The organism is Micromonospora sp. NPDC047793 (assembly GCF_040642635.1).
GTDB lineage: Bacteria > Actinomycetota > Actinomycetes > Mycobacteriales > Micromonosporaceae > Micromonospora.
In genome coordinates this window covers 1-113,714 of record NZ_JBEYSG010000010.1, presented here as the reverse complement: position 1 = coordinate 113,714, position 113,714 = coordinate 1, and the positions used below count along the sequence as shown (strand labels likewise).

The following is a 113,714-nucleotide window of genomic DNA, read 5'->3' as shown; positions in this document are numbered from 1 at the left end:
GCTCGGCGGCGATCGCGGCGAGGAGGTCCTCGGGCACCTCGGCCTCCGAGGACGGGGCGTACGCGGCGGCCCACCGCCCGTCCGCCTTCGCGGCCTCCACGGCGGCGCGCCCGGCGGGCAACATCCGACCCTGCTCCTCCAGCCGCGCCACGTGCGACACGTTGCGCTGCGACCAGATGCTGCGCGGTCGGCGGGGAGTGAACCGGATGCAGGACGTCTCCTCGTCCCGCTTCTTGGCCTGCCCGTCGATCCACCCGACGCACAGCGCCTCGTCGACCGCCTGCTGCCAGGTCAGCGTGGTGACCGTGCCGCCCTTCTTGGTCAGGGCGAGCCAGACACCGGGCGACGTCGCATGGTTGGCGGACAACCACGCGCGCAGCTCCTCGGCGTCCGCCACGATCAACTCATCCAGCTCGGCGCTCGCCATGTCCGTAGGCTAGCCCCTTCGCCGGAGCGGCACCGTCACCTGCCGCGCGTCGGCCGACCGCGACCACCATCGCCGTTCACGGCGCCGCTCACCGCTCGTCGGTCAGCGTCTTGCGCATCTGCTGCGTGACCACCCGGTAGCCGGAACTCTGGTAGAGCCGCCGAGCACGGTCGTTGTCACCGAACACATTGAGTTCGAGGGCCGAGACGCCGTGCCGGCGGACGACGTCCTCGCCGGCGGCCAGCAGCTTGCGTCCGTATCCCGCACCCCGGTGCGCCGACTCGACCTCGATGTCGTAGAGGAACGCACAGTCAGCGATGCCCCGAGGATGGGTGAGCCCGATCCACAGCACCCCGATGGCGGTCCCGTCGTCGAGTTCGCCCTTGAGGAACACCATGCCGGCGGTGGTGAAGCCGTCCGGCAGCAGAGTCTCGTTGCTGTGGCGGGCCATCTGCAGGGCATTCTCGGCGGACCAGTTCCCGGCCGCCACCTGCTCGTCGGCGTAGACGCGGACGAGGCTGGAGTGCCACTGACCGAACTCGATCTCGGTCATGCTCCGGACGGTCAGCTCAGACATGGACGTGATGCTGACACATGGCCGCCGGAGACGAAGACCCTGGATCCCGGGTCAGTCGGTGCGGCGGGAACGAACCATTGCGAGCCCGCCGAGGACCGTGGCGGTCAGGCCGAGCACCACGGCGGCGTACCCGCCGACCATGCCGTTTCCGGTGCCGGGCCCCCCGTCGGCGGTGGCGACGACCAGCGCGCCGACGACGAGGGCCGGCGCACCTGCCGCCAGAGCAAGGATCGGCCGCCACCGTCCGCCGCGCCGGGGCGTCGCCAGGACGCCGGTGATCGCGCCGCCGAGCGCGAGGAGTGCGGCGAGGGTGGCCACGACGCGGCCCCCGGTCGGGGTGTACGCATCCACGGCGGACGTGGCGAGCAGGTCGGTGACGATCACGAGGTCCTCCTTCGGGCCCGGTGTGGGGGTGTCCTGATCCTGTCCGTTCGGTCACCACCTGGCGTCGTGCCGGCGTGGGCCTTCTGCGCTGCCGTGCGGACGGCAGGCCGGGTGCGCCCGGGGCGGCAGGGCGGCGGGGAGGTACCGCGTTCGTGGTAGTCCCGGCTCGTCCGCGTGGACGAGTCGCCCGGCCGTGGGCCCGACTAGATTGCGGCTATGAGCAGCGCCCGGATCGGTGTGCGGGACTGGCTGACCGGAGTCGCCGTGGCAGCGATCCTGCTGATCACGGGACTGTCCGCCGAGCGTGCCGCGACCGGAGTCGACCCGGTCGGCGTCGTGCTGCTGGTCGCCGGTGGCCTGGCGCTGGCCGCGCGACGACGCGCTCCGGTCGTCGTACTTGTCGTCACCGGCGCGTGCGCGATCGGCTACCAGGCCGCAGGCTTCCCGGTCTTCGCCGTCGCGTACCTGGTCGCGGTGTACGCGGCCGTCCGCGCGGGGCACCGCAGAGCCACCGTGCTGATGAGCGTGGTCATGCTGGTGGTGCTGCCCGGTGCGGCGATGATCGCCGGCCCACTCGACATCAGGCAGGCGTTCGACAGCTCCAGGGGCGTTCTCGAACTGGCCTGGCTGATCGCTGCCGGTGCGGCGGGCGAAGCACTTCGCCAAGCGGAGCGTCGGGCCGACGAGGCCGAGCGTACCCGGGAGGAGACGGCGCTGCGCCGTGCCGACGAGGAGCGGCTGCACATCGCACGGGAGCTGCACGACTGCCTCACACACCAGATCTCGGTGATCAAGGTGCAGGCCGAAGCAGCCGTACACCTGGCTCAGAAGCAGGGCGAGCAGGTGCCGGAGTCGTTGCTGGTGATTCGCGACGCCGGGCGTGCGGCATCCCGCGAGTTGCGCGCGACGCTGGAGGCGTTGCGCGACGAGGGCACCACCGCCGGGTACGGGCTCGACCAGGTGGCGGAGTTGGTGCTTCAGGCGCGGACGACCACTCTCGACACCAGCCTGACCATCGAGGGTGCCCGGACGGTCCTACCGGAGGCGGTGGACAGGACCGCGTACCGGATCGTGCAGGAGGCGCTGACCAACATCGGTCGGCACGCCGCGGCGGCCACCGCCTGCGTGCGGGTCGAGTACCGCACCGACGTGGTGGTCGTGCGGGTCGACGACGACGGTTCTGCGGTGCCGCAGTTCGCGTCCGGGACCGGTGTGGGGCTGGTCGGGATGCGGGAACGGGTGGCGGCGCTGGGCGGCCGGCTTCACGCCGGGGCGCGCAGCGAGGGCGGCTTCACCGTGTACGCCGAGCTTCCCGTTCCCGGAGCGTCGTGATCCGGGTCCTGCTCGTCGACGACCAGCCGCTCATCCGCAGCGGATTCCGGGCGTTGCTCGATGCCGAGGACGACATCACGGTGGTGGCGGAGGCCGCCGACGGTCGTGACGGGGTGGCGCTGGCCCGGCAACACCTGCCGGACGTGGCGCTGGTCGACGTACAGATGCCCGTGGTCGACGGGATCGAGACGACCCGGCGGATCGCCACGGATCCGGACCTGGCCGGAGTGCACGTCGTCATCCTGACCAACTACGGCCTCGACGAGTACGTCTTCCATGCGTTGCGGGCCGGCGCGGCCGGTTTCCTGGTCAAGGACATCCTTCCCGAGGACTTCCTGTCCGCCGTCCGCGTCGCCGCGCGCGGTGACGCGCTGCTCGCTCCGTCGATCACCCGCAGACTGATCGATCGGTACGTCACTCAACCGCCGCCCATGGACCGCGCCGCGGTGACGCGGTTGACCGTTCGCGAGCGGGAGGCGGTCGTCCTGGTCGCCGGGGGCCTGTCCAACGACGAGATCGCCGCGCGGATGATGATCAGCCCGGTGACCGCCAAGACCCACATCAACCGCGCCATGGTGAAACTGCACGCCCGGGACCGCGCGCAGCTCGTGGTGTTCGCCTACGAGTGCGGGCTGGTGGTCCCACGCCGGCACTGACGGGCGTCCGGCCTGCCGGTCGTCGGGCATCCCGACCGTCACGTCCGGCTGCCCAGGACCTCCCGCAGGTCGTCGGGCAGACCGTCGATCGCCAGCAGCGTGGGCACGAGTTCCGGTGCGGTCATGTAGGCGCGGAAGGCGTCCGCGATCGTCACGCCGTGGGCCGGCCGGTCCGTCACGGTGACCGCATCTCCGGCACGGATCTCGCCGGGCGCCAGGACGCGCAGGTAGGCGCCGGGGCGGTTCTCACGGGTGAACGTCTTGAGCCAGTGGGGCTCGGCCATCTTGGCCTGGAACGTGACGCACGGGATGCGACCGAAGGTCGGTTGCAGCACGAGGTCGTCGCCGATGGTCCATCTCTCGCCGATCACCGCGCCGTTCACGTCGACGTCGACCGTCGTGAGGTTCTCGCCGAAGACTCCGCCGGGCAGCTCCCGGCCGAGTCGGCCTTCCCACCAGTCGTAGTCCTCGCGGGCGTACGCGTACACCGCCTGGTCGTCACCGCCGTGGTGCTCGATGTCGAAGATCTGGTCACCGACCAGTCCACTGTGCAGCCCGGTGGTCTTCGGGCCGGGTGCGCGGACCGCCACGGGGCCGTCGAACGGCTGTTTGTTGATGCCCGTGATGCCGACCCGTTTGGCGGTGCTTCGCTCCGGCACGGCCAGGTTGACAGAGAGGATTCTGCCCATGGGCGGCAACCTATCGGTTGTCCGGTCTGAGCGCGCCGGATTTTTCTCGCGTACGCGCCGAGGTCGTCCCGCCGCCCACGTCGGGCCGTCACCGGTGGCGCGGGCCGGTCGTCAGGGCGGACCCGGGTGTGGGTCGAGCAGCGCGGTCGACGGGCGGCAGACGGCGGCGGCGACGGCGCTGAGCCCCGCCGGTGTCACGGAGTGACCGAACATCACCGTCGGCCGCCCGGTCGAGTGGCAAGCTGGCATCCGTGGACAGGAAACAGGTGACCGGCTGGCTCGCGGCCTACGAACAGGCGTGGCGGACGCCGGGGACGGACGTACTCGCGACGATCTTCACGCCGCAGGCGAGCTACCAGCAGGGACCGTACCGGACACCGGTCATCGGCCTGGAGGCCATCGCGGCGATGTGGGAGGACGAGCGGACCGGCTCCGACGAGGTGTTCCACATGACCAGTGAGATCGTCGCCGTGGAGGGCGACACCGCGGTGGCGCGGCTGGAGGTCCGCTACGGCGACCGGGTCCCCCAGGAGTACCGCGATCTGTGGATCATGCGTTTCGCCGAGGACGGTCGCTGCGTCGCGTTCGAGGAGTGGCCCTTCTGGCCGGCGCAGTCGACCGCCGACCCGGCCGCCGAGAGCTGACCAGGGGGCTGCTCAGCGTCCGGTGACGCCGTCGACGAGCTCCCGCAGGATGTCGGCGTGCCCGGCGTGTCGGACGGTCTCGCTCGTCATGTGGGCGAGCACCCAGCGCAGGGTGCGCGGCCCGTCGTCCACCGGCTGGGCGGTGCGGCTGTCGATGCCGTCCGCCGCGTGGATGTGCGCGTCGCTCTCGGCGATCGCGCGACGGTAGTCGTCGACGATCTGCGCCCCGGTGAGGTCCGGAGCGACCGCCATGGCGAAGTCGACGTCGGCGTGACGGGCGTCGCCGGCCAGGGTGTACCCGAACCAGTAGCGTTCGGCGTCGGTCAGGTGCCGGACCAGTCCCAGCAGCGTGGTGTCCGAGACGACCAGACGGCGTCGTAGCTGTTCGTCGTCCAGACCGTCGACCTTCTTGAGGACGCAGGACCGGGCGAAGGCGAGGAACGCCAGCGCCGTGTCCAGTTCGCCGCCGTCGTTGAGAGGGACGCGTTCGCGTTGGGACTCCAGCATGGATCCGACCCTACGTCGCGGCGGCGGCCGGAGGGAGTCGGCGCAGCGCCCGTCGGGCCAGCACGGCGAGTGGTACGCCCACCGCCAGGACGGCGACGACCTCCACCGACGCGATCGTGGTGAGTGCGGTGCGCTGGATCTGGTGGTGGTAGTCGGTCAGGGTCACGGCCCGCAGGGCGACGGTGGCCACGGCGAGCAGGGTGAGCGCCAGCGACCACGGCAGCGCACGGGCGGGGCGACGCGGTCCGCGTACCGTCAGGTGGACCACGATGGCGACGGTGACCGCCGCGCAGGACAGGCCCGGCCAGTCCAGCAGCCGGAGCGCCGGTGCGACCGCCTGGAGGGTGAACAGCGGTACGGGAACCAGGATGATGCCGATCGGCAGGGCGAGCAGCCAGGGTCGACGGGGCACCGGTGGGGCACCCTGGTGGAAGGCCGTCATTCCCAGGAGCAGCAGGACGTCGACGAGCCGCATCGCCCAGGGGGAGACGGTCAGTGGGGTGTCTCCGGCGGCCTGGGTCACGACGGTGGTGATCGCGGGGGGCACCACGGCGATCAGGGCGACGGCCTGGGCCACCCGCGGCTGTCCGAGGACCAGCGCCAGGTACGCGGGCAGCCAGGCGTAGCCGGCGAGATTCCAGGTGGTGAGCCAGACGCTCGACGAGGTGGTGGGTGCCCAGTCCGATGCCGGTGCCGGCAACCAGGTGATCTTCCCGGCGAGCCAGAGCGTGACGCCGATGCCGGCGGTGACCATGACGGCGTGGGTCAGCATCGTCATCAGGGTCGCCAGGCGCACGGCCTGGCCCCAGGCGTACGAGCGGGGTGACGCGTCTGCGCCGCCGAGGCGCAGCCGGACGGCCAGGGAGGCGATGCTGGCGACCTCCGACAGGCTGGGTCGTCCGTAGTCGGCCAGGTATTCGGCGGTCTCGGGGTCGCCGGTGTCCATGCTGTCCAGGAAGGCGGCGACCATGTCGTCCTCCCACTCCTGCCGGTAGGCGGTGGGCAGCAGTCGTAGGACGCGTCGGTAGCGTTCCTCCAGCCGGTTCACGAGGACGTCCCGGTGATCGGGTCGCGTCGGTCGCGCAGCCGGGTCGAGGCGAGGCGTGCGTTGGCGGCCAGCCGCTGGGCCTCGGCGTCGAGGGCGTCGCGGCCGGGTTCGGTGAGTCGGTAGTAGCGGCGCAGCCGTCCCTGCCAGGCCTCCTCGCGGTCCAGTTCGACCAGGCCGTCTCCGACGAGCCGGTCCAGTGCCCCGTACAGCGAGCCGATCTTCAGTTGCACCCGTCCCTGGGACAGGTCGGCGACCTCGGCGACGATCCCGTAGCCGTGACGGGGGGCGTCCAGCAGTGCGGTGAGGATGAAGAAGGCCGGTTCGGTCATCGCCCGAGAACTCATCCACCTAATATAGTGGCAGGCAAGATATGCTGGAAGCAGGAATCGACGACGTGCGGGAGTGGTCATGGGCGACGGTGACGCGGCAGACCCCGGCGACCTCGGCGGACCGGACTTCGCTCCGGTGGTGCCCGTGGTGCAGAGCAGTGCCTTCGGCGCCCCACCGGAGCATCGGGCGACCATCGTCCTCGGCCCCGGATATCACGGGTACGCCGTCCTGACCCGGACCCCACCGCAGCCCGATCCCGATCCGCCTGCCTGACACCTACCGGGTGCTGCCCCTCGATCCGTCAGGTGACCGTGTCCAGCAGCCCCGACCCGGCGGACCGCGATCGGCGACGACGGCTACTACGTGACCGTGTCGATCACCGCGAGCTGACCGGCCGGCGGTGACGCGTCGACAGCCGTCGGCACCTGACCGGCCGGTGCCTGGCCGCACGCCGTCACGAGTGGGGTTGGTCCGGCCGACTGCTGGTGTTGTACGCGTCCTTGGCGGCGATCACGGCTGCCTGAAGGTGCTCCGGGTCGACGCCGTGGACGTTGAGCGGCGGGTGCAGACGCCGCACGAGTTCGGCCTCGATGATCGTGGGCTCCGGGTCCTCGGCCCACGTCAACCGCAGGTGCGCGGACATCCACGCGGTCAGCCGCGCCTCGTCCTCCGGAACCAGGACGACCCGATCGGTCCACGTGGTCCGGTAGCCCTCCGCCAGCAGAAGCCCGGCCAGCGTACGGCGCAGCGTCGAGCTGCCCGACCGCCGCAGATGGTTGCGCAGGATCCGACCCCGCAGACTGGTCGCCCGCCCGAGATACAGCATCCGCAGCGACGGGACGTGCTCGTTCGGCGGCCCTGGAAGATCGGGCAGGACCAGCGGGTCGGCCCACCAGGCGTACACGCCGCTGCCACGGCTGAGCCGCTTGGTGGCGACATCGAGCTCGACCGGTACGCCGGAGAGCAGCCGCAGGGCCTCGTCGATCCGGTCGTCGTCGGAGGGAAGGTCGTCGGGTCGTACCTGGTGAACGGTCATCGAGACCATCCTAGGTCCCGGGCCGATCGTGGCCGGGGCCGCCGGACCTGCGCGGACGTGGGGTCCTGAGCCGGAGGGGTTTCGCCGGACGTCGGCAACGGGTAGCGGGTTGTCCATGGATCGCAATCTCGCCAGGGCCCTCCGGGTCGCGTGGGAGCTGCCGGAGTTCCGCGACGGGCTGCGTCACCTCGTCGATCTCGACGAGGTGGCACACCTGCTGGCGAGGTTGTCCGTGGCGGACCGGGACCACGAGGTGGAACGCAGCCTGTTGACGCTGCTGCGTACCGGCCTGGACACGCCCGAGATCCGGGAGGCGGTGTTGCTGCTGCTGGAGAACGACGACGTGCGTCGCCCTCTGGTCGCCGCGGTGCAACCGCTGGTCAAGCAGCCGGGCCAGGCGGCGGCCATCGCGTCGGCAGCCGAGGACCCGACGGTACGCCGTGAGGTGCGGGCGGCTCTGGACAGTGCCCGGGTGCGTGAGCTGATCTGGCAGGCGATCGACGACCAGCAGAGCAACAAGCGGTTCGGTCTGATCCGTCGGGCGGCGGTGCTGTTCGTCCGGCACGCCAGCGTCCGGCGTCTCACCTGGGCCCTGCGCCGGCACGGTGTACTCCGGGAACTACGTCGCGACTCGTGAGTCTCGTGGCCGTCCGCTGAGGTGCCCGCGCCACCGCGCCGTGGTCAGGTGGCCGGTAGGCGTACCTCGAATCGGCAGCCACGGTCGGTGTTGCGGACGTCGACCCGGCCGCCGTGTGCCTCCACGAGGCCCCGCACGATGGCCAGGCCGAGCCCTCCGCCACCGCCCGATCCGGCGGCCCCGGGTGTGCGGGCCCGTTCGCCTCGGAATGCGACGTCGAAGACCCGGTCCAGGTCCTCGCCGGGGATGCCGCCGCAGGTGTCGGAGACGGCCAGCCACACGTTGTCGGGATCGTGGCCGGCGGCGATGTGCACGCTGCCGTCCTCCGGTGTGTACCGCACGGAATTGATCAGCAGATTGCTGACGATCCGGGCGAGTTCGCGTTCGCCGGCACGGACGTAGGGCCAGCCGCTGTCCGCGGCGATCAGGTGGATGCGGCGGCGGGCGGCGAGCGGCGCGACTCCGGCGATCGCGTCGGACACCACGTCGCGGAGCGGCACGGTGGTGGGCACGAGTCGCAGCGCGCCGGCGTTGATCCGGGACAGCTCGAACAGGTCGTCGACGAGTTGGGCCATCCGGTCGGTCTCCACCCGGATGCGTCGGTGGTATTCGTCGACGACGGCCGGGTCGTGGATGATGCCGTCCTCAAGGGCCTCGGCCATGGCCCGCAGCCCGGCCAGGGGAGTACGCAGGTCGTGGGAGACCCAGGCGACGAGTTCCCGACGACCGGCCTCCAACCGCCGTTCGCGGTCCCGGGCCGTCTGCGCCCAGACGGCCGAGGCGGCCAGCCGACTGCCGAAGACGGTGCCGACGGCGAGGCTGATCACGGCGGCGGCGCTGACCGTGACCAGGACGACCCACAGGTCGTGCGGGGAGAGGAACATGGCCTGTGCCACCGTGACGATTCCGGCGACCACGGCGAGCACGGTGACGGTGAGCAGCACCAGGATGTGCACGAGGATCGACCGGCCCCGCAGCAGCCGCAGCGCTGCGGCGCCGGCCAGGCCGACGGCGCCGCCGGCAGCGAGGGCATAGAGCCCGATGAGCAGCGTGTCGGTCACGCGCCGGTGTCCTCGTCGAGCGGGTCGTAGCGGTAGCCGACGCCCCAGACGGTGCGGATGCGCTGTGGCTCGGCCGGGTCGTTCTCGATCTTCTCGCGCAGGCGGCGGACGTGAACGGTGACCGTGGACTGGTCGCCGAACTGCCAGCCCCAGACCTTGTCCAGCAGGTCGCTGCGGGACCAGGCGCGCCCGGGATGACGCATGAGGAACATCAGCAGATCGAACTCCCGGGAGGTCAGCGCCAGCGGTGCACCGTCCAGCCTGGCGGTGCGTCGGGCGGTGTCCACGGTCAGCGCCGCATCGACGAGCTTGGCCGAGGCGGTGGGCGGTGCGGCGGGTGCGGCGGTGCGGCGGAGCACGGAGCGGATGCGCAGCACGAGTTCGCGGGGGGAGAAGGGCTTGGTGACGTAGTCGTCGGCGCCGACTTCGAGACCGAGGACCCGGTCGGCCTCCTCGCCGAGGGCGGTGAGCATGACCACCGGCAGGTCCGGCAGTTGTCGCCGGATCCGGCGGCACACCTCCAGACCGTCGATGCCGGGCATCATGAGGTCCAGGACCACGAGGTCGGGGCGCGCGGCGGCGATCGCGGCGAGACCGTCGGCGCCGTCGGCGGCCAGTTGAACCTCGCAGCCGGCCTGTTCCAGGTAACGCCGGACGACGTCACTGACCGTCGGGTCGTCGTCGACCACCAGCACGCGATGTCCCATCCTGAGCACGCTATCCACCGGAGGTCGCGGACCGCCCCTCGCCCGGCCTTTCGGATTCCTTACGATCCGCCGCCATGCGCCGCCGCCCGCGAGACAGGCACACCAGCAGCGTCGTGCCGGCGATGACCAGCAGGACGGCGAGGAGATTGCGGCCGTACGGCAGGGGCAGCACCGAGGCGTTGTCGGCCACGCGCCCGTACCCCAGAACCAGGGGGAGCGCCACCACGGTGATCGCGGCGGCGCTCACGGCGGCCATCCGCAACGTCATCCGGTGCCGCAGTGGGACCCGGGTCGACGCGGCACCGACGGCCAGGACGGCCGCCATCCACACGACGTCGTGGCCCGCCAGGACGGCGGCCAGGAAGAACAGCACGCCGCCCAGTGCCAGGTCGGGATCGGTGACGGCACCGACGACGGCGTACGCCATGAGCAGGCACCCGCCGACGACCAGGACGGTCCGGGTCCTCATCGGTGCTCCTCGACGGTGATCCGGCTGACCCATTTGGTCTGGAGCACACCGGGCCGGTTGGGCGCGATCAGCCGGGCCGGGTAGCCGTGGTCGAGGTGCAGCGGTGCGTCGCCGAGCCGCAACGCGATCAGGGTCAGCGGGTCACCGACGTGTTCCGGCGGCACGGTGCAGGCCCGGTAGGCGCCGCTCACCTGCAACGACTCGACCAGTGCCGTGGTGTGCCGGGGATCGGCGTCCACCAGCGCGACCAGGTCACGCAGCCGTACTCCGGTCCACGTCGCGGTGGCACTCCAGCCTTCCACGCAGGCGATCGGCAGGCGCGCGGTGTACTGCGGCAGTGCGTGGAGAGCGGCGAGGTCCAGGCTGACGCGGCGACCCGGTGCGGTGATCTGGAGGCGGTACGCCGGGTCGAGGGCGGTGGTGCGTACTCCGGCGCCGTCAGCGGTCCGGTTCACCGGTAGGCCCTGTGGTCCCGTGCCGGGGTGGCGGGGGGCGAGTACCGCGATGCCGGCCAACGGGCGGATCGTCTGCCCGACCGTGGTCAGGGTGATCAGCCCGCTCGCGGTGGCGACGCCGCCGAGCAGTGCGCGTCGGCTCAGGCCGTCCTGCCGTGGTTCGTCGCGGGGGCGGGCGAGGGCGGCGCGGACGGCGGGCAGGTGGACACCGACGTGCACCAGGAGTGCGCCGAGCGCCAGCCAGGCCATCCGGTAGTGCCCGGCGGTGAAGAAGAACGGCATCGGCGCGTACCAGCGGGAGATGTTGAGGACGCCGCTGACCAGCAGGAACAGGGCGGAGGCGACGAGTACGGCGAGGCTGGTGCGTTCGGCCGCGTGGGCGAGTGAGCGGGCCGGCGGCCAGCCGAACAGGCGGGGGTAGACCGACCAGAGTTTGACGCCGAGCAGCGGTATCGAGGCGAGACCGGTCGCCACGTGCAGGCCCTGGGTGAAGCGGTAGAGCCCGATCGGGCGCGACGGCCACCCGAACCAGTCCGGTGGGTGTTGGATCAGGTGGCTGAGCAGGCCGGTGGCGAAGCAGATGCCGAAGGCCAGTCCGAGGGCGGCGCCGAGTTGGCCGGTGAGCCGGGTGGACCGTAACCGGGACGGAAACGCCCCGGGGCGTGCCGGTCCCCGCCGCAGGGCGGCAGGTGGTGGCGGCAGCGGAGCCAGGCACCACTGGGCGATCCGTCGGGGGACGCTCGCGGGGCCGGTCACCGGGGGGTCAGGGTGGCGAACCACCGGCCCGCCTCCGTCCAGGTGTGCAGGACGCGCATCGCCGTGGCGTCGGCCAGTCCGGGCAGGTCGTCGAGGGGTACGCAGGCCCAGCGCAGTGCGCGGCCGTCGCTGTGTGGGCTCTGGACCTGCGCGGTGCCGGCCCAGGCGGGCGTACCGGCGGGTGCCAGTTCCACGTGCAGGCGTCCGTCGGCGGCCAGCAGGTGACGGCACCGGTGCAGCAGCCGGGGTGGGTCACCGCCGATACCGATGTTGCCGTCGGCCAGCAGCAGGTGACGCCAGCGGCCGGTGCCGGGCACCGGGCCGAAGACGTCGCGGCGCAGGGCGGGTGCACCGCGTCGGCGGGCCAGGCGGACGGCGGTGGCGCTGAGGTCGATGCCGAGGGCCGTGCGGCCGGCGTCGACGAGTGCGCTGGTGAGTCGGCCGGGGCCGCAGCCGACGTCGAGGGTGTGGCTGGTGCAGGCGGCGATCAACGTGTCGTCTCCGGCGATGACGTCACGGCACCAGGCGGCCGGGTCGAAGCGGTACACGGCGCCACTGGCGTGCCGGGCGGTGAATCCGGCCGGGATGCCGGCGGCGGCCCGGTCGATCGCGGTGTCGAAGACCGCGACGGCGTTCACCGGGTCACCGCTGCGGGACGTGGCATCTCAGTGGCGACGGTCCGGGCGAACCGGCTGCCCGGTAGACACAGGGCCGCCACGGTGTGGGCGTCGGCGGCGGTGTCCACGTCGGTCAGTTCCGGCATCAGGTGCACCCGCAGGCCGCGACGGCGTAGCGCGTCCAGGGTGTGCCGGCCGGTGGTCGTCGTGGAGGTCGCGATGGTGCGCAGCACGGTGGCGTGGTGGGGGTCGCGCAGGCCCAACGTCCACCAGCCGCCGTCGGTGGCCGGGCCGAGGACCGCGTCCGGACCGCCGGTCGCGCCGAGTAGTTCTCGGGCCGCGTCGAGGTGCTCGGTGCGGAGCTGAGGGGTGTCCATGCCGACCAGGAGGGTGGGTGTGCCGGGTCTGCGGGTGCTCGTGAAGGCGTGGGCGAGGCGGTCGCCGAGGAGAGCGCCGCGCTGGGGGTGCGTCACCCATCCGGCGGGGGTGGGGTGGGTGCCGTCGAGGACGAGGGTCCGGGTGCCGGCTGCGGTGGCGGAGACGGTGTCGAGGGTGTCGGCCAGGGCGGCGGCGGCGATCCGGGCGGCCTGCGCGGGCGTGCAGGGTGGGCAGAGCCGCGTCTTGACCCGTCCGGGCGTGGGTGCCTTGGCCAGCACCAGGATCTGGAGGTCGTTCACCGGGCCAGCACCGCACTCATGTCGCGGATGGCACGGGCGGTGCCGAGCAGGGTGCCGGTCACCTTCGAGCGGGTGCCGGCGGCTCTGGGGTGGTAGGCGACGTCGATCTCGACGACCCGCCAGCCGGCCCGGTCCGCCGCGATCAGCAGCTCCAGCGGGTACCCGAACCGGCGGTCGCGCAGCCCGAGGGCGAGCAGGTCGTCGCGGCGCACGGCCCGCATCGGGCCGATGTCGTGCACGTGCAGGCCGGTGGTGCGGCGCAGCCGGTGCGTGAGGACGGCGTTGGCCGCCCGCGCGTGCAGCGGCCACACCCCGCGCGCGGCAGGGCGGCGTCGGCCGGTCGCCAGTTCCGCCTGCCCGTTGCGTACGGAGGAGGCCAGCCAGGGCAGTTGCGCCGGGTCGAAGGAACCGTCGGCGTCCATCACGCACACCACCCCGTCGACGGGGTCCGCGGCCAGGACACCGGCGTGCACGGCGGCACCGTAGCCGGGTTCGGCCACGCTGATCACCTGCGCGCCGTGGGCGCGTGCCACGTCGGCCGAGCCGTCGGTCGAGCCGTTGTCGACCACGATCGGTCGGTAGCCGGCCGGTATCCGGGCCAGCAGGGCGGGCAGCGCCGGGGCCTCGTTCCGGCAGGGAAGCACCACATCGGTCATGTCGCGGACGCTAGTGAGGACCTCGCGGGCCAGGTATTACCAGCCGATGATGAAGTCTTACGGAGCGCTGACGGCTCGTCCGCGCGGCTCCCTGCGGGGCCCGGCTGGCTCTAGCGTCGGCGCGTGCCTCACGTACTCGTCACCGGCGGAGCCGGTTTCATCGGGACCCATGTCGTCGCCGCGCTGCACCGCGCCGGTCATCAGGTGTCCGTGGTGGACGCCGGCCACCCGGGCGCGCACCGCACGCCGCTGCCGGACACCGTGGACGGTGCCCCGCTGCGCCGGGTCGACCTGCGCGACCGGGCCTCCGTCGCCGACGCTCTGACCGGCGTCGACGTGGTGGTGCACCAGGCTGCCATGGTCGGGCTCGGCGTCAACCTCGACGACCTGCCCGAGTACGTCGGGTGCAACGACCTCGGGACCGCCGTCCTGCTCGCCGAGATGGCCCGCGCGGACATCCACCGGCTCGTGCTGGCCAGTTCGATGGTCGTCTACGGCGAGGGCGCCTACCGCTGCGCCCGGCACGGTGCGGTGCGCCCCGCTCCCCGTGCGGCCGCCGACCTGGCCGACGCGCGGTTCGAACCGCCCTGCCCCGACTGCGGCATCGCGCTGGATCCGGGGCTGGTCGACGAGGAGGCGCCGCTGGACCCGCGCAGTGTCTACGCCGCCACCAAGGTGGCCCAGGAGCACCTGACGTCGGCCTGGTGCCGGCAGACCGGTGGCACGGTGGTGGCACTGCGCTACCACAACGTGTATGGCCCCGGCATGCCGCAGGACACCCCGTACAGCGGAGTCGCGGCGATCTTCCGCTCGGCGCTGGCCGCCGGTCGGGCCCCGCGCGTGTTCGAGGACGGCTGTCAGCGGCGGGACTTCGTGCACGTCGACGACGTGGCGGCGGCCAACCTGGCGGCGGTGGCCGCGACCGGATGCCGGGTCGGGTGGCGCGCCTACAACATCGCCTCCGGGCATCCGGCCACCATCGGGCAGATGGCCACCGAACTCGCCCGGGCCGCCGGGGGACCCGCGCCGGTGGTCACCGGCGACTTCCGGCTCGGCGACGTCCGCCACGTGGTGGCCTCACCGGCCCGTGCCCGAGCCGAACTCGGCTTCCGCGCGGCGGTCCGTCTCACCGACGGCGTCGCGCAGTTCGCCCACGCGCCGCTGCGCGGATGAGCACGGCGCTGCGGCGCGACACGGCACGGGCCGACGTGATCGCCGTGCTGGTCGCCGTCGGGCTGTTCGCCGTGGCCGCCGTGGTCGGCGGTGTGCTCTACCTGCTGGGACGTCCGGTGTACGCCAGCGCGGCACCCCTGTACGCGCACTGGCGGCCGCACATCGGCCCCGGCACTCCGCTGGCGGTGGCGGTGGCCGTCCTGGTCTGCTGGCGGGGACCCGCGCTGGCCGCCCGCCTGCCCTGGCGGCGGCTGCTCGTGTCGTCCTATGCCGCCGCAGTGGCCTGGACGCTGTCCCTGGCGCTGATCGACGGCTGGCAGCGCGGCGTCGCCGGCCGGTTGGCCACCCGCCACGAGTACCTGCACGAGGTGCCCGGCGTCACCGACATCCCCGCCATGCTGAGTACGTTCACCACCCGGATCCTGGACTTCCAGCCGGACTCGTGGACCACCCACGTCTCCGGCCATCCACCCGGCGCGCTGCTGGTGTTCGTCTGGCTCGACCGGATCGGGTTGAGTGGCGGCGGCTGGGCCGGGGCGCTGTGCATCCTGACCGCCGCGCTCACCGCCGTGGCCGTACCGCACACCGTGCGACTGCTCGGCGGCGACGACGCGGCGCGCGTCGTCCTGCCGTTCGCGGTGGTGTTCCCCGGGGCGGTGTGGGCCGGGGTGTCCGCCGACGGCCTCTTCGCCGGTGTGACCGCCACCGGCGTCGCGTTGCTGGCCCACGGCGTGACCCGGGGCAGCGCGGTCGGCGCGTTCGTCGGCGGTGCGCTGCTGGGTTTCGGCTGCTACCTCTCCTATGGCCTGGTGTTGATGGTGCCGATCGCGGTGGCCGTGGTGATCCTGGGGCGCCGGCACCGGTCCGCCGCGTGGTGGGCGCTGGGGGGCGCGGCTCTGGTCGTCGGGGCGTTCACGGCGGCCGGCTTCGACTGGCTGGCCGGCTATCACCTGGTGATCGAGCGCTACTACCAGGGCCTGGCCAGTCGGCGCGCCTACGGCTACTGGGTGTGGGCGAACCTGGCGCTCCTGCTCGTCGCCGCCGGTCCGGCCGCCGTGGTCGTCCTCCGCCGCGCCACCGTCGCCGGGTGGCAGGCGGTCGCGTCGCTGCGGTCGAGGGCCGACGTCATCGGGCTGCTCGACGGCAGACCCGGGTACGCCGCCTGGCTGCTGCCCCTTGCCGCGGCGGCGGCGATCGTGGCCGCGGACCTGTCCGGCTACAGCAAGGCCGAGGTCGAACGCATCTGGCTGCCCTTCACCGGGTGGCTGATGGCCGGTGCCGCCCTGATTCCCGGCCCCGGCCGGCGCACGTGGCTCATCGCGCAGGCAGTGGTGGCGCTCGCGGTCAATCACCTGCTGTTGACGGCGTGGTAGGGCCCCGCTCCGAGCGCATTCCCGCATCAACACGAACTGCTCGCGAGTCCCGGACCGGGACCGATCCCGGACCTGCCGGGATGTCGACTATGGAAGGTGAACTCGTGTCCCCATCTGCTGACCTCGCCGTCATCGGCGGCTCAGGTCTCTACGCGCTGCTCGACGGCGCCACGGAACACACCGTCCAGACCCCGTACGGCCCGCCCTCCGACGCGGTGACGATCGCCGACGTGGGTGGACGTTCGGTGGCGTTCCTGCCACGACATGGCCGGGACCACCGGCACCCGCCGGGCCGGATCCCGTACCGGGCCAACCTGTGGGCGTTGCGGTCTCTCGGCGTACGGCAGGTGCTCGCACCCTGTGCCGTGGGCGGCCTGCGGCCGGACCTCGGCCCCGGCACCTTCGTGGTACCCGATCAGCTCGTCGACCGGACCAGCGGCCGGATCCAGACGTACTACGAGCAGGGCGCCGCCCACGTCTCCTTCGCCGACCCGTACTGCCCGGCCGGACGGCGGGCCCTGCTGTCCGCCGCCGCCGGCCGGGGCGTCGACGCTCACGACGGCGGCACCATGGTCGTGGTGGAAGGACCGCGCTTCTCCACCCGTGCCGAGTCCCGGTGGTACACCCAGATCGGCGGTGCGGTCATCAACATGACCGGTCACCCGGAGGCGGTCCTCGCCCGCGAGTTGGCCCTCTGCTACAGCGCGATCGCCCTGGTCACCGACCTGGACGCCGGAGTGCGAAGCGGCCAGGGCGTGACCCAGGAGGAGGTGTTCCGGGTCTTCGGCGAGAACACCGAACGGCTGCGGGGGCTCCTGCTTGACGCGATCGCCACGCTCCCGGCCGCGCGGGACTGCCCCTGCCCGCACAGTCTGGACGGCATCGCCCTGCCGATCGCGCTGCCCTGAGTTCGGGTGGCGGTGAGGTGTCCCGGCGCGGGACCGGTCCGAGGACCGGTGGCCGCGCCGGGAACGCCGCGCGCCGCGTACCGCATGGTTCAGGTACGCGCGCTGCTCACCTGCTCGAAGCGGAACTCGCGGATGAAACAGTCTCGCGGTTGTGCCACCGCGAAGAGGACGCAGTCGACGACCGACTGGGCGGTGAGGTCGCTGTCCGCCTGCCGAGGTCCGTTCTGGACGAAGTCCGGCGGGAACAGGGAGATCACTCGGATCCCCTCCGGGCGAAGCCGGTGCGACAGGATCTCGGCGAGTCCGGCGTGGGCGTGCTTGGCCGCGTAGAACGCGGGATGCGCGCCCGACCGGTGGTGGCCCACCTCGCCACAGGCGGAGATCATGTTGACGATGTCCGGCCGTGCCGACGCGCGCAGCAGCGGCAGCAGGTGCTTGGTCAACAGGAGGGTGCCGGTCCCGCCGGCAGCCATCACGCTCTCGATCGTGTCGTCCGCGACGTCTGCCAGGTCGTCACCGTGGATGTAGGCGGCACCGTTGTTGACCAGCACGTCGAGGTGGCTCGTGCGGTCGGCCAGGGCCGCCGCGAATTCCCGCACCGAGTCCGGCGCGGCGAGGTCACAGGAGAATGCCTCGGCGCGGCCCGCTCCGCGCCGGTTGATCTCATCCGCGACGTGCCGCGCCGCCACCACGTCGCGGGCCGAGAGGAAGACCTGCGCACCGCGTGCGGCGAACGCCTCGGTGAGCAGTCGACCCGTGTCACGTGCTGCGCCGGTGATGGCGACGCGCACACCGTCAAGATCCATGGCCGCCAGTGAAGCACCTCAACCCCGGTTCAGGTCAACGAGACGGTGTCGTCCGCCTACGGCGCAGGTTCCAGGACGACGACCGGGATCTGGCGGGTGGTCTTGCGCTCGTAGTCGGCGAAGCCCGGGTAGGCGGCCTTCTGCGCGCTCCAGATCCGCTCCCGTTCGTCACCCTCGGCGACCCGGGCGACCAGCTCGACCGTGTCCGTGCCGATCTCCGCCCGGATCTGCGGATGCGCGACGAGATTGTGGTACCAGTCGGGGTTGGTGGGTGCCCCGGCCTTGGACGCGAACACGGCGTAGCCGCCGTCCAGCTGCTGGTACATCATCGGGCTCACGCGCGTCTGGCCGCTCCTGGCGCCGACGGTGTGCAACAGCAGCAGCGGTGCGCCCTCGAACTGGCCACCCACCTGCCCTCCGTTGGCGCGAAACTCGGCGATGACCTTTTCGTTCCAGTCGCTCATGGATTCCCCTCGCCCGTGCATCGGCTCCGTGACCACGATTCTGTCAGTCCCGGCGATCGATGACACGGCGACGCGGGTGAGTGGCGGCGGCTCGTCGTCAACAGGCTGCTTGTCTCACTCCGACGGACGAGCGCGCGGGCAGGTGAGTCCTGGGATGATCGGCTGGGAACACAGGGTGCACCACAGTGCCGGTACGGTCTCCTGGGCGGTGGCCCGGAAGACGGTGGGACTGGCGTCGGCGGTCTGTGCCGGCGTCCGGGTGAAGTACCGCAGGGTCCACTCGTCCCGCTCAGGCGGCCATCCGGCCAGCGTGGCCTGGACGGCCACGCCCGCATCGTCGTCCAGCCACCAGCACTCGGCCGGGCCGGACGCCTCCGGTACGGGTGGGGGTAGGTGCCGCTCGTCGGTCCCCGGGACGACGTCACGGGGCGTGTAGCAGGTGAAGGTCCGGTGACACCAGCCGCGCACCGACAGAAGCAGCGCGTGGCTCTCCAGACGTTGGTCGACGGACCTGTCGATGACCCGGTACGACCACTGCCCGGGACCCATGGCGGTCCGGCCGTCGACGAGGACATCGACGGGCCAGGTCCAGTCGCCGTCCACGATGCCCTCGAAGGCCAGACCGAGCGGGCCGCGATGGGCCAACGGCACACCGCCCAGGCCGTGCTCCATACCGTTGGACCCGAGGAGCGGATACCAGAGGCCGCCGTAGCGCTCCTCGAACCAGACCATCGCCTCGACGATCTCGGGTGGCGCCGCCTCGATCCGGTCGTCCACGCGGAGACCAGCGGTCGACCGGATGTCGGCGACATGCATGCGGGTCGTTCGCCGAGACCGCCGCGCGAGAACGTCCCTGACGCGTACGGACAGGCGTGGATCATCGAGTACGTATATACGCAACCTATCAGCGGTGCCTCGCGCGACGCTGCCCCGAACTCGTCGGTCCAGCCCGCAGAGTGAGTACCTCGCGCGGACCGGCACGGGCACCGCGATGGTGCCGATGGCCCTGTCGTCCCTGCTGGTTCTCACGCCCAGGCAGCGTCGAACTGCGGTGCTGTCACAGGCGATACCTAGGGGTGGTGTCGTGAGCATGAACGGCAACTGGTTGCGGGTTTCTCCGGACGACCTGGAGCGGGCCCGGGCCGACCTTCCCTGGGCCCACGAGGTCGCGATGGCGGCGCGGGACGACGACTCGGACCGCTGGACCACCACCGACAATGCCTGGCACGGCCTCGACTTCCTCCTCGACCGGCTGGGCTTCGAGATTCCGCTGGTGCTGGGAGCAGAGGAGTTCGTGGAGTCGCCGGACGTCGAACCCGACAGCGAGGAGATGTTCGACTTCCTGGACAACCTCGACGACGACTGGGGCTACGGGCCACCCTCGTATCTGACCCCGGACCAGGTCGCGGCTGCGGCATCGGCCCTGGCCACGCTTACCGAGGACGACCTCGTTCGCGGCGTTGACCCGCAGGAGCTGACCCGGGCGGAGGTCTACCCCAGTATCTGGGAGCGTCCCGGCACGCTGGAGTGGGCGGCCCACTTCCTGCCGGACGCCCGCAGTTTCTTCGCCGCAGCAGCCAAGGACGGCGATGCGGTGATTTGCTGGCTCGACTGAGCCACAGCGCAGACGGGCAACTCGTCGAGACGGAGCGGACGGATCTCCCCACGGGATGATCCGCGTGTTCGTGCCGGGCCCGACCTCGCCGTGCCGGAATGCCGGCTGCACCCCGGGGGACACCGCCGACGTTCCTGCACACCGCATTAGCCTGACGGTGTGGATATCGAGATGCGTCTACGGCGGGTCCGTGGCTGGCTGTGGGTCGTGGTGGTGGGACTGTTCCTCAGCGGGGTGACCGCGTTTCCGCTCGAAATCGAGGTGCGGTGGCTGCTACGGGCGGCCGACCCCGTTGCCGACCAGCTACCGGCGCTGGTCGGCTGGATCGAGCGGGTCCACGTGGGGCTAGTCGAGACTGGCGAGCGCTATCCGTTCATGCGGTACGGGACCGACTGGCTCGCGTTCGCCCACCTGGTGCTCGCGGTGGCGTTCTGGGGGCCGTTGCGCGATCCAGTGCGAAACGTCTGGGTGGTGCAACTCGGCATGATCGCCTGTGTCGGGATCGTGCCGCTGGCGTTGATCTGTGGGCCGTTGCGGGAGATCCCGTGGTTCTGGACCGTGGTGGACCTGTCCTTCGCGGTCGGGGCGTTCCCGCCGCTGTGGATCGCGTACCGGCACATCCGGGCGATCGAGGCGCAGCAGGATGGCCCGCCCGCCACGGCCCGCTGGTGGGCGCCCGACGCTTCGGAGACGGCCCGGAACTGAGACCACCAGAGCTGCGGCGTCGGTCCGCCGGCCTGACGAAGACGGCCCGCTTCTCCCGCTCGCCCGTCTCCGGCTTCGTCAGGTCATGACCAGCGTGACGCAGGTTCGCGACATGTTGTCGCAATCTTGACGACAGGTTGTCGTATAAGGCAGAGTGCGGACATGCAGAAGCTGATCGTGGTCACCGGTGCTTCCACCGGCATGGGTGCCGCAACCACCCGCGAACTGGCCCGCCAGGGATTTCACGTGCTGGCCGGTGTGCGACGCGACCGCGACGCCGACGCCGTCCGTGCGACCGGCATCGAACCGGTCATTCTCGACATCACCAGAGCCGAGCAGGTGGCGGCACTCGCCGCACGGGTCGACCACGATCCGCGTGCGCTGCACGCTCTCGTCAACAACGCAGGAATCCAGGTGAACGCGCCGGTCGAGGCACTGCCGATGGCGCAGTGGCGGTGGGTGTTCGAGGTCAACCTGTTCGGCCATGTCGCTGTCACCCAGGCGCTCCTGCCCGCGCTGTTGCGCGGCAAGGGCCGCGTGGTCAATATCAGCTCGATCGGCGGTAAGGCCGCCATGCCGACGTACGGGGCGTACGCCGGGGCGAAGTTCGCCTTGGAAGCGGTGAGCGACTCGCTGCGGCGGGAAGTCGCGCCGCTGGGCGTGCCGGTGGTCGTGGTCGAGCCCGGCGGAGTCCGCACGAAGATGGCCGCCCGTGGGGTCGCCACGGCGAACGAATTGGCTGCCGAGATGACGCCGGAGCAGGACGCCCGGTACGGCAGCCTGATCCAGGCGATCAACACGTTGATGGAGACGGGTACGGCGTCAGGCGTGACGGCCGACGCCGCCGCCCAGGTCATCGCGAAGGCCGTGACGGCCCGCAGGCCGCGTACCCGCTACACGATCGGCCGTGATGCCGCCCTGGTCATCAGCCTGACCCGGCTGCTCTCCGATCGGATGCTCGACCACGTCATCGCCGCCAACCTGCGCCGCCACTACCCGAAGGCAGCCACCGGATGACCCACTGCCGTAGGGAAGGATGACCGGATGCCGCGGATTCGTGGAGCCAGCATCGAGGAACACCACGCGATGGTCTGGGTCGATCTCGCCGAGGCGATGCGGCAGCTCCTGCTCGAACGCGACTACGACTCGATCAACATGGGCCACATCGCGACCCGTGCCGGGCTCGCACGCAACACGCTGTACAACTACGCCCGGGACCAGGCGGCGCTGGTCCTGGCATTGACTCAGCGGGTGGGTCAGCCCACGGTCGATCGGGTGGCCACGATCGCCGCACGCTCCACAGACCCGGCTGCGGAGCGGATGCGGGAGATCATCGAGACGGTCCTGGTCGCGTTCCAGGACCCGGTTCTCCAGCTCATGTTCCGGCCCGGTTTCGGTCTGCCGTTCGTTGACGTGCCGAAGGGGCCGGACAGCCCGTTCCACGCGATAGTCGTCGAGGTCGAGAACGTCGTCCGGGACGGCGTCGAACGCGGCGAGTTCCGCGATGTCGGCGATGTGCACCTCGCGGTGGAATTGCTCTCCGGCGTCATGCGCGCGGGCGCGGAACGCATCGGCCGGGACCCGGCCACCTGCTCATCCACGGTCCACGCCACACGGGAACTCATCCTCGCCTCTCTCGACGACCGCTCGGACTAGTGACTCCGAGCACGCGCAGAACACCGGCCATAACCATGATCAATTTATGTGGCGCGGCACACCGTTCGGCGTGGCGGGGCTACGACGCGGAGCCGATGTCGGTGCGCCACCGCGCTTCGTCGTCGCCGATCACGCATGATGCCTCGACGGTCTGCGGCATGGGCTTGGTAGGTCCCGTGTGCCAGCGCGCCGGGAGGATCAGGGGTATCGCGGGGCGTCCCGTTGGCGCTCATAATCGGCGACCGTCGGGACGACGGGGAGCACGAGCATCAGGATCAGGTACGCCACGGCGAGTAGCCCGCCGGTGAACAGGGTCAGCAGCAGCACGACGGTGCGTACCCAGTCGACGCGGAACTCGCCGTACGTCGCGACGCCGAGACAGATGCCGCCGAACCACTTGCCTTCGTTGATCCTGGAACGGGCCGCGTTCGAGAAGCGCCCCCTCGACATCGGCGTGGTCTATGTGCACTCCGCCAACCCGGCGGGCGTCGCGAAGATGGCGCAGGTCCTCCGGCGCTGGGGCTACCGCGTCCAGATCGCGTCAGGCGCCACGGACGTCGGCTATCTCGGCGGCGCGGCGGCGAGCTGATCGGGACGAGTGCCCCGCCCAGCGGTCAGACGTCGGCTTCGAGGGCGAAGGTGTTGCCGTCGGGGTCCTGGAACCATGCGATACGTCCACCGCCGGCCCGAGCGGTGATGCCCTTGGCGTCATGTTCGAGCCCGTCATAGCGGATGAGATCGACGCCGGACGAGGCGAGCTCGTCGACGATCCGGTCGATGTCGTCGACGTACCATGTCGCCAGGGTCGCCGTGCTCGTGCCGGCCGTGACCGACTGGTACATGTTCAGGGCCGCCACGCCGCCGGCACCATAGACGCGGCTGCCGTCGGTGATGGTGGCGCTCGGTCCCGACTGCAACGCCGGTAGGCCCAGTGTGCCTTCGTAGAACGCGACCGCCCGGTGGATGTCGGACACGGCGATCGACGCCCTGAGGTGATGCTCGCTCAACGGCATGAATCACTGTCGCACACGCAGGCGGGTCAGCGAGGCTGATTGATCTCGTGCCGGGAACCACTCAGGCGTCCCGCCGGGTCGACGCGCTGTTCTGCCGCGAGCGAAGCCGCTTGTCCTGTTGCGCTGCGCTGCGGAGGATCGGTGGATGGATCTCCTCACCGCGGAACGACACCTGCACGCCGCCCAGCGCGCCGCCGACGTCGAGTCCCTCGATGCGCTACTGCACCCGCAGGTCGTGGCCGCCGGACCGGACGGCACGGTCTTCACGAAGGACGACGACCTGGAGAGCTACCGCTCCGGTGCGCTGCGGATCACGAGCCTGGTGGAGGAGTCGCTCGACGTCCAGGAAGACGGTCGGACCGGGGTGACTCGCTTGGTCGCTGCGGTGGATGCCGTTCAGGGCGGTGCCGTGATGTCCGCGCGGCTGCGCTACACCCGACTGTGGGTGCGGGAGGGCGGCGACTGGCGGGTGTTGGCCGCCACCTTCGTCCCGGTCTAGTCAGACTTCTCCGCAGCCGCGTACCGGCTTCTGGGATCAGGGTGCCGCACTGCCGGATCTTCGGTGCTGCTGAGCGCGGCCAGCAGCCGCAGGCCGTCCTCGCTGGCGCTGCCCGCCTCGGCCGACAGCACGAGCAACTCCATCCCCGAGTCGTCCGGCAGGACGAAGTTCTCCTGGTGCAGCTCCAGGAGCCCGACCAGCGGGTGCCGGTACGCCTTGCGGCCGTGGCGGCGGGCCCGCACGTCGGCGCGGGCCCAGAGACGGCGGAAGCGCTCGCTGCCCATCGCCAGTTCGCCGATGAGTGGGGCCAGGCGAGGATCCTCCGGGTACTTGCCGACGGCCAGACGCAGGTGCCCCACCACGTCGAGGGTGCACGTCTCCCAGTCCGCGTACAGCCCGCGTTCGGCTTCGTCGAGGAAGATGTGGCGTGCCGTGTTCAGGCCCGGCAGCTGCCGGCCGTACAGGAGTCGGGCCAGGCGGTTGCCGGCCGACACGTCCAGGCGGTGATCGATGATCATCGCGGGTGCGTCCACGATCAGGTCGAGCACGCGCAGGACCTCGTCGCGTGGCCGTCCGCTGGGCGACGGGGCGCGGCGGCGGCGCTGCCGGGCGAGTCGGTACAGGTGCCCGCGTTCGGTGTCGTCGAGATCGAGGACGCGGGCCAGCGCGTCCAGGACCTGCTCCGAGGGTTGGGTGGCGCGACCCTGTTCCAGGCGTACGTAGTAGTCGACGCTGACCCCGGCCAGGTGCGCGACCTCCTCGCGGCGCAGGCCCTCGACGCGACGCCGGGTGTCGGTGGGAATGCCGAGAACCGACGGGTCGATCCGGGAGCGCCGGGTGCGCAGGAAACCTGCGAGGTCGTCCATGGTGCCAGTATCGCCGTGACCGTCCGCCTGACGGTGGCCCTGGTAGTACCAGGAAGTCCGGTCCGACGGAACACGCGGCCCTGAACGGCGCGGTGCCGGCAGCCGAGTATCGGTGGCGGCAGGTACGCCCCGTCGAAGGGAATGACCATGAAGACGCTCGTCGTCTACGCCCACCCCGAACCGCGTTCGCTCAACGGCGCGCTGAAAGACCTGGCGGTGTCGACGCTGGAAGCCGCCGGGCATGAGGTGCGGGTCAGCGACCTGTACGCGATGAACTGGAAGGCGGTGGTCGACGCGGCCGACTTCGGCGGGTACGCCACCGAGCCGCTGCGGGTGATTCCCAGCTCAGGTGGGGCGTACGACGCGGACGCGCTCACTGCCGACGTGCGGGCCGAACAGGAGAAGCTGCTGTGGGCCGACACCGTGATCCTCCAGTTCCCGTTGTGGTGGTACACGATGCCGGCCATTCTCAAAGGCTGGGTGGACCGCGTCTTCTCGTTCCACTTCGCCTACGGCGTCGGAGTGCACGACGACACCCGTTACGGCGAGCGGTTCGGTGAGGGGACACTGCTGGGTCGACGGGCGATGCTGTCGGTGACCGTCGGGGGCCCGCAGTCGCACTACAGCGACCGTGGGATCAACGGCCCGATCGAGGATCTGTTGTTCCCGATCCACCACGGGATCCTGTACTACCCGGGCCTCCAGGTGCTGCCGCCGTTCGTGGTGCACGGCGCCGACCGGATGATCGGCGGCGACTTCGAGATCGTGGCGAAGGCGTGGACGGATCGGTTGCTGACGCTGGAGTCGACCGAGCCGATCGCGTTCCGTCGCCAGAATCACGGCGACTACGAGATCCCGTCACTGCGCCTGAAAGCGGGTCTGGAGGTGCCGGGCAGTCAGGGGTTCCACCTGCACGTAAGAGGCTGACCGCCCGCACGGGTCAGAGTCGCGTGCTCGTCGGCCACGTCCGTACGCCAGAACCGATCGCCGACGCACGATGTGCCGGTGCCTTGAAGCTAGGAACCCGTGCCAGAACCCTTCGGATCCACCGATGGGGGATGCGGGACAGGGCTGATCGGGACGGGACTGGAATCCACCGGCGGTGGGGAGGGGACAGGGCTGATCGGGACGGGACTGGGGTCCACCGACGGCGGTATAGGGACAGGGCTGATACGGACGTGGCGGGGGTCCACCGGCGGCGGAGAGGGGACGGAGCTGATCGGGACGGGACTGGGGTCCACCGACGGCCGGTCGGCGGGGGCGGACGGCGGCGGGGAATCCCGGTTCACCGCCGCCATCGCCAGCGGCGTGCCGACCATGAGGGCGGCGGCGACGCCCGCCACCCCGACCGAGACGGTGAGGGTACGACGCCTGCGCGCCCGAGCGACGGCGGAATCTGCCAGATCCATGGGGACTGCCTCCTTGGCGATGTCGGTGAGGGTGGATCGGATGAGGTCGTCGATCGGGGTGTTCATCGCTTCAGCTCCAGCACGAGTTCGGCACCGGGGAGTACCTCACGCAGTCGGCTGACCGCCCGGTGGGTCCGGCTGCGGACGGTCCCGACCGAGCAGCCGAGCACCTCGGCTACCTGTTGTTCGGGCAGGTCCTCGTAGTACCGCAGGACCAGCACCGCGCGCTGTGCCACGGGAAGGCGCAGCAGGGCTGCCCGCATGGCCAGCCGCAGGTCGGCGTGGCCGCTGTCGTCCGGGTGTTCCCGTTCGACCGGCGAGCCGACCAGCGTCTCCCGTAATCGTCCCCGGCGTCGCCACCAACTGACCCGCTCGCGGTACATCACCGCGCGCACGTACCCCTCGGGGTCCTCGTGCCGGATCGTCGGCCATTTGACGTACGCCTTGGTCAACGCCGACTGCACCAGGTCCTCGGCGGCATGCTGGTCGCCGGTGAGCAGGTAGGCCGTCCTGATCAGGGCGGCGGTCCGGCTCTGCGCGAACTCGCCGAACTTGGCTCTCGCCTTGTCGTCCAACCGTTCAGCTCCGTTCGGTACGCCTCATTCACCACCACAGACGCACGGGACCGCGCCCACTATCCATCAGATGTCCTTCATCCTGGGTGGCGATCGCGTGCTCGCCGAGGATGCGGATCGTCGTTCGAGCGCGATTCGCGGCATGCGCCCGGCGTGGCAGCGTGGACCGGGAAGCGACGCCGCTCATGCGGCGTACTCTTCGTCACCAGCATCAGGCCCTGGGCGAGGGTCAGCGACGCACTGTCGCCACGCCTCCAGGGGCCGTGGTGCTCTCGTCGCAGGGCGGCGGACGCCGACGAATGACAGTGCCCCCTACAATCGCCTCCGCTGAGGCTGATAGACGGGGGTCATTGATGCGGACAGCGAAGATCAGTTGGTTGGCGGCTGCTACCTCGCTCGCCCTGCTCCCGCTCGGCTGCGCGGCCCCGGGCACCCGAGCCGGCGACGTGCAGGCGACACCCCCGAGTGCGACGGCGTCGGCTGCTGTGGTGCCGGAGCCGACCGGTCCACGGGCAGACGCACCTCCTCGCCACGGCGACAACAACCGCTGGAAGCGCCGGCACGAACTCTCCGAGGCGGACCAGCGCGCGGGGGAGAAACTCGCCGCGCGGATCCGGCCTAAGCTTGAGGCACTACGCGCGGCGGGGGACTACGCGCCGGCGTCCACCCAGCGGGCGCTGCTCGACCTGGGAATCAAGGCAGAGGCCATCGAGGTCACCGGCATGCGAGCGCCGATCGGGCAGGACGCACCCCCGCCGGGCGCGGTGTACGCGGCTCGCTTCGCGGAGGCGGGCTGTGTGATCGGGGACGTACGGGCCGAGCGGGTCATGGTCGAGGTCACCGGCGCGGCTGCCGAGTTCGGGTGCCTGGAGCCGTTCTCGCACTGACACCGGTCATCGTGTCGGGGCCGGACGGTGCCGTCGAGTACGAGGACGCCGTGCCGCGTACACGTGGAGTCCGGTGGCCGTGTTCCTCGCCCAGCGCTGAGCCGCAGCCTTCGGCAGGATGCCTGCTCTGGCTTATATAAGCGAAGGCCGGTACGGTCTGTGGTCGTGCACGCCTTCGACATCCTCGGCGACCCGGTACGCCGGCGCATTCTGGAGCTGCTCGCCGACGGCGAGCAGACCTCCGGCGCGGTCACGGACGTGATCCGGGCCGAGTTCGGGCTCTCCCAGCCGGGTGTCTCACAGCATCTGCGCGTGTTGCGGGAGAGCGGGTTCGCGTCGGTGCGAGCTGTGGGCGCTCGCCGGTTCTACGCCGTCGAGCCGGCGCCGTTGAGCGAAGTCGACGCGTGGTTGGGCCGGTTTCGCCGGTTGTGGGAGCAGCGGCTCGACGCGCTGGAAACCGAGCTGGCCCGGGGCCGGCGGGCAGCTCGGACCTCGGCTGGCGGGCAGACCTCCCGGCGGGCCGAGTCCGACGTCGGTGCGGACGAGGCAGACTCAGCAGCGAGAGGAACGGAACATGAAAGACGTACTGGATGAACTGGCCGCCGCGCGGCGGACCATGGGCAAGGGCAGCCTGCCCGCAGGTGAGGCGTACACCATCGAGCTCCGACGGCGATACGCGGCGCAGGTCGACGACGTCTGGGACGCCATCACCAGCCCCGAGCGGCTGCACCGTTGGTTGAAGCCGGTCACCGGGGATCTGCGGCTCGGCGGGAAATACGAGTTCGACGGGGGTGAGCACGGCGAGATCCTGCGGTGCGAGCCGCCGCGTCTGCTCAGGGTGTCCTGGCTCTACGGGCCGGACGCGGACGCCTGGCCCGGCACGAGTGAGGTGGAGGTACGCCTGGCCCCGGGCCCGTCCGGCGACACCGAATTCGTGCTGGTCCACGCAGCGGTCGTCGCGGAACCCCTCTTCCCGACCTACGGCCCCGGTGCCGGTGGCGTGGGGTGGGACCTGGCTCTCCTCGCCCTTGCCCAGATGTTGACCGGTGGCGGGAGCGTCGACTATGCGGAGGTTCACACGTCACCCGAAGGGCGCGAGTTCATCCGGCGCAGCGCCGCGGCCTGGGGCGAGGCTCACCTGGCCGCCGGTGGCGACCCGGAGCACGTCGCCGCCGCGGTGCAGGCCACCACGACGTTCTACGCACCCGACCCGAGCTGACCGACCATGTCAGGATGGTGGGCGTGGCGCATGAGGCTGTCGACATCGCTGACAGGTTGTCCCGCTTCTCTGAGCACTGGTCACCGAAGGTGGTGGCCCGGCTCAACGACTACGAGGTCAAGGTCGTCAAGGTGCGCGGGGAGTTCGTCTGGCACACCCACGAGGACACCGACGAGCTGTTTCTCGTGGTGAGCGGGGAGCTGACCATCCAGCTGCGCGACGGTGACGTGCTCCTGCGTCCGGGGCAGCTGTTCGTCGTGCCTCGTGGCGTCGAGCACTGCCCGGTCGCCGACGGGGAGGTGCACGCGATCCTGATAGAGCCGGCCGGTGTGGTGAACACCGGCGATGCCGGTGGTGCGCTGACTGCCGCCTACGACGACTCGTTGCTCTGACCGTCGAGTCCTTGGCGTGGTGTGGCTAGCATCCCGAAGGTGACTCAGGACAAGGGTGCCGACGGGCGCAGCAGGCTCGCCGGTTTCGACGGCGTGATGCTCCTCGCGACGATGCTCATCCTCTTCGGGTATCTGCTCCCGTGGTTCCGGCAGTCGCCACGGCATCTGTGGTGGTACTCCGGTTGGGAGTACGCCAGCCTCAGCAGCGGTGGAGGGTGGACGCTCTGGACGTTCGCCTTCCTGCTGGTGGCGGTCGTGACCAGTCTCTGGGCCCGGACCGTCGTCGAGGCGGCGATGGCCGCGTTGGCTGCCGGGATCGGCACCCTGGTGATGGTCTTGGCGGTGGTGGCGGCCAGCTTCGGGAACATCGGGCGAGGCGGCAACCTGAACTCCGTCTCGGAACTGCCCTTCGGGTTGGGGTTGCCGCTGATGGCCGTCGGCCTGGGCCTGCTGATCGCCACCGCCTGCCGAGACATCGCCCGCGCCTGAGGGCTGTTTCCTCACCGCCGCCGGTCGGAGAGGGCCGGGTCACCTTCGCGCCACGTTCGGTGTCGCCGCCGGGCGGCGTCAGGTCCGGAACGTGCGGCGGTAGGTGTCCGGTGGTACGCCGACAGCGCGGTGGAAGTGGCGGCGCAGCGTCGTCGCGGTGCCCATGCCTGCGGCGGCGGCGATGGTGTCGATGCTGTCGTCGGTGGCTTCCAACAGCTCCTGTGCGCTGCGTCAGCAGCCACTGCAGCGGGGTGGTGCCGGTCGCCGCGCGGAAGTGACGAGCCAGGTGGCGGGAACTCAGGTGGGCCTGGCGGGCCAGGTCCTCCACGGTGAGGGGTCGGTCGAGTCGCTGCATCACCCACGGGAGCAGGTCGGCCAGAGGATGGTCGTCCTGTGCGGGGACCGGGGTGGTGACGAACTGGGCCTGGCCCCGGCCCGGTGCGGGTGGGACGACGAGGCGGCGGGGAAGGCTAGTCGGGCCAGGTGACGCGGGGTGGGAGGGCGAGGAAGTCGGCGTAGCGGTGCAGGGCCTGCTCGACCTGTGTGCGCTGTGCCGGGTCGAGCGGGACCAGGGGTTTCACGGCCAGCGTGACCCGGGTCTTGGCCAGGGTGCGTTTCCAGGTGCCGACGACCCGGCCACCGATGACGACGGTGGCCTGGAAGACGCCGTTGCCGCCGGGGATGATGGCCTGCTTGTGGGCGGGGTCGAGCATCAGCGTGCGGTCCTTGAAGCCGAGCAGGTATTCGTCGAAGCCGGGCAGGGTCAGCACGTCGGGTGTGGGTGTGCGGGGTGCGTCGAGCAGGGCGGGCGGCAGGATCGCTTCGGTGCCGTCGACCTGGACGGTGGTCAGGGCGTCGCCGGCAGCGGCGATGGCGCGTTTCGCGTCGGTGGCGGTCAGGCCGGTCCAGCCGGCGAAGTCCTGTCGGGTGGTGGGGCCGTGGCTGCGGAAGTAGCGCAGCGCCAGGGCGGCCAGCGCCTCGTCCCGGTCGGGTCGGTGTTGGCCGGGCGCCCACTCGTCGAGCAGTGCGAAGGTCTGCTCGGTGCCGAGATTGGGGGCGATGCAGGTGACGCCGCGCTGGCTGGCGTACCAGAGGAGGTGGTATCCGCGCTGGCCGGCGCCGTCGATGCCGGCGGCGACCAGCGCGGCCACGCAGTCGGTGCGGGTCAGTCGGCCGCCGCCGGCCAGGGCGGTGCCGAGCACGTCGGCGGCGCGGTCCGCCTCTGCTTCGGTCAGGCCGAGGAACTCGCGGCGCGCTGCCGCGCCGGCCAGGGCGCGTACGCCGGTCAGCTCCAGCATCCAGCGGGCGTCGCGGGCGGGGACGAGGTGGATGGTGCCGCGCATCGGCCAGGTCCGCAGGGCCTCCCGGCGTTCCAGCGCGGCGTGCACGTCGGTCTGGGTGGCGCCGGGTAACCGTACGCCCAGTGACCACAGGCCGCTGTTGATCTCCTGGGCCTGCATGGCACCGAACCACTCGACGACCTCGGCCACGGTCTGCCCGGTGGTGGCGGGGGTGGGGCTCAGCAGGAGGCTGGTCATCCGTAGGGCGAGCGCGTCGGTGCCGGTCAGCGTCGTGCCGCGAGGTGCCACTTGCGCCGCCTTCCGTCGTCGGTCGAGGGCAGCTTAGGCCCGGGCACCGACAGTCGGGTGCTTTCCGGCGGGTCAGCTGCCCTGGCGGGGCTGGGGCACGCGGACCGCTGCCATGCCGGCGGCGACGGCGGCCTCGATGCCCAGGTCGGCGTCCTCGAAGACCAGGCAGGCGTGCGGCGGTACGCCGAGCAGCTCGGCGGCGCGCAGGAACGGCTCCGGGTCGGGTTTGGGGCGGGTGTAGTCGCCGGCGCAGACCAGCACGTCGAACCGGTCGAGGATGCCGAGGGCGTCGAGGGAGGCGGTGACGGCTTCGCGGGTGCTGCCGGAGACCACGGCGAAGGGGATGCGTCCGTGCGCGTCCTGGATGTGGTGCAGCACCCCGGGGATGCCGGCGGCGGTGGGCAGCAGCCGCTGGTAGTGCTCCTCGCGGCGGGCGACCACGGTCTCCACCGGCATGTTCAGGCGTTGCTGCTCATTGAGGGCGTCGACGATGTCGAGCGTCGGTCGGCCGGCCCAGGCATAGAAGAGGTCCTCGGGGAAGGTGCACTCCCACTCGTCGAGGGCCTGCCGCCAGGCGGTGTAGTGCAGCGGCATCGAGTCGACGATGGTGCCGTCGCAGTCGAACAGGTACGCCTGGAAGTCGCCGGTGGGCAGGGGCAGCATCACCGGCCCAGGTTATCCGGCGTGGCCGGGGACGCGCCGGGCGGCTCAGAGGCGCTGGTACATGACGAGCAGGTCGACGGGGCCCTGGGTGGGGTGACGGAAGCCGTCGGGGATGCGGCCGACCACGTCGAAGCCGAGTGAGCGCCACAGCGCCACCGCGCGGGTGTTGGTGGCGACCACGGCGTTGAACTGCATCGCCCGGTAGCCGTCGGTGCGGGCCAGGTCCAGCACGTACGTGCCGAGGGCCCGGCCGATTCCGCGTCCGGCGGCGGCCGGGGCGACCATGAAGCTGGCGTTGGCCACGTGGTCGCCGGGGCCGAGCTGGTTGGGGGTCAGTTTCGCCGAGGCGAGCACGGTGTCGTCGTCGTCGACGGCGACGACGGTGCGTCCGGGTGGGGGGACCAGCCACATGTCGCGGGCGCGGGTCTCGTCGACGTCGCGGGGCCAGGTGTAGGTGTCCCCGGCGGAGACGATCTCGCGCAGGAAGGGCCAGATGCCGGGCCAGTCCCCGGCGGTCGCGGTCCTGATCTGCATGCTCGCGAGCATGCCAGCCGGATTGTCGGGCCGGTCGTCGGGGGCGGTGTCAGAGCAGGCCGGTGGCCATGGCGGTGGTGACGGCGGCGGTGCGGTCGGAGACGTCGAGTTTGTTGAAGGTCCGCAGCAGGTGGGTCTTCACGGTCGCCTCGCCGATGTGCAGTTCCCGGCCGATCTCGGCGTTGGACAGCCCTCGGGCGACCAGCCGCAGCACCTGCACCTCGCGGGGTGACAGGGTGTCGCGGGCGGTGGGTCGGCGTACCTGGTGCAGCAGTCGGGTCGCCACCGAGGGGGCGAGGACGGTGCCGCCGCGTGCGGCGGTGCGGATCGCGGTGATCAGGTCGGCGCGGGAGGTGTCCTTGAGCAGGTAGCCGGCGGCGCCGGCCTCGACGGCCCGCAGGATGTCGGTGTCGGTCTCGTAGGTGGTCAGCACCACCACCCGGGTCTGTGGTCGAGCGGTGAGGATGCGGCCGGTGGCGGTGGCGCCGTCGTCGCCGGGCATCCGCAGGTCCATCAGGACCACGTCGGGGTGGTGGGCGTGGACGGCCGTGAGTGCCTCGGCGGCATCGGCGGCCTCGCCGACGACGGTGATGTCGTCGGTGCCGGCGAGCATGCCGGCGACTCCGGCGCGGACCACCGGGTGGTCGTCCACCAGCAGCACGGTGATCATTGGTACGGCACCTCCACCCGGATCGTGGTCCCCTCGCCGGGGGCCGAGCGTACGAGGACGCTGCCGTTGACCTGTTCGACGCGGGTGCGCAGCCCGGCCAGCCCGTAGCCGCCGTCGCCGTCCGGGTACGCCCCGGCGGGGTCGAATCCGGCGCCGTCGTCGCCGATCTCCAGCGTGACCCGGTCGTCGTCGCCGTGCAGCAGGACGGCCACGGCGGTGGCGTCGGCGTGCCGCCGGACGTTGGTCAGCGCCTCCTGTGCCGCGCGTAGCAGCACCACCTCCACGGCGGTGCCCGGTGCCGGGCCGGCGGTCAGGTCGGCGGTGCAGGTGACCGGCACCCCGGTCTCCCGGGTGAAGCGGTCGGCCAGCCGGTCCAGTGCCTGTTCCAGCGGGGAGCCGTCGATCTGCGTCGGGGTGAGTGCGGCGACCAGGGTGCGTACGTCGAGCAGGTTCTCCCGGGCGGTCTGCCGGGCCAGGTCCAGGTGGCGGCGGGCCTGGTCCGGGTCGCGGTCCAGGTCGGCCTCGGCGGCCTGGACCAGCATCACCACGCTGGACAGGCCCTGGGCCACGGTGTCGTGGATGTCGGCGGCGAGTCGTTGCCGTTCGGCGGCCACCCCGGCGCGGTGGGAGACCTCGGCCAGCTCGGCCCGGGTCTGTTCCAGTTGGGCGATCAGCTCGGCGCGTCGGCCGCTCTCGGCGACGGTGTGTTGGGCCCAGACGCCCAGCACGCTGACCACGAGGACGGTCATCAGGGCGATCAGCAGGGGCGCGACCACCTCGCCCAGGTCGGGCAGCCGGACGGCCAGGACGATCACGTGCACGGAGTTGAGCAGCAGCACCGCGCCGACCGCTGGTATGGCGGGCAGCACCATGAACATCTGCGGGTTGAGCACGAACAGTAGGAACGAGGCGGTGCCGCTGAGCAGGACCGCCGGCACGTAGAGCAGGATCACCCCGGTGAGGTAGAGGTAGCCGTGCCAGTCCTCGACGGAGTCGCGCATCAGTCGGCGGCCGACGCCGAGGTACCAGCCGGTCAGGGCGAGGAACAGCGCGAGGCAGCCGAGGCGGGCGGCGGGCGTACGGCTGCCGTCGGCGGCCACGGCCACGGCGACGCCGACGGCGGCCAGGGCGAAGTAGCCGTCCCAGAGCCGGAAGCGTGCGCTCCACGTGTCGGTCGGTGGAGTCATCGGGTGCGTCGACCTCGCCAGCGGAAGGTGGTCAGGCACAGCACCATTCCTCCGATGCACCACGCGGCGAGCACGAGCGCGATCCGACCGTGCTCCCAGGAGGGTACGACCTCCTGCGGGAGGATGGTGTCGGGCAGGAACACCGAGCGGAAGCCCTGGGCCATCCATTTGAGCGGGAACAGCGAGCCGATCGTGACCAGCGGTTCGGGTAGGTGCCCGACGGGGGTGTAGAAGACGCCGGAGATGAAGGCCAGCACCAGGTAGGGCAGGTTCATCACGGCCCCGGCGCTGCGGGCCGAGCGGGCCAGGCTGCTGGCGGCGATGCCGACCAGGGCGCAGGCGGTGGCGCCGAGCAGGAACACCCAGCCGAAGGTGAGCCAGCGGGCGGGGTCGGTGGGCAGCCGCAGGTCGAAGGCGAGTACCGCGATGCCCAGCAGCAGGATCGTCTCGCCGATGCTGACCACCAGGGCCATCAGGGTCTTGCCGACGATGTACGCCGAGGGGGGCATCGGGACGCCGCGCAGTCGGCGCAGGGTGCCGTCGTCGCGGTCGGCGGCGATGCCGGTGCCCAGGTTGACGAAGGTGGTGGAGGCGATGCCGGCGGCGATCATGCTGGGGGCGAGGTACTGGGCCGAGGTCACGTCGCTGCCCTCGTAGACGCCGTCGAAGATCGCGCCGAGCAGGGCGAGGATGACCGCGGGCATGGCGAAGGTGAACACCACGGCGTCGCGTTCCCGGAAGAAGCACCGCAGTTCGATGCCGGCGCGGTGCAGCCCGAGCCGTAGGGCACCGGGGCGGCGGGTGGCGGCGCGGTGGGCGGTGGCGGTCACGGGGTCGCTCCGATCAGGTCCAGGTAGACGTCTTCGAGGCTGGGGCGGCTGACGGTCAGGCCGGGCACGGTGCCGCCGTGGCGGCGGGTCAGCTCGGCGACGAGGGCGGCCGGGTCGTCGGTCTCCTGCCGGCCGTGGGCCCACCGGACCACGGTGCGGGCGGTGGCGCGTCCGCCGAGGGTGGCCGGGGCACCGTCGGCGACGATCCGGCCGCCGACGATGACCGCGACGCGGTCGGCCAGTGCCTCGGCCTCGTCGAGGTAGTGGGTGCTGAACAGGATGGTGGTCTCCTCGCCGGCGAGTCGGCGGATCGGCGTCCAGAACTGGCGGCGCGCCTGCGGGTCGAAGCCGGTGGTCGGTTCGTCGAGGAAGAGCAGCCGGGGGCGGCCGACCACGCCGAGTGCGACGTCCAGGCGGCGGCGTTGGCCGCCGGAGAGGGTACGGACCCGGGCGCCGGCCTTGTCGGTGAGACCGACCAGGGTGAGGACGTCGGCGGGGTCGCGGGGTGCGGGGTAGTAGCGGGCGAAGTGGCGTACCGCCTCGGCGACGGTCAGTTCGGTCAGGTCGTCGCTGTGCTGGGCGACGACGCCGATGCCGGCGCGCCAGTCGAGGTCGACGTGGGCCGGGTCGCGGCCGAGCACCTGCACGTCACCGGCGTCGCGGTCGCGGTGGCCCTGAAGGATGTCGATGGTGCTGGTCTTGCCGGCGCCGTTGGGTCCGAGCAGGGCCACCACCTCGCCGGTGGCGACGTCCAGGTCGACGCCGGCCACGGCGGTGGTGTCGCCGTAGGTCTTACGTAGTCCGCGGACGCAGATGACGGGGGAGTCGGTCATGTCCTGATCGTCGGTCGACGTGGGGGTGTCGCGGGACGACCGGTGGACGGAACCGTGGTGTCCGTCGACCGGTGGACAGGGCGTCGACCGGGGGGTCGGTCGAATCCGACGAATGTTTGTTGCCGCAAGCATCGGGTAGTCGCGGAAGCTTACCGACGATCACGGCAGGAAGGACGCAGGCGATGGCGGCACAGGTCAAGGTGGCGGTGATCTACTACAGCGCGACCGGCATCACGTACCAGATGGCGCAGTCGGCCCGGGAGGCCGCCGAGCAGGCCGGTGCGGAAGTCCGGTTGCGCAAGGTGCGCGAGTTGGCCCCGGACGAGGCGATCCGGTCGAACTCGGGCTGGGAGGCGCACCGGCTGGAGACCCAGGACGTCGAGGAGGCGCAGCCGGACGACCTGAGCTGGGCCGATGTGGTGATCTTCGGTTCGCCGACCCGGTACGGTCTGGTCGCCGCGCAGCTCAAGCAGTTCATCGACACCACCGGACCGCTGTGGGCGCAGGGCGCACTGGCCGACAAGGTGTACTCGGCGTTCACCTCGACAGCCACACATCACGGTGGGCAGGAGTCGACGCTGCTGTCGCTGTTCCACGTCTTCTACCACTGGGGTGGGATCGTGGTCGCGCCCGGCTACACCGAGCCGAGCCAGTTCGTCTCCGGCAACCCGTACGGCGCGTCGCACACCAGCAACAACGGTGAGACCGCGCCGGATCATGTGGCGTTGGAGGCGACGGCGTTGACGGCCAAGCGGGCGGTGCGCATCGGTGCGGCGCTGAAGCAGGGCCTGGCCGGCTGAGTCAGGGACCGGCGGTCCGGGCAGGGGCTCTCATACCCGCCCGGACCGTCGGCCGTGAACAGCGCTACCCCGGATCGGGCCGGCTATGCCTGCCCGGTGGTGGACAACTCGCCGGCCGGTGCCGGCAGTAGCTGCGCCAGCAGCTCGGCCAGCACCGCGACCCCGTCCGGGCTGAGCACCGATTCGGGATGGAACTGCACCCCGGCGAAGCCCCGGCCGCGCAGCGCGTGCACGGCGCCGTCGACCTCGTCGCGGGTCACCTCGACCGGGCCGTGGCGGCTGTCGAGGCGGTCGGTGTCGGCGTGGGCGGTGAAGGTGGCGTAGAAGCCGACCCGGCGGGGCGTGCCGGAGAGCACGACGGTGCGTTGCAGGCCCTGGTAGGGCGCGTCGCGGCGGCTCACCGGCAGTCCGAGCAGGCCGGCGAGCAGTTGGTGGCCGAGGCAGACCGCGAGGGTGGGGTGTCCGGCGTCGAGTAATTCGGTGAGCAGGTCACGTAGCCGGTGCATCTTCGCGGTGTCGCCGGTGGGGTCGCCGGGGCCGGGGCCGACGACGACCAGGTCGTCGGCGCGGACCGGCCCGGTGGCGTGCCACGGTCGGACGGTCACCGTCAGGCCGAGGGCGCCGAGCTGGTGGGCGAGCATGCCGGTGAAGGTGTCCTCGCCGTCGACGACGAGGGCGCGGCGTCCGGCCAGGGCGGGTAGGGCCAGTGCGCCGGTCGGGCGCTGGTCGAGCCAGAAGCGGGCCAGCGGGGCGTTGCGGGCGGCCAGCGCGGCGCGTACCTCGGGATCGTCGGCCAGGCGGCGGGGTGGCTGCGGTCCGGCCTGCGGTGCCTGCGGTCCCAGGCCGAGGGCGGCGAGCACCCCGGCGGCCTTGGCGTGGGTCTCGGCGACCTCGGCGGCGGGCGTGGAGTGCCGGACCAGGGTCGCCCCGACCGGGACCCGCAGCTCACCGGTGGGGGAGAGTTCGGCGGTGCGGATCAGGATCGGGGCGTCGAGGGTCTGCCGGCCGTTGTCGTCGTGACCGAGCAGCGCCAGGACTCCGGCGTAGTAGCGGCGGCCGGTGCGTTCGTGGCGGGCGATCACCCGGCAGGCGTTCTCCATCGGGCTGCCGGTCACCGTGGGGGCGAACATCGTCTCCCGCAGCACCTCGCGGACGTCCCGGCTGCCGTGTCCGGCCAGCAGGTACTCGGTGTGTGCCAGGTGCGACATCTCCTTGAGGTACGGCCCGACCACCTGACCGCCGTGTTCGGCCACCGTGGCCATCATCTTCAGTTCCTCGTCGAGGACCATGTACAGCTCCTCGGTCTCCTTGGTGTCGGCGAGGAAGCGCAGCAGGGCGGCCCGGTCGGCGGTGGCTCCGGTGTGTCGGAAGGTGCCGCTGATCGGGTTCATCATGACCAGGCCGTCGTCGACGCTGACGTGTCGTTCCGGGCTGGCGCCGACCAGCGTGCGGGTGCCGGTGTGCACCACGAACGTCCAGTACGCGCCGCGTTCGCGGTGCAGCAGCGACCGGAGGGCGGCCAGCGCGGCGGTCACCGGCGCGCCCTGCACCTGGGCGTGCAGCGTGCGGTGGATGACGAAGTTGGCGCCCTCGCCGCGTCCGATCTCCTCGGCCAGCACCCGGGCGACGACGGCGGCGTAGGCGTCGTCGGGGACGTCGAAGGCGGCGCCGGTGGTGCGGACCGGGCCCTCGGGTAACGCGTCGAGGGCGTCGGCCAGCGGTACCCGTACGTGCTGCCCGATCCGCAGGAACTCCAGCGGCACGCCGTCGTCCACGCAGGCAAAACCACGCTCGGTGATCTGTCGGAACGGCACCAGCGCCAGCGTGGCCGGGCCGGGCACGTCGGTGGGCAGCGGCAGGTCGGCCAGTCGCGCGGCGGTGTCCACCGTGCCGGTGAACAGGTCGAGGTGGGGGGCGTCGGCGCGGCGTACCAGGGCGAACGGGCCCGGGTCGGTGCCGTCGGCGAGCGCGGCGAGCAGGTCGGTCAGTGGGTTCATCGGTCTCTCCTGGGTCCGGGAGCCGCCGTTGCGGCGGCCCACGGGCCGGAAACCATGACCGGCGGCCGCCTCGTCGGGCGGCCGCGTGGGTGACTACGCGTGCAGGGAGGCCGCCGGGTCGGCGGGCCACCAGCAGGACAGGCGCGTAGGCATGGGCACACCCTACGCGGGGCGTGGATCGGGGGGAAGCCGTTCGGCGGACTGGCGTGGGCGGTGACGCGCGGCGCCGACGGCAACGGGTACGTTGACCGCGATGAACATTCTCGCGCTGGACCTGGGAACCTCCTCGGTGCGGGGGCTCGTGATGGACGCCGACATCCGTCCCCTGCCGGGGGCGTTGGCGCGGCGTAAGACCGTGCTCACCGTCGACGGTGACGGCGCCGGCACCCTGGACCCTCGGCAGTACCTGGCCTGCCTCATCGAGTGCCTCGACGAGCTGCACCAGCACGGTCACCTGCGCGAGGTGGACCTGATCGCGGTCAGCGCCCAGTGGCACTCGGTGCTGCCGCTGGGCGTCGACGACGAACCACTCGGCCCGGTGCTCACCTGGCTCGACACCCGCCCCGAGCCGTCGCCGGCGCTGCACGGGCCGGTCGACGCGGTCGACTACCACCAGCGCACCGGCACCTGGTGGCACCGCTGCTACTGGTCGGTGCGGCTGCCGTGGCTGCGCGAGCAGACCGGCACCCGGGTGGGGCGTTTCACCGGACTGGTGGAGTACGCGCTGGGACGGCTGCTCACCGACGCGCCGATGTCGATGTCGCAGGCCTCCGGCACCGGGTTGCTGGACCTGGGCACGCTGGACTGGGATCCCGAGGCGTGCACGTTGGCCGGCATCCGCGGTGCGGACCTGCCCGAGCTGGCCGGCCGGGACTGGCGGGGGCGGCTGCGCGGCGAGTACGCCCGCCGCTGGCCGGACCTGGCGCAGGCGTCCTGGACGGCCCCGGTCGGCGACGGCGCCGCCTCCAACGTCGGCTCCGGCTGCATCGACGACAGCCGGGCGGCGGTGACCGTCGGCACCTCCTCGGCGGTCCGGCTGCTGCAGCGGATGCCGGCGCACGCTGCGCAGTCGCCGCTGCCGCATCGGCTGTGGCGCTACCGCGTCGACCACGACCACGTCGTCACCGGGGCGGCGTACTCCTCGGGTGGGAATCTGTTCGCCTGGGCGGACCGGGTGCTGCGGCTGCCCACCGGCCCGGCGCTGGAGCAGGCCCTGGCGGTGCTGCCGCCCGGCGCGGGCGTACCGGTCAACGTCGGTTTCGGTGGCGACCGTCCCCCCGGCGACCGGAGCGCCGGCTCCGGTGAGCTGCGCGGACTCGATTTCGGCACCACCTCCGTGCAGATCCTGGCCGGGCTGATGCACGGGGTGTGCGAGCAGGTCGTGGACGACCTGGTGCGGCTGGAGTCGATGGTCGGACGGCCCACCGACGTGGTCCTCGGTGGCGGCGCGATGGCCGCCTCGCCCTGGTGGCGCCGCACCTTCGCGCAGGTGCTCACTCCCCGTCGGGTCGACTTCGGACGTCACCCGGAGATCGGGGCCACCGGCGCGGCGCTCGTGGCGACCGGCCGGATCACCGATGCCGTGGTGGTGGCCGACATCAGCCGGACGGATGATCAAGCTCCGGCGACCCCGGCATAGGGTGGCGACCGGCGGTCTCGTCCTGAACCCTTCGTAAGGGCAGGACGTTGACACTGCTCGGGGGCCTGGTTGGATGGACCGCGCTCCCCGAGGTCACGGCGGGCGCGTGGGGAGGAGGACCCTGTGGGTGCAGCACATCAGACGCCCGAGGTGTCAGCGCATCGCCGACGGCGGTTCGACGTTCGGGTGGTGCCCCACCGGCGGCGTTCCGCGTTCCGGTTGCGGGACTGGCGGATGCGGACCAAACTCGCCGCCGTGCTGGTCATTCCGTCGGTGGCGTTCCTGGTCATGGCCGGGGTGCAGGCCCAGAGCCTGGTCGGACGGGCGAGCACGCTCGGTGACTTCGCCGCGCAGGTCACCGTCGGTGAGGAGATCACCTACCTGGTGCACATGCTGCAGCAGGAACGCGACCGTACCGCCGGTGAGCTGCCCGTGCTGCGCGCCAGCGCCGACGAGGCCGGCCGCGCCGCGATGCTGGGCTCGTTGCAGCAGTACCGGGATGCCACCGACGACGCGATGCGGGCGCTGCGGGAGGTGGCCGAGCCGGTGGCCGAGGCCGACCCGGCCTGGCGCGACACCTACTCGGTGGCGTCGCAGGCGGTGCAGCAGGTCGAGTACATCCGCGGGGTGATGGCGACCGTGGTGCTCAGCGACGACACCATCCTGGGTAACTACCACCGGGCCATCGAGGGGCTGCTGACCCTGCTCGCCCAGCCAACGCCGGGTAACGACCGCCCGGAGCTGGCCGACGCGGTGCTGCGGTACGTGCAGTTCGCCCGGGCCAAGGACTCGTCCGCGCGGGTCCGGGCGGAGGTTTACGCCGCCGCGCGGGACAGCGGCTACAGCGCCGACGGCGGGGCGCGGCTGGCCGAACTGCGGGCCCGTCAGCTGACCGCGCTGGGCGTGTTCCGGATCGCCGCGACCAACGGGCAGGTGGCCCGCTACGACGAGATGACCGTGAACCCGGTCTTCGCCGCCACCGCTGAGCTGGAGGATCGGGCGATCGCCCAGATCGCGGCCGGTCGGTTGGTGCTGACCGGCGGGCAGTGGTGGGAGGCCAGCGACAACCGCCACGAGCTGCTGCGCCAGTACGAGGCCGAGGTACTGGCCGAGGCGGTGCAGCAGGCGCAGGCGGCCAGCACCACCCAGCTGCGTCAGACCCTGCTGCTGATCGGTGCGATCATCACGGTGTTGCTGGTGGCGGTGCTGATCTCGGTGCTGGTCGGCCGGTCGCTGGCCCGGTCGATCCGGCTGCTGCGCTCGCAGGCGCTACGGATCGCCCAGGTCGAGCTGCCCGAGGCGCTGGCCCGGCTGCGGTCGGTCTCTGGTGGCGTACCGCCCATCGAGGTGTCCCCGGCGGTGGTCCGCTCGCTCGACGAGATCGGTGAGCTGGCCGAGGCGTTCGTCGCCGTGCACCGCAGCGCCGTCGGCGTGGCGGTCGAGCAGGCGAACATGCGGCGCAACGTCAACGCGATGTTCGTCAACCTGGCCCGACGCAGCCAGGTGCTGGTCGAGCGGCAGTTGGAGCTGCTCGACGACCTGGAGCGGGAGGAAGGCGACCCGGACCAGCTGGAGAACCTGTTCAAGCTGGACCACCTGGCCGCCCGTATGCGCCGTAACGACGAGAGTCTGCTGGTGCTGGCCGGCACCGAGTCGACCCGGCGGTGGAACCGGCCGATCGGGCTGGGCGCGGTGCTGCTGGCGGCCAGCGCGGAGATCGAGCAGTACCAGCGGGTGCGGCACGAGGCCGTGGCCGACCTGCACGTGGTCGGACACGCCGTCGGTGAACTGGTCCACCTGCTGGCCGAGCTGCTGGAGAACGCCACCGCCTTCTCCCGCCCCGACACGGTGGTGCAAGTCATGGCCCGGTTCGAGGGCCACGGCGCGGTGATCGAGATCGCCGACCAGGGCATCGGCATGACCGAGACGGCGTTGGCCGAGGCCAACGCCGTCCTGGCGTCTCCGCCGGCCGCCGACGTGGCGGCGGTGGAGCGGATGGGTCTGTTCGTGGTCAGCCACCTGGCGGCCCGGCACGGCATCGAGGTGCGGCTGCACGGCGGTGTCGGCGGGCTGGTGGCGCGGATCCGGCTGCCCGGTGCGCTGCTGGCGGCGGCTCCGGCACCGAGCGTCGACCCGGTGTCGGCGCCGCGGATCCCCGGCGGCATGACCGCCCACCAGGGCGGACGGCCCGGTCCGGTGGAGCTGCCGGTCGCCGGCCGTCGACCGACCACCGTGCCCCGCCAGACCCATCCGGTACGCGCCGAGACCGTGCTCGCCCCGGCGGCGGCCGTCCCGGCCGGTGGCGGCGGTGGCTGGTGGTCCCGGGAGGGACCGTCGGGGGCGGTGCCGACGACGGGGGTCGGTCAACCGGCGCCGCCGACGGTGCCGGTGACCGCCGGCACCAATGCCCGGGGCCTGCCAATGCGGGTACCGATGGCGCAACTGAGTTCGGTGAGCCAGCCGGCCCGCCCGGAGCAGCAGCGGCCGGTCCGGCACGACCCCGACCCGGATGCGGTCGGCGGCATGTTGTCGAAGTTGTACAGCGGTGTGCGGCGGGCCGAGGCCGAGGAGACCATGCAGATTCCCGTGCAACCGTCCGGCGTATGGAACGAAGGGGGACCAAGGTGACCACCTTGTCGCAGCAGGCTCGGGATCTGAGCTGGCTGGTCAGCGCATTCGCGGATCGGGTGCCGGGAGTGGCACACGCGATCGTGGTGTCCTCCGACGGGCTGCTGGTGGCGATATCGGACAATCTGCCTCGGGATCACGCCGACAAGCTTTCCGCCGTCACCTCGGGTCTGATGAGCATCACCGCTGGTGCCGCGCAGATGTTCGACGGTGACGTGGTCAAGCAGACCGTCGTCGAGATGGGTCGGGGCTACTTCCTGGTGATGCAGGTCCGCGACGGGTCGATCCTGGCCACCCTCGCTGCGGCGGACGCCGACATCGGTGTGGTGGGCTACGAGATGGCGCGGCTGGCCAAGCAGGCCGGGGACATGCTGACCCCGGCGTTGCGCGCCGAGTTGCAGCAGGCCCTGCCGCGCTGACCTGCCGGCGTCGCTCGCGGGCCAGCCGGCCGGGCGTGGTCCTGAGCGGTCCGAGGCCGACGGGCTGCGTACCGGCAGGCGGGCGGCGACGGTTCGTCACGAGGTGCGGCCGCGTCGCGTGTGCAGCTGCCGTAGCCGGGCGGCGAGGACGAGCAGACCGGCAGCGGCGGTGACGGCGAGCAGCGCGACGAGAGTCGGGTACAGGTACGTGGTCTGCCACCACGAGATGTCTCGTCCCCGGTAGAGGAAACCGGCGATCCGGTGCAGCGTGACCAGCAGCGCGATCGGCGCGGCCAGCGTCAGCAGCCGCAGCGTGGTGCCCAGACGGTGTCGTGGCCGGTCGGCCCAGCGGCGGGCCCGCCGCACGCCACGTGCCGCGAGCAGGACGACCGCCGGTACGCCGGCCAGCAGCAGCACGTCGATCCACGCCGGTGACGGGCCGGGCCGCCCGACCGGCCGACCCTCGACGAGATCGACGAGCAGTTCGCCGAGTTCGGGGGCCGGGGAGTCCCGCCGGGCAAAGCGGCGGCGCGCCGTGACGGAGGGAACGGGGTGTTTGCGGACCGCAGAATAGCCTGATCGCCCGGCCGGAGGCGGCCTATGGATGGTGTCTGTGCCCTTTCGAGCTGAACCGCTTATGCCATCAGCGATGGGCGGCACGGGGGTCGACCCCGGACGGTGACCCGTCTGCGCTATCAGCTCGACAGCCCTCGCTCCACGCATCCGAAGGTACGACGGCAGCGTAGGAGAACGTCCACGCTGGTGTATCACTGCGCAGACCGTGGGCGGTGGATGCGCGGACGGCCTGGTCCCGGGCGGTCCCAGCGCCAGGCGGGCCGCGTGTGAGGAGGGGTCCCCTGCTATGCAAGAGGCGTTAGCAGGGGACCCCTGCTTACACCTCAGAGGGCGTTGTCGGCGATGACCTGGCGGTACCAGTGGGCGCTGCGCTTGAGCACGCGGCGTTGGGTGGCGTAGTCGACGTAGATCAGGCCCCAGCGCTGGTCGTAGCCCTCGGCCCACTCGAAGTTGTCGAGCAGCGACCAGACGTGGAAGCTCTCCAGCGGCACGCCGTCGGTGACGGCGCGGTGGGCGGCGGCGAGGTGGTCGCGCAGGAAGGTGACCCGGCCGGTGTCCTCGACGGTGCCGTCGGCGGCGAGTACGTCGGGGGTGGGTAGGCCGTTCTCGGTCACGGTGAGCGGGATGGGGCCGTAGTCGCGAGTGACCCGGGTCAGGATGTCGTACATGCCGTCGGGGTAGATCTGCTGCCACTCCGCCTCGGAGGTGGGCCAGCGGCTGACGGTGCCGCCGTTGGCGGTGACGTAGATCGGGGTGTAGTACTGCACGGCGAGCAGGTCGATGGGGGAGGAGATGATCTCCAGGTCGCCGTCGCGGATGCCGCGCACCATGCGGCTGTCCGGTCCGAGGTCGGCCAGGACGTCCTCGGGGTAGCTGCCCTTGAGGGCGGAGTCGAGGTAGAGGCGGTTCTCGTAGCCGTCGTAGAGGCGGGCGGCCTCGGCGGCGGCGGGGGAGTCGTCGGCGGGGTAGCAGGGGTGCAGGTTGAAGGCCGGGCCGATGCGGCCGGCGCCGCTGGTGTCGCGCAGTGCGCGGACGGCGAGGCCGTGGGCCAGCTGCAGGTGGTGGGCGACCAGGTAGGCGGCGTCGGGGTCGCGCAGGCCGGGGGCGTGGTGGCCGGAGAGGTAGCCGTTCTGCACCACGGTCTTGGGTTCGTTGATGGTCAGCCAGACCGGGACGCGGTCGCCGAGGGCGTCGAAGAGGATGGCGGCGTAGTCGGCGAAGCGCTGGGCGACGTCGCGGGACTCCCATCCGCCGGTGTTCTGCAGGGCCTGGGGCAGGTCCCAGTGGAACAGGGTGGCCATCGGGGAGATGCCCCGCTCGTGCAGGCCGTCGACGAGGCGGCGGTAGAAGTCGAGGCCGCGTTGGTTGGCGGGGCCGGTGCCGTCGGGCTGGATGCGCGGCCAGGAGATGGAGAACCGGTAGCTGCGCAGCCCCAGGTCGCGCATCAGATCGAGGTCGTCGGCGTAGCGGTGGTAGTGGTCGGCGGCGACGTCTCCGGTGTCGCCGTTGCGGATGCGTCCGGGTGCGTGGCTGAAGGTGTCCCAGACCGATTCGCCGCGGCCGTCTTCCTTGACGGCGCCTTCGATCTGGTACGCGGAGGTGGCCGCGCCCCAGCCGAAGTTCTGGGGGAAGGGCAGCCGGCCGGCGGGGCTGGTCTCCGGCGCGGTGCGGTCGGTGTCGCCGGGCTGGCAGCCGGCGAGGGTCGCGGCGGCGCCGGCTGCCGTGGCGGTGCCGATGGCGGCGCCGGCGGGGGTGACGGCGGTGGCCGAGAGCGCCGCGTGGCGCAGCAGGTGGCGCCGGGTGAGTATCGACATGGAGTTCTCCTCGTGATGGTTGACCGCCTGAGCCCTCGGGAGCGCTCCCAATACAGGGTAAAGGGTGGCGGTGCCCGCCAAGAGCCGGATCGTCGCAGGTCGGGGGTGCCTTGGCGGCGGGGACGGCTGGGGGTGGGAAAGATGGCGCTGGCCGGTCGGGCGTCGGGTCGGCGGGACCGGGGTGCGCTCAGTGCCGCGGGGCGGACCGGGATGGCGCGCGCCCGGGGCGGTCGGCGGGCGTCGCACGGTCGGCGGGCGGGTCGACTGCCGTTGCGGGGCGCGCGTGTGACGCGCGTCTGACCCGTCGGCCTCTTTTCCCATCGTGAACGGGGGTTTAGTGTGGGGACGGGGGAGGGCAACCCCCGTCCCCACTGTGTTGCGGTACACGCACGGGCGGATTTGGCGTCCCAGTCGTGCGTGTCGCGCGGGAGCCGGGCCACGCGAGTGGCTTGAGGTCCACCTCCCTCCACTATGGTGGGGCGGCGGCTGACGGCGGTGTCCGGGCTGGCCCGCCGTCGGCCTCTGGTCTAGTCCCCGGCGCTGTGGGCACAGCCCCGGGTGATCTTCTTTTTGGAACCTTGTCGATGGAAGCGCTCCCATCGACGTTGCTGCGACTGTAACGCCCGTCACGGCTTTGTGAAAGCCCCAAAACGAGATCGAAACAAGCCGGTGTTTCCGGAAGTTCCTGTGCTGGATCTGGGAGCGCTTCCATGGCAGACTGTCGATCGACCGCGTGGAGCCAGATACGCGTGAGTGCAGGTTGCCGAGGGCAGCCCGGCTTGTCCGGTAACGGCGTCCTGATCGCAGCGGGGAGCAGCAGTCGTGCGACGGCGCCCCCGCCGCCCCCGGCCTTCGGGCCGACAGAGAGACCACCATCCACTTGGCGCCTCGCGGACACCCTGTCGGCGTGGCGTCGCGCCGGGGGGCACCGTCCCCGGCCTGGTCCGAGGAGACACCGCGCAGATGAAGAATCTGGCAAGACGTCGGCGCATGGCGTGGCTCGCCGCCGCGGCGCTGGCGATCGGCGGGGTGACCGTACCCGCCGCCGCCGCACAGGCCGCACCGGCCTGCGACGTGGTCTACGCGACGAACGACTGGAGCAACGGCTTCACCGCCAACGTCACCGTCAAGAATCTCGGTGACCCCATCACTGGCTGGACGCTGAAGTTCGCCTTCCCCGGCAACCAGCGTGTGACCCAGGGCTGGTCGGCCCGCTGGACCCAGAGCGGCAACGAGGTCACCGCCGTCAACGAGTCGTACAACGGCAACCTGGCCACCGGCGCCAGCACCACCATCGGCTTCAACGGCTCCTACAGCGGCAGCAACCCCAAGCCGACGTCCTTCTCGGTCAACGGGGTCACCTGCGGCGGGGTGCCGCAGCAGCCGCCGACGGTGAGCCTGTCGGTGCCCGCCGGGCCGTTCGTGGCCCCGGCCGACGTGCCGCTGACCGCCACGGCCAGCGACGCCGACGGCACCATCACCAAGGTGGAGTTCTACCGCAACGGGTTGCTGGTCTACACCGACACCACCGCCCCGTACGCGTACACGCTGGAGGACCTGCCGGCGGGCTCGTACACGGTGCAGGCGCGGGCGTACGACAACGCCAACCTCTCGGCGGTGGCCGAGCGGTCCTTCACCGTCACCGCGGCCACCGGGCCGGCGCTGGTCGCCACCCCGTCCTCGGTGAGCGTGCCGGAGGGCGGCACCTCGACGTTCAACCTCAAGTTGGACCGGGCGCCCACCTCGAACGTCGCGGTGAGCCTGGTGCGCACCGGTGACTCGGACATCAGCGTGACCCCGTCCACGGTCACGCTGACCCCGAGCAACTGGAGCACCGGCGTCACCGTGACCGTCGCGGCGGCGGAGGATGCCGACACCGTCGGCGGCACGGCCACCATCACCGCCTCGGCCACCGGCTACGCGCCGCTGGCGATCACCGTCACCGAGATCGACAACGACGTACCCGGCGGCGGCGACGGCGAGTACGTGGAGCGGTTCCTCGCCCAGTACGGCAAGATCAAGAACTCGGGCTACTTCAGCCCCGAGGGCGTGCCCTACCACTCGATCGAGACGCTGATCGTCGAGGCGCCCGACCACGGCCACCAGACCACCTCCGAGGCGTTCAGCTTCTGGCTGTGGCTGGAGGCGTACTACGGGCGGGTGACCCAGAACTGGGCGCCGTTCAACAACGCCTGGACCGTGATGGAGAAGTACATCATTCCGTCCTCGGCCGACCAGCCGACCGCCGGTTCCGCCGGTGACGCCAGCTACGCCGCCGAGCACGACCTGCCCAACCAGTACCCGTCGCAGTTGGAGTCCTCGGTCCCGGTGGGTCGCGACCCGCTGCGCTCGGAGCTGCAGCAGTCCTACGGCACCGGCGACATCTACGGCATGCACTGGCTGCTCGACGTCGACAACACCTACGGCTTCGGGCGCTGCGGCGACGGCACCACCCGGCCGGCGTACATCAACACCTTCCAGCGGGGCACCCAGGAGTCGGTCTGGGAGACCGTGCCGCAGCCGTCCTGCGACACGTTCCGCCACGGTGGTCAGTACGGCTACCTCGACCTGTTCGTCAAGGAGTCCAACGCCCCGGCGCGGCAGTGGAAGTACACCAACGCCCCGGACGCCGACGCCCGTGCCGTGCAGGCCGCCTACTGGGCGCTGACCTGGGCCAAGGAGCAGAACAAGCAGGCCGACGTGGCGGCCACCGTGACCAAGGCCGCCAAGATGGGCGACTACCTGCGGTACGCCATGTTCGACAAGTACTTCAAGCGGATCGGCAACTGCGTCGGGGCCAGCCAGTGCCCCGCCGGTAGCGGCCGCGACTCCGCGCACTACCTGCTGTCCTGGTACTACGCCTGGGGCGGCGCGTACGAGACCAGCCAGAACTGGTCGTGGCGCATCGGTTCCAGCCACAGCCACTTCGGCTACCAGAACCCGTTCGCGGCGTGGGCGCTGACCAACGTCAACGAACTCAAGCCGCGCTCGTCCACGGCGGCGGCGGACTGGACCAACAGCCTCAACCGGCAGCTGGAGTTCTACACCTGGCTCCAGTCGGCCGAGGGCGGCATCGCCGGTGGCGCGACCAACAGCTGGGGCGGGCACTACGGCACGCCGCCGGCCGGTACGTCCACCTTCTACGGCATGTTCTACGACGTCGACCCGGTCTACAACGACCCGCCGTCGAACCAGTGGTTCGGCATGCAGGCCTGGTCGATGCAGCGCATCGCCGAGCTGTACCTGGTCAGCGGCAACGCCAAGGCCAAGGCACTGCTCGACAAGTGGGTGCCGTGGGCGATCGCCAACACCACGCTGGGCGCCAACTGGTCCATCCCGTCGGACATGGCCTGGAGCGGACAGCCGACCACCTGGAACCCGACCAACCCGCAGCCCAACACCAACCTGCACGTCGAGGTGACGGTCAAGGGCCAGGACGTCGGCGTCGCCGCCGCCTACGCCCGCACGCTGATCGCGTACGCGGCGAAGTCGGGCAACGCGGCGGCGAAGACCACCGCCAAGGGTCTGCTGGACGCCCTGCACGCCAACAGCGACGCGCAGGGTGTCTCGACGGTGGAGAAGCGGGGCGACTACCGCCGCTTCGACGACGTCTACGATGCCTCCACCGGGCAGGGCCTCTACATCCCGCAGGGATGGACCGGCCGCATGCCCAACGGTGACGCCATCGCCCCGGGCAAGAGCTTCCTGGACATCCGGTCGTTCTACAAGAACGACCCGGCATGGCCCAAGGTCCAGGCATACCTCGACGGTGGGCCGGAGCCGGAGTTCCGCTACCACCGGTTCTGGGCCCAGGCGGACATCGCCATGGCGTACGCCGACTACGGGAAGCTGTTCCCCAACGGCTGACCGAAACTCCTCCGGGTGGGCGGTGACCCACCCGGAGGCTTCGGCCGGGCCTCGGGGGTAGAGGCAGGTACCGGCCGAACGACGGCCTGACACCCACGGTCAGGCCGGGGTGGGTCGGCCCCTCTGGCCGACGCAGCGGAGCGGTCGACCCACCCCACCGCCCCGATTGCGGGGGCGGGTCCGCAGATCGCGGAAAAATGTGACCGACCCGGGATCACACACCGGCCCGGGACGGAGTAACGTACATCACCGGAGAGGCCGCTCCCCCCGTGGCGGCCTCTCCCTTATTGTGCGGGCTCTTTACCGTCCGCCCCGGCGCCCGACGCCGCTTCCACGCCCGCCTCCGGCACCACCGGGTGACGCACCCCCGGATGACCCGCCGGCAGCGACCGGCGGATCACCGCCCAGCTCACCGCCAACGCAGCGGCCACCAACGGCCACGTCATCCCCACCCGGGCCGCCGCCAGCCCCAACACCTGCCCGCTCAGATACAGCGGCACGAACACCGCCAGCCGCACCACATAGGTCGCGGTCCAGACCCAGCTGGCCCGCCCGTACGCCCGCAGCAACGCCGGATCACGGCGCCACCGCCCCCGCTGACCCAACGCCGTACCCACCACCACACCCAGCAGCGGCCACCGCAGCACGATGCTGGCCGCCCACGCCAGGGCACTGGCGGCGTTGGCCAGCAACTGCACGAGGAAGAAGTCCTCGGCCCGCCCGGTACGCACCACCACCAGCGCGGCCACACAGACGGCCAGCAACCCGATCATCACCGACCGGGGCCGGTCACCGCGCCGCAGCCGCCACCCGGCCACCACCGCCCCGGCCACCAGCGCCGCCACGACACCCACCCGCACCGACTGACCGGCCACCAACCATCCCAGCGTGAAGGCCAGCGGAGGCACCGTGGCGTCGACCGCCCCCTGCCGTCCACCGAGCAGGTCGGCCAACGACTCCGGCCGCTGCGCCGCCGCCGGGTCGCGTTCCGCCGTACCGGTCACCATCTCCTCCTTCACCTGCGCCCCAACCTATCCCCGCGACATCGGCGGGCCACCGGCCATCCGGCCCCACCGTGCCGCTAAGTTGTCCGGGTGCGTGTGACGCCCCGGGGTGGGACTGCGGTCTGGCTCGTCGTCCTGGCCCTCATCCAGGTGGCGGCCTTCATTGCCATCTGGCGCCTGGCCCTCTATACCGGCCTCGGCCAGTGGATCGACACCGTCGCCCTGACCGGCAACCGGATCGGCCGCGACCACATCCAGGAACCCGTCGACCGCATCCTCAACGCCATGTCCGTGGTGTCACTACTCGCGGTCACCATCACCATCGGGTTCATCGCCCTCATCCGAGGCCGGATCGCCCTCGCCGTCGCCGCCACCGCACTGATCGCCGGCGCCAACGTCACCACCCAACTACTCAAGTACGGCCTGGCCCGCCCCGACTACGGCATCGACCCCGAACGCGCGTTCGTCGGCAACAGCCTGCCCAGCGGACACACCACCGTCGCCGCTTCCGTCGCCGTCGCCCTGGTGCTGGTGCTGCCACCCCGCGTCCGTGCCCTCGGCGCAGTGCTCGGCGCCACCTACGCCGCCGCCGCCGGAGTCGCCACCCTGTCGGCCGGCTGGCACCGCCCCAGCGACGCCGTCGCCGCGTACCTCGTCGTCGGCGTCTGGGCAGCCCTGGCCGGACTCCTGCTGCTGGTCACCCAACGCGAACAGGCCGAGGTGGAACCGGGCGACGCGCACCGGCTCACCGCCACCCTGCTCGGCGTCGGCGGCCTCCTGGTGATTGCCGGCTGCGCCCTGGCCCTCTGGTGGCTCATCGGCGTGCGCGGCACACCCCCGCAGGCACTCGGCCGCCGCCCCCTGTTCCTCGGGTACGCCGGCAGCGCCGCCGGCATCGTCGGCACCATGGGAGTCGTGATGGCCCTCGTGCTGGCCTCCGTGCACCGCATCGTCCCCCGCCACCAGGGCTGACCTGTGCCCGGACCGGACCCCCACCGCTCGGTCCGCGACGCCTTCGCCGCCGAGTGCACCCGGCTGAGCGAGGTGCTCGCCACCCTCGACGACACGGACCTGACCCGCCCCACCGACTGCCCGCCCTGGAACCTGGCGCAGCTGCTGGCCCACGTCCACACCGGCGTCGGCCGCCTGACCGACATGCTCGCCGACCCGGCACCCGCCCAGGCGCACGTCGACGCCGCCGAGTACTTCGGCACGGCCAAGTTCACCCCACCAGTCGACGCCGACCGCATCGCCTCCGCACAGGCGTCAGCAGACGTCGACAGCGCGTCCCGGCTGGCCGCCGAGTTCGACCGCGCCTGGCGGACCACGGTGGCGGCCGTCGACGCGTACCCGCCGGACCGGGTGGTGCGCACCCGGCACGGTGACGCGATGACGGTCACCGAGTTCCTGCGTACCCGGGTGCTGGAAGTCGGGGTGCACGGCCTGGACCTGGCCGCCGCCCTGGACCGACCGGCCTGGCTGACCCCGGCCGCCGCACAGGTGATCGCCGACCTGCTCACCGGCGGGCGGGACGTCCCGGCGGAACTGGGCTGGGACCGGCTGACCCTGATCGCCAAGGCCACCGGCCGCAGCCCGCGCAGCGCCGCCGAACAGGCCCTGCTCGACAGCGCGGGGCTACGGCTGCTCTCCTTCGGCCGGAGTTAGGTAGATTCAATCTACGTAGATTGAATCTACCTAGATTCCGTCTACATGGATGGAGTGTGGTCGTCTCCCGTTCGGACCAAGGCGCGAGGTGCTGAGTCAGCCGGCGGTAGCCGTCGCTGCTGCGGGGGCCCAGCGGGTCAACCACTGCACGAAGGCCGTCGGGTCTCGCAGCTCAAGGTCACCGTCGGATTTCCACCTCAGCCAGTCGGGGCGGAGATATCCGATCACCGCCAACCGCCCATCGTCGGGTCCGAGCAGTTCGAGCCAGAGATCGGGCCACTGCATCCAGTCCATGACCTCGGTGTCGGGCCGTAGCGCCAGTGCCGTCCGCAGGTGAGTCAGCGCCTCTGCGTCACGCTGGTCGGCGAGGACGGAACGACGACCACGCCGTTTGCGATGGGGTTCACCCGGCCCGGCCGAGTCGAAGATGCGGACCCGACTGGTCCTCTCGAACGTCTCGGCCACGTCAGCAAGGAGATCGGTGGTCACGCTCGTCATTCTTGACGCGCAGTGGCGCGAGAGCCAGCAGGAATAGACGTACCGCCGAATCGTCAGTACGGCCTTCCGCACCTTTCAAGATCACGCTCGATCCTGGATCGAGTGGTTGCCGTCGCGCCAGGAGACCACTCGATCCAGGATCGAGCGTGATCTTCTGCATGGACACCTTTTGAAAAAGGGTGTCAGGCGCGGTCAGGCGGGTGAGCGCGGTGCCGGGACGTGCGGGACGGCGGTCCGCAGGTGGGCCAGGACGACCGGGTCGATGCGGCCGGGTACCAGTCGTTCCTCCAGGTTCTCCATTCCGGCCCAGGCGACCAGGGCGTCCTCCGGCTCGGTCGGGTCGGCGGGGTGCCCGAGCGCGGTGAGGAGTCCGGCCACCTCGACGGCGAGGGCGCCGGCCAGGGTGAGCAGGGTGGCCGGGTCGGGGCGGCTGAACATGCGGGTGTGCAGCGCGAGCAGGCGTTCCAGTTCGGTGATCGGGTCGGGGTGGTCGTCGACGCGCAGGTCGATGGCGATGTCGCCGGTGCCGGCGTACCCGCTGCCTGCTCGGACGACGAGCAGGGCGGCGCTCTGCTGGCCGCGTCGGTCGCCGCCGGCGCTCTGGCCGGCGCGCAGCGCGGCGACCAGGCGTTGCGCGAAGGGCATGTCGGTGCCGGTGAGCCAGGTGTCGCGCAGGGCGTCGATGACCTCGGGGCCGGTGAGGATGTTGCCCTGGGCGGCCCAGCCGTCGCCGGTCTGACCGCCGGCCCAGTCGCGGCAGTGCGGGCCGGTCCAGGTGGCGCCGGGGCCGGTGGCGGCGACCACACCGAGTTGCCGGTGGTCGCGTTCCGGGTCGGCGGCGACGAGGCCGGCGACGACGTGGGCGGCGGGTACGCCGGTGCGGAGCAGGGCCAGTCCCTGCGGGCGGTAGGCGAGGTTCACGTGGGCCTGGGTGGCGATCGCGCCGAGGTCGGCCTCGGCGGCCGGGACGAGGGCGCCGGCGGCCAGGAAGCGGCTGGCCACGACGATGCCGTGGGTGCGGCCGTCGGTGGAGCGGGCGACGAGCGAGAAGGTCACGATAGCCAGGTTAGCGCTGGTCAGGGTCGTGTTGCCGGTGCCGGGCGGCGGGGTGTCAGAAGGGTGGGGCGGCCGGTTCGGGGGCCTTGTTGCGGGCGCGCAGGGAGTCGGTGAGGGCGACCACGCCGAGCACCACGAGGACCAGCATCTGCGAGTAGACCGGCGGGAGGTGGACGGCCAGCGGTACGGCGGCGGTCAGCAGCAGTGCGGAGATCCAGCGGGGTGCGGAGATGCGGTGGAACACCTCGTACTCGAAGCGGGCCCGGCCGAGCAGGAACACCACCGGGCCGCCGAGGATCATGACGATCCAGGCGGGTTCGGGGCGGTAGAGCGGGTGTTGGATGGCCAGTTCGTAGCCGACGGCGGTGGCGGTGAGCCCGACCACCATGACCAGGTGGGTGTCGGCGGCGGAACGGCCGATGCCGGCCGGTTGCCGGGCGCGGGCGACGGCTTCGCCGAGGATCTGACCGGCGCGCTGGACGTAGATGCGCCACAGCAGGATGGAGGTGGCCAGTGCGAGCGCGAACGCCACGGTCTGTGACGGGGGATAGGTGCCGCCGCTGTAGGAGAAGCCGGCGACCAGCACGGTCTCGCCGAGGGCGATGAGGAAGAACTGCTGGTAGCGCTCGGCCAGGTGTTCGCTGGAGATGTCCCAGCGGGAGACCGTGGAGCGGCCCAGCCCGGGCACGGGGTAGCCGTACCTGCCGGAGACGTATTCCAGGCCCAGCGCGCTGGTCCAGAGGATCACCCGTGGGTTGACCGGGAGCAGTGCCCCGATGATCCACAGCACGCCGGAGGCGGTGAAGGTGATCGCGGTGCGGGCCTTCAGGGCCCGTTCGGGGGTGTCGTAGGCGAGCAGGATCAGCGGGCGGGCGACCTGCGCCACCACGTACGCGACCGCGAAGGCCAGCCCGGAGGCGGTGATCGCCTGGGGGATGGCCACGCCCATCACCATGCTGCAGACCAGGGCGATCATGACGATGAGCTGCACTCCGCCGTGGTAGGGGTCGTAGCGGCTGGTCGCCCAGGCGGTGTTCTGCCACAGCGCCCAGAGCGCCAGCAGCAACAGCAGTGTCTTCAGGCCACCGGTCACCGGCGTCCAGCCGGAGGCGCCGCCGGGTTCCAGTGCCAGGTCCTCGAACGAGCGGGCGGAGATGCGGGTGAGCGCGAACACGAAGACGAGGTCGAAGAAGAGTTCCAGGAACGTGGCCCGGCCCGGTTGGGAGACCGGCGTCAGCCGACCGGCGAAACGCGTCACGGTCGGCTGCCCCGTGCGCCGGTCCAGCTCATCCTGCTGTCGTAGCACCGTGCGGGGCAGCTCAGCGGGGTATTCCGGGAAGCCGACCAGATCTTGCTCGGTGGGTGCGGCACCGGGCACCATCGACCGATGACGACGCGATGGGCAATGACGGTGCCGTTGGGCGCGATCCCGCTCGCCGACCACGCCGCGATGTACGCGGCCCTGGCCGACGCCGGTTTCACCGACGTGTGGTCCGCCGAGGTCAACGGCGCCGACGCGTTCACCCCGTTGGCGCTCGCCGCGGCGTGGCAGCCCCGCCTGCGGCTGGGCACCGCGATCGCGCCGGTGTTCACCCGGGGGCCGGGCCTGCTGGCGATGAGCGCCGCCGCGCTCGCCGACGTCGCTCCCGGCCGGTTCGCCCTCGGCATCGGCGCGTCGTCGTCGGTGGTGGTCACTGACTGGAACGCGGTGGAGTTCACCGAGCCGCTGCGGCGGACCCGGGACGTGCTGGCGTTCCTGCGGGCCGCGTTGCGCGGGGAGACGGTCGACGGGGACTTCGACACCTTCGCGGTCCGTCGCTTCACGCTGGAACGGCCGCCGCTGGTGCCGCCGCCGCTGCTGCTGGCCGCGCTGCGGCCGGGCATGTTGCGGTTGGCCGCCGCCGAGGCCGACGGGGTGATTCTGAACTGGCTGGCCGCCACCGACGTGCCCCGGGCGGTGGCCGAGCTGGGTGAGCGGCGCCCACAGTTCGACGTGGTCGCGCGGATCTTCGTCTGCCCGACCGAGGACGTCGACTACGCCCGTGCCCTGGGCCGGCGGATGATCACCAGCTATCTGACGGTGCCCGCGTACGCGGCGTTTCACCGCTGGCTCGGCCGCGAGGAGGCGCTGGAGGGCATGTGGCGGGCCTGGGCGGCCGGGGACCGGCGTGGCGCGTTGGCGGCGGTGCCGGACGAGGTGGTCGACGCGTTGATCGTGCACGGCTCACCCGAGCGGTGCCGCGCCGAGGTGCGCCGCTACACCGAGGCCGGGGTGCAGGTGCCGGTGCTGGCGCTGCTGCCCACGCCGGAGGTGCCCGCCGGGGACCCGGCGGCGCTGGCCACGCTGGTGGCCCGGCTCGGCCCCGACGCGGGGGCGGAGGCGGCGTGAACCTCACCGGTCGGGTCGCGGTGATCACCGGGGCGGCCGGGGGCATCGGGGCGGCGTTGGCCCGCCGCTTCGCCGCCGAGGGCGCCGCCGCGCTGGTGCTGGCCGACGTCGACGGGGCCGCCGCCGACACCGTCGCGGCGTCGGTCGGTCCGCAGGCGTACGCGGTGACCGTCGACGTCACCGACGAGGAACAGGTGCGGGCCCTGGTCGCCGACGTGCAGCGCCGCCACGGCCGCATCGACGTGTTCTGCGCCAACGCCGGGGTGACCACCGGCGGGGGAGTGGAGGTCGACACCGCCGGGTGGGAACAGGCGTGGCAGGTCAACGTGCTCGCGCACGTGTACGCGGCCCGGGCGGTGCTGCCGGAGATGGTGGCCCGGGGCAGCGGCTACCTGCTGCACACCTGCTCGGCGGCGGGGCTGCTGACGGCGGTCGGCGACGCCCCGTACTCGGTGACCAAGCACGCCGCCGTCGGGTTCGCCGAGTGGCTCTCGGTGACCTACCGGGACCAGGGCATCCGGGTCAGTGCCCTGTGTCCGCAGGGTGTGGACACGCCGATGCTGGCCGACGGGCTGGCCGCCGGGCACCTGGGCGCGCGGGTGACGGCGGCTTCCGGTGTGGTGCTCAGCCCGGACGACGTGGCTGCGGCGGCGGTGGCCGGGATGGCGGAGGAGCGGTTCCTGATCCTGCCGCATCCCGAGGTGGCCGACTACGCCCGCCGTCGTGCCGAGGATCCCGACGGCTGGCAGTCCGGGCTGCGCAAACTGGTCCGTCGGCTGCGGGCCGCCGATCAGTCGCCGCCCCCGCCTCCACCTCCGCCGCTGTCGCCTCCGCCGCCGTAGGCGCCGCCTCCGCTGTCGGCGTAGCCCGTGTCCCGGCCTCCGCTGCTGTCGTCGAACCCGGCCGCGTCGCCGTAGGTGGCGTTCTCGGCGACGGCCGCCGAGTGGCGGTCCGGGACCCGGGTGCCTCCGCCGACGCGCCGTGGCGGCGCGGTGCGGCGCAACTGCCGGGTGGCCACCGCAGCGGCGGCCAACCGCTGGTCGCGCGTCGTCGGCCGCGCGGCCTGCCGACGACGCCTCAACTGCCATGCCACGGCGACCCCGGTCACCGCGACGACTGCGCCGATCACCACCAGCCACATCTCCATGGCTCGATGCTAGGAGGTGGGGTCGAGGGTCACCGGTGCCAGCGCAACGGCCCCGGATGCACCGACCAGAGCAGCCGACGCCACCAGGACCTCCCGCCCCGCAACCGGCTCGTGTAGGTCCCGGCCGCCCCGGCGGCGGCTGCGGCCTGTTCCTCGGTGACCGCACCGGGAGCGAACCCGACCTGGTTGACCAGTCGCGCCAGGTCGTCGACGGCGACGTACGCCCGATCCGTCAGCATGCCCTCGACGTTCCCGGCCACACCGGTGGCCCCGGCTGTCCCGGTGCCGTCGTCGGCCCCGCGGGTGATGTCGGCGCCGAGTCCGGTGTCGGGTCCGCGCGCAGTGTCGGCCCTGAGCTCGGTGCCGGGTGCGGTGTCGGTCAGGGCCTGTCGGGCCCGTGCGGCGACCTCGCTGGCGGACAGGTCGGCGGGCACCGGCTGCCCCGCCAGCCGCAACGCGTCGGTCAGCTCCCGCCAGGCGCCGACGATCCGGTCACCGGGGTCACCCCGCGACAACCGGTCCCGGGTCTGCGCCCGCCGCAACACCGCCAGCGTGGCCAGTACCCCCACCACCACGAGCAGCAGCCCACCGGTAGTGCCGGCGGCCAGCACCGACCTCGGCACCCCACCCGAGCCCTCGGGGCCGCCCGGGGCCGCCTGCGCCGGGGGCGAGGCGGTCGGTTCCAGCGTCGGCTCCGGCTGCTCCGACGGCGGCGGATCCTCCGGCTTGGGCCGGAAGTCCTCCTCCACCGGGCGGGGCTCCTCGTCGGGGCGGGGCAGCGGATCGAACGACACCCACCCCAACCCCTCGAACAACACCTCCGGCCACGCGTACGCGTCAGCGGCCCGCACCGGCCCGGCACCCGGCGCGGCGAACCCGACCACCACCCGCGTCGGCAACCCCGCCAACCGGCCCAGCACCGCGAAGGAGGCAGCGAACTGCTCCGAGGTGCCCCGCTGCCCACCGGCGTTACGCGGCCCGAAGAGGAAGAACCCCAGATTCGGGTACGCGTGCCCACTCGGGGCGTCGGCGACCAGCCGGTAGTGCTCGGCGAGCCACTGCTCGATCGCCGCCGCCCGCGCGTACGGGGCGCCGTTCTCCTCCACCAACTGGGCGGCCAACCGCCGCAGCTGCTCCGGCACCCCGTCGGCGACGTGCAGCACTCGCGCCACCTCGTCACCGGCCGGTGTGTTCGCGGTGGCCAGCAGGTTCACATCCGGGCGCTCCCGCGCCGAGGTCACCGTGTACCGCAGTCCGGGGGAGAGCCCGTCGGGACGGATCAGGGTGCCGGTGGCCGGGTCGTACGCCACCCGCGCCCCGGACACCTCCACCGGGGTGGGGACGGCAGGCAGGAGCCGTCCACTGAGTTCACCGACGGTGATGTCCTGCCGGAGAGTGTCCACGGTGGTGTCCGGGGACGGGTCGGGAGCCGGCAGGATCCGTCCGGCGTTGCGGTAGGTGGCCCCGACGCGCCAGGTGACCCCGTCGTAGTCGCTGAGCACCGCCAACCGGATCCGCACCCCATCCGGCGGCGCGCTGGCGTCGGGCCGCTCAGTGGACACCTGGAACAACTGCTGCTCCGGGTTCAGTGCCCAGCCGGAGATCCGGATCAGCGGGTTCTCGTCCAACGTCTGCACCTGCGGCGGCTCCACGTACCGTCGCGGGTCCACCGGGTGGGTGTCCACCAGTGCCGCCACCGCCGGGCCCAGCACCGCGGCCATCGCCACCACCACGGCGGTGCCGGCCGCCGAGGCGGCGGCCAACCGGAGCCGCACCCGGGCGCGTACCTCCGGGGCCAGTGCCGCCACCGGATCGGGGCCGGCGGGCCGGGCGGAGACGGCCAGCCCGAGCGCGGCGACCGCCACCAGCGCCACCGTCGCGCCGATCGCCGGTGCGGCGTTGGGCCCCACCACGTAGACGGCACCGGCGTAGAGCAGCACCGGCGGCAGGTAGCCCAGCAGCACCCGCCCGGCCCGCACCCCCACCTCCGCCCCGGCCAGCCCGGTCAGCCACGCGGCCACCACCGGCAGCAGCACCGTGTCCGGGGTCGGCTCCACCGGGATCATCGCGGTCAACAACCGGGGGATCGCGTTGCGGGCGGCGTCGCCGACGATCTCCGCGAAAGCGCCCGGAAGCTGCGCCCGGCCTGCCGACAGGTACAGGCACCACGCGGTGTACCCGGCCATCGCCAGCACCGACACCGGCGCCACCAGCCACGACGGCAACCGCCGCGCCACCACGCTGACCAGCACCGACCCGAGGGCCGCACCGGCCACCAGCAGGGTCAGCAGCGTGTCGGCGTACACCCGGCCGAGCACCACCCCGGCCAGCGTGACCATGGTGACCAGGGCCAGCGGCACCGGCACCGCCCGCAGCGCCCTCACCACCGCCGTACCCCGTCCCACTCGGCGGCGAACGCGGCACCGTCGGCCGCGTCGACGACCACCAGCCCGGCCGCGCCCGGCGGCGTCGCCTCCGCCGCGCCGAAGACCCCGACCACCACCGACGGGTACGCCCCCCGCAGCGCGCCGACGTGCCCCAGGTCCTCGCGGCCACCGGGGCCGGTCAGGACGACCAGGGTGTCGCCGAGGCGGTCGCGGCGCAGCCGAGCCGACGCCTGCTGCACCGTGCCCTCGGTGTGCAGCGACACCGCCGCCAACCGGTCCAGCGGCCCCACCGCACCCTCGTCCTCGACGCTGTCCGCGGGTGGTGCGGCGACGAAGAGCAGCACCACCGGCAGGTCCTCCCGGACGGCGGCGGCCACCACCGACGCCGCCGCCTCACACACCGACTCGAACGACTCGGCGACCCCGTCCACCCGGTCCGGATGGGCGGCGAGACGGTTGTCCACCAGCACCACGATTCGCGGCAGGCTGGTGTCCACGTTCTCCCGCACCATCAGCTCACCCACCCGGGCGCTGGTGCGCCAGTGCACCCGCCGCAACTCATCGCCCACCACGTACTCCCGCAACGAGTCGAAGGTGATCGAGCCGTGCGGGACGGCGTCGACGCGTCCGTCCAGGCTGCGCCCGGCACCGGTGGGCACCGCCGACAGCGGGTGGATCCGTGGGTGCACCCACACCGGCACACTGTCGCCGTAGGAGCGGGCCAGCACCACCAGACCCAGCGGGTCACGGCGGGTGACGCGCAGCGGCCCGACCGGCACCACCCCCCGCCGCACCGTCGGCACGTCGTAGCGGACCACGGTGTCCGTGCCAGGGCGCAGCCGCAGCACCGGCACCGGCACCACCTGGTCACCGCAGCGGTCGGTGGCCAGCAGGTTCGCCGCACCCCACCTTCCCGCGTTGCGGACCGTCACGGTCATCGCCGCCGGGTCACCCCGACCCACCCGGTCCGGGTTCGCCTCCCGCCGCACCTGCAGGCGCGGCCGGCGGGCGGCGGTCACCGTCGCGACCGCGACCGCGCCGCCCGCCGCCACGCCGAGCAGCGTCAACTCCGGGTACGCGAACCGGAAACCGGCACCGGCCAGCACGACCGCAGCCACGAGCAGCCCGATTCCCCGGGCGGTGATCCGCACGACAGACGCCCCGGCGGTCAGGGGTGCGCCGGGGCAGGCTGCCCCGACGGCAGCGGCACCGGCACCGAGGCGACGGACTGACGCAACACGTCGGCGGCGGTCACCCCCCGCACCTGGGCGTCCGGGGTGAGCAGCAGCCGGTGCGCGAACACCGGCTCGGTCAACGTCTTGAGGTCCTCCGGCATGATCCAGCCCCGACCGTCGATCAACGCGTACGCGCACGCCGCCCGCGTCAACGCGATCACCCCCCGCGGGCTCACCCCCACCCGCACCTGCGGATGCGTACGCGTGGCCGCCGCCAACCGCACCGCGTACGCGTAGAGCGGCTCGGCGATGTGCACCCGCAGGGCCATCCGCACCATTTCACCCAGGGTGGCGGTGTCGGTGACCGCCGCGAGGGCCTCGGGGGACCGCACCGTCGCCCCGCGCAGCACCTCCACCTCCACCGACTCGTCCGGATACCCCACCGACAGCTTCACCAGGAACCGGTCCAACTGCGCCTCCGGCAACCGGTACGTGCCGTCCATCTCCACCGGATTCTGCGTGGCCACCACCAGGAACGGCTGCGGCACCGGATGCCGTACCCCGTCGACGGTGACCGTGCGTTCCTCCATCACCTCCAGCAACGCCGACTGCGTCTTCGGCGACGCCCGGTTGATCTCGTCAGCGATCACGATGTTGGCGAACACCGGCCCCGGATGGAACTCGAACCCCCGGGTCGCCTGATTGAAGATCGTCACCCCGGACACGTCCGACGGCAACAGGTCCGGCGTGAACTGGATCCGCCGCCACTGCCCCTTCACCGTCGCCGCGATCGCCCGCGCCAACGTCGTCTTACCCACCCCCGGCACGTCCTCCAACAGCACATGCCCCTGCGCGAACAGAGCGGTCAGCGCCAGCCGCACCACCTGCGGCTTACCCAGCACCACCGAGTTGACGTTCTCGGCCAGCCGCGCGGCGAGGGCGGCGAAACCCTGCACCTCCTGCTGGGTGAGCGGTTCGTGGCTGTTCACGGTGGTGCTCCTCGGACGAATTGGATCAGCAGGTGGGCAGGACGGCGATGTCGTCCCCACCCTCCAGGTTGAGCCAGGCCCAGGGGATGTAGTTACGTCCGCTGTACTCGACCTGCACCCACCAGGTGCTGCGCTTGTCGTTGTTGTAGATGTAGGCGTACACCTCTTCGCCCCGCACCCGGCAGTACGCCTTCAACCGGTTACCCGGCCGCGCCCACCCGACCTGCCGGTCGTTGTCCTGCCGCGGCACCGAGAAGATCTCATTGCCGTTGCGGCCATCCCGGTCCCGATCGCAATAGGTCGCCTCCGCACCGGAACTCCCGTTGTTGCAGGTGGCTATCCCGAACAACGCATCGGTCTCCTGCGCCCGGCGGGCCGTACCCTCACCGGCCGCGTTCGACGCCGTCACCGTGAACGTGTAGTCCGTCCCCGGCGACAGGCCGTTCATCGTGATGCGGGAACAGGGACCACTACGCGCCGTCTGACCCGACCGGGCCAGGGTGCACGTCGCCTGCCCACCACCGGCGTCCACGGTGAACGTCACCGTCGCCGACGTCGCGGTCGCCGACGACCCCGTCACCGTCACCCGGGGCGGCGCCACCGTCCGCGCCGTCGTCGTGGCCTGCGGACCCTCACCCGCCTCGTTGACCGCCCGCACCCGCACCGTCACGTTCTGCCCGTCACCCAGGTCACTGACCGTGGTCTGCGTGTCGGTCACCTCGGTACGCCGCTCACCCACCTCCACCACGTACCCGCTTACCGGCCGACCGTTGGCCGCCGCCGGCGCCCACTGCACCGACACCGTCCCCGACCGGTCCCCGACCGTGCCGGCCCGCAACTCCAGCGGCTCACCCGGCACCGTGAACGGCACCACCGTGTCGCTGACCGGCGACGACTCCGACGCCGCACCCTTGTCGTTGACCGCCACCACCGTGAACGCGTACTGCGTGCCGTACTCCAACTCACCGGCCTTGACCACCAGCTCCTCACCGGTCGCCTCACCGACCGGAGCGTTGGTCCCCGCCGACATCGCCGTCACCGCGTACCGGGCGATCCGGTTGCCCTGCCCGTTCGCCGCCGGCCAACGCACCACCACCGTGCCGTCCGCGCGGGCCTGCGCCGACACACTCGCCGGCGCGTCCGGCACCGCCGCCGTCGGCGTCACCGGATTACTGGTCCGCGTCGGACCCGCACCCTCGGCGTTGACCGCGTGCACCGCGAACCGGTACGTCTCCCCGTTGGTCAACTCCTTGATCTGCACCGACCGCTGGTTCGCGCCCACCTCGCGACGCTGCCCGGCACCCTCCACCACATACCGGATGATCTCCGCGCCGTTGGCCGGCGCCGGCCGCCAACTCACCCGCGCCTGCGCGTTCCCGGCCGCCGCGCTCACGTTGCGCGGCGCACCCGGCTTACCCACCTGCGGCTTCTTCGGCGGCGGAGGCGGCGGCGGAGGCTCCGCCGGCGGATCACCACCGAGCACGTCATTGGCGTACTTGTCGACCTCCCGCACCAGGTGCGAATCGTCCACGACCCGGGCCGTCGCCGCCTCCGGCGCGTTGATGAACAGATGGTTCTCCCGCACCTCCAGGTCCAGCGGCCCCCGCCACCGACCCCGGATCGTGTCCACCAACGTGCCGGCCGCGTCGAACGCGTACACCGTGCCCGACGCCTCGTCCGCACAGTAGAACCGGCCCGCCCAGGCCACCGCCGGACTCAACCGGTCACCCTCACCCGGCACCGTGAACGAGCGCACCTCACCGGCATCGGTGATCGCGTGCACCTGCCGCTGCCCGGCCACCGTCACCGGCACCACCGGCCCACTCGTACGCACCGGCATCGTGCCCGGCCCCGTCAACGTCTCCGCGAGCGCGGTCCGCCGCGTCTCACCCCGCACCACCGTCACCAACGCCCCGGCCGTCCGGTCCAGCACCGCCACACCGTCATCAAGCGTGGAGACCACCAACTCGTGACTGGCCCCCGCCACGTCGTACGTCTCCACCCGCTGCGGCCCCACCTGCGCGCCCCCGGCCGCCTTCGACGGCAGCACCGCCGGGGTGATCGCCGACACGGTCCCCTCCGCCGGCACCGCGATCCACAACCGACCCTTACCGTCGAACGCACCACCGGTGATCCCCGGCGGATACCGCACCGGCTCACCCACCGGCGCCAACGACCGAGGATCCAACTGGCGCACCACACCCTGCACCGCGTCCACCACGAACGCCGCATCCTCGTGCAACGCCACACTCACACCCAGCCCCGGCGCCGTCGGCGTGGTCGCCGTGATCTGCAACGTCGCCAAGTCCAACGCACTGATCTGACCGGTGTGCAGATCCCGCAGCACCAACACCCGATCCGTCTGCGTCACCTGCATCGGATGCCGCCGACCCGCCGGCACCTCCACCCGCGTGTCCACCCGCGCGGTCACCCCGTTGACCCGCGCCAACTCACTACGCGCCGAACTCCACAACCACGAACTCGCGTCGAAACTGGCCACCGCGTTGTCCGCCGACCCCAGACCCAGCACGGTCAGACCCATCGCCGCCAGCAACGCCAGCACCGTCCCCACAGTGACCAGACCACCGCGCACCCGCGACCGGGATCGGGCGGTACGGGTCGGAACGGCCTCGTCGGTGCTCGCCACAACCGGCTGCCTCTCGTATCGTCCTGGCCGGTGGCGCCCCCAGACGGCGACCCCTCCCCTGAACCGGGAGCCATCATATGGTCACGCCACGCACCCCGGGAACCCATGGTGTCCGCCGATGAACACCCAGCGTGGCGTGTCGTCGGCGTGTCCCGCCCCGACTGTCCCACCAGGACCCGCCGGACCCGCCGACCGTGAGCGACGCTCAGTTCTGGCCCGCGCCCGACTCCCGCGTCGTACACACCTGACTGGACGTCGCGAACTCGTTCGTCCCGTACACCGCCAACACCGTAAAGCAGTAGTCCACTCGCGAATTCAACCCGTTCACCGTGTAACTGGTCTGCCCCTGACCCACCGTGGCCAGCACCCCCAACGCCTGCCCGGCCCGCCCACCAGCCACCATGAACGGCACCAACCCGTCCGACGGATCCGTCCACGTCAACCTGATCGTGGCCGCATCATCGCGCAACTCCAACCCCGTCGGCGGCGGACCCGCATCCGCCGCCGCCGACTCGACCGGCGCCGTCGGCGACGCCGCCCGCCGATCGCTCACGATCAACACCCCGAGCCCGATCACCGCGACCAGCGCCACCACCACGGCCACGATCGCCACCACGATCGCCGCCCGATTCCGCCCCGACCCCGACCCCGACTGCGCCACCGGGAACGCCATACCCCCCGCCGACGTGGACTGTGCAGCACCTGGCTGCCCCCAGGCCTGCGGCGGGTACGCAGCGCTCTGCCCTGCTGGGTACGTCGCCTGCCCGGCCGGGTCGTACTGCTGCTGCCCGGCGGCTGCCTGCGGATGCTGCTGGTGCGGGTACTGGTAGGGCTGATGCTGGGTGGGTTCGCCTCCGGAACCGTAACCGGGCGCGCCCGCCGTTGGCGTGGTGCTGGTACCCGGGTAGCCGGGCGGCCCGTAGCCCGCCGGGGTCCCGGCCGGAGGGCCGCTTGCCGGGGCGTATCCGGGCCCACTCGTCGGCGGGCTGCTGGTCGGGGCGTAAACCGGCGGGCCGCTGGCGGGGATGTGACCGGGCGGGCTGCTGACAGGCTCCGGTGCGGTCGGTCCGCCGGTCGCCGGGTAGCCGGTCGCCGGGTAGCCGGTCTGCGGGTAGCCCGACTGCTCGACAGCGGGGGTGTGGCTGAAGGGTCCGCCAGGCGGCGGGTAGGTCGGTACTCCGCTGGCCGGGGGGTACCCAGGTGAGCCACCGGTCGCCGGATAGTCGGCCGGTGAATGGCCGACTGGGCTGTGGGCCGTCGCGTCGCCGGACGTCCCACTGACGCTCGGATAGCCGAGCGGTCCGCTGGCGGGCGGATGACCGGGTGGCGCGGAGCTGAGCGACGGGTAGCCGGTCGGCCCGCTGGTCGGACCCGGCTGAGGCAGCGGCGCGGTCAGATCCTGCGGTCCGGATGTCGAGCTCGTGGCGGGCATGCCGGGGAATCCCGGTGCCGGCGGCTGATGCGTCGAACCGGGGTACGGGGGAGGAGGCGGCGGCCCGCTCGCAGGCACCCAACCGGTCGGCGCACCGCTGGTGGGCGGCGCGCTGACCGGGAGTGCACCAGCCGGTGGCGCACTCGTCGGCGGTGTACTGTTCGAAGGGCCGCTGACCGGCGGCGCGATGACCGGTAGCACGCTGGTCGGTAGCGCGCTCGTCGGTGATCCGCTGACCGGTAGCGCGCTCGTCGGCGGACTGGTGCGTGGCGGTCCGCTGATCGGCGGGCTACTCGTCGGAGCCCCACTGGTCGGTGGTGCGGTGGGCCCGCTTGCCGGCGGAGCGCTGACGGGAACTGGGTCGATCGAAGGTGCGCCCGAGGCAGGCTCGGCGGCCTGTGGACCGCTGACCTGGGCTGCGGCGGAGGGCGGCCCGCTGGCCGGTGCACCGCTCACCGATTCGTCGCCCGGCGGGACCGCGTCCGAGGCCGGTGACGCGCCCTCAGGTAAACGGCGAGCCCGGGCGGCCTCCTCGGCCAACAGCGGGTCGATCTGCTGCACCCGAACGGTTGGACGCGCCCACTGCGGGCCGCCAGGTGACCCAGGCCCTACCGATGCTCCCTGTTCGTTCGACGACTCCGGCTCAGTCGAGGCTCCTGGCTGAGTAGAGGCCACCGCGCCAGTCGCATCGCTGGCCTCAGCGCCTCGCACCGCCGATGTCGCCGGGTCGGATGACGCTGATCCCGCCTCGACTCGTACCCCCGGCCCGTCCGGCGAAGCCGGCCCGGCCTCGACCGACGTCGAGGCGTCAGGTTCCGGCAGGATCCGGAGCACGCTCGTATCCTCGTCCGCCTCGACGGGCACAAGGCGCGCCGTGGGTGCGGCGGGCGGTGCCGGGTCGGGAACGGTGCGCGGTACCGGCGGCGGTGGGACCTCGCTCTCGCGGACCGGCAGCCTCAGCGCGATGGTCGGCTCGGCTGCCTCAGGTGACGCGACCGGGGGAGCAGCCTGGTCGTGAAGGGCCGTCCGGGCCAGCGGCACCGTCGGAGGCTCCGGCACGACCGGAGGCGGCGGAATGCGCGGCGGTGGAGGCACGACCGGCGGTGCCGGCGGCACGCCAGGGGCATGCGAGCCCGGTACGGCGCGCGGATGCGGCACGGCCGACGCTGGCGGTGCCGAGGCCGGGGCGGACGACGCAGCGGCACCCTCGCCGAACGGGGACGCCGGCTGGCGGAAGGACCCGGCGGCGGTCGAGGCGTCGTGTGGCTTCCATGCGGTCGACAGCACCGCGAGCGAGATCGTCGGCTCGTTCAGGACCCCGTGCGCCGGCATGGGCGCCGGTTCCGGTTGGTGAGGAGCGGGCACCGCCGGCTGCGGAGCCGGAGCGGCGTCGCCGAGATACTCGCGTGCCGTACGTACCGCCGGGTGGTCGGCACCGAGCACCGCGGGGCCGGCAGCGGCCACGCGGGTGTAATTGCGGCGCGCCTCGTGGCGGTTGCCCAGCTCGTCCGCAACGGAGCCCAGCTCGAAGGCCAACGCCAGCATCAACGGGTCAGCGTGCGGCCACCGCCGCTCCCCGGCCGCGAACGCCTCCTCCAACACCCGCCGCGCCGCGCTCGGATCATCGGCCTCCCGGTGCAACCTGGCCAACAGGTGCGCGGTGCTCAGCGCGTCCGGATGATCCTTGCCGAGCGACGGCGGCACGGACTCGACGACGTCGGTCAGCAGCTCACGGGCGGCGGCAAGGTTGCCCGCGCCACGCAGCGCCAGAGCCCGCTGCTGAGCGACGGCCAAGGGAGAGGCATGGGACACACCGCCATGCTGCCGGGTACGGGCACCGCGACGCCAGCCGGACCCGTACCGACGGCCCCGCCAGGGCTGGTCAGATCGGCCGGAATCGGCCTCGGGATGCTGATGTGCATGATCCACCGGCGGCGTGTACAGTAACTCCCCGTGCGGCCTGCTGGGCGGCCTCCTGGTGATGGATCACTGAGGTCGACACGGTAGGCTGGACAGAGCAAGTCCGGGTGGCGGAATGGCAGACGCGCTAGCTTGAGGTGCTAGTGCCCGTATAGGGCGTGGGGGTTCAAGTCCCCCCTCGGACACGTACAGTTACCCCACAGTAATCAGCGTCAGGCATAGCCTCGACGCTGATTTTGTTTTGGCCGGGGTTGTAGGTGAGGGCGAGTCGCAGCGCGCGGTAGACGTTGCTCTTGTCCTGGTGGCGGGCGTTCCGCAGGGTGTTGCGGATGTCGTCGAGGCCGCCGACGAGGTGGTGGATGTCGTCCTCGGTGAGGCGTCGGGGTGCTTGTGCTGCAGCTGCTGCTTGGTTGCGTTGATTGACGGCGGTCGCGCGTTGGGCGTTGACCTCGGCCATCCAAGCGGCGACGGTGGCGGGGTCGCCTCCGGCGTCTGCGATGGCGCGGTACTGGAGGAGTTTGGCGTCGCATGCCGCGATGATCCTGTTGGCGGCGGTGATTCCCGGGGCGACGACGTCGGGTCCGGTGTCGGGCTGGGCGGCGTGGAGTCGGCGGATCGTGTCGGTCAGTCGGTGTGGGGCGAACGCGGTGAGGAGCCAGTTGTCGAGGGCGGGGATGATGTCTCGTTCCGCGACGTAGACGTTGCGGGGGTGCTGGACGTGGTTGGCGAGGGCGTATTCGTTGGGGTATCGGCACCGGTAGTAGGCCGTCTCATGCGCCTGATGACTTTGCATCTTGCGTCCACACAGCCCGCACAGCATGAGTCCGCGAAGGAGGTAGTGGCGGCGTACCCTCCGCTGTCGGTTGCCGGTGCGGCCCCGCCCGCTGGCCGCCATGATCGTCTGAACCAGTTCGAAGTCGTTGATGGTGACGAGCGGCGGGTGGGCGATCGTGTCGGACCACACCCACGAGTTCTTGTCGTTCCAGCGCATGCGGGTTTCGTAGCCGAGGGCGACGTCGTTGACGTCGAGGAGTACCTCGTCCTTGCGCTGTTTGTTCCAGACCTGCCGGCCGGTGTAGCGGGGGTTGGACAGGATGTTCTTGACGGCGCTCTTGGCCCAGCCCTCGCCGGTGCGATGCGGGTTGCGGCCGGGGTCGGCGGCTGATGGTGACGGGATGCCGTCGCGGGTGAGCGCCTCGGCGATGACGAAGTAGCCGTTGTTGGCGAGGTACATGGCGAAGATCCGCCGTACGACGGGCGCGGTGGTCGGTTCGGGTTCCAGCTTGTGCAGGCGGCGGCCATCGGCGGCCTTGCCCGGGTTCGGGTGTGGTCCGGCGTCGGCGAGGCGGTATCCGAAGGGTGGGCGCCCGCCGAGGAACCGTCCTTCGATCTTCGCCTGCGAGGTCATCGCTGTGCGGACGCGGACCTTCACCCGGGTGCGCTCGCCTTTGGACATGCCGCCGAACACACTCATGATTAGGTCGTGGGCTTCGGATTCGGGGTCGATCGCGCCGCCGACCTCCGGCACCCACAGGTCGACACCGTAGTGCGAGAAGACGGGCATGGTCAGGCTGTACTGGTTGCCGTAGAACGCGCGTTGGGGCTCACCGATCACGACGGCGTCGAAACCACGGTTCGGGTCGGCGAGAGCGTCGAGAAGCTTGGCGGCCTGCGGCCGGCGCTTCCACGGCAGGGAGCGGGAGAGGCCGATGTCGAAGAACTCGGTGACGATGATGCCGCCGACCGGTTCGATGAGGCCAGTTGCGCGGCTGAGCTGCCAGTTCCTCGACGCCACTGGGTCTTGCTGGTCCTCGGTGGAGACCCGGCCGTAGAACGCGAATCGTCGTTGTTCGCGGTCGGCGAGTAGTGCGGCGGCAGTGTCTTCAATACGAGGCATGTCGATGGTCACCGAAAGCGCCTTCCCGGAGTGTTGAGGGGGTGCGCGTCCGCCGGTCAGCCGGGGATCGGATGGCCGGCGGACGCGCTGTTGCACGGATCTACGCATACCGGCATGAAGTGATCAAGCTTTGGTGGACTCGTCTGGCCCCTGAGCTTGGATGGCTGACGAGCGTTGCAGCAGGGCCAGTAGCGTGCGAGCTACGGCTTCAATCAGCTCCGGTTCGGCATCGAACTCGACCGTCGGCGTTGGTCTCGTCGCGAAGGGCCGGGGTGATTCGCCTGGCGGACGGTCGCCCATCAGAGCGCCCTCAGGATGACCACGTCTTCGTGCTGGACGAGCCATTGCGGGTCGCCGGTGGCGATGGCGTCGCGGATGTTCTTCTGCTGAAAGAACGAGGCCCGGGGGATGATCACACCGTCGCGGACGCCGCAGATGAGGGCGATACACTCCTCGACCAGCTCCAAGCCGGCGTTGATACCAGCGGCGACGACCATGCCAGGGATGTCGACGAGTTCGCCGTGGCGACGGTAGGGCCGTGCGGTGACGACGGTGTGCCCACCGGGCCGCAGCACCGCCCGGCAGCCGGCGAGGATTTCGGTGAACCCGTCCGCCAGCTCACCGTGGCTGCGGTAAGCGAGGTTGTTGACACCGCCGTACTTGTGATTGATCTTGCGGACCTTGCCGCGTCGCGGGCCGGGGGTGCGGACGTGGCCATGGGTGGACGATCCATAAGGCGGTGAGGTGATTACCAGAGAGACCTGCCCGTGCAGGCTTGCCGGCAGTAGCGACGGCAGCGCGATGGAGTCGCCGTGGTAGATCTCGCCCCGGCCCGTTGCACCGGCTTGGAGGGTGTGGCGGATGTTGTCCGCTGCCTTGGCGACCCATTCGGCTTCGTACTCGACTCCAATGCCGTGGCGGCCGAGGTGCATGGCTTCGATGATGGTGGTGCCGATGCCGGCCATGGGGTCGAGGACCACGTCGCCGGGGTTGGTGTAGGTGCGGATCGCGTACCGGGGGATGGTCGGCAGCATCTTGCCGGGATGGGTCAACGACTGCGGGGTGTATCGGCCGCGCCGCAGGTCACGCGACGGAGCCTGGCCCGTGAGCCAAACCGCACCGAGGTGGCCCTCGGAGAGCCGGGCCGCCAGGTCCGACGCGCTGGGCTGCGGCGGTTCGGAGATGTTGGGGCTGACGTTGTGGAACGGCGGACGGGACTCAGGCACGGGCGTTCTCCTCACCGGTAGCGGCGGTGCCAAACACGAGCAGGTCCCGGAAAGTCGGCAGGTGCCGACCAGCGAGTAGCCGTCGGCCGTCGTCGGCTTCGCCGGGGTGTTCCGGGGCGGTGCGCGGCTCGTGCTCGGGCAGCGGGACGAGGACGGCGGGGATGTGCTGGTGGTAGAAGAAGCCGGCGCTGCGGGCGGCGGCGATGACCGTGGCGCGGTGGCTGACCTCGCCCGGCTGAGGCTGCGAGGCGGTGAGTCCGACCAGCAGGAAGCCGCCGGGGCGGAGCAGAGGCCGCCAGGTGCTCATTGCTGTGGCGATGCCGTCTCGGGGAAGGCCCTGCGGCAGGGTCGCCAAGATCAGGTCGACATGTGGGCCGGGGCGTCGCATGGTGTGGGGCGTCCGGCGTTCGGGGGTCGACGTGAGGAGCCGCACGTGCAGGCCGTGGCGGCCGGTGAACAGCCGGGCCGGTACGCGGTCCAGGTAGGCGGTCGCCGCGATGGCGGCGGGGTGCGCGTCGAGGTCGAGCACCGCGCCACCGACGTGGGTGTAGCGGCGGATGAGGTAGGCGAGGTGGCTCGGGGATAGACCGTGCCAGTCCGGCACCCCCGCACGGGACGTGCGCGGGACGCGGAAGCGGGGAAGGAGCAGCCCGACCGGTGCCGGCTGAGACCGGTCACCGGGGGCGGTGGAGCTGGGCTTCGGCATGGGCGTGTGGGCCACGTCCGCCGACAAGCGCTGACACTAGGGGATTACACATCCGGGCCTCGGATTGGAAACCGCGCCCGCCGTTGAGCCGGGCACCTCGTGCGACGCTGCCCGGTTGAGCAAGATCCTCAACGGGTTGAACACGCAGGTCAAAGCCGTTGATACACCGGCTGTCGAGATTGGGCGAGCCTCGCGGAGTGCTGACGCGATCGGTGACTGCTTGAATAAGATCGTCATCTGCTTGAACACGAGGCGGCTACCCGCCTTGGGCCTCGAACACGATCGCGATTGCACGTAAGCGCGCCCGGCGAGTGCCGCCCGTGGCCGTCCCGGTTTGCCTCGTGGGCGTCGCGTGTTCAAGAGTGCCGTTGCGACGCGGCTGCGGCCGTCGCGCAGGGCGTTGAACAGCCTGATTACGGGTTGCACACCTGGCTTTGGGTGCCCGCCGACTGGCATCGAGACGCATTGACGAGGACCGGCGACGGCCGGGTTGAACACCTGTCGAGACACCTTGAACAAGATCAGCAGTGTTCATGATCTGTTCAAAGTCCCTGGTGGCGTGGTGGCACAGCGCCGACCGGCACTCCCGCCGGACGGCAACGGTCATCACGAGGGAGCACCACCATGGACCGTCGTATCCCCGTTACCGAGCCAGCCGTCTCCCGGCGCGGCGAGACGCTGCTCAACGACATCGAGTACCGATTCCGGCTGATGGGGCAGGGGCCGAGCCCGCTCTCGGTGGACGGTCGCAGCCTCGGTCACGGCTTGCCCCGCCGGGCCATCGCTCTGCCCGAGCTGTCGGCGATCCTGATGCACCCGTCCTGCGGCTACGCCGCCCGGGACACCGTGTGGCGGCTGCTCGTGCAGCAGGCCCGTACGGAAGACCCGGCGTGGAGGGCCGGCGTCGTCGGCGTCGCGCTGCCGGGCCTGCGGTTCAAGGCGTACCTGCTGGCGAAGCTGTTCACCGGCGACGTGCAGGCCGCCATCGTCGAGCACTTCCTCCGCGCTCTCGGCACGGTCGATGTAACCAGGCCGGGCGTGGTCGGCAACCTGCTGTCCGCCGCGTTCTCCAAGGCCCGCGCCGAGCTGCGCGAGCAGGAGCCCGCCTCGTCCGGGGCAACGAACCACGCCCCGGGCGCGGTGGTGCCGCCGGCCCCGTACGGCCATCCGGATCTCGTCCTGGCCCGCGCGGTCACCGCCGGGGCAATCACCGTCCAGGAGGCCGAACTGATCGGCGCGACGTACCTGGAAGAGGTCAGCCTCACCGCCTACGCCGAACGTACCGGTCAGCCTCGCTGGAACCTCTACAAGCGGCGCACCGCCGCCGTCGCCCGACTGAAGGCCGCGATCGAGGCCGAGGAACTGTCCGATCCCTACGCCGACGTGGTCAACGAAGCCACGGCGACGGTGGTCCTCGACGCGTTCACCGCCCGGAGGCGTCCGTAAGCAGGTTGCCTGAGCTGCGGGTTTCCAATCCGGGGCTCGGATTTGTAATCCCCTAGTGCGGGACTCTTCCGCGCAGGTGACCATGTTCCGACCGGACCGCTGACGGCGCTGACACCCCGCACGGTCCCCGGCCCACCCGCCGCTTCTGGTGAGGAGGACGGCCGCGCCGGTCGGCACCACAGGTCACCCCGCATCGCCCGGTCCCGCCTTCGCTACCCACTCGCGCACCCACGCCCCGCTGCGGGCTGCGTCGGCGTGCGCACCGGAGGTGCCCAACCCCATGAATCCTCACCCCTTCCCGTGCCCCGAGGCGGCGGACCGCCGCCTCGGGGCGGACGGCGGACGGCCGTCCGTCCGCCGTCCGCCCCGATACCGTTCTCGGACTGTCCGCGCCGCCCTGCTACTACTACTCCTCATCGCCGCCGCGGTGACGGCAGCGCTCGTTGCCGTGCCGACCGTGGCGTGGGCGGCCGAGCCCACCTCGGTGGTGCTGGCTGCCGAGTCGATCCAGCAGGTCGCCAACAACATCCGCGCGTGGCTCGTCGGCATCCTCGTCGCTGTCGCCACCCTGTTCCTGACCGTCGGTGGCCTGCGGTACCTGGCGGCTAACGGCGATCCCGGTGAGGTCGAGAAGGCCAAGCTCGCGCTGCGGTCCGCCGCGATCGGCTATGCCCTCGCGCTGCTCGCCCCGTTGTTCGTGACCATCGTCGGCGCGTGGGTGGCCTGATGACCTCCCCCGCAGTCCGATCCCGCCGTCCGGTCCGACCGGTGTCGTTGCTGCTGCTCGGCGCGGTGATCCTCGCCGGCCTTGCCCTGACCTGGGTTGGGCCTGCACACGCCGAGCCGAGCCCGGCACCCGGCCCGCCCGCTACCGCACCCGGCACGCCGCCAACGCCCGGCGTGCCTGACCCTGGTGTCCGCCCGCCGGGAGGGGAACCGTCTGCCTCCGTGCCGGCACCCACGCCCGGTCCGGCCCCGACTCCCGGCCAGCCTTCGGTGGACGATGACCCTGCCTGGTACGACGTCGGAGGTCAGATCCGCAAGGCTGTCGTGGACCTGGTCGTCTGGGCTGCTGAGCAGGCTCTCCAGCCGGTGATGGAAGCCCTCGGCGCGTCATGGCTGTCCACCCCCGACCTCACTAACAACGAGCACGTCAAGGCGATCTGGACAACCAGCCTGATCGTCGCGAACGGCATCATCGTGCTGTTCATCGTCGCCGGAGGGTTCCTGGTCACCGCTCGGGAAACGCTGCAAACCCAGTACGGGCTCAAGCAGGTGCTACCCCGCATCGCCGTGGGGGTGGTACTGGCCAATTGCAGCCTGATCATCGGGCAGAAGGCCATCGAGCTGACCAACGCGCTGACCGTGGCCATCGCCGGGAACACGATCGACGGCCCTACCGCCGCGACCGCGATCCGGCAGATCGTGGACGACGCCCTGCGAGGCGGCGGGTTCTTGATGGCGTTGCTGGCCATCGCCGTGATCGTGATGTGCCTCGTCCTGGAGTTCACGTTCGTCCTGCGGCTGGCGGCGCTGGTCATCCTGCTCGGTGTCGCCCCGGCGGCGTTGATCTGCCACGCCAGCCCGCTCACCGAGGGCGTGGCGCACCTGTGGTGGCGGTGCACCCTGGCCTGCCTCGGTCTGCAACTCGGTCAGGCCATCGTCGTCATGGCCAGCGTCAAGGTGTTCCTCACCCCCGCCGGACCGACCGTGCCGGGCGTGCCCGCGACCGGTCACGGGCTCCTCGGCATCGTGGTGTGCCTGACGATGCTGTGGCTGCTGATCAAACTGCCGGGCTGGATGCGACAGTTCGTCCTCGGCCCCCTCGGACAGCGCAACGGCCGAGGACTGCTCGGGCAACTCGTCCACGCCTTCATCATGATCAAAACGCTGGGTGCGGCGGCCGGCATCCTGGGCGGCGCGAGCCCGTCCCGGACTGGCGGACGGACGGCCCCTCGTCCGCCCGGCCCTCGTCCGTCACCGGGTGGACCCCGTCCGCCCCGTCCACCGCGTCCGCCCCGTCCGGGGCCGACTCCCGTCCCTCCGCCTCCGCCGGGACCGGTGGCCTTCAGCCATGCCCCGGCCACCCACACGCCGCTGCCCGCGCCGTCCGGGACGAACGCCGTCCCCACCTTCAGCCAGCCGGCCGTCCCGTCCACGCCGACCCCTGCCCCGTCCGGCGGTGTCCCGGCGGCACCGTTCTCCCACCCAATCCCGCCCCACCCAACCCCGCCCCACCCGAGCGTGCCGTCCCCGACCACCCCACCGGCCCGAGTCGCCTTCAGCGACGCCACGACCCTGGCACCGACCCCAGCGCCCAGAGGCGCGGCACCAGCCGTGAGGTTCTCGGCCGCGCCAGCGCCGCAGAGCGCGCCGCGCCGGCCCCCTGCACCGGTCACGCCGGTGTTCTCCGCAGCCCAGACCACACCACCGGCACCCGGCGGGCCACGACGAACCTCGACCCCCGGGACACGGCCCACGGCGGCGCGACGCGCTACCCCGAGGGGGCAAGCCGCCGCCAACCCGGGCACCCCGTCCGCCGTTCGGCGGGCAGCCACGCCCAGCACGCCCCGGCCCCGTCCGCCGGTGTCGTCCGTCCCGCCGTCCCCGGATGGTCGGCGGTCGGCGTTTCCGTCCCCGCCGCGAACGTCCCCGTCCCCGGCGGGCGGTGTGACATCGGCAGGTCCGTCCGCCGTCCCGTCCCCGTCCCCGCCGTCCCGGTCGTCCGGTCCGGTGCGGGGTGCTTCATCGAAGCCGAGGGGTGATCAGCGGTGAGCCGCCGAAGTGACGAGGCCCCGATGAGGGCTCGGGTGCCCGCAGACATCGAGAGGCCGGACAGGCTTGCGTTCGGCATGTCGGGACGCCAGTTGGTGATCCTGGCCGTCACGGGCCTACTCCTCTACGCGGCGTGGACGGCGGTGGCCACGCTCGTGCATCCACTGGTGTTCCTCGCCGGGGCGATGCCGCCCGCCGCTGGGGCGTTCCTGCTCGCGGTCGGCCGCCGAGACGGCGTCAGCCTCGACGCCTGGGTCCTCGCGGCGGTGCGGCACCGCCGCAGCCCCCGCCGGCTCGTCCCGGCCGACGGACCGGTCATCCCGGCCCCGGCGTGGGTGCAGACCACCGCCGGGCCGGGCGACCGGCTACCGCTGCCCGCACCGCTGCGGCTGCCCGCGAAGGGCATCACCGGCGACGGGCTGATCGACCTCGGAGCGGATGGCACCACGGGCCTGGTCGCCGCCTCGACGGTGGCCTTCGGCCTGCGGACACCAGGGGAGCAGAACGGCCTGGTGGCCGGGTTCGCCCGCTGGTTGCACAGCCTCGACGGCCCGGCGCAGATCGTAGTGCGGGCACAGCGGGTCGACCTGACCTACCTGGCCGACCGGTTCCTCGCTGCCGCCCCGGGGCTGCCGCACCCCGCCCTGGAAGAGGCAGCCCACGCGCACGTGACGTTCCTCGATGACCTGGCCGGGCAACGTGAGTTGCTGCACCGGCAGATCACCGTCGCGATGCGCAGCCGACGCGGCGCGCACCACACCGCCCACACAGCGGCCGAGGCGGTGCGTGCCCTCGCCGGCTGCGAGGTTCCCGCCCGGGTCCTCGATGAGCCGGAGGCCACGGTGCGGCTCGCGGCCAGCCTCGACCCCACCGCCCCAGCGCTCACGCCCTACGCCCCATCTGACGGAGGTGACCAGCGGTGAGACTGCTGTCCGCACTGCTGCCGAAGCGGCGGTCCGCCCTGCCTGAGTCTGCCGCGATCCTGCCCGGTTCCCCGAACGCCGTGGAAGTCGACGGCCGATACGTGCGGGTCGGGGACGGCTACAGCGCCACCCTGGCCGTCGTCGGCTACCCGGCCGAGGTCGGGCCGGGATGGGCGGAGCCGATCCTGTCCTACCCGGGCCTGGTCGACGCCGCCTTCCACATCGAGCCTGTCGCGCCGGCGGTGGCCTCGCAGCGGTTGCGGAAGCAGCGCGGCCGGTTCGAGTCCTCCCGACGGCAGGATGCGGCCAGGGGCCGCCTCGACGATCCCGACCTCGACGCCGCCGCGGCCGACGCCGCCGAGCTGGCCGCCCGTGTCGCCCGAGGCGAAGCCCGGCTGTTCCGCCTCAGCCTGTACCTGACTGTCCACGGCGCCAGCCCCGACGAGTTGGCCGACCGGGTGGCCGAGGTGCGGTCCCTGGCCTCCTCGCTGCTGCTGGACACCGCGCCGGTGACGTGGCGGCAGTTGCAGGGCTGGATCAGCGGTCTACCCCTCGCGTTCGACGCGTTAAGGATGAAGCGGGTCTTCGACACGGACGCCCTTGCCGCGAGCTTTCCGTTTACCAGCCCTGATCTGCCGGACACCGCTGGGGACAGCGGCATGGGGGTCTTGTTCGGGCTGAACTTGTACTCGGCCGGAGTCGTCGTGTGGGACCGGTGGGCGCAGTCCAACTACAACGCGGTCATCCTCGCCCGCTCCGGGGAAGGCAAGTCCTACCTGGCCAAACTCGACCTGCTGCGCAACCTGTGCCTCGGGGTGCAGGCGTTCGTCATCGACCCTGAAGACGAGTACCTGCGGCTGGCCGATGCGGTCGGCGGCACAATCATCCGGCTCGGCGCGGCTGGTGTGAAGATCAACCCTCTCGACCTGCCGCCGGGTAACGACGATGCCCTCAACGACCGGGCACGGTTCCTGCACACGCTCGTGACCGTGCTGGGCAGCGGCGATACCGCCGTCACCGCCCCACTGCCCGGCGACGAGGCCCGTTCCCTCGACGTCGCCGTGCTGGCGGCATACCGGGCCAAGGGCATCACCACCGACCCGCGCACCTGGAGGCGACCAGCCCCACTCATCGGTGATGTGATGGCCGCGCTGGAGGACACCGACGACGCCGGCCGCCGCGTCGCCGCCCGCCTGCACCCCTACGTCGCCGGGAGCATGAAGGGCCTGTTCGACGGTCCCACCACCACCCTCGCGCGGGGGCACCTGGTGGTGTTCGCCATCAAGGACCTGCCCGAGCAGCTTCATCCGGTCGGGACGCTACTCACCCTGGACACGATCTGGCGCACCGTACGCGGCGCGACCGCCTCCGGCGCACGGCCCGATGCGCTGCGGATGGTGTTGGTGGACGAGGCGTGGAAGCTGCTGGCCGGCGGGCGCGGCGGCGTGTTCCTGGAGACCCTGGCCAAGTCCGCCCGCAAGTACGGCACCGGCCTAACAGTGGTGACCCAGGACGCCGCTGACGTACTCGCCACCAAGACCGGCCGCGCCGTCGTCTCCAACGCCGCCACCCAGGTGCTACTCAGGCAGGCGCCGCAAGCGATCGACGCCGTAGCCGAGGCGTTCGGACTCACCGACGGCGAACGGGCGTTCCTGCTGTCCTGCCAACGCGGTGACGCCCTCCTCGCGGCGGGGTCGGCGCGGGTGGCCTTCCACAGTCACGCCTCCGCAACCGAGCACGAGTTGATCGTCACAGGCCCGGTCACCGGCCCGCCTGCCCGCCGCCGCTGATCCAGCCCGCGAGCTTTCTTCACCATTGCCGATCGGAGTTCCCGATGGTTCTCTCCTCCACACTGTCCGCATCCCCGCCCTCGCAGGCATCGGCCCCCGATGGCTGTGTGCCCGGTCAGGGCGGCGTGCCCGACTCGATAGTGGGCGAGCTGGTGTGCGGGTCCTGGGGCATCGACGCCACCGACGCCGTGTGGCGTCTCGTCCGCGACCGGTGGCCGTGGCTCCTCGCTTCCCTGGCCGCCCTCATCGCCGTACGGGTCGGGTGGGCGTTGTGGCGGCGGCGCGTCTGGCGGCGGCACGCCGCCGCAGCCCGATGGCTGCAGATCATCCCGCCCGTGACCGCCACTCCGGCCGCGACGGTCGGCCTGTGGCGGCTGCTCGCCACGGCGTTGCCCGCGCCGCGCCGGTGGGCGCTGCGCCCGACCAGGCTTGTGTGGGAGGTCGCCGCCGACCCGGACGGGATGCGCTGCGGACTGTGGTTGCCACCGGGGGTCAACCCGACCGCCGTGGTGCGGCTGCTGCAACGCGGCTGGCCCGGCGTGAGGGCCGAACAGACCCGCCCACCGGCCGTCCCGACGACAGGGGCCGTAGCCGCCCTCGCGGTCTGGCCCACCCAGCCGGAATGGCTACCCCTGGTCGAAGACACCACGCCTACCCACCGCCGAGGCATGGACGCGAGCGCCCCGGAAGAGGACCGGCTCCGGGGGGTCTACGGCGGTCTGGCGTCGGCCGGGCGCACCGGCGGCGCGATCCTGCAAGTCCACCTCGGCCGAGCACCCGCCCATCGTCTACGGCTGCTCCGTCGCGCCATGACTAGCCCCCAACGCGCCCGTCGCCCCCGAGGAACCGCCCGCGCCGCCGGGATGCTCGCCGATGGGCTGCGCGCGCTGATCCTCGGCGTCCTGGACATCGTCACCCCCGGCCCGTCGAGCCCGAGGCGGCACACCCGTTCCACCGACCCGTACACGGCCGAGTTGGCCCGGCAGGCGCGGGCGAAGTACGCCGACGCCCCGCATCTGCTCGTCGCCGTGCACACCGTCGCCGCCGGCCCCACCAAGCCCGCCGCCCGCGCTGCCGCTGCTGATGTCAGCTCCGGGTTCGGGCTGCTGTCGGCTCACTTCACCCGCCGCCGGCTCCGTTCCGGCGCGCTGGCGGCGGCCGACCGGTGGGTGCCCGAGGCCCGGATGAGCCTGGTGTCCGTGGCGGAAGCCGCCGCCCTGGCCGGGTTGCCCGCCGAACCGGCCGCCTACGGCCTTCCCGGTGCGGCGTCACGCCGCCGGGCCGCGACCCGCGACATCTTCCGGGCCACCGAGCGGGACACACACCCTCGCCCAGTGGAGCAAGCCGCGCCCAACGCCGACGACCCGCCAACCGCGTGGAGCACCCCATGAACAAGACCAACCCCAACGCCATGGCTCCTACCCCTCGCCTGGACGGGCGCCGGCTGAACCTGGTGCCGGTCGAGGACCGGCAGGGCCTGGGCGGCAAAGTCATCGGCGTCGCCAACGCCGGCCCCGCGATGCGGGTCGGGATCTCCTTGGCCGACTGCCGGTTCCACATCCACGCACTCGGACCGACCGGCACGGGTAAGACGACGCTGCTGATGCGGATGATCCTGGATGACGCGGAGGCCGGGCGTGGGGTGGCCGCGTTCGACCCGGCCAAGGGCGACCTCATCCGAGACCTCCTGGCTCGGCTGCCGAAGAACTGTGGTGACCGGCTGGTCCTGATCGATCCGGACGAACGCCAGGCACCCCCGGCGATCAACCTGCTCGACCCGGCCGTGCACGGCGGCAGCGCGCACGACGTGGCCGCGAACCTCACGGCGGTGATGGCGAAGGTGTGGTCACGCTGGTGGGGCCACCGCACCGCCGACATCTGCTACCACGGCCTGCTTACCCTCGCCCACGTCGAAGGCGCCACCCTCGCCCAGCTACCGCGGCTGCTGTCGGACTCGAAGTGGAGGACCGCACGGGTCAACGCCGCCACCAGCAAGCTGAATGCCTGGGAGGGCAATACTCTCGGCGAGTTCTGGGAAGGGTTCAACGAGCTGCCCGCCGCCCAGCGATCCGGCCTGATCGCCCCGCTGCTGTCCCGGCTCCGCCTCGTCCTGGCGCACCCCATGGCGGCGTCGCTGTTCGGGGTGCCCGCCACCACGTTCTCCTTCGCCGACATCCTCGATGGCGGCATCATGCTCGCCCGGCTACCCAAGGGCGTCATCGGCGAGGACGGCACCCGTCTCGTCGGTTCCCTGCTCCTGGCCGGGTTGTGGCAGGCGACTACCGCCCGCGCCCGCATCCCCGAGGACGAGCGTCCCGACGCGATGATCGTGTTGGACGAGTGCCACAACTTTCTGCACCTGCCGATCGGGCTTGATGATGCCCTGGCCGAGGCCCGCGGCTTGCACACCTCGTTCGTCCTGGCGCATCAGTACCTGGGGCAGTTGTCCGGGGACATGGTGGAGGCGATCGACGCTAACGCCCGCAACAAGGTGTACTTCGCCCTCGCCCCCCGTGACGCCATCGACCAGGCCCGGCACCTGCGGCCGTATCTCGATGACGGGGACCTGATCCGGCTCGGCGGCTACGAGGTCGTCCTCCGGCCGGTTGCGGGCGGGAGGGTCGTGCCACCGGTCACCGCCGACACCGAGCCCGCACCACCGGCCGTGAAGGGGCGAGCCGGCGAGTTGCGCCACGCTGCCCGTAGCCACACCGGCCTCGCCATGAAGGAACGTCACCGGTTGCTCGGCGAGACCGCCACCGCCGCCCCCAAGGCCGAACCCTCGGCAACCGCCGAGGACACGGCGGTGGAACTGGTGGGTCGTAACACCTTCGCTGTTCAGGGCGAGGGTTCTAACGAGAGGTCTAACGAGCGATCCAACGAGGAACGCAACGACCACGAACAGTCGGGTGAACACGCCCCCTTGAACACGTCGTACGCGCACGTGGACGGGGGTGAGGAGGACCGGTGGACCGGAACCGACTGATAAGAGATATCCCTCCTACCCGCACATCTGCCACCGGCAGTCTCCGCCTCACGGCGTCCGTCGTGGCCGCCGAACTCGGCCGACTCACCCCCCGAGACCGGCTCCTGCTCGACCTGCTCGACCAGCACCGAACCTTCACCACCGACCAGCTCGTCGACCTCGCCTTCGGCTCGGTCGGCCGTGCCCGCAACCGCCTCAACACCCTTCACGACAGGGACATCCTCGACCGGATCCGGCACTACCAACGGCCCGGGTCGCAAGCGTGGAGGTGGACCCTCGGCCCGGTCGGCGCGGCCCTCATCGCTGCCGGACGAGACGAGACGCTGCCCCGTCCCGCCGTTGTGCGCGACGCCACCGCCCGACTCGCCATGTCCCCAACCCTCTCCCACCTGCTTACGGTGAACGGGTTCTTCGTCGCGCTCACCGCGCACGCCCGTACGTACCCCGGGGCGAGTTTGGTGCGGTGGTGGAACGAGGCACGCTGCCGGGAGGCGTGCGGCAACCTGGTCCGCCCGGACGGACACGGCGTGTGGGCCGACAACGGCCGAACGGTGCCGTTCTGGGTCGAGGCCGACCTCGGCACCGAAACCCTTTCCCGGGTGGCGGGCAAGCTGACCGGCTACGCCGCACTACCACCCCGCCGCGCGTACCCGGTGCTGTTCTGGCTACCCACCGCCGCCCGTGAGACCAACCTGCACGCCCACCTCCGGCGGACCGGGCTGCCGGACGGGCTGACCGTGGCCACCGCCACCGCCGACCACGCCACCGCGTCCGGCGGCCCGCCGGGGCCGGTCTGGCGCATCCTGGGGCACCCCGACCGGGTACGTCTGGCCGACCTACCCGCACCGGGCGGGGGCGGTGCGTCGTGGGACGGGTAGCCCTGTGGTCCGCGACCGGGGTAGCCGTAGCGCTGCTGCTGCTCACCTCCGCTACCGCCGGTGTCGTCTCGTCCGTGTTCGGCGGTGGCGGTGGCGGGGGTAGCTGCGTCGGGGCGGTCACCTCACCGGGCGCGACCCCGTCGGGGTTGTCGGCTGAGCAGGCCCGTAACGCCTCGGTGATCGTGACGGTGGGTGAGCGGTTGCGGGTACCGGTGCGCGGGTGGGTGATCGCCGTGGCGACCGCCCTCCAGGAATCCTCGCTGATCAACCACGGGCACCTCGGCCCGGACAACGATCATGACTCGTTGGGGCTGTTCCAACAGCGACCGTCACAAGGATGGGGCACCCCGGAACAGATCATGAACCCCGAGTACGCCGCAGCGACGTTCTACGAGCGTCTCCTCGCCGTGCCGGGGTGGGAACGGCTACCGCTCACCGACGCGGCACAGAAGGTGCAACGGTCGGCGTACCCGGACGCCTATGCCAAACACGAGACGCGGGCAACCGAGATCGTGACGGCGTACACCGGCGGGACGCTGCCCATGTGCGACGGTGCGCCGATCAGTGCCTCCGGGTGGACCCGCCCGGTGGCGGGCACGGCAGGCTCCGGCTTCCGCACCAGCGACCGGCCCGGCCACGACGGGGTCGACATCATGGCCCCGAAAGGCACCGTCATCCGGGCCGCGTCTGGTGGCGTCGTGGTGCGCGTCCGGTGCAACATCGGGGGCAACTCGTGGGAACCCACCGGCGGCCCGATGCCGTGCGACAGTGACGGCTACCCCGGCCTCGGCGGGTGCGGCTGGTATACGGAGATCCGCCACGCGGGCGACGTCGTTTCGCGGTACTGCCACATGGTGAGACAGCCGACTGTCCGAGTAGGGCAGACCGTGATAGCGGGGCAGCCTATCGACCACGTCGGGAGTTCCGGGAACTCGTCCGGTCCACATTTGCACTACGAGATCCACGAAGGCTATCCCGCCACCGAGAACAATGCCGTTGACCCCGTTCCTTTCATGCGCCAAAAGGGCGTGGCCCTGTAGATTCGTGAAGTGATTTTCCGCACAATTTAAGGAGGTCCGCACGGGTTGCGGTGAGCGCCGCGCGTCCGGTCCGCCGGGGCGCGGCGTAGTCGTTTCCATCCGGAAACCGCGACCCCGTAAGACGGTGTGAGCGGCCACCGTGCCGCCCACCCTATGCAGCACCAGGGAGCCGCGCCGAACGTGCCGCAGCGCTGGACGTGGGGCCGTCAAATAGCGTTTCGGGCGTCGGTAGCGGTTCCAGAATCGAGAACGGAAGCGGTGCGGGGTGATCCCAGTAAAGAGTCTTGCGCAACGGGGTTGACAATCGTTGTGTGCAGAGGGTCCATGGACGTGGGCAACAAAAACCGCCCCGGCGGAACCGCAAACAATGCGCATCACGCGTACGCGGAATCGCTATTTGTCGACCCCTTTTTGTGGAGGTGTATTGCCATGACCGCAAACATCGTTCTGACCCCCGGCAGCGACGAGGCCCGGTCCGCTGTCGCCGAGGCGCTGCGCACCTATCCCGGCGTGACCGCCCGCAAGTTGGCCGGACAGGCGAACCTGCCGCTACCGGTCGTTACCGAGGCGCTCACCGCCATGGAAACCGCTGGGACCGCCACCCGCACCCCCGACCCGGCCAAGGGCAACCGCAAGAGCGCCGACACCTGGCAGACCACCACCGCCGACCCGAACGCCGACGACGAGCCGACGCCCACCGGCGACACCCCGGCCACCGACCCGGCAACGGGCACTGCCGACGACGAGGCCACCCCGGACGCGACCCCGGACACGGCCGACGAGCCCACCGTCGACAACGACGGCCCGGCCACCGCCGACGAGCCGACGGCCGAGGACACCCCGCCGACCGACCCGGCGGCGGTCACGGCCGACGACGAGGCCGGCACGGACGCGACGCCGGACGCGGCCGACGAGGCACCCCTGCCCGAGGCCCCGGTGTCCGGTGCGCCCGTGTCCGGTGCGCCGGTCGGCCCGCGTCAGCCCGACCTCAAAGTGTTGATCATGGCGGGGGTGTTGGGTGGGCACCCGGACGGGATCACCGCCGACGCGGCGATCGGGGAGAGTGGCCTGTCGGTGGCGATGGGTGACACGATCCTCGCCGCGATGGAGGTTGCCGGTGCCGCCCGTCGCCTGCCGGTCACTGAGGACGGTGACGAGCTGTGGGTGATCGGGGACGGTGACCTCGCCACGGTGGACCCGGCCAATGCGCCGACGCACTCCACGTGCCCGACGTGCGGTCACACGCGCAAGATCCGTCGCCCCTCGGCCCGCCGCGCCAACGGCACCGGTCGCACTACGGGTGAGATCAACAGCGACGGGTCGGCCAAGTTGGGCAAGAACGAGTTGCGTAACCGGGTCGAGGCTTTCATGCGTGACCTCGGCCCCGGCCACGACGTCACCCCCGGCACCGTCGCCCGTGAGATCGGCGGACGTAGCCCCGGGGCGGTCCGCAACGGGATGGAGAAGCTGACCGGGTTCGGGGTGCTGGTCCTGACCCGTGAGGCCCCGGAAACCTACGCCCTCGCCGACGACGCGCCTGCCCCGACTGCCGAGGTCCGCGCGTTCATGGCCGCTCCGCAGGCCGACGCCACCCCGCCCGCCGGTGACGAGACCAGCGCCGACGAGGCCGGCACCGACGAGGCCGCCGCCGCGCCGGTAGCGGCCTGACCTACCGCCCCCCCCGCCGGGGCCGGGCACCCATGCCCGGCCCCGGCACCCGCACGCCCACCCACCAGCGCTACGGAAGGAACAGGCCATGACCACCCCACACAACCACCCCCACGGCCCAACGGCCGCGCCGGGGGCGCTGTGCTGCCCCGAATGCGCCGAACCGGCCCGGCCCGTGCCGCCGCGCCGCTGGCCCCTCGACGGATTCGCCTCACGTCCGGCCGGGTCCCACCACGACGGCACCCCGCTATGCCCGGTGCCCGGCCCGAACGGCTCACAACCGGCCGAACCGATCGGCGCACCGGCACGCCTGACCATGTGGCAGGCCGTACGGCAATCGTGGCTCATCCATCCTGATTGGACCATTGCTGATCACCTCGCGTGGCTCGATGGCGAGGGCTACGACACCGGCACCCTGACCGGCGACCCGGTCGAGGTGGTCGGCCGGTGGCTGGCCGAACACCGCCGTACCGTCCCGGTGTCCCGGCCCGCCGATGACCGGCGCGTCTACATGGTTGCCGGGGGCGACCTGGTGGCCGTGTTCGACTCGGCGGACGAGGCCGACATCATGGCCGTGACGATGACCGCCGCGAACCTCGAACCGGTCATGCTGCCCCTGACCGAGGCGCAATGGGAACAGGCACACGCCGTACTGCGGTCACAGTTACCGCACGTCACCGTGACCGATGCCCGGTCCACCCGCGCGGCCGGTGACTCGTGACTGGCCCATCGGCCACCGGCCCGGCCGCCAACCGGCCCGACATCCCGCCCTCGCTGGCCGCGCGTCCCCACGACGCGCGGCGCGGCCTGCCCATCCCACCGGTCAACATCCACCCCGACTCGACGGGCGGCGGGTCCTACGTGGACTTCACCACGATCAACACCACCACCTCGACCCGCCTCGCGGTCGAACGAAGGTGCTCGCTGTGCGGTGAGCCCATGGGCTATTGGGCGGCGTTCCTCGGCGGCCCTGGGGCCGCCGAGCTGATGCGCTACGCCGACCCGCCGGGGCACCTTGAGTGCATGACCGCCGCCCTATCACTCTGCCCACACATCGCGCTCGGTCAGCACCGCCGCGCCCGCGCCGACCGGCCCGGGGCGGGCATCATGCCGCCGGGGTCGCACGGCGAGAAACCCAACCGGTACCTGTTGGGCATCACCCGCACCTACCGAACCCGGTTCATCCCCGAACACGGCTACACCGTGTACCTACCAGCCCCGTTCAAAACCGTCCGCGCGTACCTGTACGGGCCGGACGGGCGGCTACGCCCGGCCACCGACACCCGGTAGGCCACGCCGCGCGGTGGGCGTCAGATTCGCCGCAGAAACCTTCATCGACTCGAACCGATCGTCTTGATCGGCGGATAGAGGTAGGAAACATTGTTTGTGGCGGCACGGTCAGGGCTTGGAATCCCCTGACTGTGCCGGCCAACCAAACACCACACGACCGGAAGGGGTGCCACCGTGGCACACGAACTCGAAACCCTCGCGAACGGCCAGACGGCCTTCGCCTCCGCGCGGCTGACCGCCTGGCATCAGCTCGGCACCGTCACCGAAGAGTGCATGACCGCCGAGGAGGTTATGAGCAAGGCGTGGCTTGGCGGCTGGGAGGTCCGCAAGATCGCTCTTCAGGGCATCGAGGTCACCGAGCGTGGGGTGACGAAGGTCGACTGCCCCGACAAGTACATGACCGTGCGGACCAACCCGGCCACCGGTGAGACCGAGTACCTCGGGGTGGTCGGCGAGGACTACTCGGTGGTGCAGAACGAGCAGGTCGCCGAGACCCTCAATCTCCTGGTCGACGCCTCCGGCGCGCACTTCGAGACCGCCGGCTCCATGCGTAAGGGCCGCTCGGTGTTCGTGACCATGAAGCTGCCCACCGCGATGCGGATTGCCGGGGTGGACGACATGGACCTGTACCTCGCGGCCACCACCTCGCACGACGGCACCGCCGCGCTTCGCCTCGACGCGACCCCGGTGCGGATCGTGTGTGCGAACACCCAGGCCCTCGCCTACCAGCGGTCGCGTAGCTCGTACACGTTCCGGCACACCTCGAACGTGAACAGCAAGATTTCCGAGGCGCGGCAGGCCCTCGGCCTGATGTGGAAGGCGTTCGACGCCTTCGAGACCGAAGCCGAGAAAATGATCAACGAGTCGTTGACCATGGGCGATTTCGAGAAGATCGTCGCCCAGGTATGGCCCCTCGCCGACGACGCCTCCGACACGGCGATGAACAACGCGAAGCAGCGCACGAACACGTTGCGATACTTGATCCGAGACGCGGACACCCAGAAGGCAATCAAGGGTACCCGGTGGGCCGGATACCAGGCCATCACCGAGTACGTCGACCACTTCGCCCCCGCCAAGACCGACCTCGCCCGCGCCTCGCGGGCGCTGACCGGTGCCGGTGCGGACCTGAAGGCCCGCGCGTTCGAGCTGCTGGCGGTCTGAGATGCGCTGGCCATGGTTCCGACGCCGGAAGAAGAGGAACAAGCCCGGCCCTGTCACCGGGGCGCACCACGCCACCGGTACGGCGAAAGTCCGTACCGAGCCGGTCGTCGCGCCACCACCCGCCTCGGTGCCTACCGACTCGGCCGTGATCGCGCTGGTCAACGATGTGTGCGCCCAGTTTGCGCGGGCTGAGGTCGCCCGCGCGTTGGCCGGACACTCCACCAGCCACGCCGAACACGCCACCCTGACCGAACGCGCCGCCCGATTCGACGCACTCGTTGACGAGCGTTGGCGGGAACTGGTCAAGGCGATCCGCGCGGGACTGCCCGGCGCGGCGCAGGTCGAGCGGTTCATGCCGGTCCGACCGCTGACCAACGGCCACGTCGAGCTGTACGTGCACGACACCTCGGCCCGCCGCCTCATCGTGCTGCTCACCGGCGCGCAGGCCCTCGCCGTGGGCGCGCACATGACCGCCAACGGGGCGATCGTGCTCGACCGAATCGGTCAGAAGCTCGAACCCGGCCTGCCGCACGTAAAGGCCGCACCCCCGTTCGCTACCGGGTCCGCCGTTCGACAGGCCACCCCGGACGGGGCCGCCGGCCCGCCGGTCGCCCATTCCTGACCGTCGCCCGGTGTGCCGCGCGGTCACGGTCCCACCCGGACCGCGCGGCACCGCAGGCGACATCCCCTCGACTCGCTACGGAGCACCCGTATGAATCCAGACCGATTGTTCGACCTTGCCGCCGAGTTCGCTCACGCCACCGGCAATGCCGAACGTTTCCACGCCCGCGCGGCGGTCGCCACCGGCGACACCCGCGCTGCCCACGAGAAAGCGGCGTCGAGGTGGGAAGCCACCGCCGCCCGCCGCCGCGAGCACCTGCGCGCCGCGCTCCGCGAGGCGCTGCGCGGCACCGTCAACGCGACGCCGGACGAGCGGCTGCCCGTCGCCACCTGGCAGGCGAGCCGCGTCGAGGTCCGCGCCACCACCCTCGACGGCACCCGCGCCGTACGGGTCCGGTACACCCCGGCCCAAGCCGCCGCTGCCGGAGTCGCGCTCATCGCCTGCGCCGCCCTCACCGACGACCCGGATGGCAGCACCCTCGCCAGCATCCTCCCCGCCTTCCCACCCACCCCACCGGCCGACGAGCACGCCACCGACGAGGGGAGGCCGGCATGACGACCGGGACGGCCACGTCAGAGAACACCGACGGCTTCAGCGACGGGCAACGCACCCTCAGCGGCCCGCAACTCGCGGGAGCGTTGGCTCTGCTCGGCTCGGTCGACCCCGTGTGCGCCGAGGTGATCGGCCGGCTCAACCTGCGGGTCTACCCCGGCGAGCCCGGGGACCGCACCGCCTACGTAGTGCTCGATCTGCACGGGGTCTCCATCGGACTGAAACGCCGCGCCGACGACCTATACCTGCACGCCGACACCACCGAGACCGATGACCGTCTCATCGCGTTCGAGGTCAATGGCGGCGGCGAAGTCGACCACCCCATCAGCTAGCCCTCACCCCTTGAACGGAGTCCCGATGTACCGGTCTCTGGAGTACGGCGACAACGCCCGGGTGATCACGCCGACCGACCTGGTCGAGTACCGCCTCGGCACCGTCACCGATGTCCGCTATTCCACCCCGCACACCACCTACGCCCGCCGCTATACCCTCCGCTTTCCCACCGGCGATGAGCGCACCTACCCGGCCGAGAACGTCAGGCGAGCCACCCGGGCCGACGACCGCGCCGCCCTGGAGGCCGCACTCACCACAGCGGCCGAGGCGGTACGCGACGCCTGCCGCATCGCCCACGACTACGACGCTGACCTCAGCACCGGAACGGCGAGCCTGCTGCGGCGGCTGGTCGACCTCGCGAGCCTGCGCCTCGGACTGACCCTCGACCCCGCCAACCCCACCCGGCCGCAGCTCACCCGCCGCCAGAAGGGAGGCGACCAGTAATGCCACCGCACTCCCCACACTCCGAGGAATCCGCCCGACTCCCCGAGGCGGCAGCGCTCGACGGGAGCACGGCGCCGGTCCCGGAGTCGCTCTACTGCCGCCGCTGCCGCCGAGCGCTCAACATCCGCTTCAACAACCTCGGCATGGTCGTGGAGTACCTGCACGCGGCCGAGCAGCGCGGCCAGCGCAGCGACCACCGCCCCGAGCCTGCACCCATCTCCGAGATCCCTGACCCGATCATCGAGTGCGACTTTTGCACTGCATCCGACGCCGCCTGGATCTACCGGTGCGCGAACCAGGTCACCGACGCCCGCCGAGTTACCGCCCGAGTGGTCGCGGTTGGCGACTACCAGTCTCGGCACCACGCGGCACGCGTCCGGCGCACCGACACCGAGCACGCCTTCACCCAGGCGTGGGGCGAACGATGGTCGGCGTGCCAGGGATGCGCCGACCTTATCGAGGCCCGTGACCTGTATGGGCTGATCGGCCGAGTGGCCGACGCCTTGCCCGCGAAGCTCACCCGAGGCAAACACCTCATGCGCACCCGGGGCCAACTCCACGAACGGTACTCCGACGTGTTCGACACCCTCGCCCCCGGCCGAGGCCGGATCGCGCCGGGCCACCCCCTCGGCATCTGGCCCCACCCGACCGGGGAGGCACCATGACCGACACCACGGGGCGGCACGGGTGGCCCGCCCTCACGCACGCGAAGGGCCGCCGCCGGATAGGGCCGGTATGCGGCACCGGCGACGTGCCGTTGAGCCGCGTCACCGAGGACCCGCACCTCGTCACCTGCCCGGACTGCGAATCGCTGGCCGAGATCGAGGCGCTTCCCGACGATGCGACCGCTGGCGACTCCCGCGTCATCGAGCTGTTGCGGGAGGCGAAGGGCGGCAACTTCCGCAAGATCGACGGGGTGGTGGTGGACGCGACCACCGCCGCCGCGATCCTGACCGTCTATGACGCGATCAAACCCGCTACTCAGGCGAAACTCGCCGCACTACCGATACACCTGATGGCGCAGGCGACGTGGCGGGTGCTGCGTCCGCCGTCGTAACGAGGCGGGTCGGTGGCCGGCGGCACACCCGAGGGTGCGTGGAATCCCGACCGGCCACCTCGCCCCGCTTCAGGCCAACCTGCGGACCACACAACCGCTTCTGCCCGAGCCAGGCGTACCGCCGATCCTACGACCGCGCGCCCTGCTCGCCTCGCCTCGACCGCACGGCGCAGGCCACGAAGAACCCGGGAGAGGATGAACGGTGTGGCACGACACGTGATCGACGGACGGCCCGCCCTCGACCGGGCCGGAGTCGCCGCGCACACTGGCGCGGCGTACTCCACGGTCAACCACTGGCACCGCCACCGCGCCCGGTTCGGCTTCCCCGAAGGCTTCTCGCATGATGGGCGGGAGTGGTTCTGGCTCGACGACATCGAGGCGTTCCACGCCGCGCACCAGGTCGCGAAGCGCGCCGAGCTGACGAGGGTCGACCGCCGCGGCGCCTCCGACGACCTCCTCGGCTCCGGTGCCGCAGCGAGGGTCCTCGGCTACGGCTCGTACCGCAACCTGCCCGACACCCTGTACGACCACCCCGACCGAGTCGAGACGCTGCCGGACGGGCGGGTGCGCCGTCTGTGGTTTCGGCACACCGTGTGGGCCGTGGCCGACGCCCGTACGGGCCGACAGTCCACCGGCCGCACCCCCGGCACCACCGGTGCCCGCAAACCGCACCCGTACGCCGACGACCCTCGGCTTCCCGCCGCCATCGCGCTCGTGGCCGAGGCCGACCGCGCTGGACTCGACCGGCGCGGCCTCGGTGTCGCGCTCGCTCAGCAGCTCGGCATAACCGAGCGCACGGCGCAGCGACTGCTTGCCGCCGCGTACGCGTCGAGCGGTGCCTCTTTGGAGTAAACGGATTGAGTACGACAGGTGCCGCCGAGTCGGGTCAGCCCGGCCTCGGCGGCACCTGTCTTGCGAGCGATTCAGTCTTCGTCGTCGTCCTCGGCGGCGGGCCGAGGCGTCGGAACCTCGATCAGGTAGCGCAGCGCGCCGTTGATGTCGGTGTCTCGGCTGTCGGCGGTGCGCTTGAGTACGTCGTACACGTCGTCAGCGACCTCGATCGTGCGGAGGCCGGGCGTTGTGTCGGTCATGTGTGGTCCCTTCTGGCAGCGTTCGGCGTGGTGCCCGTGCGGGCAGCCGTGCCTATCCACGCTGACCTCGACGACGCGATCAAGACCGCCGCCGCTGCCAGGCCAGAGTTTTGCAACTGACGGCGTTGTTCGAGGTAACGCGAGGATGGACCCCATGACCTTGGAACTATCGCCGCGTTAGCCCGGTGACTTCCTTGTTGTCCGATTTCACGACTACATCGCGCAGCGGACTTACGAGTCGGATTCCAGGTAGCTTCCCGACGATCCTCTCGCCGGTGAAGACAGCGTGCTGGATGATGGTGGCCCCCGTGTCATCCGCTAGGAGAAGACGGAAATGCAGTGAGGAACCTGCAGGAATCAGGCACGGCGAGATGCGTATGACGTTGCCATCATTGGTGTTTATATGCTCGATTTCAGGGTGCGGGGCGTGGCTTCCCTTCACTTCCGTTTTGAGCAGATTGAGAATTCGGCCTTTAACTATAATCTCAAGAGGTTTGCCGTCTTCGAAGTCGGAGGATACAAAATCCTTGCGACAGGCGTTCGTGATGTCGACTTCAGCTACCAGTGCGCCTCTTAGCTCTTCTTCTTTATAAAAGACGCGAAGCCCGACCTTTCTCATGTTGTCGTCGGTGACTGGCTTGATCTTCGACTGCCAGCGAAGGAGGCGCTTAGGTCGGTTCGAGCGGTAAGCCACCCACGAAGCAACAGCCGCCATGGACGCCCCAAGCAGGCCAGCCCCGACGCCGACCCAGAATCCGCCAATCTCCGTCCACTTGGGAGGCTCCGAGGCACTCGTGATAGCGAGAAGGGGGAGGTTCATCACGGCGGGCATCGTACCGGAGAGGTCAGACATGGTGGCCAGCGACTGCGGCAGGCTGGTGGGATAGATGACCCATTCGCCACAAGAATCCGAACCACTCCTTTCGCTATACGGCTAGGTGAGCCGACGGCTGCAAGTCAGGTCGAGTTGGCTACTTTGGTTGGGTGCGCATGCGTGCGAGAATGTTCACGTGTCGATCGAAGATTTGCCGAACGCCCGCGTTTCCCCTGTCGATGGTCAACCCGACCGTCCTCACTTGCTTGTCTGGCAGGACGAACTCAACGCCTCTCCCGGCTACCGTGCTGTTGCACTAATGGCCTACGTTCGTCGCGTCGGCTACGTGCTTCAGGCCAACGTCGCGCAGTACAACGCCCTTATCGCTCGCTTGCAAGATCCTTCCCTCTCGCTCCCAATCTTCGACATATCGAACCCTCAAGTACACGACGACCTACTCTCTGAGGTTGAAAGGCTGCTCCACAACGTCCTTACGGCGTTGAGTACCCGTATTGATCAGCAGCGCAGTTTCATGAAGGAGCACTTCAGTAATGACGCGGCACTCACCGCCGAATATGCCGCAAGGGTCAGGGCCGACTTCGACGACTACACTCCGAGCGCCTTCCTGAGCGGTCTTCGTAACTATCTAACGCATCACCGCCTACCCGTGACCCAGAGTCAACAGAACTTTTCCCCGCAGTCATTCTCGGTGACGTTTGTTCTTCTGTGTCAACCCTTGCTGGAATGGTCGAGGTGGAACAGTGAGATTAAGAGGTGGATTGCGGGTCAGGGTGATCATCTTGAAATTGTTTCCATGATTGATGGCTACGCGCGAATTGCCGGCGACTTCGACAAGTGGTTGCATGACCGGATTGGCCTCAAGTATGCGAGCGAGATCCGCGAGTATGAGGATGCTGCCAATGCCTTCAACCGAGAGCTGGATCGGACGTTCGGCCAATAGATCATCCGACTAAAGTGCATCCACTTACTGCGGGGCGTCGCCTCGGATGGCCACGTCGGCAGCGTGAAGCAGGGCGGCGGCGAGGCGACGAGTCTGCTCGGGGTTGAGACTTAGTTGTAGGTCGTCCTCGGTCGGGACGCTGAACTCGACGTAGGGGCGTTCCAGGTCGGCTGGATCGGTGCCGATCCAGCTCGGGGTCTTGTCCCAGTACTTGACCCGTACGTGTGCCTCAACGAGGAGGCATGCCCGGTCGTAGACGTGCACGGTGTCCGCCTCGACTCGGTGTAGAAGTCCTCGGGGTGAGAAGGGGTCGGCGTCGTCGTGGCGGCAGTCGATACACCAGGGCGGGCAGTGCTGTGGGTGGGCGGGCGGCGCTGGCCGCTCGGGCAGGTTCGGCCACGGTTGGCCTCCTCGCGTGTCTGATCCTGCGGTGAGCTGAGTCGGCACGCTATACCGACGCCGTGGGCCGAGTGCCGTTGACCGGCTGCGTCTCCTGGCGCAGCGTGGCGAGCAGTTGTGAGACGGCGCTGTTGCGGATCGAGTGGCCGTTCTGGCGTAGCCGCCGGGCAAGGGCATCCCGGCTGACGGTGTGGCCTTCTCGGGTCAGCTCGTCACGGGCCGCGCGGGCGGCGGGCAGGAGTGGCACCAGGTCCGGGGCGAGGTCGAAGTCCATGTCATCGGTCTTGTCGGATGGGTCGTCATCGTCAGGTTCCGTATCAAGGTCAGCACCAGTCTCGCTGCCGTCTGCTTCCCGGTCGTCGTCTCGGTGGCCGGCAGCGTCAGGAGGCCCGCCGTGGGCCGACTCGTCGGCATCGGCCTTTAGGGAAGGAGGTTCGGACAGCGGACATTGACCGGTTGGCCTGGTGTCGCTGATCCCGGGCATGGTCTCGACGGGTGTCGACTCGATGGGCTGACCGGGAGATGGTGCCGGTGGGGTCTGCGTCGCTACGACGTGCGGTGTTTGTTCGGCTTCGCGGCGGCGGGCGGCGAGTTCCACGAGCGATACCGACGCGACGATGATCAGCCCGTCCACGGAGAGCGGCAGGAGGTAGGGGACGGTGCCGGTTTCGCCGTAGCGGGCGACGACTCCGACCATATGGTGGTAGCTGATCCAGGCGGCGATGGCGGCGATGGCCGAGGCGGCGACGATCCGGATGGCGCCGAGCGTGCGGCGGTAGACGGGTATGCGGGTGACCAGCTCGACGGTGATCAGGAGGGCCAGGGGTGGCCATGCCGCGATGGTCTGGGAGATCGGGTTTGGTTGGGCGTGCAGGATGTTCGCGGTGACCGAGGCGGCCACGCCGAGGACCAGTGTGGCGCGCACTGCCCACTGCATTCGTTGGAGCTGACGGTGGTTCATGGCCGTCCTCCACCGGCGGGGGCGACGGGTCGGAGTTGGCGTTCGGCGACGCGGCGGGTGGCCTGGGACGGTTCGGCGTCGCCGAGGTCCGCGAGACGGTTTTCCAACCGGCGCAGGGTGCGCCGGACGGCATCGGGCCGCTGCTGTCGGCCGTGGATGCGCATGATCCGCTGGTACAGCTCCTCGTTGACGGGATCGAGGTCGGCGGCGCGTTCGAGGGCGGCAACAGCCTGGTCGGGATGGTCGGGTTCGAGGATCTCGGCGATGCGGGCGTAGGCGGTGAGGATCTGGTGGCGGTAGGTGGTGGCGTAGTCGGTGGCCCAGGTGTGGTCGTGGCTTTCGGCGAAGTCACCTCCATACAGCTCCGTGGCCCGGCGTAGCGCGGTGAGCATGGCCGCTTCGTCGTCGGTGGTGGTGGCTTGGTCGATGGCGGTGAGCATCTGCCAGAGGTCCACGGTGACGGTTTGCGGGTCGAGTTGGTATCGGCTGGTGGCCGGGTCGTAGACGATGAACATGGGCTCGTCGTGGCCGGTGGCGGTGCGCAGCACTCGCCGGGCGGAGGTGATGTCGGTGCGCACGCGTTTGACGGCGGCGGTCGGGTCGACGTTGGGGTGCAGGCCGGCGGCGAGCTGGTCGAGGGTGCGGCCGGTGGGGTGGGCGGCCAGGACGGCGAGCATGGTGTAGGAGCCGCTGCGCATTCCGGTAGCGATGGGGCCGGCGGCGGTGCTGACGGTGACCGGGCCGAGTACCTGGAGCCGGACCAGGGCCGCTGTGTCGCCGGGCTGGGCTGGTACTGGCTCGGCCGCCTTGGTAGGCGCCGCGGCTGGCGGGGCCTCGGTGGGCGGGTCGTCGACGTCGGTGCCGGCTTCAGGCCGGGCCAAGGTGTCGGTGAGCATGGCGAGAACTGCGGTGAGGTCGTCTGCGCCGAGGGTGGACAGCTGTGCCACCGGGTACGGGGTGTCGCTGGTGACGGTGCCCTCGGCGGTGACTTCGACGGTGGGGATGGCGTCGTGGTCGCCGAGGATGACCGCGTGTAGGTCCAGGGCGGAGTGGTGGGCGGCGACGGCCTCCAGACGGGCGGCGTGCCGGCGGCTGGACTCGATGAGTAGCACGTACGGGGGTTGGGTCTCAGCGTGGTCGATACGAGTGTTGAGGTCGGTGATTGTCTCGGCGTCGAAGGTGTCGAGCAGCCGTCGGCGGCCGATCATTTCCTCTTCGGCGTGGGTGATGGCGGCGGCGGTGTCGGCGAGCACGATGAGCCGTTCTCCGTCGTAGGCGGTGCCGTCGGGATCGAGCCCGACCGTCGGTGCGCCTTCGGGTAGGAGTTGGGTGAGCAGGTCGGTGGTCGTGATGACCTCGGGCCGTAGGGCGGCGGTTTCGGTCGCGTTGGTGGTGAGGGCGGCGGCGAGGATGGCGCGGGCCGCCGGGATGGCTCCGGGACCGTGGAGGGTGATGCCGGGGCCGGGCAGGTGGAACAGGCTGATCTCGGCGGCGTCGGTGTCGATGCCGATCGGTGCCGGCGTGGCGGTCGTGGCGGGGCTGCTGGGGTCGAGATGGCGGATGGCGGTCGTGTTGGTCGAGGCCAGGGACGGTGGTAGCGGGGTCGGCTGCGGCGCGGTGCTGACTGGTGCCGGGGCAAAGAGGCGGGCGTGGCGGCGTCGTTGCAGGTGTAAAAGGGCAGCCACGGAGGCAATGGCGGCGGCGAGACCGAGGCTGATCCAGCCTTGCGACGGCAGCGCTATCCCCGTCGCGTTGTCGCGCTGATCGTGGGGCCGATCGGTGTCCGGCGCGGGAATGCCGGGCTCGGCCGGTTCGTCTGACGTGCTCGGTGTGCTCGTGCACGGTAATGGTGGGTGCGGCTCTGGTGTCTCTGGTGTCGAAGTGGGAGGTGCGGCGGGGGTGTCGGGCGCGGGGGTGTCCCGGGTGGGGTCTTGATCGGTGGGGAGAGCAAGACTCCATCCAACGTGAATGACGTCGGGGTCGGTGAGGGAGTAGCCGTTGGTCTGCCGGTGTCCTCGGTTGAGCTTGTAAATCTCCTGCCAGCGGCCTGCGTGACCGAGGTGCTCGGCGGCGAGTCCCCACAGGTTGTCACCGGTGACAACGCGGACTGTCATCTCCGGCGCCCCATGGTGTGACCTGACGGCGTCGATGCTGTCCCGGTCGCGGGTGGGCGACACGGCGGGGCGGACGTTGGCTGTCGAGGTGTCCGGAGTTTTAGACAAGGTCGCGACGACGGCCTGTGGCTCCTGAGTCTGCGCCATGTTGGCCGGGGTTTCCTCGTCAGCCCCACGCGGTGTGACCGGAGAACGTTCGGCGTCTGTCGTGGTGCGGTCCTGGGCGGTGGCGGGAAGAGCGGCGGTGGTGACCGCAGTGGTGCCCATCAGCGCCGCCGAGAGAGCCTGCAAGGGGCCGGGTAGGCGCAATTGAAGTCGCCACCGCACGCGGGCGGTGAGGTGTCGGTAGACGTGGTCGGTGATGGCGGCCACGAGGAATGTCCACAGCAGCCACGCACCCGCCTGCCCCAGTGTCAGCAGAAAACCGGGCGTCAGTGGCTCGTGCGCCCACGCCCGCAACTGACCTATGGAGACGCTATCGGCAGCGGGCCAGCCGCCCGGGTACAGCAGTAGCGGCGGCGCCAGCGCGAGAACAGTGGTGCCGGCGCGTACGACCGCAGTTGAGGCACGCTTCGCCATGACCTGTCTCCCTCTGATCCGGCAACGGGTTGCTAACACCGAGACCGTAGGAGCGCAGAGGGCCACTGCCGCCGTCGATGGACCTGACAGCACCTCACAACTTCATACACGACCTCACAACCGCAGGTCATCGAGCTGCCGGCACGCGCAGAGTCAGACTCGGTCTACGTCCGCCGGACAGCTACCTCGACGGGTGAACCCCTGTCGACGTACAGGACCGATTGCACAGGCAGGTATGCCGGAGCGGGCTCTGTCGCTGATCTTGTGACGATGTTTCACGCTTGAAGCAGGATCCGTTTGCGGAGCAGGTCGAAGTTCGCGCGGCCGTAGCCGAGGCGTTTGACCAGCTTGGCCCGGGTGTTCTGTCCTTCGACCTGGCCCGAGCTCCACGGTGTGGAGAGGCCGGCGAGGACGGCGTCGTAGTCGGTTCGGAGTCCGTCGGCGAACTGCCGCAGGTGGGGCAGGTCGTCCGCCCGAACGTTGTCGATCCACTCGGATAGATGTTGTTGGCCGGTGAGGTTGGTCAACATCTTGGCGAAGGCGCGCACATGCTGGCCGGCGGCGGTCAGGTGCGGGCATGCCGCTTGGACATCGTGCAGGTTGCCGGTCTGCTCGGGTGGTAGCCGGTCGGGGTGGGTGAGCAGCAGGGTCGCCGCGGAGCGGGGAGCCGGGATCGGACGCGGTGCAGGTGGGGCGGTCACGCCGCGTTTGAGCAGGTGAACGTAGAGATTGACGGTACTGGCGCTACCGGTGTAGCCCTGCTGGCGGACTTCTCGATACAGCTGCACGGCGTTGCGCTGGCCTTCGGTGAACCGCTCGTAGATGTAGGGCTTGAACGCATCGAGTACGGAGCGGCGGTGGATCGCCGTCGCGACGAGCTCGTCGAGGCTCGCGGCACGGGCGTAGCGACGTACCGCGTAGTAGTCCAGTTGAAGGTCTCGGCTGATGCCTCGCAGCGAACGGCCGGCCGCCACGAGTTGTTGCACCGCCTGGTATCGCTCGGCGGTTCGAGCCGCCATTACGCGGGGTCGGCCCCGGACATCAAGGTGCGCGTCTGGTAGCGGCGGCGCCGGATTCTGCGCCGGTGGCTGCGTCGGGGTGAAGGCCGCCTTGATGCAGCCATGGTGCGCGGCGACGGTTTTGTCCACCGCTTGGCACAGGTTGTGCCACAGGTGCCACCGGTCGGCGACCTGCACTGCTTGCGGGGCACCGGCTCGGGCGGCCTCGGCATAGGCCCGGCCGCGGTCGCGGCACACCACGTCGATTTCAGGGTGTTCTGCCAGCCACGCCGTGACCGGCCCGGCGTCGCGTCCCTCAAGTACCTCGACCGGACGACGGGTTTCCAGGTCCACGATGATCGTGGCGTACATGCGACGCCGGCGCAGCGCGAAGTCGTCGACACCGACGACGCGCACGTCACCGACGGGCGGCTCCGGCAACGCACGCACCAGCCGCAGCAGGGTGTCTTTGGCGACCGGTAGCCCCAGCCGTCGAGCGAGGCGAGCCGCTGGCCGGGCCGCGAGAGCGACCGCGACCTGCGCCAGCTGCTGCTGCAGCACCGGCGTCCGCCGTCCGTGCGGCTGGGTCAGACCTGACACCTGCTCGACGAACGTCACCGCCGGACACACCTGAGACACGCACTTGAAGCGCCGGACCAACAAATCGATCACCACGGCGCAGCCACCGAGCGCGGCATCGGCCAGCCGACGCCGATACGTGCCATGCATACGCACCGAGGTCGTGCTGCAGTGCGGACAACGACTCCCACGTGCCCTCGGCCGCGCCCGCAACACGATCATCGCGGCCGATCGCTCGATCGCCTCGATGACGACGCCAGACAGATGCGGGAAAACCTTGAGCAATGTGGACTGCACCGCGAGGATCTTGGCGCTCGCTACTTGCCGTCACAAGATCAGCGACAGAGCCCCGGAGCGTACAGAGATCGACGTGCCGAAAGGGCCGATGGCGCCTGTCGCGCAAGCTCCATGACCAGACCGAAGTCCGGCCGGCGGTGCACTCCACCCGAAGACAGCGCGCGGTATGCGGCAGATCCGTGAACGTGATCATGGCGGATGTGCATTTGGGCTCGGCGAGCAGTTGAGGGCCCTAGCGCACCTTCGTTGAGGGCACGGCAACACAACTGGACCATGAGCTGTCCATCGGCCGGTTGGCTGGCGGGGATCTATCGATACGGCCCTTCAATGGCGGCGGCACGTAAGAAACAATCAATAGCTCGCTCGCACCGCCGGAACTGCCTGCACTCTTCCAATGAGGAGAACCAGCGCCACATGGCCAGAATGACGTCAGCCGACCTCTTTTCTGCCCTTGACGGGTTGGAACATCACGGGTTCGAGCACTTGACGACCCGATACAAGCCTTTGGCCCTATTGTGGACTATTAGCCGAATAGAGACTGGTGGCCCACAACTGCGAATGGCAAAGTGGCGCGAGTTCCGCAGTGGGATGCTATCGATACAGCAGCGATACGGGCGTCCGCTTCCGGAACCGGATCCACAGTATCCATTCTGGGACTTGCGCACTTGCGAGTTATGGGAGGTGGTGGGTATCGAGGGTAACGCGAAGTGGCCTTATGCGCCTTCAATAGACTCGCTCGAATCACAAAATCCGTCCGGTGGCCTTACGCTGGAGGCAGCAGCGGTACTTGCCGACTGGTCAATCCGCGCACGGGCGGTCAAGTCACTGATGGACCGGTTCTTCTCCGATGAGGACCGCATCCAACTGGCAACTGATCTTGGCTTCTCTCGAAGCAAAGGCACACATGGATCAAATTCGAAAGCATCAGGAATCTCCCGCTCGCCCTCAATGCTGGGCCCGAACGGACGTATCGCCGCCTCAGCCAAAGCGGCGGCAAGCCAGGATGAGCTCGGCGATGATGCCGCCGACCTACGGATAGCAGCAAGATCGTCGGCAGCCAGGCAAAGCGCTCAGGGCCGCCAGGCTGACGCTGCGACGAATAGAGCGATTGAACTCTACGCCGAGGACCTCGCGGTTAAATATTTCAGAGAACTAGACTGGGTTGTTACGCGGGTGGGACATCTTAAGCTGGGATTCGATCTTGAATGCATGCACCCGACGGAGGGGGCCCTCCACGTCGAAGTGAAAGGTACGCAAAGTCTTGGCGAACGAGTAACCCTGACTCCAAATGAGGTACGGCACAACCAAGCCACTCAGGCGTGCCGCGCGCAGCATGCGCTCTATATTGTCTCGGAAATCGGCATCGACGCCCGCGCTGATCAGATCCGATGCTTCGGTGGACGGGAGCGATGCCTTCGGCCGTGGCTCATCGACAATGCCTTACTGGTACCAACACAATACGCCTACACGGTGCCAGTTTAGGCGCGGCCCAGGTGTGACCAAAAATGGCTTATGCGATACACAATCGATCACAGGCCATCGTCCAACCACGGTTCTCGCGTCGACCGACAAACTTAAGAAAAGGACAGCCGGCGAACGCGAAGAGGTAAGACGTTTTGGGTTCCCCCCAATCTTCCAATTGAACGCAGTATGCTGTCCGAGGCCACGCGCAAACGGATCAGCCTGCTGTGGCATCCAAATGCTGGCGGGAAACTCGACGATCTGGGAACGCTTGAGAACCTTGCGTCAACGAAGAGTAACGAATGACCGGAATCGAACGCACTTTTCCTGCGGCAGATGTGAGCACCGGATCAAGCCCTCCGCGGCGGCCCTGCAGGTCGCCGATGTCATCGTCAGCCGCCAACTACTCTCGGCAGACCTCATTCTACCCCTTGACCCGCCCCGGCCAGCCGCAGCCGGGGCGGCGCGACGTCAGAGAAGCTGTTTGAGCAGCCAGGAGAACTCGCTCAGCTCGTCGATCTGCTGCGCGCTGAGCGGCTGTTCGTCGAAGTGCGCGATCTGATTTCGTATCACCCTGACCCGGTTCAGTTGGGCTACGAACTGAACCCGGTCGACCCCACCCCAGCCGAGGACATTCCAGTTGTCGTTGGCGTGTTGACGCAGCCTCTCGTTCGGCTGATCTCCATCCAGCAACCTGACGTACTCGCCAAACATCAGTTTCGAGAAGTCACCCGAGTGGCTCGGGCCCTTCAATGTTCGGACCGGATCTCCAGTCAGCTTTGGCCCAAGGCACAGCCGCAGGCGAAACTCGATCTCGCCGACGAGGAAGAAGGGTAGCGCGAGCTTGTGGAACCGTCCGGCAATATCGGCACCGGTAATAATGCCAACACATTTGCCACTGTTTTCTCGGACTAACAAATAGCCGTACTGCCGGAGCTCAGGAAGGTGAGTGAAGAGTTCCTGATGCACTTCGGCCATGGGGATAGAGTCTCGGACCATCGAGTTGGCGAGGGTCGGTGTCTCGCCCATCTCGTACCGGGCGGCGATCGAGCTCCATGTGATGACACCCTTTAGGTCGGCGAGGCCATCAATCACAGGCAGCTGCGAGTAGTTCTTCTGGCGCATCGTGTGGGTAGCGGCGCTGAGCAGGGCACTGGACGTGACAGAGGCGATTCCCGTGCGGGCCGAGGGGATATCGCCAACCTTGAACGACTGCTGGGGCAGCGCACCAGGCTGCACCTCCTCTCCGGCTTCGTCCTCGGCTACTGGCGTCGCGTTCTGCGTGACGACCAGCATGTCGGTCGTAAGTCCACAAGTGGTGAACGACGGGTGGGTATCAAGCCCCACCTCATGTAGCGCCTCCTGAATCATTGGCACGGTCTGGTAGTTGCGTACCCGCTCGCCGAACATCGCGAGTAGCTCGGGGATCCGCAGAGTTCGCCCCTTTAGCGCGAGTAGTTCCTGCCGGCTGGGGCGGCGGGCATCAACCATGCTCACCGGTCCGACTCGTCGCGGAAGACGGTGCGCTTTCCCATGGCCTCGTTGACCAATTCCACAAGGCGGGATGATCGATCGGCGTAGAAGCCTTCGAAGTCATCCACGTGCAGAGCGGCCGGATTCATTACGTGGGTGGCGACCACGTCATCGAACCATTCGGGTCGCGTACCTGTCTCCCGGGCAAGCACCTGGAGGTAAGCCGATGGTGAGCCGGTCAAGCTCTTGCTCGCCCGGTAGGAGAGCGGTGTCTTGTTCACGATTGAGTTGCCTCGGTTGTCGTTAGGGACGTGGCGGGCGATCCACTGCTTCGGAAACACCTGCCGGATGCCGACTGCATGCTGCAGAAGGGTGCCTGGGGTGAGCGGACCTTCGCTGTGGTACCAGTCGACCGCCCCCTGCTTGACGAGGAGCGCGTAGATACCTTTGTAGGCCGCGCTGTTGCGGGTGGTCAAGGTGTCCAGCCGGTCGGCCAGGAAGGCCGCCTCCGTGATGGTGTCGGGTATAACGTGCGACACGCCCGTCGCCCTAGCGACGAGTTGCTCGACGTCGCGGGTGAAGCGGCTCTCGGTGGCCCCGCCATACATCTCCCCCAGTACGCCGCACCAATACCAGCGGGTGATCAAGTCTCGGATGTCGGGTTCATCTGTCCGCTCGCTGAGGATCGCCCGCACCGCGGCCATAGGTACGAGCTGAGTCCGGTACGGCAGGTCGGTCTGGCGCACAATGAACTGTTCACTGAGGAATTCACCGACCCACTCGAACGCGCTCGCCACCCGCGGCGCTACGCGGATGAAGTCGTCCAGTGGTAGATTCAGCAGGTCGCGCCGCTTGCAGGAGACAGCCATGGTCAGCTTCTCCCTCTTGCGTTCCCAAGTGTTGACGAGCGTGACAGCCTGAAGAAAATCGCTGCGGCTCAGCCCGTCATCGATTCCCTGCTCAATGCGCCCGAAAACCGGGTACGAGGTCGCCAGGCTTTTTTTGATGTCATGCCACGCGTCCGGCAATCGGTAGTAGTCGCCGTGGGCTTTCTCGTACTGGTGGTCGCCGGCGTATGTCGCGGTCAGGAGTTCGAACACATTCAACGGGACGCCGCCAGTGTTTACCCTCTCGAACACGGAGCACACCGCATCCTTGGTGGTCGAAGCAGCCAGCTTGATCATAGGGATCTGAAACGACCGGATGTTATGCAGGATACGTTGGTCGAACTGGGCCCACAGGTCCCAGTTGGCGTCGTCCATGAGGACGAATTCTCTCTGCCAGGCTGTCACCCGGTCGCTGTCGAATACGGCACTCAGTGGAAAGTGCCTCGCTCGGCACTCCAGCGTCCGGCTACTGAGGTCGAGATGCACGGTCCGGGCGAAGTTCGATCGAAGGACCCGATCCTTCGGCACGGACACAATGGCCTCGTCCCGGTCCGTGGATGAACCGACCGCCTTGGTGATGTCCACGTAGTACCAGCGCTCGAGCTCTTTGTTGCGATCGTCGACGGTCCGCACCGGCTGGCTGAGGTGCAGGGCCTGAAACAGGGAGGTAAGCCGCTGCTGACCATCCAGCAGCAACAAGTCGGGGATAATTGATCGACCGGCCTCCGCACCGGTGAGTGTGCGCGGCCGAAACGGCTTTCTGCCACCAGTCTCGAGCGTCATGACGACGCCCAGTGGGTAGTCCAGGGTGACCGTCGCGATCAGCTCCCGGATGCGCTGGTCGTCCCACTTCCATTCGCGCTGAAAGTCCGGTAGCTGCAAGACTCCGGACTCGATATCTTTCAACAACTTCTGCAGCTTCGGACTATCGAGAGCCATCGAGCGATCCCCCTGGGAGTTCGTCAAGAGAGCGACCGGACAGGTTATCGATCTGCCTCTCTGGTTGTCAAGGACGCGACGTCCACAACGGAGATTCACCTTGGCGATCGACTAAGCCCATCGAACAGCACTGTGCTCGCGCCTCCGCAGACTGCGGCTGTTCAACGAGGGCGGATTAGGCTGACCGCAGCCCGAACGGCGACCAGCTCGACCCACTCAACTCGGCAAAGCCGTGAGTGGCTGATCATGTTCCGGAGGCCATGTAGGCGGCGAGGATGTAGTTTGGGTGGCGGTCGAGGTTCTTGCGGGCGCGGTCGTAGCGCATGGTGGTGCGCGGGTCGGCGTGGCGGGCGGCGATCTGCACGTCGCGGAGGCTGACGCCGGCGTCGAGCATGGTAGTCACGAACGTGTGGCGCAGCATGTGCGGGTGCATCCTCGGCATCCGGATGCCCGCCGTGTGGGCGAGGTGTTTGAGTCGGCGGGTGGCGGCGTGCCGGTCCATCCGCCCACCATGGATGTTGCGCAGGATCGGCCCGGCGTTGCGGTCGTCGACGGCCCGGTCGATGGCTCGGGCCACGGCTGGTGGTAGTGGGACGAGGACGACCTTGCCGCCTTTGCCGCGTACGCGTAGGACCCGGTGGCCGTGTTCCTCGCCGAGGTCGGTGATGTTCGACCCGCAGGCTTCGAAGATCCGCAGCCCGAGCAGGCCCAGGAGCGCGACCAGGGCGAAGTCGTTCGGGTTCGAGGAGTTGCGGGCGGTGGTGATCAGGGCTTCGAACTGTAGGTGCCCCAGTCCGAGGGTCGGTGATTCGGCTGGCACGGTGGGTCGGCGGACGTAGTCGGCCGGTGAGTGCTCCAGGATGGCGTCGATGACGCAGACCCGGTAGAAGCCGACCACGACGGACAGCCGACGGGAGACGGTCGAGGGCTGGTACCGGCGGATGTCTTGCAGCCAGCGCACGTACCGCTCGATGTCCACCCGCGTTGTAGCGAGCGGGTCCAGGTCGTGGTCGGCGCACCACCGGAGGAAGACACGCAGGTCGGACTCGGTGTGCACGCGGGTCTGGCCACGGTAGCGGCCCAGGAAGGCCGATACCGCGGCGTGTACGACGAGTTGGTCGGTCGGTACGACACGGGAGACGGGAGCAGGAGAGGTAGCCATATACCACCGTGCGTCACCACCGGTGATGAACACCAGTCCACCCGGAGCGGCATGTGCGTGCATCTGATCAAGCGTGGTCCCCGCGCAAGAGGCGGTGGCGTGTTCCTCGCCGAGGTCGCCGATGTTGAGCCGGTGCGGGCTGCGAGGATCGGCCGGTGGACGGCGATCTGATTGTGGCGGTGGCACGACTCCGGGATGCGTTCGTCCGGTACCCGGACAGGGCGGTGCTCGATGGCTGCCCGCATTGCCGGGGGCAGGTGCCGGTCGACGGTCATGACTTGTTCTCTTTGGCCATCAGCCTCGGCAATACGGTCGGCAGCTGTGACGACCTGAAGAGTCTGCTGCCCTTGCTGCTGGGGCGCTTGGCCACCTCGACGGAACTCGACCCAGCGATCGTGTTGGGCAAGCTGCGTCGCGGGCAGTGGCACACCTGGCCTGAAGCCGAGCAAGACGCAATTGACGGCTACCTGGATGCGGTGTGGCGGTCATTGCTGGCGACGTACCCGTCGCAGGTCGGGTCGTTCCTCGACCCGACCACCTTCCTCGACGCGGTCGTCGCCGGCGGTGAAAGCGTCACGCGATTCCTCGGTATCTGGGACGTCACGCACAGCTCGGCGGCAGACCGCCACCTTGCCGACACTGTGAACGGACTCAACTTCGCGGACCGGAGGCCGACCACGCTGGTCACCTGGCTGCGCAGTGAGACGGTCCGCGACCGACTGTATCGGGCGTTCGAGCGTGACCACGCCATGTCGTGGGGTGACGACCTGGCGCGGGCCTACGATCTCGTCCGCTCGTAACGACACTCGGTCTGCGGCTAGATCAGTGCGTCCGGATGATTGCACGGCCATGTGCCCTGGCAAACTCAGCCGGGTGTTGACCACCATCACCCCTCCGGAACGTCGGTACCGCCGCAATCGTCGTCGGACTGCTCATCGCCCTATTGACTCTCGGCACAACCACCGACCGTCCATTTACGCTGGCCTGGCTACTCGTACTCGTCGGGACCGGCCTGCGGTTGGAGGCCGCCATCCGTGCCCCGAAACGCCAGGCACGATAGTCCCGACCGCTGCCCTTCCCGGCAGTACAGCAGCCAGTACAGCAGCCCAGCTGTCGGCGTGGAGATCATCCATCTGCTGCGGGCGGGAGTGACCCGGCCGCACCTGGATCGGGCGGCCGGTGCCACCTGGCTGGCCATGGTGTGCGACAGCGCCAGGGCACTGCACGGTGTGGTCACGACGTCGGTCGAGGAGCCGACGGTCGGCCGAAACCACTACCGGGTCGGTGTGCGACTGCGTGATGCCAAGCCGTTGAGCATCCTGTTCAACGCCGCGGTCCTGGTCGCTGCGGCCGAACAGCAAGACCCCCACATGATCAACCCAGTGTTCGTTGACGTGCCCGGCGGGGACATCTACCGCCGCGCAGGGCTGCGGGTCGCCACCAGGGCCGAGCTTGATCAGCCGCCCCACGAGCGGCACCTGCATCTTCTGACCGAGCCAGAGCGCCGGGATGTCGCCTACCACCAGCCGAGCCGGCTCGGAGACCTGCTGTTCAACTGGTTCGACTGAGCCACCCTCAGCACGCACCATCGGCGGCAGATTCGGATGGTGCAGCGCGCTACTGTCTGTGTGACTCCGAGAACCAATCGGGGTTCGGATAGGGAGCCTGAGACATCATCTGCTGTACGGCGCCAGTCCTTCGTTCCCTGAGACGGCCAATGAATCGACGAGCATCTGCCACTCGTCTAGTCGACCGAGTTCCTCCGCCGTGCTGCGAATCTCCTTGAGCCAGTTGTTCGACAGCCAGGACTGCTTGACTGTGACACGCCCGTCTTGGATGCACAGATCGGACACCCAGCGCAGGCCTCGATTGACCTGCACCTCCACCGGCAACTTCCGCAGGATGCCGATGAGTCCGTCAACGCACTTAACCTCCCCGCGGGCGGCGGGTAACCAGTCGTCGATCAGCTCGACGAGGTCTTCAGCGCGAACCCAGTCGATGGGTGCACCGATGACCTCGTTATACAGGCCTTGCGTCCATGGAAGCGGGTCGGGCAGGAGGGCAGCAGCGGCCCAATCGCCCCAGTGGTGGTCCTGGTAAGGGCTCGGGTCGTCGCTCAAGTACCCGGTGGCGTGGCGCAGCAACGATGGCCAGACACCGCGGGCAGCCTCAGCCAGGCGTTCGTTCTCTGCGCCGGCCGCCGCGAAACCGTGGAGGAAGTTCGCCATCAGTCCTGCGTCCACGCGAAGAACATCGAGGTGTTCGAGCACCGGTCTGACGTCGCCGTTCTTTGCGAAGCCCTCGAGCAGGGCTCGTGCGGCGACGAGGGTGTGTGTCCCTTGGTGGTCCGCGGTCCAGCCCTTGTCTTCCTGTGCGACCATGGCGCGTCGCTGGACCTCGAGAAGGCTGGCGAGCGCCGTGGCCGCGTCGTCGGTGCAGCAGTGGTCCGAGGAGGCGGCTGCGCCGAGTCCGCGAATGGCCGAGTCGAGCACGGCGATGTCGATGGAATCGCCGGCCAACTCCCGAAGGCGTTCAGCGACGTCGCCGACAATCTGGACGTTTGACCGCCGCTGGCCGTGCTGGTCCCATGGGCCGATTTCGGCAGCACGAGCGGTCTCGACCATCCAGTTCAACGCGCTCCGGTGGATGCACGGGTCGCCGTGGCACGGCGCCGTCCAGACGACATCGCATCCGCGCGCTAAGTACAGCCGCGTCTCCAGGGATGCTTTGCCTGCCATCGCAAGGCCGGCCCTGACAACATCATCGGTTAAGCGTCCCGCCGTCTGCAGGGGGGCGATCATAGCAGGTGTGATGAACGTGGGCAGGGCTTGGGCCACGGCTCGGTCGGCGCCTAGGTCGAAGTACTGGCCCTCATGGCGCTGGTCCTCGGCGTCCTGGAACGACAAGGCAACCCCGAGAACGAACTCGGTTGCGAAGCTCGCCTCGTCGCCCAACGCAATCATGTCACCGACCGCGGCTCGTTCGGCCGCTGCCCGGACGACGTGAGCCACCGCGTCCACAGGCCGGGTCGGCGTCAGGTTTCCATCGGACTCGAGCAACGAACGGCCGACAGCCAGGTCTGTCGCGATCTCCTCCGAGGAGGGGGGGACGTAGTCGGCATCGTGCTTGGCCGAGCCCCAGTACCGGTTCTGCAGTCTCAGGGTGGTCTGCACGATCTCCTGGTACGCCGCGTGCGTCTCTTGCGCGGCCTGCACCTCAGGTGGCGGAACGACCTCAAGGTAGTACTCATCACCATGCTGCGTGATTCGGTACCGGTCTGAGTCCAGGCTTGCAGCCCAATTCTTCGTAAGCTCCTGGCTGATGCCGAGCCGGCCGCCGTTCTCGAGGAGCTGCTCGGCGACCTTCTTCAACGCCTGAATGCGCGCCTCCCCGCCGTGAGTCACCAGCCACGCGGCCACCTCACGCGGTGTCCACTGGCGGCGTTCCAGGTTCGCTAGCCCTTCAGTTGTTGCGCGTAGCCCGGAGTACTCACTCGTCCGGCGGGCGAACTCCAGTTCCCAGACGACCGGCTCGGCGAGGAACGGGTCCAGCTCGCTGTCGACGTTCTCTACGTGGCGCACCAGCAGACCGAAGAGCATCCCCGGGACCGCGAGATTCTCGCATCCTTCTAGGAGTATGTCGATGACCTTCCTCGGCGACGCACCCTGGCTCAAAACATAATCAGCGACGCGTTCCATCGCCTGGAGCGCGCTCATCGCCGGGTAGGGACCGACCGATGTGCCTCGATACCAACTCCACACGTGGCTGTCGCCCACGTACAAGCGGGCGGTGCCGTCGAGGTTGAGGACGGCACCTCGGTCTTCGCCCTCATCGTCTGCGTCTTCGGCGTCGGTCTCGAATTCTTCACTCAGCTCGGCGACCGGCCCAGCGAAGACGTCGGGCGAGTGGAGCCGGGACACTGTTTCAACTCGCGCCCGTGCACCGCTGTTCAAGATGTTGTTCAGCACCCTCACCGATGTCCGCAATGTTGCGGTTTGGAACAGCTGCCAAAATCCACCGAAGTAATACTGAAAGAACGGTGCTCCAATACCGGTCCAGCGCCCTTGATGCCCTCGGACGCCCTCATCGCGGTGCCAGCTGCGCTCGTCGTCGATGTAGTAGGCCTCCATCAACGTCGCCAACAGCTCTGGGTCCTTCTGCGCCACGGCTCGGGCGCTCAACGGCGAGTCGGCAGCCGGAGCCAGGAACGCCGGCGCGCCGTCGGCGATGGCCCGAAGGCACGCTTCGGCTGCTTCGTCGATGTCGGGCCCGAGCAGCGCTAAGGATTCGACGAACTCTTCCTTGGTGAGGTGATAATCCAACTCACGTCGACGTCGACGCCGCTCAGACATCTCCCTGGGCAGGCGGTCACCGCTGGTGTTGCGCGGAGGGAACGACTCCCAGTAGGCAAGGAGGCGACCCCGCAGCCTGATGCGCAACTCGTTCCCTGCCGGTACGTCTGCCAAGGACAGGGACTGCAACCAGTCCGCGAGCAGCTCGAACGCAGGCTTCGAGACGTTCCACGGCTCCCTTTCATCAAGGAGAATCTGCACGACGGGGGCGGCGACAACAGGGTCGACCAACGCATTGGCCTTGTGCCTCTGCTGAACCACCCGAACCACGTCACCGAGCACCAGGCCAAGGGACTCATCCGCGAAAACCGCCTTCAGGCACTCGTACGCGAACGGTGTCTCCAGAACGGCCTCTACGGGGACGTCCGCCCATCGGGGTCCATTCGACGCCACGAACGGCTTGAACTGCGAGAGTAGTTGAACGAACACGAGGGCGGGTCGAGCGCCCGGTGCTTTAAGCAGTCCCTTGCATGCCAACGTGGCAGCTGACAGCGTCCACCGGGGCACGCCAGCTGCTTCCAGCAACTCAGTCGGGTTCTGGGCGCGGACCAGAAGGATGGCGGTCGCATACCGCCGGACTTCGTCATGCGCGAACCCTGGCTGGTCCTGATATGGGCTCGCGGGCGCGAGCAGGTGATCGCGGCGCAACGCATCGACTGCCCCAGCGTCTATGCCGGCACTAGGTTGTCGGTCCCTGGGCAGTTGCATCGTCGAAGCGGCCACCGCGAGCAACGTCCGCTCACGCGCCTCCGCCGACCCGATGCCCGGTCGCCCGTCGCCCCGAACAACCCTGCGCCACACCAACTGCAGGCACTCCCACTCACCCAGTGAGCTATCGGGCTCCAAGCCGGTCCGTGCCAGCAGGTCCAACACAATAGGCCGTCGCAACAACGAGTTCGCAGACAAGTCTCGCAGGACCGCACGCAAAAGCGGGAAGTGGTCCGCAACGACCGAAATATCCTCGTCGCCCAGCGGCTTCAACGTGAAGGATGAAATGGACTTCCCGAAGCCCAGTTCCAGTTGCTCCCGCACGAAGCTGGATGCCAGCTCAGACGTGACCGCGACGACCCCAACACCCGCGGCAGCCGCAGCAAGCACCAGGTCGCTCAACATACCGGCGGACTGCTCCAGTGCAGCATCAGCGGCGTCGACAACCAGGATCCGGCTTCGTGCCGATAGTTCCGCGAGCACGTCCTCCATCGGCATCCCTAGCGCGGCACGAAGCTCCAAGCTCGACTGCGGCAGGCTGCGGAGATTCACCACCACCGCGTTGAATCCTGCGCGGCCTACAGCTTCAAGCTCTGCGACGGTCGATAGCGTCAACGCGCTCTTACCGATGCCGGACTCACCAGATATCAGCAGAGCCGATGCCTGAGTACCCGCTTCGAGCAGAGCCCCAGCGAGCTGCTCGCGCCGGTCGGCGAACGCGAGCTTGAGTCCACCGGACAACTCGTCACCGATTGTTGTCCGCACACCACCAACAGCCAGCTTTCGGTGTTCAGCGACTACCGCCCACGCGTGCCGCCTCCGTGTCGCGTCCAAGCCTAAGGCGACCGCGTCCTCCAACCAGCTGTGGACAACCGGCCGGGCCAGCCCGTCCAGCAGCGGCAGCAGATCTTCGACGCGCGCAACCCACACCGTTCCGGCCAGCCAGCCGTCACCGGCGTTATACCGGCCCGACACCACCCCGACCACCACATCATCGGCCAACCGCCGCACCGGGCCGCCACTCATCCCTGGCAGCACGTCCGTCGAAGTGAACCGCCCCAAATGCACCGCGTCATCGCGGGTCGTCCCGGACTTCCACTGCCCAGCCGCCGCGAGCCACCGGTACTGCCACGGACCGTCGTCAACCTGCACCACCCCGACCACTACTACGTCGGCCAGTAGCGGGACCCCATCAGTTGTGGCCATGCCGGCTACAGACCCCGGTAGCGGCATATCGGTGACCAGGACCGCCAGGTCACTAACCGGAGCGACCCGCACCACCCGCGCATCACGGACAGCGGTGCCGCCATTCAGCGCATCGACCGCCACTATCGCGTCGACCTCGCCGGCCGAGAGCGCATCAAGCACGTGCCACGCCGTCACCAGCACGCCGGGCGACACCTGGAAACACGTGCCGATCGGTACCCCGCCGGCGTTGAGGACCCGGCCCAGATAGTCCGGCACGCGTAGATCGCCGCTCACGACACCCCGTCGGCCTCGTCGTCGGCCTCGTCATCGTCAGTCCGGCGCGCCCCGGCATCAGCGGCGCCGGATCGCGGGTCGTACCCCACGATTACCTTCAATGCCACCTCGCCCGCGCCGCTCGCCACGATGACGTCGCCCTTCGCGGTGAACTTTAACCCGAACTCCACCTCTACCTTGTCGGGCCGGGCTCCCCGCGCGGCCAGCTGCCGTACCGTCCCCGCCACCTTCGTTGACACAGCGATGATCGCCTCCTGCGCCCGCTCGAACGCATCGATCACCTGTTGCTGCGCCCGATCCCCGATCGACGTCGGCTCTGTGCCCACTACCCGCGCCGTCTCCACCAGCACTTCGACGCCGTCTACACGCACCGCGATCACCTGACCAGCCATAGGCCAGCACCATGCCAGATCTAGTTCACCCCAACCAATCCGGAGTCCGACAGCAATTCCGAAAACCCCTGAAGACCATCCGCTCAGCCGCGCCCGAGGCAACAACGCCGGATACGCGATCAACCATCCGGACACATTCCAGCTCACTGGGAGTAGCACTGCGTCCACCACCATGCACCGTCACGCGCGGCGTTCAAGAGCCTCACAGCACCTCGGCTGGATCCAAATCCGGTGCGCGCTCATCGGCAAATCCGCGGGCCGAGGAAACGGGCTGAGCCGAGCAACAGTATGACTCAACGTCACCGACTCGCATCGGCGCCAAGCCAGGAGGCGTGTCGCTGGACGTAGACCGAACTCGGCGCCGGTGTGTCCGTGCGGCCGTACCTACCTCTGCGCTCGGACCTGTACGCCGACAACCCCTGCGAATGGTGCCCAGAAAACGGGTGGCGTTGGGCGACAGGGCTGGCCCTAACTGCTTGGTGCCCCTGGCCTCGCGTCCCCGTGAAGCTGGCTATGTGCCCCACGCCGTGCTCCGCGTACATGGCTGGCGTAGCTGGACGACGCCACTCGTCGTGTCAGGCGAGTTGTACCCGTTGTCGTTAGGGCGGAGCGTGGTGGTGGCTGGTGGTGTCGAGGCCGGCGGTGGTGAGGCGTCGGTTGTAGCGGTCGATGAGGCGATCGGCGGCGGTGTAGTCGCCGATTTGGGTGAGGATGGTGGCGGCGCGGTGGTGTAGGTCGGCGTTATAGGGGTCGATCTCGATGGCGTCTTGTAGTCGGGTGAGTGCCCGGTGGGGGTCGGTTTCGGTGGTGGCGAGGGTGGTGTAGGCGTCGAGGACCATGCGGCGGGCGGTTTCGCGGTGTGGGTCGAGCCATGGCCAGGTGTGTCCGGTGGCGAGGTCGCCGGTGTAGGTATCGATGACTGTTTGCCATGCGGTGGTCGGGGCGTTGAGGCGGGACGTGGCGTGCGTGTATGCGGCCCGGAGCTGCCACAGGTCGACGTGTGCCTGGTCGGGGTTGAGGCGGTAGCGGTCGTCGTAGCGGTCGATGACGGTGTGTCCGGTGGCGTCGCGCAGGAGGGTACGGAGGTCGCTGATGGTGGTGTAGAGGCGTGAGGTTCCCCCGGTTTGCCGGAGGGTTGGTTACCTGGCGCCGGTGGGCTCAGGCTGAACGATAGTCGTCTCGTCGGGTCGGGCCTGGTGGGT

At 70.3% G+C, this 113,714-nt stretch carries 109 protein-coding genes, 1 tRNA gene and 3 pseudogenes (1 of these 113 running past the window's edge); 54 read left to right on the top strand and 59 right to left on the bottom strand.

Annotated features, from left to right (window positions below):
* The 3 genes from ABZ738_RS20860 to ABZ738_RS20850 form a co-directional block, all read right to left on the bottom strand.
* Positions 1-427, bottom strand: partial view of a YdeI/OmpD-associated family protein gene (locus tag ABZ738_RS20860; RefSeq protein ID WP_131051103.1) — the 5' portion only. 185 nt of this gene lie to the left of the window's left edge; the window shows 427 of its 612 coding nt (coding positions 1-427); its start codon is at positions 425-427; the stop codon falls past the left edge of the window.
* Between the two features lie 88 nt (positions 428-515).
* Positions 516-1,004 (bottom strand): GNAT family N-acetyltransferase, encoded by a 489-nt coding sequence (locus ABZ738_RS20855; RefSeq protein ID WP_357215492.1) that lies wholly within the window; start codon positions 1,002-1,004, stop codon positions 516-518.
* Between the two features lie 51 nt (positions 1,005-1,055).
* Positions 1,056-1,388, bottom strand: a complete 333-nt coding sequence (locus tag ABZ738_RS20850; RefSeq protein WP_357215489.1) for a DUF6223 family protein — start codon at positions 1,386-1,388, stop codon at positions 1,056-1,058.
* A gap of 216 nt (positions 1,389-1,604) precedes the next feature.
* On the opposite strand from ABZ738_RS20850, the gene ABZ738_RS20845 reads away from it, so the two are divergent.
* Entirely contained in the window at positions 1,605-2,720 is a 1,116-nt protein-coding gene (locus ABZ738_RS20845; RefSeq protein ID WP_357215486.1) for a histidine kinase, read from the top strand.
* Positions 2,717-3,376 carry a response regulator transcription factor gene (locus tag ABZ738_RS20840; RefSeq protein ID WP_357215483.1) on the top strand — a complete coding sequence of 220 codons (660 nt, stop codon included), beginning with the start codon at positions 2,717-2,719 and terminating at the stop codon, positions 3,374-3,376. The genes ABZ738_RS20845 and ABZ738_RS20840 overlap by 4 nt, the downstream gene beginning before the upstream one ends.
* Before the next feature lie 38 nt (positions 3,377-3,414).
* On the opposite strand, the gene ABZ738_RS20835 is transcribed toward ABZ738_RS20840, so the two are convergent.
* Positions 3,415-4,065: an MOSC domain-containing protein gene (locus ABZ738_RS20835; RefSeq protein WP_357215480.1), complete on the bottom strand. Its 651-nt coding sequence runs from the start codon at positions 4,063-4,065 to the stop codon at positions 3,415-3,417.
* A gap of 251 nt (positions 4,066-4,316) precedes the next feature.
* On the opposite strand from ABZ738_RS20835, the gene ABZ738_RS20830 reads away from it, so the two are divergent.
* Positions 4,317-4,709, top strand: a complete 393-nt coding sequence (locus ABZ738_RS20830) for a nuclear transport factor 2 family protein (protein ID WP_357215477.1) — start codon at positions 4,317-4,319, stop codon at positions 4,707-4,709.
* Between the two features lie 12 nt (positions 4,710-4,721).
* Here the strand turns inward: ABZ738_RS20830 and ABZ738_RS20825 are convergent, their stop codons facing one another.
* Genes ABZ738_RS20825 through ABZ738_RS20815 form a run of 3 tightly spaced genes read right to left on the bottom strand, consistent with a single transcriptional unit; the run spans position 4,722 to position 6,608 of the window.
* The gene (locus tag ABZ738_RS20825) at positions 4,722-5,216 is read right to left on the bottom strand and encodes a DinB family protein (protein WP_176094536.1); all 495 of its coding nucleotides are present in this window, start codon (positions 5,214-5,216) and stop codon (positions 4,722-4,724) included.
* A gap of 10 nt (positions 5,217-5,226) precedes the next feature.
* The gene (locus tag ABZ738_RS20820; RefSeq protein WP_357215473.1) at positions 5,227-6,264 is read right to left on the bottom strand and encodes a hypothetical protein; all 1,038 of its coding nucleotides are present in this window, start codon (positions 6,262-6,264) and stop codon (positions 5,227-5,229) included.
* Positions 6,261-6,608, bottom strand: coding sequence for a PadR family transcriptional regulator (locus tag ABZ738_RS20815; protein ID WP_236145535.1), 348 nt, complete (start codon positions 6,606-6,608; stop codon positions 6,261-6,263). The genes ABZ738_RS20820 and ABZ738_RS20815 overlap by 4 nt, the downstream gene beginning before the upstream one ends.
* A 64-nt stretch (positions 6,609-6,672) precedes the next feature.
* On the opposite strand from ABZ738_RS20815, the gene ABZ738_RS20810 reads away from it, so the two are divergent.
* Complete coding sequence (locus ABZ738_RS20810; protein ID WP_357215470.1) at positions 6,673-6,867, top strand: hypothetical protein; 195 nt, start codon at positions 6,673-6,675, stop codon at positions 6,865-6,867.
* A 181-nt stretch (positions 6,868-7,048) separates the two neighbouring features.
* On the opposite strand, the gene ABZ738_RS20805 is transcribed toward ABZ738_RS20810, so the two are convergent.
* Positions 7,049-7,630, bottom strand: a complete 582-nt coding sequence (locus tag ABZ738_RS20805; protein ID WP_357215467.1) for a GIY-YIG nuclease family protein — start codon at positions 7,628-7,630, stop codon at positions 7,049-7,051.
* A 115-nt stretch (positions 7,631-7,745) separates the two neighbouring features.
* On the opposite strand from ABZ738_RS20805, the gene ABZ738_RS20800 reads away from it, so the two are divergent.
* The gene (locus ABZ738_RS20800; protein WP_131051087.1) at positions 7,746-8,267 is read left to right on the top strand and encodes a hypothetical protein; all 522 of its coding nucleotides are present in this window, start codon (positions 7,746-7,748) and stop codon (positions 8,265-8,267) included.
* Between the two features lie 44 nt (positions 8,268-8,311).
* Here the strand turns inward: ABZ738_RS20800 and ABZ738_RS20795 are convergent, their stop codons facing one another.
* The 7 genes from ABZ738_RS20795 to ABZ738_RS20765 are packed head-to-tail and all read right to left on the bottom strand — an operon-like array spanning position 8,312 to position 13,665.
* On the bottom strand, positions 8,312-9,328 hold the full coding sequence (locus ABZ738_RS20795; RefSeq protein ID WP_131051086.1) for a HAMP domain-containing sensor histidine kinase: 1,017 nt from the start codon (positions 9,326-9,328) through the stop codon (positions 8,312-8,314).
* Positions 9,325-10,035 (bottom strand): response regulator transcription factor, encoded by a 711-nt coding sequence (locus ABZ738_RS20790; RefSeq protein WP_131051085.1) that lies wholly within the window; start codon positions 10,033-10,035, stop codon positions 9,325-9,327. Before ABZ738_RS20790 ends, ABZ738_RS20795 begins: the two co-directional genes overlap by 4 nt.
* A gap of 10 nt (positions 10,036-10,045) precedes the next feature.
* Positions 10,046-10,504, bottom strand: coding sequence for a hypothetical protein (locus ABZ738_RS20785; RefSeq protein WP_357215462.1), 459 nt, complete (start codon positions 10,502-10,504; stop codon positions 10,046-10,048).
* The gene (locus ABZ738_RS20780) at positions 10,501-11,715 is read right to left on the bottom strand and encodes a molybdopterin-dependent oxidoreductase (RefSeq protein WP_357215459.1); all 1,215 of its coding nucleotides are present in this window, start codon (positions 11,713-11,715) and stop codon (positions 10,501-10,503) included. The genes ABZ738_RS20785 and ABZ738_RS20780 overlap by 4 nt, the downstream gene beginning before the upstream one ends.
* A complete protein-coding gene (locus ABZ738_RS20775) occupies positions 11,712-12,353 on the bottom strand; it encodes a class I SAM-dependent methyltransferase (RefSeq protein ID WP_217706033.1) in 642 nt (213 codons plus the stop codon). The genes ABZ738_RS20780 and ABZ738_RS20775 overlap by 4 nt, the downstream gene beginning before the upstream one ends.
* The gene (locus tag ABZ738_RS20770) at positions 12,350-13,009 is read right to left on the bottom strand and encodes a TIGR04282 family arsenosugar biosynthesis glycosyltransferase (RefSeq protein WP_357215455.1); all 660 of its coding nucleotides are present in this window, start codon (positions 13,007-13,009) and stop codon (positions 12,350-12,352) included. The genes ABZ738_RS20775 and ABZ738_RS20770 overlap by 4 nt, the downstream gene beginning before the upstream one ends.
* Positions 13,006-13,665, bottom strand: coding sequence for a glycosyltransferase family 2 protein (locus tag ABZ738_RS20765; protein ID WP_131051082.1), 660 nt, complete (start codon positions 13,663-13,665; stop codon positions 13,006-13,008). The genes ABZ738_RS20770 and ABZ738_RS20765 overlap by 4 nt, the downstream gene beginning before the upstream one ends.
* A 123-nt stretch (positions 13,666-13,788) precedes the next feature.
* Between ABZ738_RS20765 and ABZ738_RS20760 the strand changes: the two genes are divergently transcribed.
* The 3 genes from ABZ738_RS20760 (at position 13,789) to ABZ738_RS20750 (ending at position 17,119) form a co-directional block, all read left to right on the top strand.
* Complete coding sequence (locus ABZ738_RS20760) at positions 13,789-14,838, top strand: NAD-dependent epimerase/dehydratase family protein (protein ID WP_176094528.1); 1,050 nt, start codon at positions 13,789-13,791, stop codon at positions 14,836-14,838.
* On the top strand, positions 14,835-16,211 hold the full coding sequence (locus ABZ738_RS20755; RefSeq protein WP_176094527.1) for a hypothetical protein: 1,377 nt from the start codon (positions 14,835-14,837) through the stop codon (positions 16,209-16,211). Before ABZ738_RS20760 ends, ABZ738_RS20755 begins: the two co-directional genes overlap by 4 nt.
* 104 nt (positions 16,212-16,315) lie before the next feature.
* Positions 16,316-17,119, top strand: coding sequence for an S-methyl-5'-thioadenosine phosphorylase (locus ABZ738_RS20750; RefSeq protein WP_131051079.1), 804 nt, complete (start codon positions 16,316-16,318; stop codon positions 17,117-17,119).
* 89 nt (positions 17,120-17,208) lie between these two features.
* Here ABZ738_RS20750 and ABZ738_RS20745 read toward each other — a convergent pair whose 3' ends face one another.
* The 3 genes from ABZ738_RS20745 to ABZ738_RS20735 all read right to left on the bottom strand — a co-directional run bounded on the left by ABZ738_RS20745 (position 17,209) and on the right by ABZ738_RS20735 (position 19,166).
* On the bottom strand, positions 17,209-17,925 hold the full coding sequence (locus ABZ738_RS20745; RefSeq protein WP_357215449.1) for an SDR family oxidoreductase: 717 nt from the start codon (positions 17,923-17,925) through the stop codon (positions 17,209-17,211).
* Positions 17,926-17,981: 56 nt separating this feature from the next.
* Positions 17,982-18,389, bottom strand: a complete 408-nt coding sequence (locus ABZ738_RS20740; RefSeq protein ID WP_131051077.1) for a nitroreductase family deazaflavin-dependent oxidoreductase — start codon at positions 18,387-18,389, stop codon at positions 17,982-17,984.
* 114 nt (positions 18,390-18,503) lie between these two features.
* Complete coding sequence (locus tag ABZ738_RS20735) at positions 18,504-19,166, bottom strand: hypothetical protein (RefSeq protein WP_176094526.1); 663 nt, start codon at positions 19,164-19,166, stop codon at positions 18,504-18,506.
* A gap of 313 nt (positions 19,167-19,479) precedes the next feature.
* Between ABZ738_RS20735 and ABZ738_RS20730 the strand changes: the two genes are divergently transcribed.
* The 4 genes from ABZ738_RS20730 to ABZ738_RS20715 all read left to right on the top strand — a co-directional run bounded on the left by ABZ738_RS20730 (position 19,480) and on the right by ABZ738_RS20715 (position 22,365).
* Positions 19,480-20,004 carry a DUF1877 family protein gene (locus ABZ738_RS20730; RefSeq protein ID WP_176095905.1) on the top strand — a complete coding sequence of 175 codons (525 nt, stop codon included), beginning with the start codon at positions 19,480-19,482 and terminating at the stop codon, positions 20,002-20,004.
* Positions 20,005-20,163: 159 nt separating this feature from the next.
* Positions 20,164-20,709, top strand: coding sequence for a hypothetical protein (locus ABZ738_RS20725; RefSeq protein WP_254876919.1), 546 nt, complete (start codon positions 20,164-20,166; stop codon positions 20,707-20,709).
* Positions 20,710-20,835: 126 nt separating this feature from the next.
* Positions 20,836-21,726, top strand: coding sequence for an SDR family NAD(P)-dependent oxidoreductase (locus ABZ738_RS20720; protein WP_357215444.1), 891 nt, complete (start codon positions 20,836-20,838; stop codon positions 21,724-21,726).
* Between the two features lie 27 nt (positions 21,727-21,753).
* Positions 21,754-22,365, top strand: coding sequence for a TetR/AcrR family transcriptional regulator (locus ABZ738_RS20715; protein ID WP_357215442.1), 612 nt, complete (start codon positions 21,754-21,756; stop codon positions 22,363-22,365).
* A gap of 198 nt (positions 22,366-22,563) precedes the next feature.
* Here ABZ738_RS20715 and ABZ738_RS20710 read toward each other — a convergent pair whose 3' ends face one another.
* Positions 22,564-22,815, bottom strand: coding sequence for a PspC domain-containing protein (locus ABZ738_RS20710; RefSeq protein ID WP_357215439.1), 252 nt, complete (start codon positions 22,813-22,815; stop codon positions 22,564-22,566).
* Between ABZ738_RS20710 and ABZ738_RS20705 the strand changes: the two are divergent.
* Positions 22,766-22,954, top strand: a pseudogene (locus tag ABZ738_RS20705) (hypothetical protein); the annotation flags it as partial. The gene ABZ738_RS20710 and the pseudogene ABZ738_RS20705 sit on opposite strands and share 50 nt — an antisense overlap.
* Before the next feature lie 25 nt (positions 22,955-22,979).
* Here ABZ738_RS20705 and ABZ738_RS20700 read toward each other — a convergent pair.
* Positions 22,980-23,378 (bottom strand): VOC family protein, encoded by a 399-nt coding sequence (locus tag ABZ738_RS20700; RefSeq protein ID WP_357215436.1) that lies wholly within the window; start codon positions 23,376-23,378, stop codon positions 22,980-22,982.
* Between the two features lie 145 nt (positions 23,379-23,523).
* On the opposite strand from ABZ738_RS20700, the gene ABZ738_RS20695 reads away from it, so the two are divergent.
* A complete protein-coding gene (locus tag ABZ738_RS20695) occupies positions 23,524-23,877 on the top strand; it encodes a nuclear transport factor 2 family protein (RefSeq protein ID WP_131051072.1) in 354 nt (117 codons plus the stop codon).
* Here the strand turns inward: ABZ738_RS20695 and ABZ738_RS20690 are convergent.
* Positions 23,874-24,743 (bottom strand): helix-turn-helix transcriptional regulator, encoded by an 870-nt coding sequence (locus tag ABZ738_RS20690; RefSeq protein WP_357215432.1) that lies wholly within the window; start codon positions 24,741-24,743, stop codon positions 23,874-23,876. The genes ABZ738_RS20695 and ABZ738_RS20690 overlap by 4 nt on opposite strands.
* Before the next feature lie 147 nt (positions 24,744-24,890).
* Here ABZ738_RS20690 and ABZ738_RS20685 point away from each other — a divergent pair, with 147 nt between their 5' ends.
* Complete coding sequence (locus ABZ738_RS20685; protein WP_357215428.1) at positions 24,891-25,670, top strand: NAD(P)H-dependent oxidoreductase; 780 nt, start codon at positions 24,891-24,893, stop codon at positions 25,668-25,670.
* Positions 25,671-26,214: 544 nt separating this feature from the next.
* Here the strand turns inward: ABZ738_RS20685 and ABZ738_RS20680 are convergent.
* Positions 26,215-26,727, bottom strand: coding sequence for a SigE family RNA polymerase sigma factor (locus ABZ738_RS20680; RefSeq protein ID WP_131051069.1), 513 nt, complete (start codon positions 26,725-26,727; stop codon positions 26,215-26,217).
* Between the two features lie 353 nt (positions 26,728-27,080).
* On the opposite strand from ABZ738_RS20680, the gene ABZ738_RS20675 reads away from it, so the two are divergent.
* From ABZ738_RS20675 to ABZ738_RS20655, 5 genes are all read left to right on the top strand, one after another.
* On the top strand, positions 27,081-27,614 hold the full coding sequence (locus ABZ738_RS20675; protein ID WP_357215424.1) for a hypothetical protein: 534 nt from the start codon (positions 27,081-27,083) through the stop codon (positions 27,612-27,614).
* Positions 27,615-27,779: 165 nt separating this feature from the next.
* Positions 27,780-28,208, top strand: coding sequence for a metalloregulator ArsR/SmtB family transcription factor (locus tag ABZ738_RS20670; RefSeq protein ID WP_131051067.1), 429 nt, complete (start codon positions 27,780-27,782; stop codon positions 28,206-28,208).
* On the top strand, positions 28,189-28,833 hold the full coding sequence (locus tag ABZ738_RS20665; protein WP_357215421.1) for an SRPBCC domain-containing protein: 645 nt from the start codon (positions 28,189-28,191) through the stop codon (positions 28,831-28,833). The genes ABZ738_RS20670 and ABZ738_RS20665 overlap by 20 nt, the downstream gene beginning before the upstream one ends.
* Positions 28,834-28,856: 23 nt before the next feature.
* Positions 28,857-29,225: a cupin domain-containing protein gene (locus ABZ738_RS20660; protein WP_201272255.1), complete on the top strand. Its 369-nt coding sequence runs from the start codon at positions 28,857-28,859 to the stop codon at positions 29,223-29,225.
* A 39-nt stretch (positions 29,226-29,264) separates the two neighbouring features.
* The gene (locus tag ABZ738_RS20655; RefSeq protein WP_131051065.1) at positions 29,265-29,714 is read left to right on the top strand and encodes a hypothetical protein; all 450 of its coding nucleotides are present in this window, start codon (positions 29,265-29,267) and stop codon (positions 29,712-29,714) included.
* Positions 29,715-29,792: 78 nt separating this feature from the next.
* Here the strand turns inward: ABZ738_RS20655 and ABZ738_RS20650 are convergent.
* From ABZ738_RS20650 to ABZ738_RS20615, 8 genes and pseudogenes are all read right to left on the bottom strand, one after another.
* Positions 29,793-30,183: pseudogene (locus ABZ738_RS20650) on the bottom strand (helix-turn-helix domain-containing protein); the annotation flags it as partial.
* A 1-nt stretch (position 30,184) separates the two neighbouring features.
* Positions 30,185-31,303 carry a winged helix DNA-binding domain-containing protein gene (locus ABZ738_RS20645; RefSeq protein ID WP_343232740.1) on the bottom strand — a complete coding sequence of 373 codons (1,119 nt, stop codon included), beginning with the start codon at positions 31,301-31,303 and terminating at the stop codon, positions 30,185-30,187.
* A gap of 72 nt (positions 31,304-31,375) precedes the next feature.
* Positions 31,376-31,969: an HAD-IA family hydrolase gene (locus ABZ738_RS20640; RefSeq protein ID WP_357215416.1), complete on the bottom strand. Its 594-nt coding sequence runs from the start codon at positions 31,967-31,969 to the stop codon at positions 31,376-31,378.
* Between the two features lie 42 nt (positions 31,970-32,011).
* Complete coding sequence (locus ABZ738_RS20635; RefSeq protein WP_357215412.1) at positions 32,012-32,500, bottom strand: GNAT family N-acetyltransferase; 489 nt, start codon at positions 32,498-32,500, stop codon at positions 32,012-32,014.
* A 49-nt stretch (positions 32,501-32,549) separates the two neighbouring features.
* Positions 32,550-33,170, bottom strand: a complete 621-nt coding sequence (locus tag ABZ738_RS20630; RefSeq protein WP_357215409.1) for a response regulator transcription factor — start codon at positions 33,168-33,170, stop codon at positions 32,550-32,552.
* Positions 33,167-34,357: a sensor histidine kinase gene (locus ABZ738_RS20625; protein ID WP_357215405.1), complete on the bottom strand. Its 1,191-nt coding sequence runs from the start codon at positions 34,355-34,357 to the stop codon at positions 33,167-33,169. Before ABZ738_RS20625 ends, ABZ738_RS20630 begins: the two co-directional genes overlap by 4 nt.
* On the bottom strand, positions 34,354-35,187 hold the full coding sequence (locus tag ABZ738_RS20620; RefSeq protein ID WP_357215402.1) for an ABC transporter permease: 834 nt from the start codon (positions 35,185-35,187) through the stop codon (positions 34,354-34,356). The genes ABZ738_RS20625 and ABZ738_RS20620 overlap by 4 nt, the downstream gene beginning before the upstream one ends.
* Positions 35,184-36,020 carry an ABC transporter ATP-binding protein gene (locus ABZ738_RS20615; protein WP_357215399.1) on the bottom strand — a complete coding sequence of 279 codons (837 nt, stop codon included), beginning with the start codon at positions 36,018-36,020 and terminating at the stop codon, positions 35,184-35,186. The genes ABZ738_RS20620 and ABZ738_RS20615 overlap by 4 nt, the downstream gene beginning before the upstream one ends.
* Positions 36,021-36,202: 182 nt before the next feature.
* Here ABZ738_RS20615 and wrbA point away from each other — a divergent pair, with 182 nt between their 5' ends.
* A complete protein-coding gene (gene wrbA / locus ABZ738_RS20610) occupies positions 36,203-36,820 on the top strand; it encodes an NAD(P)H:quinone oxidoreductase (protein ID WP_176094517.1) in 618 nt (205 codons plus the stop codon).
* 83 nt (positions 36,821-36,903) lie between these two features.
* On the opposite strand, the gene ABZ738_RS20605 is transcribed toward wrbA, so the two are convergent.
* Positions 36,904-38,817, bottom strand: a complete 1,914-nt coding sequence (locus ABZ738_RS20605) for an anthranilate synthase family protein (RefSeq protein WP_357215395.1) — start codon at positions 38,815-38,817, stop codon at positions 36,904-36,906.
* Positions 38,818-39,070: 253 nt separating this feature from the next.
* On the opposite strand from ABZ738_RS20605, the gene ABZ738_RS20600 reads away from it, so the two are divergent.
* The 3 genes from ABZ738_RS20600 to ABZ738_RS20590 all read left to right on the top strand — a co-directional run bounded on the left by ABZ738_RS20600 (position 39,071) and on the right by ABZ738_RS20590 (position 43,503).
* A complete protein-coding gene (locus ABZ738_RS20600; protein ID WP_357215392.1) occupies positions 39,071-40,456 on the top strand; it encodes an FGGY family carbohydrate kinase in 1,386 nt (461 codons plus the stop codon).
* A 189-nt stretch (positions 40,457-40,645) separates the two neighbouring features.
* Positions 40,646-43,084, top strand: coding sequence for a nitrate- and nitrite sensing domain-containing protein (locus tag ABZ738_RS20595; RefSeq protein ID WP_357215389.1), 2,439 nt, complete (start codon positions 40,646-40,648; stop codon positions 43,082-43,084).
* Between the two features lie 5 nt (positions 43,085-43,089).
* The gene (locus tag ABZ738_RS20590; RefSeq protein ID WP_201272506.1) at positions 43,090-43,503 is read left to right on the top strand and encodes a roadblock/LC7 domain-containing protein; all 414 of its coding nucleotides are present in this window, start codon (positions 43,090-43,092) and stop codon (positions 43,501-43,503) included.
* Positions 43,504-43,599: 96 nt separating this feature from the next.
* Here ABZ738_RS20590 and ABZ738_RS20585 read toward each other — a convergent pair whose 3' ends face one another.
* Positions 43,600-43,920 carry a hypothetical protein gene (locus tag ABZ738_RS20585; RefSeq protein WP_357215386.1) on the bottom strand — a complete coding sequence of 107 codons (321 nt, stop codon included), beginning with the start codon at positions 43,918-43,920 and terminating at the stop codon, positions 43,600-43,602.
* A gap of 482 nt (positions 43,921-44,402) precedes the next feature.
* Positions 44,403-45,893 (bottom strand): GH1 family beta-glucosidase, encoded by a 1,491-nt coding sequence (locus ABZ738_RS20580; RefSeq protein WP_357215383.1) that lies wholly within the window; start codon positions 45,891-45,893, stop codon positions 44,403-44,405.
* Between the two features lie 963 nt (positions 45,894-46,856).
* Here ABZ738_RS20580 and ABZ738_RS20575 point away from each other — a divergent pair.
* Positions 46,857-49,760, top strand: a complete 2,904-nt coding sequence (locus ABZ738_RS20575) for a glycoside hydrolase family 48 protein (protein WP_357215380.1) — start codon at positions 46,857-46,859, stop codon at positions 49,758-49,760.
* 284 nt (positions 49,761-50,044) lie between these two features.
* On the opposite strand, the gene ABZ738_RS20570 is transcribed toward ABZ738_RS20575, so the two are convergent.
* A complete protein-coding gene (locus tag ABZ738_RS20570) occupies positions 50,045-50,767 on the bottom strand; it encodes a DUF3159 domain-containing protein (RefSeq protein WP_357215632.1) in 723 nt (240 codons plus the stop codon).
* An 87-nt stretch (positions 50,768-50,854) separates the two neighbouring features.
* On the opposite strand from ABZ738_RS20570, the gene ABZ738_RS20565 reads away from it, so the two are divergent.
* Positions 50,855-51,736 (top strand): phosphatase PAP2 family protein, encoded by an 882-nt coding sequence (locus ABZ738_RS20565; RefSeq protein WP_131053524.1) that lies wholly within the window; start codon positions 50,855-50,857, stop codon positions 51,734-51,736.
* Between the two features lie 3 nt (positions 51,737-51,739).
* Positions 51,740-52,429 (top strand): maleylpyruvate isomerase N-terminal domain-containing protein, encoded by a 690-nt coding sequence (locus ABZ738_RS20560; protein WP_357215376.1) that lies wholly within the window; start codon positions 51,740-51,742, stop codon positions 52,427-52,429.
* Positions 52,430-52,525: 96 nt separating this feature from the next.
* Here the strand turns inward: ABZ738_RS20560 and ABZ738_RS20555 are convergent, their stop codons facing one another.
* From ABZ738_RS20555 to ABZ738_RS20545, 3 genes are all read right to left on the bottom strand, one after another.
* The gene (locus ABZ738_RS20555) at positions 52,526-52,918 is read right to left on the bottom strand and encodes a hypothetical protein (protein ID WP_357215373.1); all 393 of its coding nucleotides are present in this window, start codon (positions 52,916-52,918) and stop codon (positions 52,526-52,528) included.
* A gap of 201 nt (positions 52,919-53,119) precedes the next feature.
* Positions 53,120-53,983, bottom strand: a complete 864-nt coding sequence (locus ABZ738_RS20550) for a DUF1028 domain-containing protein (protein ID WP_357215370.1) — start codon at positions 53,981-53,983, stop codon at positions 53,120-53,122.
* A gap of 55 nt (positions 53,984-54,038) precedes the next feature.
* Positions 54,039-55,364, bottom strand: coding sequence for a low temperature requirement protein A (locus tag ABZ738_RS20545; protein WP_357215368.1), 1,326 nt, complete (start codon positions 55,362-55,364; stop codon positions 54,039-54,041).
* 24 nt (positions 55,365-55,388) lie between these two features.
* On the opposite strand from ABZ738_RS20545, the gene ABZ738_RS20540 reads away from it, so the two are divergent.
* Together ABZ738_RS20540 and ABZ738_RS20535 are read left to right on the top strand one after the other, a co-directional pair.
* Positions 55,389-56,372: an LLM class F420-dependent oxidoreductase gene (locus ABZ738_RS20540; RefSeq protein ID WP_357215629.1), complete on the top strand. Its 984-nt coding sequence runs from the start codon at positions 55,389-55,391 to the stop codon at positions 56,370-56,372.
* The gene (locus ABZ738_RS20535; RefSeq protein ID WP_357215365.1) at positions 56,369-57,214 is read left to right on the top strand and encodes an SDR family oxidoreductase; all 846 of its coding nucleotides are present in this window, start codon (positions 56,369-56,371) and stop codon (positions 57,212-57,214) included. The genes ABZ738_RS20540 and ABZ738_RS20535 overlap by 4 nt, the downstream gene beginning before the upstream one ends.
* Here the strand turns inward: ABZ738_RS20535 and ABZ738_RS20530 are convergent.
* From ABZ738_RS20530 to ABZ738_RS20500, 7 genes and pseudogenes are all read right to left on the bottom strand, one after another.
* Positions 57,163-57,519: a hypothetical protein gene (locus ABZ738_RS20530; RefSeq protein WP_357215362.1), complete on the bottom strand. Its 357-nt coding sequence runs from the start codon at positions 57,517-57,519 to the stop codon at positions 57,163-57,165. The genes ABZ738_RS20535 and ABZ738_RS20530 overlap by 52 nt on opposite strands.
* A 29-nt stretch (positions 57,520-57,548) precedes the next feature.
* A complete protein-coding gene (locus ABZ738_RS20525) occupies positions 57,549-59,858 on the bottom strand; it encodes a DUF3488 and transglutaminase-like domain-containing protein (protein WP_357215626.1) in 2,310 nt (769 codons plus the stop codon).
* Positions 59,859-59,899: 41 nt separating this feature from the next.
* Positions 59,900-61,057, bottom strand: coding sequence for a DUF58 domain-containing protein (locus ABZ738_RS20520; RefSeq protein WP_357215359.1), 1,158 nt, complete (start codon positions 61,055-61,057; stop codon positions 59,900-59,902).
* A gap of 17 nt (positions 61,058-61,074) precedes the next feature.
* Positions 61,075-62,070, bottom strand: coding sequence for a MoxR family ATPase (locus ABZ738_RS20515; RefSeq protein WP_131056076.1), 996 nt, complete (start codon positions 62,068-62,070; stop codon positions 61,075-61,077).
* Between the two features lie 25 nt (positions 62,071-62,095).
* Entirely contained in the window at positions 62,096-64,717 is a 2,622-nt protein-coding gene (locus ABZ738_RS20510; RefSeq protein ID WP_357215355.1) for a fibronectin type III domain-containing protein, read from the bottom strand.
* Positions 64,718-64,922: 205 nt separating this feature from the next.
* Positions 64,923-65,390 (bottom strand): fibronectin type III domain-containing protein, encoded by a 468-nt coding sequence (locus ABZ738_RS20505; RefSeq protein ID WP_357215623.1) that lies wholly within the window; start codon positions 65,388-65,390, stop codon positions 64,923-64,925.
* Positions 65,391-67,502: 2,112 nt separating this feature from the next.
* Positions 67,503-67,961 (bottom strand): annotated as a pseudogene (locus ABZ738_RS20500) (tetratricopeptide repeat protein); the annotation flags it as partial.
* 209 nt (positions 67,962-68,170) lie between these two features.
* On the opposite strand from ABZ738_RS20500, the gene ABZ738_RS20495 reads away from it, so the two are divergent.
* Positions 68,171-68,254 (top strand) — tRNA-Leu (locus tag ABZ738_RS20495).
* Here the strand turns inward: ABZ738_RS20495 and ABZ738_RS20490 are convergent.
* The 3 genes from ABZ738_RS20490 to ABZ738_RS20480 all read right to left on the bottom strand — a co-directional run bounded on the left by ABZ738_RS20490 (position 68,236) and on the right by ABZ738_RS20480 (position 71,898).
* Positions 68,236-69,978: a recombinase family protein gene (locus ABZ738_RS20490; protein WP_357215352.1), complete on the bottom strand. Its 1,743-nt coding sequence runs from the start codon at positions 69,976-69,978 to the stop codon at positions 68,236-68,238. The two genes, ABZ738_RS20495 and ABZ738_RS20490, sit on opposite strands and share 19 nt — an antisense overlap.
* A 287-nt stretch (positions 69,979-70,265) precedes the next feature.
* Complete coding sequence (locus ABZ738_RS20485) at positions 70,266-71,192, bottom strand: DNA methyltransferase (RefSeq protein WP_357215620.1); 927 nt, start codon at positions 71,190-71,192, stop codon at positions 70,266-70,268.
* Positions 71,185-71,898 (bottom strand): hypothetical protein, encoded by a 714-nt coding sequence (locus tag ABZ738_RS20480; RefSeq protein ID WP_357215617.1) that lies wholly within the window; start codon positions 71,896-71,898, stop codon positions 71,185-71,187. The genes ABZ738_RS20485 and ABZ738_RS20480 overlap by 8 nt, the downstream gene beginning before the upstream one ends.
* Before the next feature lie 624 nt (positions 71,899-72,522).
* Between ABZ738_RS20480 and ABZ738_RS20475 the strand changes: the two genes are divergently transcribed.
* From ABZ738_RS20475 to ABZ738_RS20380, 20 genes are all read left to right on the top strand, one after another.
* Positions 72,523-73,344 (top strand): hypothetical protein, encoded by an 822-nt coding sequence (locus ABZ738_RS20475; protein WP_357215350.1) that lies wholly within the window; start codon positions 72,523-72,525, stop codon positions 73,342-73,344.
* A 280-nt stretch (positions 73,345-73,624) separates the two neighbouring features.
* Complete coding sequence (locus tag ABZ738_RS20470) at positions 73,625-74,071, top strand: pilin (protein ID WP_357215347.1); 447 nt, start codon at positions 73,625-73,627, stop codon at positions 74,069-74,071.
* Positions 74,072-74,394: 323 nt separating this feature from the next.
* Positions 74,395-76,119 carry a hypothetical protein gene (locus ABZ738_RS20465; protein WP_357215614.1) on the top strand — a complete coding sequence of 575 codons (1,725 nt, stop codon included), beginning with the start codon at positions 74,395-74,397 and terminating at the stop codon, positions 76,117-76,119.
* Entirely contained in the window at positions 76,116-77,042 is a 927-nt protein-coding gene (locus ABZ738_RS20460; protein ID WP_357215344.1) for a PrgI family protein, read from the top strand. Before ABZ738_RS20465 ends, ABZ738_RS20460 begins: the two co-directional genes overlap by 4 nt.
* A 5-nt stretch (positions 77,043-77,047) precedes the next feature.
* Complete coding sequence (locus tag ABZ738_RS20455) at positions 77,048-78,832, top strand: DUF87 domain-containing protein (protein ID WP_357215611.1); 1,785 nt, start codon at positions 77,048-77,050, stop codon at positions 78,830-78,832.
* A gap of 125 nt (positions 78,833-78,957) precedes the next feature.
* The gene (locus ABZ738_RS20450) at positions 78,958-80,223 is read left to right on the top strand and encodes a hypothetical protein (RefSeq protein ID WP_357215341.1); all 1,266 of its coding nucleotides are present in this window, start codon (positions 78,958-78,960) and stop codon (positions 80,221-80,223) included.
* Positions 80,220-81,818 carry a type IV secretory system conjugative DNA transfer family protein gene (locus tag ABZ738_RS20445; protein WP_357215338.1) on the top strand — a complete coding sequence of 533 codons (1,599 nt, stop codon included), beginning with the start codon at positions 80,220-80,222 and terminating at the stop codon, positions 81,816-81,818. Before ABZ738_RS20450 ends, ABZ738_RS20445 begins: the two co-directional genes overlap by 4 nt.
* Before the next feature lie 62 nt (positions 81,819-81,880).
* Complete coding sequence (locus ABZ738_RS20440) at positions 81,881-82,696, top strand: replication-relaxation family protein (RefSeq protein ID WP_357215335.1); 816 nt, start codon at positions 81,881-81,883, stop codon at positions 82,694-82,696.
* Positions 82,684-83,736, top strand: coding sequence for a M23 family metallopeptidase (locus ABZ738_RS20435; protein WP_357215332.1), 1,053 nt, complete (start codon positions 82,684-82,686; stop codon positions 83,734-83,736). Before ABZ738_RS20440 ends, ABZ738_RS20435 begins: the two co-directional genes overlap by 13 nt.
* A gap of 429 nt (positions 83,737-84,165) precedes the next feature.
* The gene (locus tag ABZ738_RS20430; RefSeq protein WP_357215329.1) at positions 84,166-85,404 is read left to right on the top strand and encodes a hypothetical protein; all 1,239 of its coding nucleotides are present in this window, start codon (positions 84,166-84,168) and stop codon (positions 85,402-85,404) included.
* Positions 85,405-85,492: 88 nt separating this feature from the next.
* Positions 85,493-86,125, top strand: a complete 633-nt coding sequence (locus ABZ738_RS20425; RefSeq protein WP_357215326.1) for a hypothetical protein — start codon at positions 85,493-85,495, stop codon at positions 86,123-86,125.
* Positions 86,122-86,694: a hypothetical protein gene (locus tag ABZ738_RS20420; RefSeq protein ID WP_357215323.1), complete on the top strand. Its 573-nt coding sequence runs from the start codon at positions 86,122-86,124 to the stop codon at positions 86,692-86,694. The genes ABZ738_RS20425 and ABZ738_RS20420 overlap by 4 nt, the downstream gene beginning before the upstream one ends.
* 174 nt (positions 86,695-86,868) lie before the next feature.
* A complete protein-coding gene (locus ABZ738_RS20415) occupies positions 86,869-87,855 on the top strand; it encodes a DUF932 domain-containing protein (protein ID WP_357215320.1) in 987 nt (328 codons plus the stop codon).
* Between the two features lie 127 nt (positions 87,856-87,982).
* Positions 87,983-88,477 carry a hypothetical protein gene (locus tag ABZ738_RS20410; RefSeq protein WP_357215317.1) on the top strand — a complete coding sequence of 165 codons (495 nt, stop codon included), beginning with the start codon at positions 87,983-87,985 and terminating at the stop codon, positions 88,475-88,477.
* A 90-nt stretch (positions 88,478-88,567) separates the two neighbouring features.
* Positions 88,568-89,032, top strand: a complete 465-nt coding sequence (locus tag ABZ738_RS20405) for a hypothetical protein (RefSeq protein ID WP_357215314.1) — start codon at positions 88,568-88,570, stop codon at positions 89,030-89,032.
* Entirely contained in the window at positions 89,029-89,361 is a 333-nt protein-coding gene (locus tag ABZ738_RS20400; RefSeq protein ID WP_357215311.1) for a hypothetical protein, read from the top strand. The genes ABZ738_RS20405 and ABZ738_RS20400 overlap by 4 nt, the downstream gene beginning before the upstream one ends.
* 25 nt (positions 89,362-89,386) lie before the next feature.
* Entirely contained in the window at positions 89,387-89,806 is a 420-nt protein-coding gene (locus ABZ738_RS20395; protein ID WP_357215308.1) for a hypothetical protein, read from the top strand.
* The gene (locus ABZ738_RS20390; RefSeq protein ID WP_357215305.1) at positions 89,806-90,471 is read left to right on the top strand and encodes a hypothetical protein; all 666 of its coding nucleotides are present in this window, start codon (positions 89,806-89,808) and stop codon (positions 90,469-90,471) included. Before ABZ738_RS20395 ends, ABZ738_RS20390 begins: the two co-directional genes overlap by 1 nt.
* A complete protein-coding gene (locus tag ABZ738_RS20385; protein ID WP_357215302.1) occupies positions 90,468-90,863 on the top strand; it encodes a hypothetical protein in 396 nt (131 codons plus the stop codon). The genes ABZ738_RS20390 and ABZ738_RS20385 overlap by 4 nt, the downstream gene beginning before the upstream one ends.
* Positions 90,864-91,058: 195 nt before the next feature.
* The gene (locus ABZ738_RS20380) at positions 91,059-91,715 is read left to right on the top strand and encodes a hypothetical protein (protein WP_357215299.1); all 657 of its coding nucleotides are present in this window, start codon (positions 91,059-91,061) and stop codon (positions 91,713-91,715) included.
* Positions 91,716-91,786: 71 nt separating this feature from the next.
* On the opposite strand, the gene ABZ738_RS20375 is transcribed toward ABZ738_RS20380, so the two are convergent.
* A complete protein-coding gene (locus tag ABZ738_RS20375) occupies positions 91,787-91,954 on the bottom strand; it encodes a hypothetical protein (protein ID WP_357215296.1) in 168 nt (55 codons plus the stop codon).
* A gap of 166 nt (positions 91,955-92,120) precedes the next feature.
* On the bottom strand, positions 92,121-92,777 hold the full coding sequence (locus ABZ738_RS20370) for a hypothetical protein (protein WP_357215294.1): 657 nt from the start codon (positions 92,775-92,777) through the stop codon (positions 92,121-92,123).
* Positions 92,778-92,964: 187 nt separating this feature from the next.
* Here ABZ738_RS20370 and ABZ738_RS20365 point away from each other — a divergent pair, with 187 nt between their 5' ends.
* The gene (locus tag ABZ738_RS20365) at positions 92,965-93,729 is read left to right on the top strand and encodes a hypothetical protein (protein WP_357215292.1); all 765 of its coding nucleotides are present in this window, start codon (positions 92,965-92,967) and stop codon (positions 93,727-93,729) included.
* A 24-nt stretch (positions 93,730-93,753) separates the two neighbouring features.
* On the opposite strand, the gene ABZ738_RS20360 is transcribed toward ABZ738_RS20365, so the two are convergent.
* The 4 genes from ABZ738_RS20360 to ABZ738_RS20345 form a co-directional block, all read right to left on the bottom strand.
* Positions 93,754-93,993, bottom strand: a complete 240-nt coding sequence (locus ABZ738_RS20360; protein ID WP_357215289.1) for a hypothetical protein — start codon at positions 93,991-93,993, stop codon at positions 93,754-93,756.
* A gap of 184 nt (positions 93,994-94,177) precedes the next feature.
* Positions 94,178-95,089: a DUF2637 domain-containing protein gene (locus ABZ738_RS20355; protein ID WP_357215286.1), complete on the bottom strand. Its 912-nt coding sequence runs from the start codon at positions 95,087-95,089 to the stop codon at positions 94,178-94,180.
* Positions 95,086-97,782 carry a BTAD domain-containing putative transcriptional regulator gene (locus tag ABZ738_RS20350; RefSeq protein ID WP_357215283.1) on the bottom strand — a complete coding sequence of 899 codons (2,697 nt, stop codon included), beginning with the start codon at positions 97,780-97,782 and terminating at the stop codon, positions 95,086-95,088. The genes ABZ738_RS20355 and ABZ738_RS20350 overlap by 4 nt, the downstream gene beginning before the upstream one ends.
* A gap of 275 nt (positions 97,783-98,057) precedes the next feature.
* Positions 98,058-99,656: an ISL3 family transposase gene (locus tag ABZ738_RS20345; RefSeq protein WP_357215280.1), complete on the bottom strand. Its 1,599-nt coding sequence runs from the start codon at positions 99,654-99,656 to the stop codon at positions 98,058-98,060.
* 681 nt (positions 99,657-100,337) lie between these two features.
* Here ABZ738_RS20345 and ABZ738_RS20340 point away from each other — a divergent pair.
* Positions 100,338-101,138 carry a DUF3883 domain-containing protein gene (locus ABZ738_RS20340; RefSeq protein WP_357215277.1) on the top strand — a complete coding sequence of 267 codons (801 nt, stop codon included), beginning with the start codon at positions 100,338-100,340 and terminating at the stop codon, positions 101,136-101,138.
* A gap of 450 nt (positions 101,139-101,588) precedes the next feature.
* Here ABZ738_RS20340 and ABZ738_RS20335 read toward each other — a convergent pair whose 3' ends face one another.
* From ABZ738_RS20335 to ABZ738_RS20325, 3 genes are all read right to left on the bottom strand, one after another.
* Positions 101,589-102,608 (bottom strand): CBS domain-containing protein, encoded by a 1,020-nt coding sequence (locus tag ABZ738_RS20335; RefSeq protein ID WP_357215608.1) that lies wholly within the window; start codon positions 102,606-102,608, stop codon positions 101,589-101,591.
* 2 nt (positions 102,609-102,610) lie between these two features.
* Complete coding sequence (locus ABZ738_RS20330; protein ID WP_357215274.1) at positions 102,611-104,416, bottom strand: DUF262 domain-containing protein; 1,806 nt, start codon at positions 104,414-104,416, stop codon at positions 102,611-102,613.
* A gap of 244 nt (positions 104,417-104,660) precedes the next feature.
* Complete coding sequence (locus tag ABZ738_RS20325) at positions 104,661-105,578, bottom strand: tyrosine-type recombinase/integrase (protein WP_357215271.1); 918 nt, start codon at positions 105,576-105,578, stop codon at positions 104,661-104,663.
* Positions 105,579-105,733: 155 nt separating this feature from the next.
* Between ABZ738_RS20325 and ABZ738_RS20320 the strand changes: the two genes are divergently transcribed.
* Both ABZ738_RS20320 and ABZ738_RS20315 read left to right on the top strand, forming a co-directional pair.
* On the top strand, positions 105,734-106,378 hold the full coding sequence (locus ABZ738_RS20320; RefSeq protein WP_357215268.1) for a hypothetical protein: 645 nt from the start codon (positions 105,734-105,736) through the stop codon (positions 106,376-106,378).
* A 318-nt stretch (positions 106,379-106,696) separates the two neighbouring features.
* Positions 106,697-107,146: a hypothetical protein gene (locus ABZ738_RS20315; protein WP_357215265.1), complete on the top strand. Its 450-nt coding sequence runs from the start codon at positions 106,697-106,699 to the stop codon at positions 107,144-107,146.
* Between the two features lie 105 nt (positions 107,147-107,251).
* On the opposite strand, the gene ABZ738_RS20310 is transcribed toward ABZ738_RS20315, so the two are convergent.
* The 3 genes from ABZ738_RS20310 to ABZ738_RS20300 all read right to left on the bottom strand — a co-directional run bounded on the left by ABZ738_RS20310 (position 107,252) and on the right by ABZ738_RS20300 (position 113,351).
* Positions 107,252-112,102, bottom strand: coding sequence for a trypsin-like peptidase domain-containing protein (locus ABZ738_RS20310; protein WP_357215262.1), 4,851 nt, complete (start codon positions 112,100-112,102; stop codon positions 107,252-107,254).
* A 14-nt stretch (positions 112,103-112,116) separates the two neighbouring features.
* Positions 112,117-112,512, bottom strand: coding sequence for a CU044_2847 family protein (locus ABZ738_RS20305; protein WP_357215259.1), 396 nt, complete (start codon positions 112,510-112,512; stop codon positions 112,117-112,119).
* A 599-nt stretch (positions 112,513-113,111) separates the two neighbouring features.
* Positions 113,112-113,351, bottom strand: a complete 240-nt coding sequence (locus ABZ738_RS20300) for a tetratricopeptide repeat protein (protein WP_357215256.1) — start codon at positions 113,349-113,351, stop codon at positions 113,112-113,114.
* Positions 113,352-113,714 lie beyond the last annotated feature (363 nt).

Excerpts from the sequence above, each read along its gene's own strand:
- ABZ738_RS20855 (WP_357215492.1), bottom strand. The coding sequence starts at position 1,004 with ATGTCTGAGCTGACCGTCCGGAGCATGACCGAGATCGAGTTCGGTCAG.
- ABZ738_RS20845 (WP_357215486.1), top strand. The coding sequence starts at position 1,605 with ATGAGCAGCGCCCGGATCGGTGTGCGGGACTGGCTGACCGGAGTCGCC.
- ABZ738_RS20835 (WP_357215480.1), bottom strand. The coding sequence starts at position 4,065 with ATGGGCAGAATCCTCTCTGTCAACCTGGCCGTGCCGGAGCGAAGCACC.
- ABZ738_RS20825 (WP_176094536.1), bottom strand. The coding sequence starts at position 5,216 with ATGCTGGAGTCCCAACGCGAACGCGTCCCTCTCAACGACGGCGGCGAA.
- ABZ738_RS20815 (WP_236145535.1), bottom strand. The coding sequence starts at position 6,608 with ATGAGTTCTCGGGCGATGACCGAACCGGCCTTCTTCATCCTCACCGCA.
- ABZ738_RS20810 (WP_357215470.1), top strand. The coding sequence starts at position 6,673 with ATGGGCGACGGTGACGCGGCAGACCCCGGCGACCTCGGCGGACCGGAC.
- ABZ738_RS20805 (WP_357215467.1), bottom strand. The coding sequence starts at position 7,630 with ATGACCGTTCACCAGGTACGACCCGACGACCTTCCCTCCGACGACGAC.
- ABZ738_RS20800 (WP_131051087.1), top strand. The coding sequence starts at position 7,746 with ATGGATCGCAATCTCGCCAGGGCCCTCCGGGTCGCGTGGGAGCTGCCG.
- ABZ738_RS20790 (WP_131051085.1), bottom strand. The coding sequence starts at position 10,035 with ATGGGACATCGCGTGCTGGTGGTCGACGACGACCCGACGGTCAGTGAC.
- ABZ738_RS20785 (WP_357215462.1), bottom strand. The coding sequence starts at position 10,504 with ATGAGGACCCGGACCGTCCTGGTCGTCGGCGGGTGCCTGCTCATGGCG.
- ABZ738_RS20765 (WP_131051082.1), bottom strand. The coding sequence starts at position 13,665 with ATGACCGATGTGGTGCTTCCCTGCCGGAACGAGGCCCCGGCGCTGCCC.
- ABZ738_RS20755 (WP_176094527.1), top strand. The coding sequence starts at position 14,835 with ATGAGCACGGCGCTGCGGCGCGACACGGCACGGGCCGACGTGATCGCC.
- ABZ738_RS20745 (WP_357215449.1), bottom strand. The coding sequence starts at position 17,925 with ATGGATCTTGACGGTGTGCGCGTCGCCATCACCGGCGCAGCACGTGAC.
- ABZ738_RS20740 (WP_131051077.1), bottom strand. The coding sequence starts at position 18,389 with ATGAGCGACTGGAACGAAAAGGTCATCGCCGAGTTTCGCGCCAACGGA.
- ABZ738_RS20730 (WP_176095905.1), top strand. The coding sequence starts at position 19,480 with ATGAACGGCAACTGGTTGCGGGTTTCTCCGGACGACCTGGAGCGGGCC.
- ABZ738_RS20715 (WP_357215442.1), top strand. The coding sequence starts at position 21,754 with ATGCCGCGGATTCGTGGAGCCAGCATCGAGGAACACCACGCGATGGTC.
- ABZ738_RS20710 (WP_357215439.1), bottom strand. The coding sequence starts at position 22,815 with ATGTCGAGGGGGCGCTTCTCGAACGCGGCCCGTTCCAGGATCAACGAA.
- ABZ738_RS20700 (WP_357215436.1), bottom strand. The coding sequence starts at position 23,378 with ATGCCGTTGAGCGAGCATCACCTCAGGGCGTCGATCGCCGTGTCCGAC.
- ABZ738_RS20695 (WP_131051072.1), top strand. The coding sequence starts at position 23,524 with ATGGATCTCCTCACCGCGGAACGACACCTGCACGCCGCCCAGCGCGCC.
- ABZ738_RS20690 (WP_357215432.1), bottom strand. The coding sequence starts at position 24,743 with ATGGACGACCTCGCAGGTTTCCTGCGCACCCGGCGCTCCCGGATCGAC.
- ABZ738_RS20685 (WP_357215428.1), top strand. The coding sequence starts at position 24,891 with ATGAAGACGCTCGTCGTCTACGCCCACCCCGAACCGCGTTCGCTCAAC.
- ABZ738_RS20675 (WP_357215424.1), top strand. The coding sequence starts at position 27,081 with ATGCGGACAGCGAAGATCAGTTGGTTGGCGGCTGCTACCTCGCTCGCC.
- ABZ738_RS20665 (WP_357215421.1), top strand. The coding sequence starts at position 28,189 with ATGAAAGACGTACTGGATGAACTGGCCGCCGCGCGGCGGACCATGGGC.
- ABZ738_RS20635 (WP_357215412.1), bottom strand. The coding sequence starts at position 32,500 with ATGCAGATCAGGACCGCGACCGCCGGGGACTGGCCCGGCATCTGGCCC.
- ABZ738_RS20630 (WP_357215409.1), bottom strand. The coding sequence starts at position 33,170 with ATGATCACCGTGCTGCTGGTGGACGACCACCCGGTGGTCCGCGCCGGA.
- ABZ738_RS20625 (WP_357215405.1), bottom strand. The coding sequence starts at position 34,357 with ATGACTCCACCGACCGACACGTGGAGCGCACGCTTCCGGCTCTGGGAC.
- ABZ738_RS20615 (WP_357215399.1), bottom strand. The coding sequence starts at position 36,020 with ATGACCGACTCCCCCGTCATCTGCGTCCGCGGACTACGTAAGACCTAC.
- wrbA (WP_176094517.1), top strand. The coding sequence starts at position 36,203 with ATGGCGGCACAGGTCAAGGTGGCGGTGATCTACTACAGCGCGACCGGC.
- ABZ738_RS20605 (WP_357215395.1), bottom strand. The coding sequence starts at position 38,817 with ATGAACCCACTGACCGACCTGCTCGCCGCGCTCGCCGACGGCACCGAC.
- ABZ738_RS20600 (WP_357215392.1), top strand. The coding sequence starts at position 39,071 with ATGAACATTCTCGCGCTGGACCTGGGAACCTCCTCGGTGCGGGGGCTC.
- ABZ738_RS20580 (WP_357215383.1), bottom strand. The coding sequence starts at position 45,893 with ATGTCGATACTCACCCGGCGCCACCTGCTGCGCCACGCGGCGCTCTCG.
- ABZ738_RS20575 (WP_357215380.1), top strand. The coding sequence starts at position 46,857 with ATGAAGAATCTGGCAAGACGTCGGCGCATGGCGTGGCTCGCCGCCGCG.
- ABZ738_RS20570 (WP_357215632.1), bottom strand. The coding sequence starts at position 50,767 with ATGGTGACCGGTACGGCGGAACGCGACCCGGCGGCGGCGCAGCGGCCG.
- ABZ738_RS20545 (WP_357215368.1), bottom strand. The coding sequence starts at position 55,364 with ATGGTGCCCGGTGCCGCACCCACCGAGCAAGATCTGGTCGGCTTCCCG.
- ABZ738_RS20540 (WP_357215629.1), top strand. The coding sequence starts at position 55,389 with ATGACGGTGCCGTTGGGCGCGATCCCGCTCGCCGACCACGCCGCGATG.
- ABZ738_RS20530 (WP_357215362.1), bottom strand. The coding sequence starts at position 57,519 with ATGGAGATGTGGCTGGTGGTGATCGGCGCAGTCGTCGCGGTGACCGGG.
- ABZ738_RS20525 (WP_357215626.1), bottom strand. The coding sequence starts at position 59,858 with ATGGTCACGCTGGCCGGGGTGGTGCTCGGCCGGGTGTACGCCGACACG.
- ABZ738_RS20505 (WP_357215623.1), bottom strand. The coding sequence starts at position 65,390 with ATGGCGTTCCCGGTGGCGCAGTCGGGGTCGGGGTCGGGGCGGAATCGG.
- ABZ738_RS20480 (WP_357215617.1), bottom strand. The coding sequence starts at position 71,898 with ATGCCGAAGCCCAGCTCCACCGCCCCCGGTGACCGGTCTCAGCCGGCA.
- ABZ738_RS20475 (WP_357215350.1), top strand. The coding sequence starts at position 72,523 with ATGGACCGTCGTATCCCCGTTACCGAGCCAGCCGTCTCCCGGCGCGGC.
- ABZ738_RS20470 (WP_357215347.1), top strand. The coding sequence starts at position 73,625 with ATGAATCCTCACCCCTTCCCGTGCCCCGAGGCGGCGGACCGCCGCCTC.
- ABZ738_RS20445 (WP_357215338.1), top strand. The coding sequence starts at position 80,220 with ATGAACAAGACCAACCCCAACGCCATGGCTCCTACCCCTCGCCTGGAC.
- ABZ738_RS20430 (WP_357215329.1), top strand. The coding sequence starts at position 84,166 with ATGACCGCAAACATCGTTCTGACCCCCGGCAGCGACGAGGCCCGGTCC.
- ABZ738_RS20425 (WP_357215326.1), top strand. The coding sequence starts at position 85,493 with ATGACCACCCCACACAACCACCCCCACGGCCCAACGGCCGCGCCGGGG.
- ABZ738_RS20405 (WP_357215314.1), top strand. The coding sequence starts at position 88,568 with ATGAATCCAGACCGATTGTTCGACCTTGCCGCCGAGTTCGCTCACGCC.
- ABZ738_RS20400 (WP_357215311.1), top strand. The coding sequence starts at position 89,029 with ATGACGACCGGGACGGCCACGTCAGAGAACACCGACGGCTTCAGCGAC.
- ABZ738_RS20395 (WP_357215308.1), top strand. The coding sequence starts at position 89,387 with ATGTACCGGTCTCTGGAGTACGGCGACAACGCCCGGGTGATCACGCCG.
- ABZ738_RS20390 (WP_357215305.1), top strand. The coding sequence starts at position 89,806 with ATGCCACCGCACTCCCCACACTCCGAGGAATCCGCCCGACTCCCCGAG.
- ABZ738_RS20385 (WP_357215302.1), top strand. The coding sequence starts at position 90,468 with ATGACCGACACCACGGGGCGGCACGGGTGGCCCGCCCTCACGCACGCG.
- ABZ738_RS20380 (WP_357215299.1), top strand. The coding sequence starts at position 91,059 with ATGAACGGTGTGGCACGACACGTGATCGACGGACGGCCCGCCCTCGAC.
- ABZ738_RS20375 (WP_357215296.1), bottom strand. The coding sequence starts at position 91,954 with ATGACCGACACAACGCCCGGCCTCCGCACGATCGAGGTCGCTGACGAC.
- ABZ738_RS20355 (WP_357215286.1), bottom strand. The coding sequence starts at position 95,089 with ATGAACCACCGTCAGCTCCAACGAATGCAGTGGGCAGTGCGCGCCACA.
- ABZ738_RS20350 (WP_357215283.1), bottom strand. The coding sequence starts at position 97,782 with ATGGCGAAGCGTGCCTCAACTGCGGTCGTACGCGCCGGCACCACTGTT.
- ABZ738_RS20335 (WP_357215608.1), bottom strand. The coding sequence starts at position 102,608 with ATGGTTGATGCCCGCCGCCCCAGCCGGCAGGAACTACTCGCGCTAAAG.
- ABZ738_RS20330 (WP_357215274.1), bottom strand. The coding sequence starts at position 104,416 with ATGGCTCTCGATAGTCCGAAGCTGCAGAAGTTGTTGAAAGATATCGAG.
- ABZ738_RS20325 (WP_357215271.1), bottom strand. The coding sequence starts at position 105,578 with ATGGCTACCTCTCCTGCTCCCGTCTCCCGTGTCGTACCGACCGACCAA.
- ABZ738_RS20305 (WP_357215259.1), bottom strand. The coding sequence starts at position 112,512 with ATGGCTGGTCAGGTGATCGCGGTGCGTGTAGACGGCGTCGAAGTGCTG.
- ABZ738_RS20300 (WP_357215256.1), bottom strand. The coding sequence starts at position 113,351 with ATGGTCCTCGACGCCTACACCACCCTCGCCACCACCGAAACCGACCCC.